A 113,862-nucleotide genomic window follows, 5' to 3' on the forward strand; every position below is an offset into this window, starting at 1 on the left:
GAAGTAGTGGAAACTCTCGTACGTTACCGTCTCCCCACCGGGGTTAGTGACTGTAACCTTTACCGGGCCAGCGGCATCTACTGCTGGTGTTTTTACAGTCAACGAGTTACCATCCTGAGCGACGGCAATGTCCGTTCCCGGTTTGTCTCCAAAGGAGACTTGCGATGCGCCGAATAGGTTGCTGCCATCCACCTTCACCACAGTACCGCCGCCAAGAGGACCCGCCGGAGGCTGAAGTCCGGATGCAACAGGTTTATTTGCCGGGCCACATCCCATTGGGGATGGCGCATTATCGTTACACCCGAAACCTACGTTTAGAGTCGTCCCCCAGACTTTCAGTTCCTTGGCAGGACCATCTTTGTTATAAACAAAGGAGCTTCCTTTTTGCTCATTTCCAAAAACCGCGTTTACTACGGGAACAACAAGATCTCCGTCTTCGAAGCCCTTTTTACCTAAATCACCAGAACTATAAGAGCCACCAGCTGCAACTGGTCCTCCTGCGGCGCTGGAGGTCCCGTCAGGCCTTAACTCGTGAAAGAAAGCAGAATAACCACCCTGTTGAAAAATGTTAACACTGCTGAAGCCTTGTACTGTTGAAGTGGAAGAATTCCCTTCACCTTGCGAAGCTTGCGCAAGAGGAGCCACCCCAAAAAAAGTGACTGCAGTGACTGCAGTCAGCGCTAAAATTTTTTTTATTTTCATAGCTTTTATTTTACCACAGCGCACCAGCGAAAGCCATCTCCGCTCGTTCAACGGACCCGCGTTCCGGCATGGTTTTCACTGCTGCTCTGCAACGAGCGGAGACGTACAAACTCAAGCAAGCCGTCCCGTTGCCAAAAGCCGCAACGGCTCGGCTCGTCCGGGGATGGGCAAGTTTCTGATCAAGGTTAGGCGGCCGTCCAGGTATTCCTGTCCAACTCAGCCTCACGCGAGTATGAAGCGCACCTGAACGATACAAACAAAAAATTGGGATATGGCCTAAGGCGGCCCGTCCCTCAGAAACGAACCAACCAACGAGTAAAAGAGTTAAAGGAGAGCAAATGTCGAACATTTCTCTGGAACCCAGAGAACACAGCTGCAGGGAGCGTGAATTCCGTGAATCTATAGCATAAAGACCAGCAGAGCGGCAATCTGCAGAACTAGCATGCGACGTTGCCGTTGGCCTACAGGGCCACCAGATCTTGATAAACTTGTGAGATGTGTTGGTGACCCGTTTTAATAGGGCGCAAGCCCTGTCGTTTAGGGCGGGGTTAGCCCGTTGGTCGTTGTTGGTTTTCGATGTATTTTTTCACGATGTTTAGGGGTGCTTCGCCGCAGGATGCGGCGAAGCAGGACGGCGACCAGAAGTGTCCTCGCATGTGGGTGCGGTTGGTGCGGCCAGTGAATTCTTGTCGCAGGTATCTTGCCGAGACTCCTTTGAGTGAGTTAACAAGTTTTGGAGAGCGCGACTTTCGGTGGGTAGTGCACCAGCAGGTGCACATGGTCTTCTTCGCCATTAAACTCAGTCAGTTCAGCTTCGAAGTCTTTGCAGATGTCATCCATGATTTCTTCGCACCGGGTGAGCATGTCGTTGTTGAGGACTCCGCGACGGTATTTGGTGACGAACACCAAATGTGCGTGAAGGTTATGTACGACGTGTCTACCATGTCGAATATTAGGGTCTTGTTCCCAGCGCGGTGTCATAGCCCAATAATATTGTCAGTGGTGTCTGAATCGCCCCGGCGTGTCCGGAGACTTTCTTGTTTGAGAGGATCAGGACATGGCAGGGAAAACTACGACACGGTATCCGCAGGAGTTGAAGGATCATACGGTGCGCATGGTGGCGGAGATGGAGGGTGCATCTTCGGAGTGGGCGGCGATGCAAAAAGTTGCCCAGCTTTTGGGTGTGGGTGTGCCGGAAACGGTGCGTAAATGGGTCCGGCAAGCCGAGATCGATGTTGGTACTAGAACTGGAACAACGAGCACGGAATCGGCCGAGCTGAAACGGTTACGGCGTGAGAACGCTGAGCTGAAACGGGCGAACGCGATCCTTCGGAGTGCTTCAGCTTTTGTCGCGGTCGAACTCGACCGCCACAACACTGATCGTGAAATACATCAAGGACCATGCCGGTCACCGCGAGAATAATGGATTGCGGTGGGGTGTCGAGTCGATCTGCCAGGTGCTTACTGGGACGGGGTGAAGACCACCCCGTCCACGTACTACGAATGGGTGGATAAAACACGATCTCACCGAGAACAACGTGATGAGGTGCTCAAGCCCGTGATCCAGAAGGTGTATGCCGCTAATTACGGGGTTTACGGCACCAGGAAAGTCTGGTTGGCGATGAACCGTGAAGGTGTGCCGGTGGCCAGGTGCACGGTAGAACGGCTCATGGGGTTACTTGGCATACAGGGTGCGGTCCGTGGCAAGGTCAAACGCACCACGATCAAAGACTCGAAGGCGGCCCGAGCGAAGGACTTGGTCCGCCGTGATTTCACACCAACGGCACCGGATCGGCTATGGGTAGATGATTTCACCTATGTTTCGACCTGGTCCGGGTGGGTCTATGTTGCCTTCGTGATCGATGCTTACTCTCGGAGGATCCTGGGCTGGTCAGCGAGTGCTTCTATGAACACCGTGCTAGTGCTCAACGCAGTTAATCAGGCAATCTGGAGTCGTGAACGGGCCGGGGCTGAGATTTCCGGGGTGATTCATCATCACGATGCCGGGGCTCAATACGCCTCCTTGGCCTTCACCGAACGCCTGGCCCAGGCCGGTATCCGCCCCTCGATCGGTTCTGTGGGTGATAGTTACGACAACGTCTTGGCGGAAACCATCAACGGGCTTTATAAGACCGAGCTGATCAAACCCGGCAAGCCCTGGCGGACTCTAGAAGAAGTCGAAATCGGCACCGCTGAATGGGCCGATTGGTACAACCACCGAAGGCTCTACCAGTACTGCGGAGACATCCCACCAGTAGAGCTAGAAAACCACTACTACAATCACTACCAGAGCACGGCAGCCGCCGACAGGCTCATCGTCTGAGAAACCCTCCGGACACACCGGAGCGGTTCAGTTCTTTGTCCGTGATCACGATGCTGGCCTTTCCTGCGGAGACTGGGCAGCGGAAACGAGCAGCCCAGCGTTGACTGTCGCGATGCGAGAAAGAGCTCTGAGTAGTTCCGCTGCGATCTGTTCGCCTACCGCGAGTTGAATCCCATCTGATCGCCAGGAAACGATGCATTGCATCCCGCCGGCGGCCGTTGGGATCGCTTCTATCGTGAGCTCGGTAGAGGTTTTGGGCGGCCGGATTCGAATCGCTTGGACGGTGATTAAGTCATTGAGCCGGCCCCGATATGGCTCCTTTTGAAGCACCACGAAAGCTTGGAACCAAGGGTGTCTGGTCCGCGGTGGCGAAAGCTCTCGGACCAGCGCGTCAAAGGGCATCTGAGCGTGCGTTAGCGCGGAAGCTACCTGCTCAATAGCCTGGGACAACACCTGTTCAAGTGCTGAATTTGCCGAAAGACGAATCGCAAAGGGATTGACGAAGTAGCCAATCACCTCGTTCAGAGCCGGGTCGAAACGACCTGCGGTCACGGAGCCTAGGCACAGTTCTTCCACATCGAAAATGCCAGCTAGCACGATCGCGGAGCCGGCCACTATTAGCGGCAGTAACGGACTACCGTTTTTGGCAGCGGTTGCGGCTAACTCTGCCGTGAGTTCCGGACTAATCTCAGCAATGGCCTCTTCTCGGCAGGCCTCAGCGCGAGTTGCCGGAGCGGGCAAAAAGGTGCGACGGCGTTCTTCAAAGCATGTTGCCAATGTGGCAAATCGTAGCTGGCCAAGGTTTCCTTTTGCCCGGCCTCCCACTCACCATAGTTGGCCATCGTGAAATTGTTGCTGGCTGCGAGTGCCTGCTGATTCGGCTGCTCGCCGGTGAAGACTTCTTGTAAATCGTCGAGAAAAATCTGTTCACACCATCCGTCGAAAGCAATATGGTGCGCCTGCAGGAAAAGGAGATGTTTCTGCGCAGAAAGCTGGCAAATTCTGAAGCGGAGGGGGGCTTCGTCCTCTAGATCAAAAGGACGATCCCAGAGATCTTGGCTGATTTGTGCTGCCGCATCTTCAACCGAAAGATGCCCAGCTCCCGCGGGCAACGCACTGAGCTGGATTTCTAGCTTTGCCTCTTCGGAGGTTTGCACCTCCTGGACCGCAGATTCCTCGCCAAAAGGGTAGCGAGTTCGCAGCCCGGGGTGACGATCGATCACTTTTCGGAGCGAGTCAACCAGAGTGGTCACCTCCAGCGGGCCCTCAAGAAGGTAGGCAAGCACCAACATGTTGTCCGCGGAACCGGGTTCTTGCATCTCGGCCAGCCAGAACCTTTGCTGAGCGTGCGAAAGCGGCGCAATGTTTTGTTCGGAATCGTCGGCAATTAGCGGAATCGATAGCGCCGGACGTTGTTGAGCGGACACCGTGTGGCAATGGGCGCGCAGCTGGCGAAGACTGCCCAGTCGATAAACATCACCCGCACTGAGGGGGGTATTGAAGTGCTTACCAACCCTTGCCGCTAATCGGATGATGTCCAAAGAGTTTGCCCCGGCAAGCACCAGATTGTGCTCAGCGGAGAGATTGGGCAGGCCAACGATTTCTCGAATCTCGGCGAGCAACGGATCGCTTTCGTCCAGGGGTTCGGACGGGCTAGCAGCCGTGCGAGGCTTAGCATCGTGTGCTTCGAGCAGGGTTCGAACTTTTTTCCGATCGGTTTTTCCATTGGCATTGAGCGGCAGCGAGGTCAGCTGGTGGAAGACCGTTGGCAGCATGGCCGGTAGTAGTCGGTGGGAGGCAAATTTTCTTAGCTCGGATTCGGTGTGTTGAGACCCGGCGCTACTGGAATAGGCCACAGCAAGCACCGGCCGCTGATTCTCTCTGCTGATGGTCAGAGCGCAGACTTTAACAATCTCGGGGTGGCTTTCTAGGACCGCTTCTATTTCACCAACGTCAATTCGGATGCCACGAATCTTAATCTGATCGTCAATGCGGCCGCGGTAGGACAAGATGCCGTGCGGATCTCTGGCCACTCGATCCCCAGTGCGGTAGTAAGGTATTCCGCGATGGCTGAAGAAGGCGCGCTCAGTCTCCTCCGGCTGGCCAGCGTAGCCAAGCGCCAGCCCGTCGCCGCCAACGGCTAGTTCTCCTTCATCCGCGTCGCGGGGATGACCTTCTGCATCCAAGAACAAGATCGGCGTGTGCGGTAACGGCGTGCCAATGGGAATTTCGGTACTGGAATCAGCAACATCTACCGCGCGAATTACGTGTGTGCTGACGAAGATCGTAGCTTCGGCCGGGCCGTATCCGTTGACAATTTTTAGCTCGGGGTATTGCGCCATCACGCCACTCACGCTGGCAACTGATACTCGCTCACCGCCAACAATCAGCAATTTGAGCCCGGCAAATAACTCGGGGCGCTCCTCAGCAAAGAGGCTAAACAGAGAGCTCGTCCGCCAGAGGCTATTCACTCCTCGCGCAATTGCGCGCTCTAGCTGATCGCTGTCCAGAGCCGCTGAGCTCTGATCCATCAAAACGCAGCGTCCACCATTGAGCAAAGGTGCCCACAATTCAAGCGAAAGCGCGTCCCAAGGTAGCGGTGCTGCCTGCAAAAAGACGCTACGTGAATCGAGGTCCAAGGTGGGCGAATCGACTACGGTTCGGATGGTGCCTCGATGCGGTGAAAGAACACCTTTCGGCTTGCCGGTGGAGCCGGAGGTATAAAAAATGCTGGCAGCGCAAGAGCCGTCGGTTAATGCTGCTGGCGGAACGGAGCTAATCTTTTGCAGCTCATCGAACGTGACTACAGCCATCCCACTGGCTGAGGCGGCGGACTCGAGTTCGCCTCTTTTTGTTGAGATCAAGAGATCTGTTTCCGTGCCAGCGAGCACATCGAGAACCCTGCCGGTCGGCCAACTTTCATCGGTAGCAGCGTAGGCCGCGCCAGCCCGAAGCACGCCAAGCAACATGACCACCAAATCGCGCGAGCGCGGCATACGCACGGCAACACGACCATGAGGTTTGAGGCCCAGGTGCGCAAGAGCGGCGGCAATCTTGTCTGATTCTGCAGTGAGCTGCTGGTAGCTCAGCGTACGGTTGCCTTGCTGGAGTGCGATTGCCTCTGGACGTTTATGGGCGTGATGAGCGACGATTTTTTCAATGAGTTCGCCGTAAATGTAGGGATTGGACAGGGCAGGTGGGATCGGCAGAGACATACTGTTGTGACCTCAGAGGATTTTGAACTGGCGCTGGGCTCGCGGCATTAGGATTGCCCCGAAACCAGCATCGAATCAATAACTTGGGCTTGATCGCGCAGGACGCTGCTTGCGAGTAAGTCGGCAAAACTCACTCGGCAGGCTAGATCGCGGGTGACTCGGCGGTGCATGCGAAAAGCCAGCAGCGAATGCCCGCCAAGTGCGAAGAAGTCCTCATCGCAACCAATTCCCTCGACGTTCAACAGTTCCGCCCATAGCTCAGTCAAATACCGTTCGGTTTCGGTCGTCGGCTCATACTGTGACGCTTCTGGTTTACGTTCCTGCGCAAGAATTTCGCGTAAGGCTGCAACGTCCCGTTTTCCGTGGGCGGTGGCTGGCATGTGATCTTGAACGATGAATTGGCTGGGAACCATGAAGTCTGGCAGATGGAGTTCTGCACGTTGGCGCAGCTCCTTGACTGAAATATCACCTTCCAGGACCACAAACGCAACTAGCCTGCGATCGTTTCCTTCACCGTCAGCAATGACTACTGCGTCGTGAACTTCTTCGTAGCGACACAGCGCGCGTTCAATCTCGCCGTGCTCGACTCGGTAACCGCGAATTTTGACCTGATTGTCGGCCCGTCCCATGAAGACCAAGACGTTGTCGGGGCGACGGCGAGCTAAGTCGCCAGTGCGATACATCCGTAGTGGCTGCCCGGCTTCTTGGTCAATCATGATGAAGCGCTCAGCGGTGAGGTCTGGTCGATCTTGATCACCTTTGGCTACCCCCGGCCCGGCCACAAGAAGTTCGCCGGGTTCCCCTTCTGCGACGTCGCGCAGATTCTCGTCAACAATTCGGATCGTCACGCCCGTCAGCGGTAGCCCAATCGGCACCGAGTCGGCGTCGGCGTCTTCCTTCGTGACTCGGTGTGCGGTGCAGGCGGTGGTGATTTCGGCGGGTCCGAAGAAGTTGATCAGTTCGCCGTCGAACCGGCTGTCAAGCAGTGCTTTAGCTGCTGAAGGCAGCAGTACGTCACCGCCCACGCCAAGTATCCGCAATGACGAGAAGGCTTCACTGTCGGCGCGAACAACATGGTTGACCACCATGGTCGGAACCAACATTGCAGTGATACCAAACTTCACCATTTGGCGACGGAAGTCCGCTGCCAAAAGTTCCGGAACGGGCGGCAGGATGATTACTTGGGCTCCAGCAAGCAGGGAGGACCAGAATTCAAAATGGAACGCGTCAAAGGAAATGCTCGAAACCTGACCCACCTGGTCGCTCGTGCTGAGCTGGGGCATTCCTTGATTGGTGGCGAAGGAGACCAAGTTCTGATGCTCCAAGACAATCGCCTTGGGTGTGCCGGAGGAGCCGGAGGTGAAGAGTACGCTGGCGGCACTGTCCCTTTGCGGCTCGGCAAGCGCCTGAAAGCCGCCGTCGAACTGAGCTCGTTTTTCAATGTCAATAAGTTGTGCCTCAACGCTCTGGAGTCGTTCCGTTGAGCTGGGCGAGGTGAGGACAATCCGAGCACCACTCGTCTGCAACATCAGGTCCCGGCGACTCTGCGGGTACCTCGTGTCCGGTGCAACATATGCTGCACCGACCTTGAGCGCGCCAAGTATCGCAATGCACAGTTCGATTGACCGTGGCAGGTAAATTCCTACTCGATCTCCGGCAATTACGCCGGCATTTTGAAGCAGGCTTGCGGCCTTGTCAGACTCGGCATCGAGTTCCGAATAGGTTATTGTCCGAATTTCATCAAAGATAGCTGGAAGTTCACTGTGAATTTCGGTGGAAAGTTTTAAACAATTTGGTCAGGGTGGGATCAAATTCCGAGGAGCTCATAGGTTTGAAGAATACATGAAATTCATAGTTTATAAAGTGGTCGTTCTGGAACTTTTGAAACTACATTATTGTGGTTTACTGATGTGGCTCACCCGGTTATAATCCGGGGCTATTCAGTACACTGATGGTTCAGATCGACCCGAGTGACAATTTACGGACTATGAATCATTTATTTGAAACGGGTCGATTGATGGGAGCAATCTGAATGATCGAGTATTGTTTATGGCGTTTTCAGAAGACTAAGCCGCAGACCCGTTAGCCCCGTAGCTACTGGCTGCGAGGGAGTCCAGCTGAGCCCGGGGTCTGCGCCGGGGTTGGACTATAAACGCCAGGCTGTTAAATAGTCAAAATCTTGCAATCCTGCTAAATCTCTGTGAGTCTTACGGCGGAAGTAAGGCGAATTTTTTTGCCGATTATCTGAATTAATATTCATTTTAGGCATGGTTAATCGCCGGGACTTTTAGTGTTAATCTCGCTTAGCCAACCGTTACTCGCGCAAAACTTGCACTCAAAACGTGAGTCGAGTTCAAGAAATGATCAAGATGTTCAGCATTTAGCCTTTGAGGCTGCTAGCTGCAGGCTGCTAGGTATTTCAAGGCAAGATGATCGTAATCACGGCTTCGATTGACCATAAAACCAAATCAACTGGCGTCAATATATACCGCTGACTATTGGGGATAATTTCCTAGGCCAGCGTAGAAACGGCGGCATTTGGTGATTCCGCGCGTCGGAGTGAACGGCAGCCAACTAAGGTCCCCAACACGACGACGGCGCCACCCGCGGCGAAAGCGAGCACCGCCGCCGACGGTGCCAGAATGCGGCCCAGTGCGCCGAGCACAAGTGAGCCAGCCGAATCGCCGGTGGTTTCTTGGGCCATCCACAGTGCGTTGACCCGACCTAGCAATTCATCGGGCGTATTGGCTTGCACCAGGGCATACTGCAGAATGCCGGACCAGGAGTTGAGTAGGCCAAAGACGGCTAGGAACACCAAACATAGAGACTAGATCGCGCATCAGCGCAAAACCGATGAGCGCAGTGCCCGGACGTCGTAGGCCAGCTAGCCAGCCGCTCAACAGCGAGGCTATGACGGCACCGATTGGAATTGCAGAGAACAGCAGCCCGGTTTCTGTCGGTCCACCGCCTAGAACTACAACCGCCACCGCAGGCAGCATAACGCGGACTCCCGTGGCTATCGTTTCGAGCGTGCCGATTACCACGACGGCTCTGATCACCCGGTGTTGGTAGACGAAAACCGCACCCTGCCACGCCGTGCGCAGCGGATTCGAACCCGCGTTACCGCCGGGAGAGGGCAAGGATGGTAGCCCGGAAAGCAGTGTCAGAGTGAGGCAAGTACCCAAGGCGGCCAACAGAATAGTTCCAGCCAACTCCCCAGGCGGCAATAACTACTCCGCCCACGGCGGGCGAGACCATGGTGCCTAAGCGAACCGTGAGCATATTCAAGGCACCGGCAGCCGCGAGTTTGTCCCGCGGCACCAGCGTGGGGGTTACCGCCATTAACGCGGTTACTGCGAGTGAGCCAACAAAGGCATCAAATGCACCCAGCGCATAGATCGCCCAGAGCTGTTGGTCAGCAGAAAAAGCGTTTAGCGCCAACAGGGCAAAGGCCAGCGCGCCTAAGGCTCGCGAGGACATGATGAGTTTTTTTGCGGTCAAAACGATCGGCCAATGCCGCGGGCCGCACCGGTGACCAATAGCACGTCGTTATTGGTCATGGGGGACACGGCTACTCCTTCAAAGATTAGCTAAGGCTTACCTAAAGAAGCGTAGCCTTAGCTAATCTTTGAAGGCAAAAGAACTTGACGTGCAATAGGTAACATTCATTTCCCGGGCAAAAGAGATGTGGCTGCGAGATCAGTACTTGCCTGCACTGATCTCGCGGCCACCTGGTGCCATTATGCTGCGGGGATTGGGTCCTGTTCTGTTGCGAAGTTGGGTGACAGTGTGAGGAAGTACTCTGCGCACTTCACCGTCTCAAGGTCTTTTTCGATGTCGCCGGGATAGTCGCCAGATCCGTAGAGCAAGCCAGCCCAGTTCATGTTCATATATTCGGCGCCCAGTCTGAGCGAAGCGACCAAGCCGTCGGCCTTAGCCTGATCTGCGTCGCTGCCAACGGTGATTGCCCAGAATGCGCGCCCGGTCATGGCGCGCCGGAACTTCAAGCCGGGGATCTTGAGCCAGTTGGACCAAAAGTCCAAATAGCGCTTGATCGGTGCCGAGACGCTGTACCAATACAGGGGCGAGACGATTACCAAATCGGTTGCTCGTAAGGTTGCTGCTAGCAGGGCGCCCTCGTTGCCATCGGGGAAAATGGGCGGTGGATCTTCGGGGCTGCGGCTGTCTTGGAAGTCTGGCAGCGGGAAGTCTGCCAAATTGATCCATTCCGAGGTCGCGCCGGCGGGCAGGTTCTGCTGTGCTCTGCGCGCCAGCGCGGCGGTATTGCCGTCTGTGCGGGAACTTCCTTCAATAAAGACAAAGTGTCGAGTGCTCAATGCTTGTTCCCTTCGGGTAAGAGTACTTTTTCCGTCGCGGTGCCGCCGCAACTATTAGCGCTGCCGCAGCGACAACCGCGCTAAGAATCAAGCCTGGCCGGAACGTGTCTAACGATTCCAGCGTCAGCTGGGATGGCATCACTAACTGGAACAATTCCGGCGACTTAATGATCAATGTTAGTGCTCGACTTAACGCTGCTTACACCTCCGGGTACAGCGCCGATAAGCGCGAAGGCGTCGCAGCGCACGAGGTGGGCCACACGCTGGGCCTGGCGCACAGCAGCACCTGCGTGTTGATGAACCCGACCACACCGGACCGGACGAACTGTGGCGTTTTCACACCGCAACAGGATGATGTTGATGGCGTGCAGGCTATTTATGGTTCCAATGGCGTCGGTGCAGATAGCCAAAAGCCGGCCGTGATGCACTTATCGCAGGCGCAAAGCTTCAAAGGACCTGAAGAGCTTGCACCAAGGTGCCGACGCCGTCGTGTTGGCCAGCATCGGCTCGAAGAGTTCCTCAGTGAAAGATTGAATCCCTTTCACCGATCACGTGCTCAACGTCAAGACCTGGCTCAAAGGTGGCAGCATCACCGGAACGGCCATGGTTAACCAGACCGGTGGCCTTGTCAACGGGGTAAAGCTTGAAGACGATCGGGACCCGTTGCTGACGGAAGGGCAGACTGGCATCTACTTCCTGCACCAGTATGCTCCGGGTAAGTTCTTTGTCATCGGCGGAGCTGATGGCCGCTTCAACATCGAGGCTAACGGTGCCGTATCTGCATTGGCTTCCTCGAACGTCAAGGGCGTGACGGGCTCATTGCGTGGCTTGATCGTTCAGACTCAGGACCTGACCACAGGCGAACAGCACTAATTATTTCAAATCCTGCCCCGATATTGGACGGAGCCGCCAAAATTTCAGCGGCTCCGTCCAATATCGGGGCATTTTGCTGTCGGTTCACGGTTCTTGCTGAAGCCGCGCAATCCTCCGCAACGCAGCTTGTTGGCTGGGTCCCACTTTGCCCAGCCCCAGATGAACAATGCCGAGCACTGTTTTGACGCTCCAACGAGTTAGCCAGGGAAATCTTGACCGTTGCAGGCCGAGTAGCTGCCGATACTTCAGGGTCCAACGAGTCCACCGCAGCGGCGAAAATTACCCGATACCCACCACGTTGTGACGGCGGTAGCGGCGGGTTGCGAATGAACGCCACCACCTCGGCTACTAGATCATCAGCGCGAAGATCGCCGTCGTCGAACCATTGACCCAGTTCCGCGCGCATCTGCGCCTCGGTTAGCGGGGCATCGGCAACGCCCATCAGCTGTCCGGCTTGGGCCCACTCGCGCACATAGGTGTCGCCGTTGACGCGTCGACCATAGCGCTGATTTGCGGTCAAGAAGGCGTCCATGAAGGCGATGTGCACCCAGCGCAGTAGCTCAGGGTCGGCGGCTGAATAGCGGCGGCTAACACCATGCCCGTCAACAAAATCGCCGCGCACAGTTTGATGAAGGCGTAGGACCCAATTGGAGGCGCCCTGGGCGGTAGCGGTTGATCCGTAGCTGACGCTGAAGATCCACCGGATGGTCCCGGCTAGTCGACCCAGGGGATCTTCGCGGAAGCGCGAGTGGTCCCAGACGCCAGCCAGCGCGCCAGGGTGCAGTGCCTGCATTAGTAACGCGCGCACGCCGGCAACGATGGTAATCATCGACGAATGAACTGACCAAACGGTTGACGACGCCGTGAAGTAGCCCGCGTCGTCGCCGTCGGCAAGGCGCTCCACCCATTCCGGCCGTGACTCTTCCTGGCCGGTGAAGGTGCTCTTCAACTCGGCCTGCCAACGACGCAGCGGATTAGCCATGGTCAGCTCGTTGAGTTTCCGGAGATCCAGAACCAGCGACCGTCAATTTTGACCACTTCGAGGCCAACTCGGACCGGGTCCACGCCGTCCGGAAAACGCAATGCCTCGGCGCCAAAGATAAACCCTTGTTCCACCTGGACAGTGACTATCCCGTCATCGGGCATGGTGAATTTTCGGGAGGGGTTATTAGCGGGCGTCGCCTTGCTTGGGTCAATTTTGGCGTCCCGGAAGAAGTTCGTTTTGTCGCGGTACAAATCGGCGATGAACCCTTCGCAGTAGCTGCCTAGAGCATTGCGCTCGGCAGGCAAAGCCAGTGCGCAGACGCCATTCCAGTTCCCAGCTAAGACCGCCTCGTAGTATTCACGCACGACGACGGCGGCATCGCTGGCCGGGTCACTTGGCTTTGGATCAGCATTCTGCACACTGCAGCCGCTAGCCAGCAACAGCAAAGCGGTCAAAGGCACAATGCTGCGGATGATCTTCATTACCCCATGCAATCACATGAAGGTGACTGCCCTCGATATTGGACGGAGCCGGCGAAATTTCGCCGGCTCCGTCCAATATCGGTGGCAATTTCGGCGTTAACTGTGCAACCAAAAGGTAGTTTCAGCCGGAATCACCGAATCTGAGGCCAGCACGGAATCTGGAGCCAGCCCTGGCCCGGAACAAAGTACGACGACGGCGCCCGCCAAGCCGGCGCGAATCGGCAGCTCAGTATCGCCAAAGTTAGCCAACGACCGCCAACCGTTTGGCCGCACGAACTCGATCAACTCCGTCGATTCCGAGCTAACCCACTCGAGCGTCTCCGCAGTTTGCAAGGCACGCCGAGCGGCCAGCGCTGCGCGATACAGCGACAGCGAGGAGTCCGCGACGCCATCTTGCGCTGAAGCCGCAAACGACGCGAACCAAGACGGCTGAGGCAACCAGGGCGCGGAGCCGCCCTCGGCAGCATCGGGACCAAAGCCGTAGGAGGAGCCAGAAGCCGTCCAGGGCAGCGGGACTCGGCAACCATCACGGCCTTTGCGTTGATGGGCGGTGCCTTCCCAGACCGGGTCTTGCAAAGCGCTCAACGGTAGATCTGCCACCTCGAACAAACCCAGTTCTTCGCCTTGATACAGGTAAGCGGAACCAGGTAATGCGAGCATTAAGAGCGTTGCTGCGCGCGCTCGCCGGGCTCCACGCTCGGCGTCTAGCGCGGGTGACAAGCCGCCAGATAACAACCAAGCATCCTGATCTGCATCGGTCATACCAGCGGGTAGCCCGTAGCGCGAGGCATGCCGGATCACATCGTGATTGGAGAAGACCCAGGTTGACGAAGAACCGGTCGCGGCCGCTTCAGCTAGGCATTTGCTGATGATCTGGCGGAATTCGCTGGCTTCGAAATCGGCCTTGAGTAGGTCGAAATTGAATGCCTGGCCTAGTTCGGTGGGACGCGCGTAGAGTGCTTGTCGTTCTGGGAACGGCACCCAGGCTTCAGCCACTGCCGTTCGAGGTGTATCGTATTCATTGAATACTGACCGCCAGGATTCAAAAACCTCGTGTACTTCGTTGCGGTCGTAAAGCGGATCCGTGCCATCGGCAACCGCCGGCGAAAAGCCTAATTTTGCGCGCAACGGTAGCGACATGTCTTTCGTCATGGCGTGCGCTACGTCAACCCGGAAGCCGTCCACGCCGCGATCCGACCAGAATCGCAAAGTCTGCAGAAAGTCTGCGCGAATTTCCGGGTTCGCCCAGTTCCAGTCCGGCTGTTCTGGCGCAAAAAGGTGCAGATACCATTGACCTCGGCCATTGGCGTCGACCACGGCTTCGCCGTTAGCCATTTCTGCCGTGACTCGGGTCCAGGCACCGCCGCCGAAGTGCGATTCCCAGTTCGACGGCGGTTGGTCGCCGTTCGGCCCCAGCCCGTCATAGAAGTGGTAGCGCGCTCGTTCCGCAGACCCAGGCGCTGAACGCAACGCCTGCTGGAACCAAACATGCCGATTCGAGGAGTGGTTGGGCACAATGTCCACCACGATTTTGATTCCGGCACCGTGCGCTGCGGTAACCATCGCGTCGAAGTCCGCTAGCGAACCCAGCCGTGGATCGACGTTGCGATAGTCATCCACGTCGTAACCGCCGTCGGCAAGCGCCGAGGGGTAGAACGGGCTGAGCCAAATTGCATCGACGCCCAAGGCGGACAGGTAGGGCACGCGCGACGTTACGCCCGGAATATCGCCCAGTCCGTCAGCATTCTGATCGGCAAAGCTGCGTGGGTAGACCTGATAAACAACGGCTTGCCGCCACCAGTCTGCGCCAGGGGTTGGCGTGCTGGGGGCGGGTGTAGCGGAATCAAGATTCATGCAATGGATCCTCTCATGCGTGGGTCTGGGTGAACCGGATAACTACGGCGCTTTCTGGGAAGAGCACCGGCATCTGCAAACCAAGGTTGGCTAAAGCTGCACCGCTCAAACGTAGACCTGGAGTGGCAGCTGCCCAGGGCAGCGGTGAGCGGCCCGGCGAATTGTGTTCAGTGATGGGCGTGAGGAGTTCGACGGCGTAGCTCACGGCAGGGTCTAGCCCCGGGAAAGTGACCGGTCCCGCGGGATACGTAACGGGTGCACTGCGCTGGCTGAGAACAAACACGGCTTTGCTGCGGTTCTGCGCAACGACTCCGCGCAGATCTATTGAAGCATCCGGCAGGTCAGCGTGCACACTGCGTCCTGTATGGAACAATTCACGGTGCGCCTTATGCACCGCGATCCAATGCTTCACTTCGTCCCGTTCAGCGGTGGATTCTTTCGAGATGTCCCATTCCACGCCCAAATGACCGAATAATGCCGAACTTGCGCGGAAGTCTAAGGAGTGAGTTCGGTGCGTGGAATGTGACTGTGGCCCGCCGATGTGGGCGCCCAGCATCTCGTAAGGCACTACAAGTCCGGTGTAGGCCTGATTATCCAAGCGTTCGATGGGGTCAATGCAATCGCTCGTCCAGATCCGATCAGTGTGCTCCAACACGCCCAGATCAACTCTGGCACCACCTGAGGCGCAGGATTCGATTTCTAGACCAGGGTGCGCGTGCTTTAAAGCTGCCATCAGCCGAGAGGCACCCAGCGTGCTCTCATGCACGGCGGCTACCCCGGTCAGCGGGTCTACCGGTTCTAAAAGATCACGATTATGATCCCATTTCAAATAATCGATCGAATGCTTGGCGACGACGGCGCTGATCGCGTCGAAAAGGTATTGCCAAGCCTCCGCGTCTAAGTTCACAACCTGTTGATTGCGGGCAGCCACCGGCCAACGAGCCTGGCCGCCTGCGGTGGGATGCAGAATCCATTCCGGATGATTTCGAGCCAGATCGCTGTCGAGATTGACCATATTCTGGCTCAAACCACAGACCAAATTGCATCTCGGCGGCGCGAACAGCTTCCACGAGCGGACCGAGGCCGGTGGGCCAGACATCGGTGGAGACCTGCCAGTCACCTAAACCTGAGGTGTCATCGCGGCGGGAGCCGAACCAGCCGTCGTCGAGCACAAAACGCTCAATGCCTACTGAAGTGGCAGCGGCAACAATTTCCTTGAGCCGCTCAAGATCGTGATCGAAGTAGACCGCTTCCCAGCTGTTGAGTGTGACCGGACGCGGTGCTTTGGGGTGTTGCGGACGTGCGCGTAGATCTTGATGGAAGCGGGCGGCAAGGTCATCGAGTCCAGCTCCCCACGCACCGACGGCCCAGGGCGTCTGATAGCTTTCGCCCGCTGCCAGAGTCATTTCCCCCGGCAGCAGCAATTCGGCGGCGCTGAAGAAGTTGTCCGCTTCCACGGTTCGCTCTGCACTCAGTCGATAGTTTCCGCTCCAGGCCAAATGCACCGCGTGCACAGTGCCGCGGTTGAAGCCAAAACCTGAAGTGCCGGCGGCTAGTAGCAGTGGGCCATCAGCCCCGGTGCGTCCGCGGCGTCCTTCACGAACATGAGCACCGACCGTGAGTGAGCGGCGTTGTGGGCTGCGCTCTTTGAGATGCCGCCCGGTGGTATCCAAGATTTCGGTAGCGTTCGCAGGGAAGGGAAACGTTGAGTTAAGCGCGATGACTTCGTAGCGGGATTCGCCGGTGTTTTGCACGCTGAGTCGTTGACGGAGCAGACCAGAAGCTGTCAACTCCAGTTCGACGTCTAGCAGTAGCTCGGCGTCAGAATCAACTGCCTGAATTGCGACGTGGTTCTTGCCGACGTCGAATTTCTGCACGCGAAAATCAGGGAAGGCGGCGCGCCCTGCCCGGTGCCCCTGCAGCCCAGGTAAGTGTTGCGAGCCCTCAGATTCCTGCGGGAGCAAGCTCAGTCTGGCCGGTAGATCGATGCCGCCGGAGACGCGTTGCGGCGCACCAGCCAAAGACAGTGCTGCCAGCTCCGCGGTAGCTAGCGGTCCATTCTGATCAATGGCGGCACCCCAGTAGATAATGCGTGGCATTCGGGCGTCCGCGCATTCCACGACGACGCTAGTTCCACCTCGGTGAAATTGGGCGAATTGAGCTCCTAATGGCACGGAGTAGCTAAGACTCATGGATTAGTTTTACAGCAAAAATAATTAGAGTGTCAAAGGTCACATCGCGAATCGCTCGGTGGATCACGGGTGCTTACACTTGAGCATGCCTCAGCAGTCTGACTCCGCCGCAAAATCCGTAGTGCAGGTACCGCCGGCGGCGCGCGAATTACTCCGGGCCATCTTGGTGCACGGACCCACAACGCGCGCGGATCTGGTCTCGCGGCTAAACCTTTCGGCAGCTAGTTTGACTAGGTTGGGTGCACCGCTTTTGCGGCAAACGCTCTTAGTGGAGGGCGAGCTGATAAGCGACGGACATGTAGGCCGTCCACTCTGATTACTCGATGTGCGAGCGGATGCTGGACACTTCGCTGGCCTGAAGATTACTGGGTCAGAAATCTTCGCGGTCATCACGGATTTGCGTGCTGAACCAGTGATTTCCCAGCGAGTAAAACTGCGCGACCGCCAGGTCTGTGCGGTGGTTGAGGCGATGGAGGTCCAAACCGGAATTCAAGTCAACGGGGTAGGAATCTCGCTAGGCGGCAGCGTGGCCGACGGAGTTACGGTGCTGCGCGCGCCATTTTTGGGTTGGCGAAATGTTCAGCTAGCTGCCAAAGTGCAAGACCATTTGCACCGCCCGGTAGCTCTGGAGAACGATGTACAAGCCCTCACCGTGGCCCAGCAGTGGTTTGGTGCAGGACGGCGAACAGAAAACTTCGCGGTGCTCACCATTGGTGCCGGTGTGGGCTACGGACTGGTGCTGAATGACCGACTGATCGAATCAGCAGATTGGGGCTTAGGCCTTATTGGTCATTTCCCGATTGATCCAGGCGGCCCGCAGTGTGCTGCAGGACATCGTGGCTGTGCCCGGGCCTTTCTGACCATCGAAAGCATTTGCACATTAGCGGCCCAGGCCTATGGCGAGCCCTTGGACTACGCCGATGTTTTGCGACGTGCAGCGGATGGGCACCGGCAATTGGGCCAGCTAATCACTCAAGCGGGCCGTGCATTGGGTATTCTCGCGGCCGCTGTTGCGAATTTGACCGGGGTGAAAACCATTGTGCTCTCGGGGGAAGGCATCGGCTTGTTTCTGGCCGTTGAACCAACTGTTCGGGCCGCTGCCGCAGAACGACGAGACCCGGAAGCGGCAGAGCTAGATTTTGTGCCAACGCCGGACAACTTGGCCAGCAGCGACTTTGCCGAATGGGCGCGTGGGGCTGCCGCCGTCGCCATCGAACGGACGCTTTTAGGCGTCATCTCGCGTTGACGGATGAGTGTGTCAAGATTGGTCCAAGCCGGAATACCCTTCGGCAGCGAATGCGTTCTGCGTAGTGACAAAGATCCGCGAGCAAAGGTGCCATCATGAGCAAGCTTTATGACATTCCCTTGACCCTGAACGATGGGACGCCAAGCGATTTTTCTCGTTACAAAGGCAAAACCGTGCTGGTGGTCAACGTTGCATCGCAGTGCGGATTTACGCCGCAGTATGCCGGGCTCGAGGCGCTCTATGAGAAGTACAAAGATCAGGGCTTCGAAATTTTGGGCGTGCCGTGCAATCAATTTGCGGGTCAAGAACCCGGCACCGACGAAGACATCGCCGATTTTTGCAACAAAAACTTTCGGCGTAACCTTCGACCTGACTGCCAAGGCTGATGTCCGGGGCAAAAATCAGCACCCGCTTTATGCTGAACTGACCAAGTTCAAAAATGGGATTCTGCCCGGACTGATCAAATGGAATTTCGAAAAATTCCTGGTTAATAACGACGGCGAGATCGTCGCTCGGTTTGCGCCCACGGTAGAGCCGGATTCTGCCGAAGTAGTTGCGGCGATCGAAAAACAGCTTGCCTAAGTACGTAACCATTTGGCTACAACCTGGCCTGCGCAGCGTTAATAAAGGCGCAAAATGGAATAATTTCTTTAGGCTGGTCTCGTGATCTTTAAAGCTGTGGGCGATTCCAAGCCCTACCCTGAACACGGATACAACACGCCTAAGGACTGGGCCGTAGTTCCGCCACGACAAGTTCGTCTCGATGAGCTCATCACCACTAAGGGCACGCTAGATCTGGAAGCGCTTCTGGCCGAAGATTCGACGTTCTTCGGTGACCTGTTTCCGCACGTCGTTCAGTTCAAAGGCGTTCTCTACTTGGAAGACGGCCTGCACCGTGCGGTGCGAACCGCACTTCACCAGCGAACGGTCTTGCACGCCCGCGTGCTGATCCTCGATGACTGAGCCAACTGACGCCGGGACAAGCGCCGGTGAGCAAGGCGGCGAATCGCAGCCAGCCGTGCCGCCAAAGCCGCCTCTGTCGCCCAGCGAACTCAAACGCGAGCGTGCGCGCCAAGCGAAGCTCAAGGAACTTGAAGAGCGACGCGCAGCTAAAGCTGAAGAGCAATTGCGCCGGGATGAGGCCGAGGCACGCGGGGAGGCCTATCACGGCCATCACGTGGTCGATGGCGAGGCGCTTGACGAGGTTTTCGAGGAGCAGACGCCCGAGAAAATTCGGTGGCGGCATCGACTAACTCACCGAGTGATCCTGTCGATCCTTGGTGTCATTGTTGTGGTGGCACTGGCCTTGGCGTTTTTGGTGTTAAACGGAGTAGTGAAGTTTCCGCAAGCTGCTCCATCGACCAGCAGTAGTGCGCCGGCGGACCCAACTTGCCCCGCAGATACCTTTGATTGTCAGGACAACATCGGTATTTCAGTCAGTGTATTTAACGCAACCTCGCGGGCTGGACTAGCTGGCGGTCTAGCAACCGAGTTAAAGGCGCGCGGTTATCAGGTTGGCACCATCGGAGATAAAGAGATGAAGTCTTCGAGCCCAGGCGTCATTGTTTCTGGCCTCATGGGTCAAGCTGCAGCTTTCAACCTGCAGCGAAACCTGCCTGGCTTGGAATACCGAAAGGATGATCGGGCCGATGCAACCGTGGACGTCTACCTGCTTGGCGGCTACCAAGGTCCAATGGCGGCTGACAAAGTAGATAAAACTGCCGGGAAGATCGTCTGCAAAAGCGCCGCTGGTGCGGCCAAAGGCTGACCCTTAGGCCCAAACACTGCTGCCGGACCCTCCGAAAAAAGATTTAAAAAGAAGTTTTGTTTTTTCGCGTCACGAATCCTAGATCCAGCACACCTAGTAGTGGAAGCAGGATCTATTGGGGGCATTCACTACGAGATGCCGAATGTTACGGGCCTGTCCGCTCGAAGCCTGAGAAAGGCTCAGCGGACAGGCCCGTATTCGTTCCCGGCTCAAGTCAACGAGCTCGGCTCAATTCAACGAGAAATACTGGCCAGCAGTCGGTCAATATCTTCGGAATCAGCAGGCACTGGTTCACAGTCCAGATGCGTGCGAAAGTCGGCAAATTCTTCGGTGCTGGTCAGTGCTGCTTGGCAATTAAGCAACGCGGCAAAGAAGAGCGGAGACTTTTCGGCAACCGCGTGAATATTGTGTCCGCGAACGGTGAGCGTGGCATTTGCTGGCGCAAAGACTTCCAAGCAGATCTGACCCAATGCGGCCAGCTGCTGCCAGTCCATCACCGGTTGGATGGGGGCAGCAGAGTTCTTCGATAACGTCACGGTACCCAACACTGAGGACCCGGCCGCCGTCGAGCTAGCTAACCGGTGAATTTCAGAACTGAAGTGGCTTAAGCTGATTAGCCCCGTTGCGGGATCGGTGCAAATGAGTGATTGCCCAGATTCGGAGCCTTCGGCCCAGCCTTCTGCAAAGGCCTGAATGGCGGCGAAATTTAACGATTTGTGTGCGGCTTGGAAGAAGCAATAGAAATCACCAAGTGCTTCCGCCATGCCAATGCCTTGGCGATGCCTAGCGTTACCCAGCGACCGTGCGGCAAAGATCAGCGCTTCCACTGATTTTCCGGTTCTCGCGACAATCTCTACCTCGCTGAGCCACCAATCTTGTGGCAGACGCCAACACGTCTTGATACTGAGCGCTTGCCATTGTTGAAGGGTGCGATCAGCCGGGCCGCCCACAATTGTGAGGCCACGAAGGCTAATCAGTTCCACATGAGATAAGTGCGTTGAGGTAACCAATCGTGACGGGAAAATCCGGAAAAGTTTTGAGGCACGGGAAATTGCGCGAGAAATTCTTGAAATAGCCCTTAGTTGCATAATGTGAAGCGAGGGCCGCAGACTGTGTGAGGGGTTTTGCCTGGGGGAGCAGGGAATGGATTCGTCAATGGGTGAAGTATCGAGCCCGGAGCACGGCGGTCCTGACCAAACGAGCGACGGAGAACTGATCGCGCGGGTCAGAACTGGTGACACCGCTGCGTTTGGGCAACTTTTTGAGCGGCACCGCGACGTTGCGCTGTCCGTTGCCCGACGAAATTCGGATAGTGCTACCGATGCTGAAGACGCCGTTTCTGAGGCATTTTCCTCAATATTTCAGGCCTTGAGTGCGGGAAAAGGGCCCGATAGCTTTTTCCGAGCCTATTTACTCTCTGCGGTGACTCGGATTGCCCGGCATCGAAACGTACATGCTGGTAGATCTGGGCTAACTTCCGAGACTGAGATTTTAGACCAAGCCACTCAGGACGCCGATCCGGTGCTCCTAGAGTTCGAATCCAATACGGTCTCCCAAGCTTTTTCGATCCTGCCCGAACGTTGGCAAGCCGTGCTGTGGTACTTGGATGTAGAGCGAATGAAGCCGGCCATGGCGGCAACATATTTGGGCCTTTCACCAAATGCGGTCTCAGCCTTGGCAATCCGGGCGCGAGACGGTTTACGCAAAGCCTATTTGCAAAGCCATGTGAGCGAGACGGTCCAGGATAACTGCGCGCCTTACGCCTCGAAACTCGGTTCCTTTGCGATGAATACCCTGCGCCGAACCGAGCGTAGAGCAGTGCAAGAGCACCTAGAGAATTGCGCGAAATGCACCGCGGTACTGTTGGAACTCACTGATGTCAGTTCGGCCATGCGTGCCGGTTTGATCCCGGTGGTGCTGGGCGCGGGAGCGCTTGGTTGGTTTGGCCTGGCGCCAGCTGGCGGCGTAGTAGCTTCTGCCGGGTTACTCGTCTGGCTACAAGGGATTGTGCGCGCAATATTCGAATGGTTCCAACAGCTTGGCCGGACGACATTAGCTGTTTCCGGGGCGGCAGTAGTGGTGGTTGCGGTTGCCGTGGCAGCCGTTGCTAGTCAGGGTTTTGGGCTGTGGTCACCACCGCCTACCGCGCAAGCGGAACCCGCGGCGCCCACATCGAATAGCCCGCAAGTACAACCAACAGCAGAAACTTCTCCGGTAGCCTCGCCGCCACCGACTGAAGTAGGCGAAACGCCCAGCCCGTTGCCGCCAGTTGCAGTGCCCAGCCCGCTTCCGGTGCCCTCGCCAACTGCTCCACCATCGGCGAGAAACGATCCAACGCCCTCTGCAACGCCGTCGCCCGCTGTGCCGCCAACGCAAGCAGCCCAACTACTCGTGTCCGCAAGCGCTTCGGCGCGACCGCCGTCGTCGGCGCCCTTATTGCGCGTCAGCTTCAATGTTTCGGGGACCACAATGCTGGAGCCCGCCACCGTCACGCTTCGACTCAAAGGAGATTCGAGCCTAGCGTTTGGGCTTTGGGATCATCAGCCTGCCGGTTGGCAATGCGAGGTTGTTGATAAGGCGACAATACGCTGCGAGTCCAAGGCTCCGGACCGCGCTGATTTGTCCTTCAACATCTATGCGCTTGTTTCGCCAACAGCTGCAAGTGCTGTTTTGAACTACGAATATTCAAGCAGCCAGACGCGGATTTTCAGCGCAGATTACTTGTTGCGCTGAGCCTAAGCGGCGCCGCTGATCAATCGGATGGGCCGGCCAGTTTCGTCGAAGTGTGCCCCGGCGCCTGCTTGGATAAATTGCACGGTAGTTTCGATGCGCTCTTGGAGTGCAGCATCTTCGGCGTCGGTGCTGCGTGAAGCGCTCGCAGTCAACGAGCCATGAATGAGGTGTGCCAAATCGGCTACCTCAGTGGGTGGCAAGTAGCCTTCAGTAACCGCGCGCGCCAAAATATCCTGAAGTAGCTTACTGAGCTCGCCCACGTGTACGGATAGCTTGGCGAATGAGTCAGCTGAAAGCACTGAACGCATTGCGGGTCCTGGCGGAAGGTGACGTTTGGACAGGTCTTCAATCTGTGCGCGAACGTAACAAGCAAGCTGGTCCACAGGATTGGCTAAAGCAGAAAGTTCCGACTTTAGATCAGCTAAGAATCGGCCGGTTTCATCGAGGGCATACGCGACGAGGAGCTGTTCCAAGTCCGCGAAGTAGTTATAGACCGCGGTCCGGCCCACCCCGGCGCGTCGAGCCACATCGGTCATGGTGAGTCCGGGCAGGCCGTGTGAGAAGAGCAGCTCGCCGAACGCGTCAAGGACTTTGCGCTGTGTGAGCTCGCGCTGTTCGGCGTTGCTGGAGGCGACTATGCGGGGCATGTAGACATATTAGCTGATTTTGTCAGTAAACGCTGAGTCTCGACTATTTCGCCCCCTGAGAACCAGCCTTCTCTCCGTTGAGGGGTCGCGTGATGACGCTAAGCGAAGCGCTTAGCGTCATCACGCGACCCCTCAACGGAGAGAAGCGGTAGAAGCCGAAGGAACTGGGATGGAGATACCGTTTTCCGCTGACGATCGAGCTATCGTTTCCAGCACTTGTTGAACTTGCAGACCTTCCGCGAATGACGGCGACGGCGTTTCGCCACCTTCGATGCAAAGCAAGAAGTCACGGACTTGGTGCGTGAAGCTGTGCTCCCAGCCGATGATGTGACCTTGCGGCCACCACGCTGCTAGATAAGGATGCTCTGGTTCGGTGACCAAAATTCGTCGGAATCCCTGTTCAGCGATTGAATCTGTGGAGTCCAAGAATTCCAACTCGTTGAGCCGCTCGAGGTCGAATTTCAATGCTCCCTCGCTGCCATAGATCTCCAGCTGAAGCGCATTTTTACGGCCGGTAGCCACCCGGGATGCATCCAGACTGGCGACCGCGCCAGATCCCAATACCAAGTTGGCCCAGACCGCGTCATCAACCGTGACTTCTTCGAGCTGGCCGGAGGGCCCTGGGCGTTTTGCCACAAAGGTCTTCAGCGGGCCAGAGGTAGCGGCTACTTTGTCTGCGAGCACAAACTGCACCAAGTCGACGGCGTGGCTAGCGATGTCTCCCAACGCGCCAGATCCGGCGGTCTCAGCACGTAAACGCCAGGTCATAGGTGATTGCTCATCGCTAAGCCAATCCTGGAGGTAGGACGCTCTGACTTGCCGAATAGCGACAAGTCGCCCGGAGGTTACCAAGTTTCGGGCAAGCGCTAGCGCGGGAATTCGACGATAGTTAAAGCCCACTATCGAGAAAACGCCGCGGCTCGTTGCCTCGGCTGCTGCGGCAACCATCGCCTCTGCCTCGGCGACCGAATTGGCCAATGACTTTTCTACGATCACGTGTTTTCCAGCTTGCAAGGCGGCAATCGCGATTTCGGCGTGCGTCCAGCCGGGTGTTCAAATGTCCACAATCTGGATGTCATCGCGCTCAAGAACGCGTCGCCAATCCGTCTCAGTTTCTTGCCAGCCGAATTGGGCTGCGGCGGCAGCGAGTTCGGTTGAGGAGCGCCCGACCAATACCTGCTGCTGATAATGAGGTAACGCAAATGCCGCACGCGCATTCCGCCAAGCCGCCGAATGCGCGCGGCCCATGAACCCGTAGCCGATCGCGGCAATGCCTAGCGTGGTGGTGCTAGCCATGGTCAGCCGCCCAGTGTAGCGCCGAACGGATTCCAATCCGCTGGTAGCGCCTTCGTTGCTGGGGCAGTGGAAGTTACTTCAACAAACTCGCCGCGCTCGCCGGACTCCGTTATTGAGGCCATCGCATCGACCACGTGGAAGGCTTGCTCGCCGGTTGCCCGGTGCGGCACACCGGCCCGAATCGACCGGGCCATATCCAAGGCGCCAACGCCGCGTCCGGTGACTTCCCCTTCACAAGGAACAGTGGTCCACTCATCGCTGCCAGCTCGGCAGATTTTGATCTCGCCGTCGAAATTATTCGGGTCTGGCAACGCGATAGTCGCCTCGGTTCCGGTGATTTCCACCACGCCTACTCGTACCTTCGGCGAGTCGAAGCTAAAGATGCTCTGCCCGGAGCCGCCGTCGGCGAACTGCAAAAGTGCGCCAAAATGCGTAGGGACCTGGACGTCGAACACTTCGTTTTCTTTAGGGCCGGAGCCGATGACGCGTTGAGCCTTGGCTTGTGAACTGAGAGCTGCAACGCGTGAAATTGAGCCAAAAGTTTGCACTAGCGCGGTCAAATAGTACGGGCCAATATCGAAGAGCGGCCCGGCACCTTGCTGAAACAAGAACGCGGGGTTCGGGTGCCATGATTCGGGGCCAGGGGACTGAAACACCGAGAGGGCGGTCAGCGGTTGGCCAATGTCGCCGCGTTCGATCATCCGGCGCGCCGTCTGCAGGCCAGGCCCCAGGAAAGTATCCGGTGCGCAACCGAGCCGCAAGCCAGCTCGGTTAGCCGCCTCAAGCAGGCCACGGCCGCTTTCCCGGTCTAGGGAAAATGGCTTTTCGCTCCAGACGTGTTTGCCCGCTGCGACGGCGGCTTCAGCCACTTCAACGTGCGCGGCCGGAATGGTCAGATTGACCACGATTTCGACGTCGGGGTGGCTGAGCGCCGCCTCTACGCCGCCGTGAGTTTCGATGTTGAATTCCTTGGCACGGTCAGCAGTAACTTGTTCAAAGACGTCCGCAACTACATGAACTTTGACATCGGGAAACTTCGCGAGGTTTTCCAGATACTGCTTACTAATGACGCCAGCGCCAATGAGCGCAATTCCTACTGGGGCGCTCATGCGTTAGCACCCTGAGCGTCTGCGAGGCCGTTCAAATAAGCCAGGCTTCCGGCTAGGCCATCGAAAATATCGCCACGGTAGTCGTCAAACTCGATTACGCCAGCTTCCAACTGCGGCGCGGCGGCCAAAATAGCGGGAATATCCACTTTTCCTTCACCAACGGGTAGTTGGTCCAGTGGCTCGGTAGTCAGCGGTCCATCTTTTAGGTGAACGAACTTAACTCGGTTACCTAAGCGATGCAAAAGTTCGGCGGGGTTTTCACCAGCCACTGCGGCCCAGTAAGTGTCAACTTCGAGCCCTACGGCGTCGTCTAGGCGGTCGGCGAGCTGCTCCAAGGCGCTGCGGCCCTCGAGTTTGGTTTCCAGTTCCCACCAGTGGTTGTGATAGCCCACGGTGATGCCGTATTCGGCGCCCTTGGCGGCCGCAGCATTGAGCGCCTGAGCAGTTTTCTCAATTTCTTCGAGGCGTTTCCATTGCTCTTCGGGGATAAATGGGTCGATCACCGTGCCAATGCCCAGTGCTTTAGCGGCGGCAAAAATTTCGTCCTGATCGCTTTTCAGCAGTGGCGCATGTCCGCTTGGCGCCTTGAGGCCTTGAGGCCATGAGTACTGAGTGCTACAGCAAGCTCTTTCGCCGTGGCAGCAAAGTTATAAGGTTCGACGGCGGTGAATCCGAGTTCCGCAATCTTGGCTACCGTGCCGGAAAGGTCTTCTTCAAGCTGGCGGCGCACCGAGTAGAGCTGGACCGAAAGCAATGGCTTGGGCATGCTGCTCCTTGTGGAGAGAAATGAGCTGAATAGCATCAACTCTATTCAACTTATGTCGATCGTCAAGCAAAAGATGCCATTTTTATGACAATACTCGAGAAGGTTCAACAATTTTCCGGTCAGAATTGCCCTAGTTGGCAATAGTTTCGCTCTGAACAGGACATTTGTCCTCGGACCGTGCTATCACTGGATCCATGTCAATGCTCCAAAGCACCGCAAATGGCCTTTCTAATGGCGCGCTCAACGCCGCCAGTTCGCTGACTCGAGCGGGGGAGCTATTCCAGATCTTTCGAGATGGCCAAGCGCGTACCCGCGCTGAGCTGGCCGAGCTCACTGGTCTGGCGAGGTCAACCGTTGCCGCCAGGCTCGATGCGCTGACCGCCCTTGGCCTGATCGGTCCCGCGGGTGAGGCTGTCTCTTCGGGTGGGCGGCCGCCGTCGCGCGTAGCCTTCAACCCCACTGCCAGGATTGTGTTTGCCGTCGACGTCGGAGCGACGCACTTATTGGTCGCGCTGACCGATCTCGGTGGGCGGCTGTTGGGTGAGCGGAAAGTCGCGGCAGACGTATCTGACGGGCCCGAAAAAGTGCTCGATCTAGTCATTCGACAATGTCAAGAATTACTCGCAGAGTCCGGCCGGTCAGCTAAAGAGCTTGCCGGAATAGGCATTGGAGTTCCTGGGCCAGTCGAGCACAGCAGTGGAAAACCAGCCAGTCCGCCGATCATGCCTGGTTGGGATCGCTTTGATATTCCGAGCTATATCCAGCGAGTCTTTGACACAGATGTGTTGGTAGACAACGACGTCAACATCATGGCGCTAGGTGAACGCGCGGCCCATTGGCGCGAAGCGCAGGACCTGCTATTTATCAAGGTCGCCACTGGCATTGGCTCCGGCATTATCAGCGGAGGTTTACTGCAACGTGGCGCGGATGGCACTGCGGGCGATCTGGGTCATGTGCGGGTGGCTAGGGGTGAAGGCATTATTTGTCGCTGCGGCAATGAAGGTTGCCTGGAGGCGATTGCTTCGGGGCCGGCCATTGCGCGTGCGTTGACCGAGTCCGGGGTGCCCGCCAATAACGGCGAAGAAATCTTGGCACTCGTTCGTGCTGGAAATGTTCAGGCGATCCAGGTGTTTCGGCAGGCCGGACGCGATGTTGGCGATGTTTTGGCCACCTGCGTCAGCATGCTGAACCCAGCGGTGGTAGTCATCGGCGGTTCACTCTCCGCGGCAGGCGAGCACTTGCTAGCAGGCGTTCGAGAGGTGGTCTATGCGCGCTCGCTGCCCCTTGCTACCTCACGATTGAGTATTGTGCAATCCAAGGCGGGGGCGGAGGCCGGCGTCCTGGGCGCTAGTCGAATGGTCACCGACCACGTGCTTTCCGCTAGTCGAATTGATGCGGCGCTCGCGCTGCTCTAAATCTGGGCGGTAGCAGGTTTGACGTTCAACTTTTAGGTCTGATGCTTACTTTTTGGTGCGGGCTTTTCGGCATGCCATCGCCTTCTGAGCGCCGATACTCGATCCTTTCGCACCGTTCGCAAGTCATTTGCTTTGATGCAAACAAGAATAACCAATTTACTGCGCACTTTTGATTAACCTCCGGCATAAGTTGCTCTAGGTTTGAGATAACCATTGTGGGACGGGTCACATTTCAGTGATCTGCTTCGGTTCAACCGACAAGGAAGTCTTCCGTGAAAGTTCGCAAACTCGTAGCAATTGCGGCGCTCAGCACGCTCGCACTCAGCACTGCCGCCTGCGGGGGCGGCGGCAGTAATTCGAATAGCTCAGGTGGTGGCACTCTGACCTATTGGGCCTCGAACCAGGGCGCCAGCCTGGACAATGACAAACAGAATCTGACGCCGTTGCTGGACAAATTCCAGCAACAAACCGGCGTAAAAGTGAACCTAGAAGTCATCGGTTGGAATGACTTGCAGACCCGAATCCAAACCGCTGTCACTTCTGGTCAGGCGCCCGACGTCGTCAATATTGGCAATACTTGGGCGTCCTCGCTGCAGGCCACTGGCGCGTTTATGCCCTATTGCGATGAAGAGATGAAGGCGACCGGCGGCGCGGACAAATTCGTCAAAACCGCTTTGGACACCGGTGGAGCGCCCGGACAGACTGCCACTTCAGTGCCGCTTTACGGTCTGGCCTATGGGCTCTACTACAACAAGACGATGTTTACCGCTGCCGGGCTACAGCCTCCCACAACGTGGGAAGACATGGTTTCTGCGGCGAAAAAACTCACTACCGGTGGCGTTCATGGCTTCGCCTTGGCCGCGGGCAGCTACACCGAAAACGCGCACTTTGCCTTCATAAACTCCGCCCAAAACGGTGCAGAGCTATTCGACAAAGACGCTAAGCCGACCTTCGACTCGGACGGCGTGGTGGACGGTGTGAAGCGCTACCTCGATTTGATGCAGACGGACAAAGTTGTTGACGTGGCTAATGCGCAATACGACAACGGGACCAAGGCAGTCAAAGACTTTGCTTCCGGCAAGGTCGGCATGATTTTGACGCAGAACAACGCCGATAATTCGATTTCAAGCAACGGAATGAAAAGCGACGCATACGGCGTGGTTCCCTTCCCAGCTCCGCAGAATGCGAAGGAGAAGATTGCCAGCTTTGTTGCCGGCATCAATCTCTCGATCTTCAAAAACACCAAAAATAAGGACGCCGCGCTCAAATTCGTGAACTTTATGACCAGCCCGGATACCCAAACGACCTTGGGTAAGCCGTTTTCTTCCTTGCCGGTGCTCAAAGATGCAAAGGCGGTCTTTACCGATAACGAGGCGGAGGCAAAAACCTTCAGCGATATTTACGCGAACATGTCCAAGCCATTGCCGCTGACGCCCAATGAGGATCAGTTTGAAAACACCGTAGGTAAGGCGATGAACCAGTTCTTTGCCACCATTGCCTCTGGCGGAACGGTGAGCGCCGACGATATTCGTAAGGCCTTCAAAGCAACTCAGGAGCAAGTAGCAGCAGCCGGATAGTCGACGACGGCGGGGTCGCAGTAGCGCGGCCCCGCAACGAAATTCGCCTGCCAGGATCTTGGCAGGTTGGACCTGGAAGGGAAAAACGTGTCCGTCTTGACTCGCGCCGAGAGTCCCGCAGAGCCTCCGGTAGCCCGCAATAAAACTCGCGTCAAAAAGCGCAAACCGGTGGGTCGCTGGTTGCCATATGCCTTGTTGGCACCCGCAGTAATTTTTGAACTACTCATTCACGTCGTCCCCATGGTGTTTGGCATTTGGGTTAGCTTTTTCAAGCTGACCAAGGTGTTCATTGCGAATTGGAGCAGCGCGCCCTTTATTGGGCTTGGCAACTACCAAATTGCCATTGACTTCAACGGGGCTGTTGGGCAGGGCTTACTCCGTTCGTTTTTAGTCACCTGCGGATTCACCATCTTGGTGGTGGGTATTTCCTGGTCCTTCGGAATGGCAGGCGCTGTGGCGCTGCAGCGCAAATTCTTTGGTCGCGGATTCTTGCGGACGCTTTGCCTGATCCCCTACGCGTTGCCAACCTATGCTGCGGTTATCACCTGGAAATTTATGTTCCAGAAGGATACAGGCGCGATTAACTTTTTCCTTTACGACGTACTGCACTTGCCCGGGGACAAGCCGTTCTGGCTCATTGGTGACAACTCCTTTGTGGCGTTGGTTGTGGTGGCGATCTGGAAGATGTGGCCGCTCGCTTTCCTGATGCTGATGGCTGGCCTGCAATCAGTTCCGCAGGATGTTTATGAAGCCTCGGCAGTTGACGGCGCAAAGCCGTTCCGGCAGTGGCAGTCCATTACTTTACCCATGATGCGTCCGGTCAACACCGTGCTGCTTTTGGTGATGTTTCTCTTGACTTTCAACGATTTCAATACGCCCTTTGTGTTGTTTGGCAGCGCGCAACCGCCGCTGGGCGATCTGATCTCATTCCACATCTACAACGCCTCGTTCTTGACCTGGAACTTTGGCTCGGGTTCGGCAATGTCAGTGCTCTTGCTGCTGTTCCTGTTAGTGGTCAGCGGCATCTATCTTCTGATTTTGAATAGGAAGTCTAAGCGTGCGTGAAACCCAAGGGAGCAAAGTCTTCCGAATTGTGACTCTGGTAATTCTTGGCGTTTTCACCGCGGTGCCCATTTACGTAATGATCACCTCCGCGCTCAAGCCACTGGGCGATGTGCAAAGGCCGTTCAGCTGGTGGCCCAGCAATCTGACCATTCAACCGTTTATTGACATCTGGAAGACGGTGCCGCTGGCTGGTTACTTTGGCAATTCGCTTATCGTGGCTGGCTGGCTGGCTGGCTGGCTGGCTGGCTCGGCGACGGTGATCAGCGTCATTATCGCGATTTTCGCCGCTTATGCGATGAGTCGCTATAAGTTCTTTGGCCGAGGCGTATTTTCTACCACGGTACTCTCAACGCAGATGTTCCCTGGTGTACTTTTCCTGCTGCCGTTGTTCTTGATTTTCGTCAACATCAACTCGGCGCTTGGCATCCAGCTGGTAGGAACTCGGCTGGGTCTGATCATTACGTATCCCACCTTCTCGCTGCCGTTTTCGATCTGGATGCTAGCCGGCTATTTCGACGGTATTCCGCGCGAGCTGGATGAGGCAGCAAAGGTCGACGGCGCGGGGCCGATGGGAGCACTCTGGCGGGTAGTGCTTCCTGCTGCGAGGCCCGGACTGATCGCGGTGGCGATCTATTCGTTCATGACGTCATGGGGCGAGGTGTTGTTCGCTTCGGTGATGACGACTGACGAAAATCGCACGCTCGCCGTCGGCCTGCAGCTGTATTCCACCCAAACGAATGTCTACTGGAACCAGATCATGGCGGCGTCGCTCGTGGTGAGCATCCCGGTCGTCGTCGGCTTCTTGTTCCTGCAAAAGAACTTTGTGGCCGGGCTCACCGCGGGTGCGGTCAAGTAGCCGTCACTCCGTACTGCCGTCACCCCGTACTTGGATGCATTTTCGGCACACGGATGCGCCTTAAGCGGTCTAAGGAGTATCCGTGTGCCGAAAATGCATCCAAGTACGGGAGGGGGTGGGGCGAGATGGGATCTGGTGTCGAAGTGCGTCAGATGGCGCAGCCATCTGGTCCACAGGCTTCGGCGTCGTTGGTCCCGCTCATGATCAGCGGGTGGCTTTCGGCCCAGGCTTCGTTGAGCGTCTGGCTGAAGACTTCGGGGCTCTGTGCGCCGGAGATGCCGTACTTTCGATCAACAACGAAAAACGGCACGCCCTGAATGCCTAGCGCATGCGCCTCGGCAATGTCTTGATCAACTGCGGCTTCAAAATCCCGCTCGGTGAGTGCGGCGCGAGCTGCCTCGCCGTCTAAACCAAGTTCGACGGCGACCGCAACCAGCGTGTCCAGGTTGCCAATGTCTGTGCCCTGTTCAAAGTGTTGTTTAAGCAGGGTTTCTTTGGCCAGATCTTGCTTGCCGTGCTCGGCGGCAAAGTGGATTAGTTCGTGACCGAGGTGGCTGTTTGCAACGGTGAGGGCGTCATAGTCGAAGGCCAAGCCCTCGCCGGCAGCTTGGTCGAACACGTGGGCAAACATCTGCTTCACCTGTTCTACCGGCATGCCTTTGCGTTGGCTGATGTACTCAACCTCGGTGCCGTCGTAGTGGTTGGGCAAGCTGGGGTCCAGTTGGAAGCTCTTCCATTGCACCTCAACTTGATCCTTATGTGGGAAAGCCGCCAGTGCGGTTTCGAAGCGGCGCTTTCCCATGTAGCACCAAGGGCAAGCGATATCTGACCAGATTTGAATCCTCACGCATTTGGCAACGCCTTCATGCTGCACAGAATTCCCGTGGCCGGTTAGGCCACTTGATAATATGAATTCAACTTATGTCTCCGCTTGACGGCAATCGCGGGGACATAACTCGGGTGACTATTTTGTGGAGTCTCGTTCCTCAAACATCTTCGCGGCGAGCTTCTTCTTGATAAACGGGATCACGTTAACTACTCGCATCCCGGTGCGCATCATCGCGGTGGCGAACCAGCCGGCTAGCCCTGATTTGTAGACCGGATCAGTCGCATTGAAGCGTTCCAGAGATTCTTTAACCCGTTTCCAGGCGTAGCCGTGCATTTGCCGTTCATAATCGGCTACCGCGTCGACGACGGTCATGCCAGCGGCCAGGTTAGCCGCGAGGATCTGGGCGTCCTGTAGCGCAGTATTAGCGCCGACGCCGAGCCCTGGCGTCATGGTGTGCACGGCGTCGCCAATGAGAGTGATGTTACTGCTATCCCAGGGTTCCATTCGCTCAGTGGTGCGGATATTGACCGGAAAACAGGTGTCGGCATCGGCCAGACGGTACATTTCACGCAAGTCGGGGTGCCAGCTTTTAGTGTGTTCCAGAAGGAGCGCGTGAACTGCCGCTCCGTCAAGCTGCATAAAGTTTTCCGGCAAGTTTTTACGGTTTCCACCGAAGCCGAGCATGATGTAGTCCCGAGTGTTGTCGAAAGTTAGGCCGGGCCAGCTTTTGAGTAGCTCGGCGTCGGTGCTTCCGGCACCTGCCTTCGGCGCGCCGTCGGCATCCCAGGGGAACTCCATGACGTGAATGATGGTGCTGTCACCGCCGGGCGCGCTGATCATGTTCACGCCACGGAGCATCTTCGGCTTGAGATACTTTCGTGTTTCATCATTGAGTGGCAACTTTGCGGTGGCGCCGTAGAGCCCAGTGTCTTTCAAAACCGCATGCGGAAGATACTGATTCCGCACCTTGGAACTGGAGCCATCCGCGCCAACCAGCAGATCGGCGGTGGCTTCGGTGCCGTCCGCGAAGATCGCTGTGACGGTTCCGTCCTCATTATTGCGGTATTGGCTGAACTTTTTGTCGAAGTGCACAATGTCTTCAAGCCCGGTGAGCAGTACTTGCCGAAGGGTCATCCGGCTGACGCTGCGCTCAGCGCCCGGATCGTTCGGGTTCGCCTCGTCAAAGCCGCTAATGCTGAGCAGCTCTTTGAGTTGCTCGGTAAACATATTGAAGCGGCCGGGGGCGATGGCCGTTGTGGCTTTGAAAACCTCGAACAGATTGGCGGGCAGCACTTCAGCCAAGGCGTGTGAGCCATCCGGCGAAATGCCCACTCGGAAGCCGAAGAGCCCATCGCTACGCGTGTGATCCCGTTCGTAGACTTCGACGTCGATGGCGGACTTTTTGAGTGATTGTGCCAGGGCGAGCCCGCCAGTGCCGGCACCAATGATGATGACTTTCATGAGAATTCTCCTGTTATGCGACTATTGAAATTAATAGTCGCATAAGGACTAGTGTATTTGCAGCTAGTATACGATTAGCCTATGTCTGAAGCTGCCGCATTCAAACCTTCGCCGCTTGCGCTGGCGATTCTGGGATTGTTAGAAATTGAACCGATGCACCCTTATAAGATCCAGCAGCTCATCAAGCTCTGGGGTAAGGATGAGTTCATCAATGTGGGGCAGCGCGCGAGTCTTTATAAAATGATCGCCAGGCTCAAGGACGCTGGATTGATTGCCGAAGAGCAAACCAGTAGAGACTCTTCGTATCCGGAAAAAACCAGCTACACCGTGACCGCGGCAGGCAGTGCAGCTTCGAAGGCCTGGGTTCTCGAGATGCTCTCAATGCCACGCAATGAGTACCCGGAGTTTCCGGCCGCTTTGTCTTTCATGATGATTTTGAACCCTGGGCAGGTTGCGGAGGCGTTGCGTGCGCGCCGAGTTGCAGTGCAGGGTTTGGTAGAAAAATTCGATCGAAATTTGGCCGCGGTGCACGAGATCCCGGTGGCTGCACGGGCGGCGTTGATCGAAAGCGAATTCGCTCGGGTGTTAGCTGTCGCTGAACGTGACTGGCTCGACGTCGTGATCGCTGACTTTGCTGCTGACAAAATCCTCTGGCCGCAGATCTGACCTTATGTCCCCGACTTGACCGTTAAGCCGGGGACATAGCTCAGGAGACTATTCTGTTGGCAGTGCTTGGCCGGTCTCCAAGAGTGTCTTGAGGCTGGAAAGGATTGGCTGCCAGCCTTGCGAAACTCCGGCGCGCAGCTCACTGTCGGCGGGGAAGCCCGTGTGAATCAAGGTGAGTTTAACGACGTCGCCTTGTTGCTCCAGCTCGAAAGTCGCAGTTGAGCGCTTCTCGGCGGCCATATCGGCCACTTCTTGCGGGTCCGCGTTGATAGCCTTGCCGAACTCTTCGCTCACGGTGTGCCAAGTGAAGCTCAGCCGGTGCGGTTTGTCGGCCACCAAAACGACTTGCTCGGGGTCTGAAATTACGACGCCGGCAACGTGCCAGTCGATGGTAGAATCGACCTTCCAGTCCGAGATTAATTCAATTCCCCAGTACTGCTTGATGAACGCTGGCTCGGTGAGCGCCTGCCAGAGTTTTTCTGGCGTGGTTTTGATGTAGGTGATGTAGACGAAATCTTCGTCGGTGCCGTTGTTATCCATGGGCGATTGCTCCAATGCGGTCTTGAGGTCGGCAAGTGCTTTGGCGCGCTGCCGGTCATATTGACTGAGCCATCGATCGGCGATGGCGTTAATGGGCGCGGCGTTGAGGTAATGGAGTTTCTCGCGGCCGTGTTTTGTGGTGCTGATCAGGTTTGCGGCTGCCAAAATTGCCAAGTGTTTACTGACGGATTGCCGAGTCATCGCTAAGCCAGCACAGAGTTCGCCGAGTGTTTGGCCGTTGCGCCGATTCAAATCGTCAAGCAGCCTGCGCCGACTCGGGTCTGAGAGAGCGCGGAAGACGTAATCCACGAAAATAGAATAGGCAGCCAAATGGTTGCATGTCAAGGATTGCCGCTCGACGTCGAAACTTATGTCCCTTGCTAGTGCTCTGGGTGGGGACATGCCTACTTATGTCCCCACCCAGAGCACTAAACGGGGACATAAGTAGGCACGTGAAAGGGCACCCCCGCTGAGCAGGGATGCCCTTTCACATGTGGCCTACGCGTCTGGCCCGGATTTCGGGCTGTCTGAGGCGGCGACGACGACGGTCGGCCAAGTGTTGTGTGTCGACTTAAGCTGCGCTCAACTCCGATTCACGTGCCTCGTGCAAGAACCGAGCGTAGGCCGGAACCGTCAGGAAGGTGGGGAAAGCCTCACCTAAGGCGACCTCTTCGAAGATCTCCCGGGCGTCGTCGAACCTGTCACCTTCGGTGCGCTCCAACTTGCCGAACTCTTAGTCGGTCAGCTCACGCACCCAGTTTTCCGAGATAATCTCGCCCTGATCAGTGATGGCCTCGGCGTAGATCCACTGCCAGATTTGCGAGCGCGAGATCTCTGCGGTGGCAGCGTCTTCCATCAGGTTATGGATCGCAGCCGCACCATTTCCACACAACCAAGACTCGATGTACCGAATACCCACCTCAATGTTCATTCGGATGCCGGATTCGGTGATTGAGCCCTCGGTCGCGGTGACATTCAGCAGCGCCTTGTCATCGGGAACCACGTCTTCACGCAGCTTGTCGATCTGATTCGCGCGCTCGCCCAGAACGCCGTTGAAAACCTCCATAGCCACCGGAACCAAATCCGGGTGCGCTACCCAGGAGCCATCAAAGCCATCAGTTGCTTCACGAGTCTTATCCGCACGAACCTTGCCGAACGCGATTTCATTAGCTTCGGGATCCCGGCGATTCGGAATGAAAGCAGCCATACTGCCAATGGCCATCGCGCCACGTCGGTGACAAGCCCGAACAAGCTGCTCGGTGTAAGCCCGCATGAATGGCGCCGTCATGGTGATCTCATTGCGGTCCGGCAACACGAAGCGTGGGCCACGGGTGCGGAAGTTCTTGATCACGGAGAATAGGTAATCCCAGCGGCCCGCGTTCAAACCCGAGGCGTGATCGCGCAGTTCGTACAGAATCTCTTCCATCTCGAAGGCTGCGGTAATGGTTTCGATCAGTACGGTAGCTCGGATGGTGCCCTGCGGAATGCCGAGAAAATCCTGCGCCAAAATGAAGATGTCGTTCCACAACCGGGCTTCCAGATGGTTTTCAATCTTCGGCAAGTAGAAGTAAGGACCCTTCCCCTGCGCAATGAGCCGCTTGGCGTTGTGGAAGAAGTAGAGACCAAAATCGACCAGTCCACCCGCGATTGGTTTGTTGTTGATCAGCATGTGCTTTTCCGGCAAGTGCCAGCCGCGCGGCCGAACCACGATCGTCGGATTCTCGGCGCCGAGTTTGTACTCTATTACTCACGCCGTTGGCCGTTGAGGTGAAATCGATGCGGCGTTCCAGCGCGTCGATCAAGTTGATCTGGCCTTGGATGACGTTTCGCCAGCTGGGCGTTGAGGAATCTTCCATGTCTGCAAGCCAGACTTTCGCGCCAGAGTTCAGCGCGTTGATGGTCATCTTGCGGTCAACCGGCCCAGTGATTTCAACTCGACGATCTACTAGAACTGGTGCTGGCGGAGCAACTCGCCAATTCGGATCTTCGCGGATGGTGGAAGTTTCGCGCAGGAAACGCGGGTCCACGCCATTGCCGATTTGCTGACGGCGGGTCTGCCGATCCTGCAAGAGCTCCTGGCGTCGGCCAGAGGTGGCCCGATGCAGCGCCGCGATGAAATCCAAGGCCTCAGGGGTCAGGATTTCTTCTTGACGGTGGATGGGTTGGGCAGTCAACGTAATGCCGTTGAAGGTGATTCCGTTCAGGCTGTTCGTCGAGTTCATGATGGTTCTCCAAGTCTGCGGTACCGAACGCTGCACCACTTTTGGTCGTTATGAGGGCTCTATAGCGACCAAAAGTGGTGCAGCGTTTGCGGGTGTTAGTGGAATTGCTGGGCTTCAGTTGAGCCAGCCAAGGCGAGCGTGCTGCCGCTGGGGTTCAGGGCGGCCGCGACCAGATCGAAGTAGCCAGTGCCCACTTCGCGTTGGTGCTTGGTTGCGGTGTAGCCGCGGTCTTCGGAGGCGAATTCTTTTTCTTGCAATTCGACGTAAGCACTCATGCCATCACGGGCGTAACCGTGAGCCAAGTCAAACATTGAGTAATTCAGGGCGTGGAAGCCAGCCAGGGTAATGAACTGGAACTTGAAGCCCATTGCGCCGAGCTCCCGCTGGAACTTCGCGATCGTGGCGTCGTCCAAATGCTTCTTCCAGTTGAACGACGGTGAGCAGTTGTAAGCCAGCATCTGATCCGCGTACGGGGCATAAGCCTTGGCCATTGCAATACACGGTTCAATGCCGTTGCGTACTTTGTAGAAACCCTCGGCAGTGCGCTCGCCGGTGGTGAACTCTTGGTCACGCTCGTCGACGTCGGCCGCGAGCCGGGCCGCGTTGAGCGTGCGGACGTGCTGCTGGTTGGGAATGAGCACCTTGCCACCCAAGTGACCGCACTTCTTTTCCGAGGCGAGCTGATCTTCCCAGTGCACGCCCGAAGCGCCAGCTTGGATCATTGACTTCATCAGTTCGTAAGCGTTGAGCGGGCCGCCAAAGCCAGCTTCGGCGTCGGCCACGATCGGGACCAGCCAATCTTCAACGGACTGCTTGCCTTCGGAGAATTCAATCTGATCCGCGCGAAGTAGTGCGTTGTTGATCCGACGAACCACGGTGGGAACTGAGTTCACCGGGTAGAGCGACTGGTCCGGGTACGTGTTGCCGGAAGTGTTTGCATCAGCAGCAACCTGCCAGCCGGAGAGGTAAATGGCTTTGAGTCCGGCCTTGACCTGTTGTGCGGCCTGGTTGCCGGTCAGTGCGCCAAGTGAGTTAGTGTAGCCTTCCGGGCCGGCATTGCGCAGTTGATCCCAGAGCTTCTCTGATCCGCGGCGGGCTAGTGTGGCCTCTTCTTGCACGCGTCCGGCGAGCTTGACGGCGTCGGCTGCCGAGTAATCGCGCTGCACGCCTTCCCAACGGGGATTGGCTGCCCACTCCAGCTCCAGCGCCTCTGCTGTTTTCTGCTGATTCTCCTACATGATGTCTTGCTCCTTGATTGGGCCTCCCGGAAGTGATTCCGAGCTGAACTTCTGTTGTTTCTCTTTCCAGTTCTTACTTTTCACCTATTTCAAGGCACTTTCTAGAAAATATTCCGGAAAGATTTGCGTTTCTTCACGTATTCATCAAGAAATCACGAGTCCAACGTGGCAAAGGCCCGCTCCTGGCACAGAGCGTGCGGCTAGTAACGACGAAATCGATGTAATTAGCCTTGGTAGGCGGGTGCGTCACTTACGCAAAAGTGCCAATATGACGCTCGATGACTTGGGCCTCATGGTGGATGCGGCACCGTCCCAGCTGAGCATGATCGAAAACGGTAAACGCGAGCCGAAACTGAGCTTGTTGAATTCGCTCGCGAAGTCACTGGGCGTCAGCATTGAACAGCTGCTTGGCTCCGAGCCGCCAAGCCGTCGAGCTGCATTAGAAATTGAGCTGGAACGCGCGCAGCGTGGAGCGCTCTATGAGTCGCTTGGACTGCCCAAGGTCCGCGTATCTTCGCGGCTTTCGATGGATGCGTTAGAGGCGTTAGTTGGCCTACAAGCTGAGCTGGAACGTCGGCTAAACGAGCAGGTCGCTACCCCCGAGGAGGCGCGTCGAGCAAACACCGCACTGCGGTTGCAAATGCGCGAGCGGAACAACTATTTTGGCGAGTACGAAGCCGAGGCTGCGAAGGTACTTTCCGGCGTCGGCTATTCGGGTGGACCGCTGTCTCAACACGTGATTGCGGACATCGCAAACCACCTCGGATTCACACTTCATCACGTGTCTGATTTACCGCATTCAACCCGCAGCGTCACCGATTTGAAGAATCACCGAATTGATCTAACCCAGTCCGGGCGTAGCGAACACGACCCCCGTTCAGTGCTGCTGCAAGCTCTGGGGCACTATGTTTTGGGGCACCAAACACCAACTAGCTACGGTGAATTTCTTTCGCAGCGAGTGGCGACTAACTATTTCGCGGCGGCCTTGTTGCTGCCAGAAAAGCAGACCGTGGAATTTCTACAGCGCGCCAAGGCGGCCAAGAGCATCGCGGTAGAAGATGTCCGGGATGCCTTTGCCGTGTCTTATGAAACAGCGGCGCACCGTTTCACCAATCTCGCCACCGAGCATTTGGGCATCCTGACGCATTTTCAGAAGGTGCATGAGAGTGGCATCGTCTACAAGGCTTATGAGAACGACGGCGTAACTTTCCCTACCGATCACACTGGCGCCATCGAAGGTCAGCCGATCTGTAAATACTGGACTTCGCGCGAAGTGTTTGACGTGAGCGATAAGTTCAGCGCCTACAACCAGTACACGGATACGCCGGCCGGCACTTACTGGTGCACTGCTCGGACTGAGCGTTCAACCGGCGGCGAATTCTCACTCAGCATTGGCGTGCCCTACGCGCATGTGAAGTGGTTTCGTGGCCGGGATACCCAAGAGCGGTCGAAGTCACGTTGCCCGGATGAGTCCTGCTGTAAACGACCACCAGCCGCGCTAGCGGGGGAGCGGAGCGGCAATGCTTGGCCCAGTGCTCGTGCGCATTCGCATCTACTCGCCGCGATGCCGCCCGGCGTCTTCCCCGGCGTTGACGAAACCGAGGTGTACTCGTTCTTAGCCGCGCACGCTCCGGAAGCTGGGCCGGCGTCGTAACTCATTTCGCCCCCGATATTGGATTGAGCCGCTGAAATTTCTCCGGCTCAATCCAATATCAGTGGCGAATTCGTGGCCGATTAGCCGAGGTGAGCATCAAGGCGCCCCAACTGATGTTGAACACCGCGATGGCGATCTGAAAGTAGAGCGGGGCAGCACCTGGCGAGTTAATCTGCATCCAGTCATTGAGAGCGTGCACAAAGGCTAACGGCCAGATTGAATTGAGCAAGAACCTTCCCGCGCCCCAACAAAATCCAGCCGCGCCGGCGGTAAATACCTGCCACAGTGCGTCCTCAAGGCTGCTGCCAAAAAGTAGCCAATTGCCCAGATGCCCCAGGCCGAAGACCGCAGCCAGCACAATCGCGGCCTTCCACCGCCCAGCTGGCTCAGCCGCAGCCAGACCTACGCCTCGGCCGGCTAACTCTTCAGAGATTCCGACGGCGACTAGCGCACCAGCGCTGCTGAGCAAAAGTTCCGGCGTGCCAGCGATACCGGGAACTCCGTTGGTGCTGATCAAACCGTAGCTGAGGTCCACCGCGACTAAGGGAGCAAGCCACCAATAGCGCCGAAGGCTCCCCAGTCCGAGTGCAGAACGTGGCAGCAATCTGAGCCATGCACCAATACCCAGCACCACGGCCGCCCCCACCGCGTTAACCAGCAGCGCGCCTAGGCCTGGAAACCAGGCAGGACTCGAAAACGGCACTGAGCCTAATCCGTACACCACCAGCTGCCAACTCACCATGATCGCGGCACCAAGTAGCAAGGGATGCTTGCTGGCTAGGGATGGAGCCGTCGTCTGCTTCACACGCTAACGGTATCTTGACGGTTGCTTGCTTGGACGTGAAAAGGCCCTTGCGCTGCGAAATCGGTGTACAAATATGCCGACGTTGCAGCCCAAAGGCCTTTCCGGATCAAGCCTGAGCGTGGTTTAGATGAAAGCGCTGATCCCGGTGATGTTCTTGCCGACGATCAGGGTGTTCATTTCCCGCGAGCCCTCGAAGGAGTAAATGGCTTCGGCATCAGAGAACAGCTTGGCGATTTCGTAGTCCAGCACAATCCCGTTACCGCCAAAAAGATCGCGGCCGTAGGCGACAGTTTCACGCATCTTTGAGGTGCAGAATGCCTTCGCCAAGGCAGCCTGCTCCGGAGTGTCACGCAGCTCTTCGCTCAGCTGGGCCAACCGGGTCACCATGCCGAACATCGCCGAGATATTACCCAACATTTTGACCAGCAGATCTTGGATCATTTGGAAAGAGGCAATGGGCTTACCAAACTGAACGCGAGTGGTTGCGTAATCCCGGGCCAGTTCATAAGCGCGAATCGAGACACCAAGTGCCTGCCAAGCTACGCCGCCGCGAGTAGCGCGCAGCACCTCAGCGGTGTCGCGGAAGCTATTGATATTCTGCAGCCGATTTGCCTCGGGTACTCGAACGTTGTCAAAGCTCAGATCCGCATTCTGCACGGTACACAGCGCAATCTTTCCCTCGATCTTTGCCGAGCTGAATCCGGGCATATCCTTCTCAACCACAAAGCCCTTCACTTGGTTGTCAGCCTCGTCGCGAGCCCACACGATCGCTAGATCGGCAAAGGTGCCGTTACCAATCCAACGCTTGGCGCCGTTAATGATCCAGGTGTCACCCTCACGGCGCGCGGTGGTACGCATGCCGCCAGAAACATCCGAGCCACCTTCAGGCTCAGTCAAGGCGAAAGCACCGATCTTCTTCCAAGCGATCATGTCCGGCAGCCAGCGCTGGCGTTGCTCCTCATCGCCGCCACCGAAGATTGAGCCCATCGCCAAGCCGGTGTGTACACCGGAGAATACTGCCAGTGACGGGTCCATCCGGTTGAGCTCGATGCTCAAGAAACCGGTCATCAGGGCGCGGCGTTGTTTTCCGGCGGAGGCGAAGCCGGGGAACTGGTCATCGGCCAGATTTAGTTCGGCGAATTTTTCGATGACCTCAAAGGGGAACTCGGTCTTATCCCAGGCATCCTGGGTCAGCGGCTTGATCTCCTTAGTGAGGAATTCTCGGATTCGGACGAGTTCGCTGCGCTCTTCATCGGTGAGCAACTCTTCGAAGCCGAAGTAGTCGGGATTGGTATTTGCTGGTCTTGCCATGGGTATCACGTGCTTTCTTGAATCGAAAAGATTAGTTGTTTACTGCCGCGTTGACGGCTAGCTGCTTGCGATCGCGTTCCGCGGTGAGGCTTGCGTAGGCTTCTGGGCCGGCGCCATAGGTGCGCTCGACGTCGGCAATAAGACGCTCGACGTCGGCCTCGGTTACGCCAGAATCGCCACCGGTGAGGTTCGCGCCGAGGTGCTCAAACATGTGCCGAATGCCGCCGGGCCCGCCACCCAGGTGATAGCTTTCGAACGGCCCGATGGTTGCCCAGCGTGCGCCGAGCGAAGCTTTCATCGCTGTGTCGAGTTCTTCGACCGAGACCACGCCTTGCAAAACCAGGCTAAAAGCTTCTTTGAGCACTACTGCCTGTAGACGATTGGCGACAAAACCCTGGATCTCCTTGTGCTCGCGGACCGGAACTTTGCCCAGCTCGCGGTAGAAGTCGATCGCCAATACGGTCGAGGCTTTCAGCAGTGCGCTCGCCAGGCACAATCTCCACCAGCGGCATTAGCTGTGGTGGGTTGAAGGGGTGCGCAATCAGCATCCGGGCGGCAGCTTCGTCGTCAAGCTTTTCGGCGATGAGCGTGGCCACAATGCCGGAGCTAGAGGAGGCAAGTAGCGCGTGGGCTGGCGCTGCGGCAGCGATGTCGGCAAAGAGTTGCTGCTTGAATTCAAGCCTTTCCGGGCCACTTTCCTGCACCAGGTCAGCATTTGCCACAGCGTCAGCTAAGGACGAGGAGATCGTTATTTTGGCGAGCAGCTTTTCAGCCGTGCTGCCCAATGAGGCGGCAAGCTCCGGCATCGAGTCGCGGACGACGTCGGCCAGAATCGGGCCGGGGATCACTCACCGTGACGTCTAGACCGGCGTTAGCGAAGAGCGCCGTCCACGATAGTCCGATGGTGCCAGCACCAACGACCGCAATATTATTAATGCTCATTTTGATGATCCTTGCGAGTTGTTGGCCAGGTAGTCGAAGACCGGAACCGCCGAGGCCAGGGTTAGATCGGTATTGATGTGGCTTGCTGAAACAATTTACAGCACTGGAAGGTCCGCGAGTGGAGCCAATACATGCTGGAATAATTGCAATCTAGCCGGGCCGGTGTACGCCTCTTTAACCGTGATGTTGCTGATCTCAGTGCGGACGAGTTTGGCCGAAAGTTGGCTGCCATCCAAGTCCGGGATGATCTTAAGCATGAAGGTTGGCACGGTGATCTGTGCCTTAGCTTCTTCGAAATCCAAGGGGCGGAACTTGTAGCCCATGGTCGCGGTGGCAACTCGGACGGAACCGTAGTCCAGCGTGCCTAGCAATGCGCCGTTGTCGACCGTCAGTGCAGGACTACCCATCACTTTGGGGTAGGCGTTCACTTCGCGACCCGCTGCGGTGGCGGCAAAGTTGTCTAAATACATGGCGTGTAGGTACTCGCCTTTTTCGCCGTTGAAGGAGACTTGAATCGCTTGCCCGGCTTCAACGTACGGCCCATACGCGGTGGCGTCGCCCATTTTCATAATTTCGAATCGAACCAGCGGTTCGTCAATTTCTAACGGCTCCGGAACGACGGCGCGCAAGGCTGCAGCATCCGTTCGGTAAACAATATTGAGGTACTCGCGATTAGTGAATCGGGAGCCAACCGCGGGATAGGCCGGGCTGCTTAGCGGCGTGGTGATCTGTTGACGTACTTCTGAGATTTTCATTGCGTTTCCGTTCCACTATTTCCCAAGCCATTGCGGGGCGCGGCGCTCGGTGAAGGCTTGGATGCCTTCGGCGACGTCAGCGGACTTCATGAGCTTATTGATTTGCGCGGCTTGCGCGGCGAATGCTTCCGGTTCCGGTTGGGAATCGGCAATTCTGGTGACTTCTTTGACCGCAGCCAAGGCTAGCGGAGCGTTTTGAGCCACGACGGCGGCCAGCTCCAGTGCGGCGGCTAGCGCTTGACCTGCAGGGGCAACGCGATTGGCTAGACCTAGCTCGTGAGCGCGAGCTGCATCAATGCCAGCACCGGTGAGGAGTATTTCCATCGCCAAGTGATGCGGGATTCGTTTGGGCAACCGGATCACACCGCCGCCACCTGCGATCAGGCCGCGGGTTACTTCTGGTAAGCCGAGCGTTGCGCCTTCGGCGGCGACAATCAAATCGCAATTGAGTGCAATTTCCAGGCCTCCGCCAAGCGCATAGCCTTCGATAGCTGCGATGAGTGGCTTGCTAACCTTCGCCTCGACGAAGCCAGCGAAGCCCTTACCCGGTACGCTGACGGTTTCGCCCGCAGCAGCTGCACGCAGATCCATGCCAGCGCAGAAAGTTCCGTTTGCCCCGGTCACGACGCCGACGCGCAGCTCGGCGTCGTTTTCCAGCTGATCTAGTGCGGCTACCAGTCCAAGGGCGACCTCGCCGTTGACAGCGTTGCGTGCCTTGGGCCGGTTGATGGTGATCACTAGCGTGTTGCCAACAACTTCGGTCAGAACTACTTCCGTCGTGGCTTCTGCTGTATTGCTCATGCCAGGGCTCCTGCCAATTCTTCGGTCTGTAGCAATGCCTTTTCCGCTGCGAGTTCGGTGAGTACTTCTTCGGTGTCAGCACCAGGCAAGGGGACGTGTCGGCGGATCGACGCCGGCGTGGCGGAGAACTGCATTGGAACGCCGATCATCCGGATCGGGCCTTCACTGGGATGTTCGGCAACGTCGAGCAAATGTCAGCCCTGGACGTATTCGTCGTCCATCGCATCATCGAGTCGAAGCACCGGACCAAAGGGGATGCTCTTGCTAAGGCAAACCTCGGCCCACTCTTCAGCGCTCAGCAGCGGAACTACCTCATCTAAGAGTGCGGAAAGGTCGTTGCCATCGGCGCGAACATCGATGAATTCGTTGTTGACGCGCGGATCGGCAGCTAGCTCAGGGCGACCAGCGGCCACAAACAGATCGCGGAAGTTCTGCGGTCCGTAAGGGATGACCATCACCAGGCCGCCGTCTTTCGTCGGGCGAGCGTAGTGGCCCTTCATGAGCGAGTTGGGGAATCCGGTCTGGCTCAATGCGGGGACGAAGGCTTGGCCCTGCAAGTGCTCGACCAGGTTGAAAGCAAGCATAGTGTCTGTCATTGGCACTTCTACTTTTTGGCCTTGACCAGTTTTTTGTTGATGGACCAAAGCTGCCATTGCGCTGTAGGCCATGGTCAGACCGGAAACTTTGTCTGCCAAGATGGTGGGCAGCACCGCCGGTTTTTCAATGTCGGCAGCTCGTTGAGCGATATCCAGCAAACCAGAAGCGGCCTGTACGGTCTCGTCGTAAGCGGCCAGTCCAGCGCGATCGGAATCTGGTCGAAAGCCCTGGGCGTGTACGTAAATCAGTTTCGGGAATTTTGCACTCAGGCTCTCGTAATCCATGCCTAGGCGACGCAGCGCATCGATGCGCATAGTGGAAATCAGAATATCCGCGGAACCGATTAGATCCATTGCGGCGGCATGGCCTTCCTAAGACTTGAGGTTCAGGGCGATGCTGCGCTTGTTCCGGTTGACGTTCAAATGCAGCGAAGTCATTCCCGGCGTCTTGGTGAACAGACCTGAGCGGATGGTGTCGTTGGGCGACTCGATTTTGATCACGTCGGCGCCTAGGTCGCCAAGGACCTGCGCTGCGTATGGTCCCATCACTACGGTCGCCATGTCGACGACGCGAATTCCTGCCAGCGGACCAGCATTAGTGCTGGAAAGTGTGGCAACTTTTTGGTCGGGCATTAGTACAATCCTCACAGTAGCTAAATCGAATTAATGTTTCATATTCGATGGGTCGCTTTCTTTGGGCTCGTTTTCCATAGTAGTTCGCCCAGGCAATCAAAATCCAGTTAGTTTTGACACCATTGCGCGGACACTATTATGACCACAGTGTTCATGGTAAATATCCCCTAGATTTAGGGGTTTATGGACTATTTTTAGTGGGATTCGGCAAAGGCTTCTCGGAGCGCAGTAATTAGTTCGAACAGGTCACTACCTTCTTCGGCGCGGTCTGTTCGCCAAATTATTCCGGTTGCCAATTCTGGGTTGAAATCGCTAAAAGGAAGGGCAATGACTTCTTCCGCATTGCGTGAATTTGCGGAAATATCTTGATCCAAAATGGTCAATGAAAAGGAATTACCGTTCGAAACAACTTCGGCCGGGCTGGCAAAATCTCCGGAGCTAAGGACCGCGCGCTTGTGCACACCAGCGGCCGACATTCGCACTTCTAGCTGATCGTAATAGGTTGGCTGGGTTCCCTTAGCAGTCTTGATATAGGTGAAATCAACCAGATCGGTCAAAGACACTGAATCTCTTCCAATAAACTGGCGCGCCGGTAATACTGCGCCGAGTTCCTCGCGAAAAATTTCGTGGCTTGAGATTCCCGGCATCTGCGCAGGTAAATGCACCAGCGCGAAGGCGAATTTGCCCTGATGCACCGCCGTAAGCAGCTCCCGGCTGCCGGCAGACCAGCGATTGAGTTGGTAGTGATCCGCTACCTGAAGGCCAAAATCTGCCAAGGTGCTACGGATCGATGGATGTAGCCAGGGTGCAACGCCAATGCAATAGGAAATCTGCTCTGGGTTGGCGGCGCTATTGAGTCGCAGTGGGATGTCATCGAATTTTCGGATCACTTCTTGAGCGAGCGGCAGCAGTGCAGCGCCACTCGCGCTCAGGCTCACACTGCGCGAATCTCGTTCGAAGAGCACCGTGCCTAATTCTCGTTCAAGGTCGCGAACTCGTTGGCTCAGCGGTGAGGTGGCCATATGCAGAGTACGCGCAGCCTTGGAGAAACTTAGCTGCTCGGCAACAGCTACGAAGTATCGCAAATGAAAGAGTTCCATCAAGGGAAACAGTACCTGGCCAAACTGGGCCAAGCTGATTGCTTACTAATCGTGACCCTAGAGTGATCGCCTTGCGGGTTTCGCCGGGCCTATGGTGTTAGTACGTTAGCTAATCTGTTGAGAGAAGAACGCGATGCGATTTCAAACAACGATTCCGACGATAGCGGTGGTCGCGGTGCTGTGGCTGCTGCTGAGTGGTTGCGGAAGCCAGCCGCCCAGTTCGAGCCGCGCGGCCGACGTCGAGCGGATTGTGGTGAGCCCAGATCAGGCGAAAGAGGCGGTACTGCAGGTCTCGCAGGCCGCGCTCACCCTGGGCGTAAAGCTTGCCGCGGAGGCCGGAAACGATGCGGTAGTCTCACCAGCCAGTGCGCTGATTGCGCTGAGTATGCTCCGTGAGGGTGCCTCAGAAGAGGGTGCGCAAGAGATGGATTCGGTGCTTGGTTGGGGCTCGGACCGGCAGCGCGGTATCAACGCGGTGTTGGCTGAACTGCAAAAGTACGACGGCGATCCCGCCTCAGTAGATAAGGCTAATCCGCCAGAAAAGCCGGCGGCAAAAACTAGCAATGGCATCTTCGTGCAAAAATCGGCTCCGATTGGCCCGGGCTTTTTGACGGTGCTGGCAAAGCACTACGGTACCGGGGTCTACCCGGTCAATTTCGCTGGTGATGCAAAAGACAAGATCAACGCCTGGGTCAAAGAAAACATCGGCGGACTCATTGAGAAAGCGCCGTTGGAAAGCTCAGCAGACACAAAATTGAGCCTGCTGAACGCGCTATTTTTTGCTGCTCGTTGGCAGCAACCGTTTAATCCAGAGTCAACTTTGGATGCACCATTTCATGCGGCCTCCTGGCAGCTCAACGTGCCGATGATGCACGCCACTCAGAAGCTGACCTATGCCGAGGGGCCCGGCTGGCAGGCCATTGATTTGCCCTACGGCCGATGCTTCGTGATGCGACTCTATCTGCCTGCGGCAGAAGGCAAACCGCTACCAGGCGCTGCGCAGCTGGCCGCCGTCGGAAGCTCCTTGAGCTCGGCGCAAAAGCAACTCATTGGGCTGGGTTTGCCCAGCTGGGACAAGATGTCGAATTTGGATTTGATGGAACCGCTGCGCAAGATTGGCCTACGCAAGACCTTCGACGACGGCGGTTTTGACGCGATTCTGCCTGGCGCTCTGATCGGTGGTGCTGCACAAACGGCCGTGGTCAACGTTGCCGAAAAGGGCACCGTCGCGGCTGCCTTGACGCAAATTAACGTTGAAACTTCGGTCGATTTGGTCACGGAGACACCACGTCAACTGGATTTTGATCGGCCGTTTAGCTATCAAATCATCCAGCTAGAAACTGGATTGCCACTATTCCTAGGCGTCGTGGATAACCCGAAGGCTTAAAGCAAAACGTCCCCGGGTTGCGATGCCAAGTGGCTTCGCGTCCCGGGGACGTTTTTAGCGAACTAGCTTGAAACTAGCGGCTGGTTTAGAACGGCCAGAGCGAATACATCTGCAGCTTCGAGGTGGCGCTCGCGCCATTGGAGTCCGTTACCACTACCGGGTAACTGCCGGATTTGGTGGTGAATGGTACCCAAACGAAGGCGTAAGCCTTGCCGTCTTTGCCAACCTTCTGGCTGCCGACAGTTTTTCCGTCGAGGGTGAAGGTTGCAGTGCTATCCGGAGTTAGTCCGGAAGCGCTTGCGAAGGTGAAGCCGCCCGCAAAGGTCCAGGGCAGCGTCAACGACAGCTTCGTCACGCCTACTGAAACCGGCACAACTTCAGCCTTCTTGCCGCCGTCGCCCTTTGCGCTTAGATCGCCAGTCGCGTTCTGCAGGTGCAGGAAGAGCGCTTTAGCGTCTTTTGCTCCTGGGCCGGCATGGATGTTCAAGCCAGAATCCGGCTTATCGAAGAACAACTGACTTGCAGTGCCATCTTCGAACCATAGCGCGGGGTTAACCGGGTCGTATTGTTTCGGCTCGGTCTGGTCAACCGGAACCAAAAGGCCGTCTTTTGCCTTGTAGTTCGAGTAGGTCGCTACCCGGTAGGTGAACGGTGCGGCCTTGGTCACATCGAGACCCAGCGCAGCGGCTTGAACTGGCAAGACCATCACATTGGTATCCATGGTGTTCGAATCCAAAGCGCCGTTCAGACCATTGAGCGGACGCGGGTTACCCACTGCGTTGAGCTTGCCGTCAGCCTTGACAAACGAGCCATTTGGCAAAGCATGAATCGCTCCGGTGTGTCCGGAGGGTTTCTCAGACGATGAGCCTGTCGGCGGCTGCCGTGCTCTGGTAGTGATTGTAGTAGTGGTTTTCTAGCTCTACTGGTGGGATGTCTCCGCAGTACTGGTAGAGCCTTCGGTGGTTGTACCAATCGGCCCATTCAGCGGTGCCGATTTCGACTTCTTCTAGAGTCCGCCAGGGCTTGCCGGGTTTGATCAGCTCGGTCTTATAAAGCCCGTTGATGGTTTCCGCCAAGGCGTTGTCGTAACTATCACCCACAGAACCGATCGAGGGGCGGATACCGGCCTGGGCCAGGCGTTCGGTGAAGGCCAAGGAGGCGTATTGAGCCCCGGCATCGTGATGATGAATCACCCCGGAAATCTCAGCCCCGGCCCGTTCACGACTCCAGATTGCCTGATTAACTGCGTTGAGCACTAGCACGGTGTTCATAGAAGCACTCGCTGACCAGCCCAGGATCCTCCGAGAGTAAGCATCGATCACGAAGGCAACATAGACCCACCCGGACCAGGTCGAAACATAGGTGAAATCATCTACCCATAGCCGATCCGGTGCCGTTGGTGTGAAATCACGGCGGACCAAGTCCTTCGCTCGGGCCGCCTTCGAGTCTTTGATCGTGGTGCGTTTGACCTTGCCACGGACCACACCCTGTATGCCAAGTAACCCCATGAGCCGTTCTACCGTGCACCTGGCCACCGGCACACCTTCACGGTTCATCGCCAACCAGACTTTCCTGGTGCCGTAAACCCCATAATTAGCGGCATACACCTTCTGGATCACGGGCTTGAGCACCTCATCACGTTGTTCTCGGTGAGATCGTGTTTTATCCACCCATTCGTAGTACGTGGACGGGGTGGTCTTCACCCCGTCCCAGTAAGCACCTGGCAGATCGACTCGACACCCCACCGCAATCCATTATTCTCGCGGTGACCGGCATGGTCCTTGATGTATTTCACGATCAGTGTTGTGGCGGTCGAGTTCGACCGCGAAAAAAGCTGAAGCACTCCGAAGGATCGCGTTCGCCCGTTTCAGCTCAGCGTTCTCACGCCGTAACCGTTTCAGCTCGGCCGATTCCGTGCTCGTTGTTCCAGTTCTAGTACCAACATCGATCTCGGCTTGCCGGACCCATTTACGCACCGTTTCCGGCACACCCACACCCAAAAGCTGGGCAACTTTTTGCATCGCCGCCCACTCCGAAGATGCACCCTCCATCTCCGCCACCATGCGCACCGTATGATCCTTCAACTCCTGCGGATACCGTGTCGTAGTTTTCCCTGCCATGTCCTGATCCTCTCAAACAAGAAAGTCTCCGGACACGCCGGGGCGATTCATTGTGCCGCAGTCTTGGCCGCAAGCCCACTGGATTGAGTCGCGTTATAGACGTTGACCGAACCGCTCTCGATGGTCGCTGGTTTTATTTTGTCGGTAGGGCAATCGACGGCAGCCGTTGCGCTGACTGGTATCAACTTACTCAGACCAAAGCCGATGCCGGCAGCGAGCAGCCCGCCAACAAGTACCGCCGATGCCAAGAAGATCAAAAATTTTCCGGTGCCCCCTGACTGCTCGTCATAGTCGCTTGCCCGCATGGTTCGGCACCGCCATTTGGTGCAGTTTTGATTTCTTCGTTGAAAGGGCTGATTGAGCCAAGCATCTGCCCGGCGGCGGCGATCGCATCTTTAGCACTGTTACCGTCGCCCTGGACCGCGCCGACAAAAATGACATCGAGGCCCTCAACCACAGCGCGTGCAACGAAGAGGAAGACGCCGCCAGCCTGCGGAGTGGTCCCGGTTTTCAAGCCGATAAGACCGTGTTGGCCCAGTAGATTATTGGTGTTGACCAACTTGCCCATGGTTCCGCCGTCGACTGCGGCAAGACCAAGAATGTCTGCAATGACCGGGTTTCGCATCGCTGCGGCGGCTAGGACGGCGAGGTCGGTGGCGGTGCTTTGCGTGGACGGATCGTATCCGCTCGCATCGATGCCGATGGTGGTTTTGGTCAGTCCCAGCTCACGAATGAAATCTTGTGCCGATTGTCGGTAGTCCTCTAACGATCCGAAAGACCAACGGGCAAGTGAGTCAGCTAAGTTATTAGCGGAAGGTAGCAGCATTGCTTCCAGAATCTGATGCTGGCTAATCTCCATGCCCTCGTAGACCGGCACTACCGTGCCGTTTGCCTCACGATAAGCTTCGTAACTTTTGACGTCTATACGTCCCAGCTTGATCGTGGGCCCGTCATCGCCAATTTTGAGTGGATTTTCCTTCAGCACGGTGAGGGCCGTGATGATCTTTGCCGTGCTGGCGGTCGGGGCCGGTTGCTGGGCAGGCTGGTTAGTCAGCGGGGTTTTACCGTCAACCAACATGATGCTCGCGGGCGATTGTGGCCAATTGACGCTATAGCCCGCCACCGGATCACTAGTGACCGTTGGGCCTATGGTGGCGGTGGCACAAGCAGTGACGAGCAGGATAATTGAGGTGGCGGCTAAGAGTAGTTTCGCCCAGAATCTGAACATGCATCCAGGCTATGAAGCCGATGTCCTGGTTTAGCTGCGGCTATGTCACCGTCGTGCTACAGCTGTGAATCTGTTCTGCTGCGAACCGGCAGCTCGACGATGAAAACGGTAGCACCCGGCGTGCTTTGCACCGTGATATTGCCGCCCAACAGCGCACAGTTTTCCGCGACTAGCGCGAGGCCCAAGCCAGTGCCGTCCGCGCTGCGCGAGGAATCAGCCTTGAAGAACCGATCGAAGATATGCAGCTGATCTTCGGCGGGAATTCCAGGGCCGGCGTCCTGCACCTCGAGCTGAAAAATATCGTTAACAATCCGGGCATCAACCACCACCGGCGCTGAACCATGCTTTAGCGCGTTAGCCACCAAATTGCCCACGATCACATCCCAACGCCTCGGATCTGTCATGATCTGCAGCGGTTCGGTGGCTTTGAGCGTGACGGTCTCCGGCCAGTGGCGTGCGGCGGTTAGGTCCAAGAACCGCGCGGTCGCATCGAAGGGCGCTACTTGAACTGAGGCATGCCCGGCATCGAAGCGTGAAATTTCCAAAAGATCATCAGTTAATTTGGCCAATCGCCGGGCTGAGGAGCTGGTCAGTCTGGCGGCTTCACGGGCATCTGCCCTGGAAGCTGCCGGATTCTCTAGCACCTCGGCAGAGGCCACCATGGCCGCGAGTGGGGTGCGTAACTCGTGTGAGACATCGGCAACGAAGCGGCGTGCCCTGGATTCGGACTCAGTGAGCTCAGACATCGTCGTGCAGTTGTGCCGAGGTCGTATTGAAGCTCTCGATCAAGCCACCCAGTTCGCTAATGCCCTTGGACGTTAGCGGTGCGGCTTCGCCGGTGCTGCCAAGATCCTGAACCGCGAGCCGCAACGACTTTACTGGTCGAACTAGCTGGCGGGCCAGAATCACGCCAACAGCGGCAGCGCCGATGCCGACGACGACGGTCAGCCAGATGGCTGAGCTGGTCAGCGAGTCCAGTTGAGCCTGTTGGCTGTAGAGCGAGGAAGAAGAGAATGAGGACAACGTCAATAACTGCGCCGTCGACGTTGCCAGAGTGGAGTTCAGCTGGCAATAAATCTGGCTGCGTAATTCGAATTGACTTGGTCTGCGCGATGATGAAATTCGGGACGCCAGCTTCCTGGGTTCGAATATATATATTGTGGGCCGAACTGTTGTTTGTCTTTGTCAATGGTGTTCAGGAAATCCGCCGGAATATTGGCAGGACCGGCGTAATCAGTGCTGTCTCCGGTGCTGGCGATGCGCAATGTCAGCCCTGGACTGCTCTGCAGCCCGCCCAGCAGTAAACCTGCTATTTCGCGGCCGGTGGCGGGGCCAGAGGGGGCAAAGAACGTGCCTATATCGAGTTGTGCTGGGAGTTTCTCAAAATTGGTCTTGAAGTTGGCGAAGAGGCGGTCTTGTTCAGCCCGAAGAATGTTGTCGCGAGATGACCAAAACAACACAGCGCCAGTTGCCGCCGCAGAGATCATCGCGATGAGGGCAAACCCGGCCGCCAACCTGACACCGAGGGTGCCAAGCAGCCTGCGGAACTTCATCATTTTTGCTGATCGAATCGATACCCAAAGCCGCGCACGGTCACCACGATCTGCGGGTTCGACGGATCATCTTCGTTTTTGCTGCGCAACCGCTGAATCGAAGCGTCAACCATCCGCGAGTCAAGAAGGTATTCCGCACCCCAGACCGAGCGTAGTAACTGTTCCCGGCTACGGACCTGGCCAGGGTGTTGTAACAACTCCAGCAACAGCCTAATTTCAGTCGGTGATAGTGGCAGTGGCGCATTATTTTTACTGACCGACAAGGCGCTACGGTCGATGCGCAACGCACCATTGATCACGACGTCGGCCTTGTCTGCTGCTTCGCCCTCAAAGTTGTTGCGGCGCAACACGGCGAGAATTCGGGCATCCAAAATGGCTGGATCCACTGGTTTGACCACATAGTCGTCGGCACCAGCCTCTAGCCCCACCACGATGTCCGCATCGTCGCTGCGGGCAGTCATCATAATGATCGGCACCAGGCTCGTTTGTCGGATTGCTCGGCAAACGCTGAAACCGTCGAGGTCCGGCAACATCAAATCGAGCACGATCAGTTCAGGTGGATTTTGACTCCGCGCGGCGATGACTCCTTCAGCACCCAAAAAACAGCCTTCAACCTGGGGCCCACGTTGCGACAATGCCAACTTGAATGCGGCATTGATATTCGGGTCGTCCTCGACGATCAGGATCTTTGCCATCGTGCTCCCTCCGAGCGCGCTGCCCCGATGGCGCAACCCTTTGGCTCCCAAGGCTAATGCAGCCTCATGCGGCTCTCCAAGTGCGATTCCTGTTTCAGCCGGAAGTCAGTAGCTAATATTCCACTGAAAATGTGGAAAGTGAAGCCGAACCAACCGAGGAAAAGCGAAGCCAGCAATAGCAGTGTCGAGCCGAGAATTGCCGGCCAGCCCCGGAGCTTTCTGCGAAGCAAATTCCAGAGTGCTGGGAGTGTGCCTAAAGCGCCAAGCAGGGTCAATACTTGCACCACGCGCGTAACGGCGGGAAAGTTGGCGGCGATGGGAAAGAATACGTTCCAGGCCAGCGCCGAAATCAAGCAAGCCAGCCAACTTACCGCCTGATACTCCAGTGGATAAGCCAGACAAATTGATTAGTTATCCAAAGCATATGTTTTAAGATATAGTTGCTTGAAGCAAACAATAATTCGAAAGAAGAGCCATGTCGGTAGGACCAGATGTAGCCCAACTACTCGTCAGCCGGATTACAGATTTTCAGCGCTCAACCAAATGCCTTGTCTCGGCTAAATCGAGCTCCCTTGATCCGGGTGTCGCTTTACTGGGAGTGCTCCGGATCATTGATGGCTTTGGCGAAGCTCGCGCCTCAGATGTGGCTGCACATTTAGGTGTAGGGCCGTCAGCGCTCAGCCGGCATATTGCCGACCTGCACGAAATCGGCTTTATCCAACGGCGAGCTGACCCATTGGACGGCAGAGCGCAGCTGGTCGCCCTCTCGGAAAAAGGCCGAAAAGAACTAGACGCAGCGCATCATCGGCAGGCCGAGATCGTGGCAAAGGCGTTAGCCGGCTGGGATGAACAACGCGCCAGTGAAGCGATTGAGCTCCTAGCAGACCTATCCAGCACTTTTATTGAAGCTTCCCGGGCAAAGGCGACCGGAAAAATCCACACTGAACCCCACAGAGGAACCAACTAATGGCCAGCCATTCGGCCCAAACTTCCTTACCGGTAGCAGACACAGCGCCTATGTCGCACCGACAAATAATGGAAGCCCTCACCGGGCTGTTGGCGGCATTCTTTACCGCGATTTTGAGCAGCACCATTGTGGCCAATGCCTTGCCCACCATCATGTCCGACCTCAAAGGCACCCAAACAGACTTCGCCTGGGTGGTTACTGCGGCGTTGCTCGCTAATGCCGCGACGACGCCTATTTGGGGCAAGCTTTCTGATCTTTTCAACAAGAAGCTTCTCGTCCAGCTAAGCATTGTGATCTTTGTTACCGGCTCGGTCGTGGCAGGGCTTAGCCAAAGCATTCCGATGTTGCTCACCGCAAGAGTTATCCAAGGCGTGGCGCTCGGTGGTCTCACCGCATTGGCACAGGCAATTATTGGCACCATGATCGCGCCGCGTGAGCGTGGACGGTATTCCGGCTACATGGGCGCGGTCATGGCCGTTGGCACCGCGGGCGGGCCGCTTTTGGGCGGCGTCATTGTGGATAGCCCCTTGGGCTGGCGCTGGACGTTCTATATCTGTGTACCGCTTGCCGTCATCGCCCTGGTTTTGCTGCAAAAAACCCTCAAGATCGTGCACGTGCGAAAGGCCGCGAAGATCGACTGGGCTGGTTCAATTTTGTTGACCGCAGGCGTATCTTTGATTCTTATTTGGATCTCTTTTGCTGGAAAAGCTGGCTACTACGACTGGATCTCATGGCAGAGCGCCTTGATGGCTGGTGGCGGGTTGCTGCTCTTGGTCGTCATGCTGTTCGTGGAGTCTAAAGTGAGTGAGCCAATCATTCCGCTCAAGATCATTTCGCAGCGCACCACCGCTCTGGCCATCTTGGCTTCGGTTGCCGTCGGCGTCGCACTTTTCGGATCTTCAACTTTCCTTGGTCAGTATTTCCAGATCTCCCGTGGCGCGACGCCAACCGAGGCTGGGCTGCTCATGTTGCCGCTAATCGCAGGAAACCTAATTGGCTCGGTACTTTCGGGTCAGCTCATTAGTCGATTTGGCAAGTGGACGCGCTTTTTGGTCGCCGGTGCAATCTTGCTGATCGGTGGCTTGGGCTTTGCCGGACGCATCGACCACACCACGAATCTGACCCTAGTTGGCTTGTTTATCTTCATCATGGGACTGGGCCTTGGCTTGATGTTGCAGAACCTGGTGTTCGCGGTACAGAACACGGTTCGAGTCGAAGACATCGGCTCGGCAAGTTCCTCAGTTGCCTTCTTCCGGTCCTTTGGCGGTGCGATTGGCGTCTCGGTGCTTGGTGCAGTGTTGGCAAACCGAGTTACCTCGCTGTCTTCGGATGGCCTGACTAAATTGGGTGTTCCGTCCTCCGCCCAGCAGTCCGGTGGCAGCCTCGACTTGGCGGATATGCCAGCGCCGATTCGAGATGTGATCTGGGCAGCTTACGGTGATGCGACCTCACTCATTTTCACGATTTCGGCGATTATCGCCGTCGTAGCGCTTATTGCGGTGTTGTTCATCAAGGAACGTGCGCTGCGTACCACCGTTGAGCTCAAGGAACCGGTTGCTGATGCACCGTTAGTTCAGCAGAGCGAGCCCGAGCTTGACCTTGATCAAGAGTTTGCTGAGGTCCTCAGCGCAACAGGCTCGATTCCAAAGGTGGGACCAACACGTTTTGCGGAAGCTACGCAACCCGGAAAACGAGTGCTACTCATCGAGGAACCAGTGGCGCAAAAGCTCGCTGACACTCAGCAGCAACTGCAGCTCAGCACTGCTATGTCTGAGGTGCATCGGATATCGGCAGAACAACAGGCCTTGCAATCACAGCAGGCGCAAACTGCTCGAGGGCTTATTGAATTGGAACGGCAGCTAGCTGCCGAACGGCGAATTCAGCAAGCGGCAGCACATTATCTGGCTAGCCGGGCAGGCCGGGAGGACGGCCAGCTAGGCTGAGTTCCATGGCTGACCGATACTTCATATCCCGTACCCGTCTTATCCCGGCGATGCCGGAGCAAGTCTTCGACTTACTTGCCCACCCCGCGATGCACGAAGTTATCGCGGCTCCGACACCGTCAAAGGAGTGCAACCTAACGGTCCGGAACAGCTCAGCGCCGGAGCCAGTTTCGGCATGGATATGAAAATGAAGGCTTCCTACAAGATCATGAATCACGTGGTTGAGTTTGAAGAAGGTCGTCGGATCGCTTGGCGGCATTTTTATGGTCACATTTGGCGCTACATTTTGGAGCCGGCCCAGGGCGGAACTCTCGTGACTGAACAGTGGGATGCGCGTAATATGCGCGGAAAACTGGGTTTGCGATTGACTGGGTTTACTCGCAGACACCCAGGAAATATTGAGCGCACCTTGCTACAAATGGCTGAGTATTTTGGTCAGGAAACCGCGTGAATGTTCGTAATGTTGAAGTAGAGTCTTTGGCGCAGTTGCACGAACTTCTGGCGGCTAAGCCGACGTCCATCAAGGGTTGGCATGTGCAGTCATTGGATCTGCGTGGGCTGAACTTTGACGGAGTTGACGTCTCCGGTGCGGTATTTCTGGGTTGTCGGTTCAGCCCAGAGGCTGAGGCTCGATTTCGTTCGCAAGGTGCGCTGATTTTCCCGATTATCCCGGACGTGCCATTTGACGCGTATCGAGCTCGGCTTTACTCGGGTTCTGAGCTTTACACCGGCCTGCGCGATGGGTACGAACAAAGCGTCGATGGCCAGATATATCAGTGGACGCTGACTTCTGAACGCAGTTTAGATTCCACGCTAGCCACGGCAATGCACGACCACGCGATAAGCGATGCCCTTGATGATCTACTCACGAGCGTTAACGCCGATGGCGCAGGGCTGGGTGAAAAAGTGGTTGGCGTGATGGGCGGGCATGAAGCAGCCCGGGGGAGCGCTGCTTATCGCACCGCGGCAGAGTTGGGTGCCCGCCTTTCGCTGGCCGGGTTTACGGTAGCCACTGGTGGCGGACCCGGCGCAATGGAAGCTGCAAATCTAGGCGCTTGGCTGGCCAACGAGTCGGCAAGTTCACTCGAATGGGCAGTGCAGCATCTCAGCACCGTACCGGACTTTCGCCCCTCGGTTGCGCGCTGGGCGCGCACGGCCCTAGACGTCGTCGAACGTTTCCCCGGTGGCCCGATCAATTTAGGAGTTCCGACCTGGTTCTACGGACACGAGCCGCCAAATGTCTTTGCCAGCAGCATTGCAAAATACTTTACGAATTCGGTCCGCGAAGCGGTGCTTTTAGAGCGTTGCCGGGCCGGAATCCTGTTCTCGCCTGGTGCCGCTGGAACCGTACAGGAGATCTTCCAAGACGCATGTGAAAACTACTATGCCGCGGCCGAGCCGGTGCCGATGGTGCTCTTAGGCAAGCGCTATTGGACCGAAGAACTGCCCGTTTGGCAGTTGCTTCAGCGCCTTGCCTCTGATCGCGGTATGGCTGAGCGAATCTTGCTCACTGATGATCAGCAAGCGGCTGTCGATTTCTTGGGCCAATAGCTAGCCTTGGCGGCCGGGTATCAACCGGTAACAGTGCCGAAAAGCAGCCCCAGCAGATAGGTGGCAATTGCTGCACCAAAGCCGATCAGCAACTGCCGAACTCCGCGCGCCAGCGGCGGTGCGCCAGAAAGCAAACCGACTACTGCGCCCGTTGCTAGCAGCGCCAACCCAACCAGAACTGCCGCCACCAGAATCGCGCCGATTCCGGTCATGCCGAAGATGTATGGCAGCACCGGGATAATTGCCCCCGAGGCGAAGAAGCAGAAGCTAGAAATCGCGGCGCCAAATGCGGTGCCAATAGTCTCATGATCCGGTGCAGCAGATTCCAGATCGGGCTGGAGCGAGAAACTCGGATTGCAGTCGCACTCGAATTTACCCATCCGTTCGGCGGCCCGGTGTTCGGCCTCCTCTTGACTCATGCCGCGGGCGCGATAGGCCAGTACCAACTCATTTGCGTCAATGTCCAAGGCTTTCGCCGCCGAGAGTGTGATCTGGGTTGGCCGCGAGGCGTCGAGCAGCTCGCGCTGCGAACGCACTGACACGTATTCTCCCGCGCCCATGGACAACGCGCCGGCAAGTAAGCCAGCAATGCCAGCGAGCAGCATAATATTCGGTTCGGCGCCCGCTCCGGCCATGCCCATCAGTAGCGACAGATTGCTGACCAGTCCGTCGTTAGCGCCGAAGACTGCGGCGCGGAACGTGCCGGAGAGACGATTGCGGCCGCGCGTTGCCAGGCCCCGAACAACTTCTTCGTGGATTGCCTCATCAGCTGCCATGGCGGCAGTGGCATCGTGGTCTTTTGAATACGGCGAATGGGACTCGGATCGTTGGGCCAGTGCCAGCACGAACACTGAGCCGAAGTGCCTAGCGAGGAAGCCTAGGATTCGGTTGTTGAGCGAGGCTTTCCGCTTCTTGTCAGCGTGTTCGCCAAGTAATTTGAGCCAGTGCGATTCATGCCGTTTTTCCGCTTCGGCAAGGGCCAGCAGAATATCGCGCTCCTCGCCGTCGCGCTTTGTTGCCAGGGCGCGGTATACCGAAGCTTCGGCACGCTCGTCGGCCAAGTACGTCTGCCAACGTTTTATTTGTGCTGTGGTGGGGGCGGTCTCAGCCACGTTATCTCCTCGGGTCAGCCCCAACTTTAGCTGTTATTTCCGGGGATTTTCGGCTGGGATTCCTTAGTTTGGAGCTTCGGTGCACCTCAACCTTCAACGAAGGTTTGGCGATAGCCAGCCGACTTTGCGATAGCAAGAAGACCGGCTTCCTTGCTATCGCAAAGTCGGCTGGCTATCCTGAGTCGGTGCCAAGCTGAATTCCATTTCCTGACCATTGCGCAGGCCGGTTCGAGCCACCGTCACGGTCAGCGTGAGCCGTTCGCCGTCCCAGCGACTTGGTCGCACAGCATTGGCTAGTGCGTTGAGCAATGAAGTGGGTTTGGCGACCCAGAAACTGCGCCATTCGCCGTCGTAAAGGAACGCAACGGTGCCGAGATTGACCTCGACGGCGGGGAGAACAAAACGAATGCCAGACACGGGCGTGCCTTCCGGGAGTGCTCTTACCCGCCGGGTTTGTCTCGTGGCCCGCCAGGTCGCTTCCTCATCCGAGCCACCCTTGAACATGGGGTTGGCGTGCGGCCAGTCGGAGCTGTGCTGTGACAGAGCGACCGCAACTCATGAAGCACTCCCACTCTAAACCCGGGAACGGGTAGCACCGCGTAATATTACGCAGTCTCCTTTTCTCGTGCTGAGTCCGGAGTCACCGCGCCTTTGACGCGCGAATTCCAAATGCTCATCGTGGCAGCTGAGGTTCGCGGCGTCGCAAGTGAGACCACCAGGTAAACCAGCAAGGATGACCCCAGGCCAAAGTAAATTGGTTCATTCGCGTAAATACCGTCTTCGCTGGCAATAGCGCCGGTGCTGAACAAAATGAGAAGCAGCACGGTAACGACGGCGCCCACCGCCATCGAGGCTGCCGCAGCGATCCCGGTCCCGCGTTTCCAGACCAGGCCGCCGATGATCGCGACGAGCAGCCCGCCGACCAAGATGTCTTAAGCGATAGTCAGCGCGGCAACCACGTCCTTGACTGAGATTGCGACCAGAATGGCAACTACACCCAGGCCAAGTACCCACAAGCGGTTTGCGCGCACATCGTGTTCTGGATTGTCACTGTCTTGGGTATTGGCGACTTTGCCAAACCAGCTGGCGATAAATGGCAATACGTCTGCTCGCGCCACCGCAGCTGCCAACACCAGTCCGCCGAGTCCGATGGGCAGCAGATTCGCGGCAACTTCGGCGTAGACGGCATCTTTGCCGCCGGTCGCAATATCGATATTTGGCATCGCCACTCGAGCTGCTATGCCGATCAAAGCACCGGCAACGCCATACAGAATGCAGTAAATACCAGCGGTCGTGCCGCCCCAGCGGGCTACCTTCGGCGATTTTGCCGTGAAGACGCGCTGCCAGATATCCTGACCGATCAGCAAGCCGAGCGTGTAGACGACAAAGTAGGTGATGATCGTTTGCACGCCGATGCCATCGATCTGGAAAAAGCTTTCTTTGACGCGGTCCTTGATCGAATCAAAGCCACCCTGGTTTCCCGCGGCAACTAGCGCAAACGGCAACATCAGGCCAAAGACGCCCAAGGTCTTAACGACGAACTGGGCCATATCGGCCAAAGTAATCGACCACATGCCGCCGATGGTTGAGTAAACCAGCACGATGGCTCCACCCAGGGCAATGGAAACCCAGCACTCCCAACCAAACAACACCACACAAATAGTGGCGTAGGCGCGAGTCGAAGTAGTACAGAGCATCACGGTGTAGGCCAGCATCACGATAGAAGAGGTTTGGGTCGCTGTGTGTCCGTAACGCAAGCTCAGCATTTGCGAGACGGTGTAGATCTTCAGCCGCTGGATAGTGCCGGCAAAAGCCAGACTGAGCACTAACACGCCAACGCCAATTGCCAATTGCCACCACGAGCCACAGCCCGGAGAGGCCTTTGCTATAACCCAGGCCGACGCCACCAACGGTAGATGCACCGCCAAGTACGACGGCGGCCATGGTGCCGGTGTTATAGCGCAGGGCCTAGCCGTCTGCCCGCCACCAGGAAATCGGAGTTGTTCTTGGTTCTGCTCTTTCCCCAGAAGCCGAAACCAAGCATTGCAACAAGATAGGCAACAACAATGGCAATATTGACGATGTTTTGTGCGTCCATCTGGAGGCCCCCGGAGAATGGCATATAGGCCAAATAAATTGCCTATTTAAGGAAACTAATGTTGCTTGGTAGGCTATTGTGTGATCGAGGTAACAGTCAAACGTTACGCGGGTCATAGGATTTGTGTAGACGGATGAAAGCGAGAGTGAAGCTACATGAAGGCGCTGCCGGCAGAGCCGAATCAAGGTCCAGTGCAGATCGGCTCTCGAATTCGAGCCGCCCGCCAAGCTCAGCGACTCACCATTGAGCATGTGGCTGAAGCAACCGGTCTGACTAAGGGATTCTTGAGCCGGGTAGAGCGCGATTTTACCTCTCCCTCGGTCGCCTCATTGGTGACTTTGTGCGAGGTACTCGCCATTTCCATCGGCGACCTTTTTGTTGCGCCCAGTACGCACTTGGTGCGTGCCGCTGAAGGCCCGCGTGTTTCGCTGGGTGGCGAGGGGATCATCGAAAGATTACTCACCGAACGGTCAGAACGTCGTTTGCAGGTGTTGCACGCTGAGATTAAGCCCTTTGGCAAGGGTGAAGACGAGTTGTACACCGTTGATTGCGAAGTTGACGTTTTGCACATCATCGAGGGTGAGCTCACCTTGCGGTTCACCAGTGAAAGCTACGAACTTTCCACCGGAGACACGCTGTCTTTTCCGGGGCGCGAACCACATTCCTGGACAAATTACAGCGACAAAATCGTCCGAGTGCTCTGGATACTTACTCCGGCAGCTTCGCACTAGCGGTCAAGATGTGATGCTCAACCGATGGCCTCAAGCATCGCCTTGCTCATTTGGATCGGTGCTTACCGCCCGGCTCAGGATTGCTAAGGTAACCGGAGGTTTAGCTTTCCGGAAGATCACGCCAACGTCGTTCAGCGTGCCGTAGCTGCCGCTGCCAGTCTTATCCGCGAGCTCGGCTTCTTTTGGAATTCCAGCGCCCATTTTTTGAGCCGAGGTGGTGTTTCGAAGCATCCAGCCGCGCAACATGCTCTGCCCGAGTGCGCCAAGGGCATCGCCAAGTAGCAACGCGGAATAGATTCCGGCAAGATCTGCAGCCGTTGACGTATCCCGCGCATCGCCCGCTTTGCTTTCATTCAAATCTGGCTCAGTTCGATCGAGTCGAGTGTTTTTGAAGCCGAGATCTGCGGCAAAGAACGTCAAAGCAGGCGGACCGCCTAACTGCTCGAGCAAAAGGTTCGCGGCAGTGTTATCGCTGTAGCGCAGCGTTGCATCACATAAATCCGCGATCGGCATCGGGCGACCGGCAAATGGCTGTGTGATCGGGGCGTACGAGAGGACTTTTGCCGGATCGATCATGACTTGGGTTGCCCAATAACTATCGTCGCGTGCATGTTTGCTGAGCAGCACTCCCACCAGAATTGCTTTAAAAGTTGAGCACATTGCCAACGGTTCAGTAGCGCGATATTCAAGTCGCTGGCCGCCTTGAACGGAGGCGCATACCGCAAGAGTTATCTCGGCATCCTGTTCTAGTTTTGTCAGCTTTCCGTCCAAGCGGCAGAACTGCTTGAGCTCGGCGAAGCTGTCGATGTCGCGGTCGCTGATGTCGGCTGGCCAAAGCAGCCGCTCAGCGAGAGCGTGCCTGCACCCACTAAACCCAGCCCGGCAAGCAAACTGCTGCGCCTGCTGAATTGGTGGCTCAACGGTGTTTGCTGGTCTGCCTGCTCTGCTGTGCTTTTCATTTGTCTAGAATCCAATAACGCCTTTGATGTATTAAAAGCACAAATCAATCCAATTCATGCGATTTATGCATGAATGAAATATGCTCGACTTATGGACCTACTCGCGGGATGTCGATGTTTTGTTAAGGTCAGCGACCGGGGTTCATTTACGGGGGCAGCGGCAGCGCTAAACATCGTCCAACCAGTAGTGAGCCGCCGCGTCGCCGCGCTAGAGCGTCATTTGGGTGGTGCGCTGTTTTATCGATCGACCAGGAACGTGGTGCTGACCCAACTGGGTGTCACGATGCTCGCTAAAGCCCGCAGGCTATGTGCGATGGCTGACGAGTTGGCCTTGCAGGCGGCAGAGCAACGCGCACAACCGATTCGACTCTGTGTTCCGGAACAATGTGATCTCCCTGAACTGGCCTCGGTGGTCGCGGTTGCACACCGTTTGGGCTACGACGTTAGAATCTGCCGCTGTGACGTGCGAAGTGCCGCCCGCGCTTTCCGGGCACTCGACGTCGACATGTTGGTGGAGTCAGCGCCGGAACGGGAAGCGCAATGGTCGGCAGAACTAGGCGTCGCGAGTCAGCTAGACAATGGGGCGAGACGATTCTTCCTAGATTCCCTGCGCACCGCATCGAATCCGGCTGCTAACCGGGCCGCTACCCTTTGGTTGCAGGAAATTGACGACGTACCGGCAATTCGGGACGCGCTCTTTCGCGCAGGAGATCGTTCGGCCTTGGCCCGCGGCCAACTACGGGTGGCCGCACATCTGACCGAATGGATTTCACCGGTCAGTTTCCACGGTGCACAGTTACTGTGCACCGTGGAGGAAGCTGAACGGTACGGCCTATTCTGGCGCAAGCTGGGAGATCTGAACGTGCATCGGTATTTGCGCATGACTGCGCGGGAAGGCGCCCCAGAGTTGACCGGCTCTATCGACTTTGGCCGCGCAATGGCCAAGGCGCTTGGTCTTGCTGCTGCGCCAACCCAGCGCGTCCCAGAAAGCACCCAACTATGAACAGTGCTGATCAGTTAAACAGCAGTGCCACGGCAGCCATTTTTCGGGCAAAAGCGCACCTGTCCACCGCCGGGTTAGCTGCTGGGATATTGGTGCGAGATTTGGGTTCGGGAGCCGAGATTGGCATCGATACCGAGCGACGCTTCCCTTTGGCATCGTTGGTCAAGGTTCCGCTCGCGCTCGCCGTGTTGCAAGACATCGAGATCGGTCGGCTCGATCCCGACCAACTGATAATGAGCGAACCACACCAACGCCTGGCCGGCCCCACCGGTCTTAGTCGATTTCGTGGACCGGTGCAGATCACCCTGCCAGATTTGGTCTTTATGGCGGTCACGATGAGCGACAACGCCGCCGGTGAGCTGCTTTTTAGCTTTTGCCCGCCGGAGCGGATCAACCAGGTGTTGGGCGAGTACGGTGTCTCCGACGTCGTCGTGCGGCACACTCTTGCTGAGCTGCAAAGCAGCATCGCCAATATTCTCGATGAAGAGCAGCCCGGATTGGTGCTCGAACTGGCGATCAATAGCGAAACCAGTGGGCAAGGTCATGTGATTCGTCCACTGGATATTAATCATGCCAATATCGGATCCGCGCGTTCGGTGAGCAACCTTCTGCAAATGATTCACTCCGACGGCGGCGCCATCGGTAGCCAGCTGATGAAAATGCTTCGAGACAATGCGCTTCGTCGCAGGCTAGCGCCGCATTTTGAGTCGGATGCCACGTCGTGGAGTTCTAAAAACGGAACCTTTTTGAACTTGCGCCATGAAGCTGGGATTGCGAAGCCAGAGGGGCATCCGGGATTTGTGGTTACCGTGCTGAGTGCTTCATCGATTCCGGCCTACATTCAACCGCTGGCCGAACACGCCTTGGGCTTGGCTGCGCGCGAACTCTACGATTATTTGCGTGCCAGGACAGCCTGACTGCCCACGTTTGTCAGAGTGCAGTTCGTCGCTGTTTGAGGCTGAAGAGTTCGGTTCGTAGCGCTTTCGCGGCCGGGGAGGCAGCATTACCCATCGGCATCGCAAAGTCGATCCGGCGCGAGAGCGAAATGTCGGCTACTGCGCGGTACCAGACGCCGTCCGGATTTGAACGTTGCTCTTGCACTGCGAGGTTCTCTGGCACAAAACCTAGGCCAGCATTATTGGCGATCAGGTCTGGAGCTAACGCCCAGTCGTTGACCTCGGCAACCTGCTTACGTTTCGAGCCTGAATCTTGGAAGAGCGCATCGAGGCGGGAACGTGCTGCCCAGGAGCTCGGCATCTCGATAAAGCCGTACCCGTCAAGATCTTTGCGGTGAATCTCTGCTTGATGTTGAAGCGGGTGACTCCGGTGGCCAAGCAGCACATAAGGCTCTTCGGCCAGGGTTTCGAAGCTCATACCGGGCATCGATTTCTCCACGTTCGAGGTGATCGCGCAGTCCAAGTTTCCGGCGGCGAGCATCTGGACCATATCGTCGGAAGCGAATTGAGTGAGTCTCACCTGCAGGCCGGGATATCTACCGATGAGACGGGCGAGCGCGCCAGAAATTGGTATAAGATGTTCAACATGGGTAAAAGTGCCGACGTCGAGCCGGCCAACTAAACGCTCGTTGACGGCGTTCACGGCCTGGTAAGTAGCTTCAACCGCCCGGACAGCCGAGCGAGCCACCGGAAGCAGCGCCTTTCCTTCCGCCGTTAGCCGCAGCATTCGGGTTCCTTTGACATAAAGCTGCACGCCAAGGTCATTTTCTAGGGCCTTGATAGAGGAAGACAGTCCCGACTGCACGATTGACTCACGTCGAGCGGCCTGGATGAAACCGCCTTCCTCGACCAAGGCGAGAAAGTGCCGAAGCTGTCGAATTTCCATAATCAATCTCTCCAGCAGATATTAGATATCTGATTCTGCTAATCCAAAGATATTACTTCCTTGAAATGATTGCTAGGAGGCACCTTTTCGAGCTTTCAAACCCACGGCTTAATGACTAAAGAGAAATGAAATAGCGCAATGACTAACTACCCGGCGACGGTCGAAACTGAAGCATCCAGTCCTCAGGCGGCGCGCACTCCAGGACATTTACCGCACGCAATCGGCTTCTGGGTAGTTGCGGTCGCCTACGCAGCTTTGAGCGCATTTGGTACTGCGCTGACGCCGTTGTGGCCGCTGTATCAGGAGCGGGACGGCTTTGGCGCGCTGATGGTTACGGTTGCTTTCGCGGCGCTGGTTGCTGGTATCGCTGCCGCACTCGGCGCAGCCGGGCACCTTTCTGACCGGTTTGGCCGGCGTCGAATCATCGTGCCGGCGCTCATCGTGGGCATTGCGGCGACCTTTGTGCTGATCGCCTGGCCACAACTCCCCGGCCTCCTCATCGGCCGGTTCCTGACCGGCGTCGCCATCGGTCTGATGTCTGCGACCGCAACCACCTATCTTGCTGATTTAGATCAACAAGCCCGGCCCCATATCAATGCGCCCCTTCGGCCCGGCATGGTTGCTGCTGGGGCAAGTCTTGGCGGCTTGGCACTGGGGCCGATCATTGCGGGAGCCACTGCTGAATGGTTACCGGATGCACTTTTGTTGCCCTATGTAGTCTTTGGTCTCATTCTGCTGGGAATTTTAGTTTTTGTGCTCGTCACGCCGGAAACCGTGGATATCAGTGACCAACCCGAATTTAGGGTCCGTCGCGTACATATTCAGGATGGAAAGCGTACGATCTTCATCGGTGCATCAGTTTTAGGCTTCACGGCGTTTGGTGTGACTGGGCTTTTTTCTGCGCTTGGCTCGCCAATAATCCGTTATGACCTCGGCATCCGAGATGTGTTTCTTGGTGGCCTAGGCACCTTCGCGGTCTGTGCCGCCTCGGCTGCGGCCCAATTCACTGCTGGGCGGCTAAGACCCAAGACACTTTCCGGCTTAGGCCTGATTTTTTATTTGCTGGGGTTTGCGCTGACGCTTTTTGCGATTGCGCACCATTCGTTGGGCGTGTTTCTTGCTGCAGCCGCCGTGGTGGGCGCGGGCGCCGGGCTAACCTTTAAGGCCGGACTCAGCCAAGCCGCGATGTCAGCGGTACCGGCTTCCCGTGCCGGCGTGCTCTCGATCTTCTTTATTGCAGCCTTTCTGGGCATGGGAATCTCCGCCATTGTGCTGGGTTTGATGGTTGGCGCCTTGGGTACCTTTGCGTCGATGCTGGTCATCGCTTGCGTACTGACGGCCGTCTTGGTTAGCGGAATCGTGCTCACAAGTCGGCACCGGAGTTAGCTCGTTCCCGGTGCTGTGTCGGTGAGCCTTCCGATGGGGTTTGCGCTTAACAGAAGCCGGGGTTGCCCTGAATAAGCAAGGTGCCACTCGATAGCTGAGGCTCCTTCGCGGACACAAGCCAGCGATCCCAAACGTCGAGAGACGCCCCGGATCAGGACAGACCACCCCGGCCTAAGGGGTGATCCCGATTGGCTCCCAGCGGATTCCGCCGGGTTACGACGCGAAGTGCCAAAGGTCTGACGAGGAGGGGCAATCATCGGCAAGAAGCCGAACCTCTCTTGTTTTGCGGTCATGAATCTGTCATTGAATCCGCAAGAAACATCGCGCCGCGCCGAACGAGAGGGAGTTGAACCATGAGTTCTGGTCATCAACCCTGTCCCGTTCGCCGTCGACCAATCAACTGATTTTCAGTTCGCGTTTTCGCGAATAGATTGCGCCGTCGCGTTCGGGACATAACATCGCCACCGCCGAAATTTCGGCATTTTTCGCCGTATTCTGGCGTGCCCAAAATCAGTCGTGACCGGCCTTTGCGCGCCCAATTTCGGCTGCCTCGCACCCTTCGCTAGCCACAAATTTCAGGAGCAGTACCATGCAGACCACATCACCTCGCACCCTTACTCCGCCGGGCACGCCGGCTCCCAACTCCGAGCAGAACGCGCAAAATCGCCGTCGTACCGCGAAAGCCGCTCGGCAAAATTCGCGACTCAAGGCGAAACTTGCGGAGCGTTCTGAATCGATGGCGGTGGCGGCCGTCAAGCCCGCCGATCAGCTTCTGGAGCGCTTAGGTTCCGGAGTTAATGGGCTCGATCAGCTCAAAGTCCAAGTCCGCCAGGAGCGCTACGGCCGCAACGAGGTCAATCACGACCGGCCCGCGCGGGCCTGGTTGCAGTTGCTCTCAGAATTCAACAACCCGTTTGTGTTGATCTTGTGCTTCCTCGCCGTGGTGATGGCCTTCACCGATATTGTCTTTGCAGACCCAGAGGACGGCCCGTCCTTCAAAGGCGTTATCACTTTGGGCATCATGGTGCTGGTGTCGGTAGGTATGCGATTTTGGCAGGAATGCCGCTCGGGCAAAGCAGCTCAGGCTCTGCAATCAATGGTGCAGACGACGGCGGCAGTCACCCGGAAAAATGACCTTGGCGAGCCAGTAACACGCGAGATTCCGATTGAAGACATCGTTCCGGGTGACCTGATTGAACTTGCCGCGGGGGACATGATCCCGGCCGATGTGCGCTTCTTGCGCACTAAAGATCTCCAGATCAACGAGGGCATGTTGACGGGGGAGTCGCTGCCGAATGAGAAGTCCTCGGTAACCACGCAAGAGATCACTGCGAGCAATTTACTAGAAGCCGAAAGCCTTGGATTTATGGGCACCTCAGTGATTTCCGGCAGCGGTACTGCTGTTGTGGTGCACACCGGATCCGAGACCTACTTCGGCGCAATGAGCGCGCAGCTCGCCGGCAAGCGACCCGAGACCAGCTTTGATCAAGGGGTGAAGAAGGTCAGCTTCTTGCTGATTAAGTTCATGCTCGTCATGGTGCCGTTGGTCTTCATCGTCAACGGAATCACTAAAGATTGGACTAGCGCGTTCCTTTTCGGTCTGGTAACCGCCGTCGGTTTGACCCCAGAAATGCTGCCAATGATTGTCACAGCAAACCTTGCCCGCGGTGCAGTGAAGATGTCTAAGCATCAAGTAATTGTGAAGCGGCTCAACGCGATCCAAAACCTGGGCGCGATGGACGTGCTCTGCACTGATAAAACGGGCACGCTCACTGAAGACCGGATCGTGCTGGAGCGGCACCTGGACGTCAACGGAACCTCAAGCCTCAAAGTACTGCGGATGGCTGCGGCCAACTCTCGGTTTCAGACGGGTCTGCGCAATCTGCTTGATCGGGCGGTGCTCGATGCAGCTGGGCCGGAGATCTTGGCTGAGATGGATGGCGCATACCGGCTCATTGACGAGGTCCCTTTTGACTTCTCGCGCCGTCGGATGACGGTAGTGCTCGACGGCGGAACCGCGCCGCTGATGATCACTAAGGGCGCTGTGGAGGAGGTGCTGGAAGTTTGCACCACCGTTATGGTGAAAGGCCACCCGCACCCGCTGACCGCAGAACGCCGGGCCGAGCTAAGCGAGCTGGTCGCGGGGAAAAACTCGGAAGGGATGCGAGTACTGGCGCTTGCTACCGCGCCAGGATCTCAGCGTGATGATTACTCGGTGGCAGATGAAAAAGAAATGACGCTGCTTGGCTTCTTGTCCTTCCTGGATCCGCCCAAGGCGTCCGCCGCCTCGGCAATCAAGGCCTTACGCCAGCATGGAACCGCGGTGAAAGTCATCACCGGCGACAACGAGTTGGTCGCTCGGACGGTGTGCAAGCAAGTTGGCATTGATACCAATGTTCCTGGCTCGCTACTTACCGGAGCTGAGGTGGAAGCGCTAGATGATGCACAGCTATCCGCGGCAGTGGAAGGTGCCGACGTCTTCGCCAAGGTTAACCCGATGCAGAAAGCGCGCATTGTGGAACAGCTCCAAGCGAACGGCCATACCGTCGGATTTATGGGCGATGGCATCAATGATGCCGCTGCCTTGCGTACCGCCGATGTTGGTATATCAGTGGACACTGCCGTTGATATTGCACGGGAATCTGCGGATATCATCTTGCTGCAAAAAGACTTGATGGTCTTAGAAGCCGGTATTCAAGAGGGTCGCCGGACCTTTGGCAACATCATCAAGTACATCAAGATGACCGCGAGCTCCAACTTTGGCAACATGTTTTCAGTCCTGGTGGCCTCGGCCTTACTACCGTTCATCCCGATGATTCCAGTGGTAGTGCTGTTGCAGAACCTGGTCTACGACCTCTCGATGCTTTCGTTGCCCTGGGACAATGTGGACAAAGAATATGTGGAGAAGCCGCAAAAGTGGGAGACCAAGGGTCTGGCGAGGTTTATGGTGACCATCGGGCCAATCTCCTCGGTCTTTGACCTGACGACATTCGCGCTGATGTGGTTCGTCTTCGGTGCCAATTCGCCGGATCAAGCGGCCCTTTTCCAGTCCGGTTGGTTTATTGAATCGCTGATCTCGCAGACGCTGATTGTGCACATGATCCGCACTGGCAAGATTCCGTTTGTACAGTCCCGTGCTTCCTGGCCGGTACTGCTGCTGACCGGTTCCGCCTGTGTTTTCGCTCTGGTGTTGCCGTTCAGCGGCTTCGGTCAGTCGCTTGGCCTGGTCGCCTTGCCCTGGACCTACTTCCCGTGGCTGGTCGGTACTTTGGCGGCGTACTGCTTGCTGACTCAAGGCATCAAGACGCTGTACATCCGCCGTTTCGGTCGCTGGCTGTAACTCCTTGCAAATGACCCCGATATTGGATTGAGCCGCCAAAATTTCTACGGCTCAATCCAATATCGGGGTCAAACCCTATTACGCATAGAACAACTTTTGATTCACATAAGGCAACTTGACGTTGTAGCATGGGTCACATGAATGAGCTGCGCATCGAGGCGAATGGAAACCTCGGACCAATCGATTCTTCCCGTATTCCACGTTACGCCGGCGCAGCCACTTTTGCGCGACTGCCGCGACTTGACCAGGTGGCCCGGGCCGACGTCGCCGTCGTTGGCGTGCCGTTCGACACTGGCGTCTCCTACCGCCCGGGCGCGCGCTTTGGCGCTAATCATGTGCGCGAATCCTCGCGCTTGCTGCGTCCTTACAATCCGGCGCAAGACATCTCACCTTTTGAACTGGCGCAAGTCGCTGACGCCGGTGATATGGCGGTCAATCCGTTCAATATCAACGAGGCGATCGAGGAGATCCAGCACAATGCGCTTGAGCTCACTGCGCCGGATGCGGAGGGGCGTAGCGCCAAGCTGCTGACGCTCGGCGGAGATCACACGATTGCCTTGCCGTTGTTGCGCGCAGCCTCCGAACGGGCCGGCGCACCGGTTGCACTGTTGCACTTCGATGCGCACTTGGACACCTGGGATACCTACTTTGGTGCCGAATACACGCACGGAACGCCTTTCCGCCGCGCGGTCGAAGAAGGAATCTTGGACACCGAGGCAATCAGCCACGTTGGTACCCGTGGCCCGCTTTATGGCAAAAAGGACCTGGAAGACGATAAGCGATTTGGCTTTGGCATCGTCACTTCCTCGGACGTCTTCCGGCAAGGCGTCGACGAAGTTGTGCACAAATTGCGGGACCGAATCGGCAATCGGCCGCTGTACGTTTCCATCGATATTGACGTGCTGGACCCTGCACACGCGCCGGGTACCGGCACTCCGGAGGCTGGCGGCATTACCAGCCGCGAGCTGCTCGAGATCTTGCGCGGACTACGTGGCATGAACTTGATTGGTGCTGACGTCGTTGAGGTCGCGCCGGCTTATGATCATGCGGAAATCACTGGCGTTGCGGCTTCGCATGTCGCCTATGACTTGGTATCCCTATTGGCCGACGGCGTAAATCGCGATCGTCTGAAGACTGAAGAGAGCAGCCGATGAGCGACGCAAGAGCGGAAAACGTAGAGCGCGATGTGCGCAACGGTGGCGATCTGGTGGTGGAGACCCTGCATGCGCTTGGCGCAAAGACCGTCTTTGGCATCCCGGGCCAGCATGCCCTGGGTCTCTTCGACGCGTTGAGCCGTTCGGAATTGGAATTCGTCTCCTCGCGAGTGGAAAACAACTCGGCCTTCGCCGCTGATGGCTACGCTCGTGCCACCAATGAAGTGGGCGTACTGTTTCTCTCCACCGGTCCTGGCGCATTAACTTCACTTGCTGGCCTGCAAGAGGCCTACGCCACGGGCGTGCCGATGATCGTGATCGCCTCGCAAATTCCGCTTGATGGACTAGGCGCTCGCCGTAAGGGCATGCTGCACCAGCTGGATGATCAAAAGGCCTCGGCAGCCAATGTCACCAAGAGTCAGCGCCTTATTCAACATGCCTCAGGAATTCCCAGTGCCATCCAGGATGCTTGGACCGAAGCGGTGTCTTCACCACAGGGACCAGTGTGGATCGAAATCCCGCAAAACGTCTTGTTGGATCCGATTCTGGTGCCTCGGGTGGAGGATGCCCTCGCAGAACCGTTCGATAACCCGCCGCGCGTGGAGCTGGTACGCGAAGCGGTCAAATGGCTCTCCGCAGCGAAGCGTCTGGTGATTGTGGCCGGTGGTGGCACCCGTCGTGGCCACGCCGAATCGTGGCTGCTCTCGGTTGCGGAGAAGTTGCAGGCTCTGGTAGTTTCTTCGCCCGGCGGCAATGGCGCCTTCCCCTGGACGCATCCGTTGTCGTTGCAATCCTGGGTTGAAGACCGTTACGTCACTGAGGTTTTGGAGGATGCCGATGTGCTCGTCGTCGTCGGCTCTTCGCTCGGTGAGGTTACCAGCAACTCCTTCACGTTGGAGCCGCGCGGTCGAATCATTCAGATTGACGCGGAGCCGCGTGTTCTTGAATCAAACCGACCAGCCTTGGGTATTCGGGCCGACGCCGGTCAAGCACTAGAGGCAATTGACGCGGCGCTTAGCGCTGAGGTGCTGGCAGGTCATGCCGTTGATTGGCATGGCGCTACGCCGGTGGAACTTGTCGCGAGCGTGTTGGCGAAAGTTGAGGGCCGGCTCGATGAGCAGGACCTAGCCAAAGAGCGTCAGTTTATGGCGGACATTCGCGCTGCGGTGCCGGATGACATGCAGACTTTCTGGGATATGACCATTGCCGCTTATTGGGGCTGGAGCTGTTGGGACGCTCGCAGCGGCCAATTCCATTCAGCACAAGGCGCGGGCGGTTTGGGTTACGGCTTCCCGGCTGCAATCGGTGGCGCGGTAGGCCTCAAGCAGCGTGTTTTGGCTGTTTCCGGCGATGGCTCGTCAATGTACTCGATCGCGGAGCTGGCCACCGCAAGGCAGCACAATGTTCCGGTGACTTGGCTGATTGTCGACGACGGCGGTTATGGCATCCTGCGCGAATACATGGAAGGCGCCTTTGGCAAGGCAACGCACACCGAATTGGCACGACCAGATTTTGTGGCGCTTGCCGAGTCATTTGGTGTGCCCGCAAGGCGAGTGGCTCCAGAAGATGTAAAAGCCGCGCTCACCGAAGGCTTTGCTGCTGACGGTCCTAACGTAGTTGTGGTGGAGACGCTGCTGAAGATGTTCGCACCGACACATCTCTAAGTAGGCCCACGTTGTTTTGGTGCAGAAATAATCCAAAAATGAAGACTTCTGCTCTTTATGGACTGGATTCGGTCATATAGTGTCTAAATATGACCGAATCCAGCTCTCTTACCGTAGTTACCGAATCACTTGTGATGGCGAATCTTGCTGCCGAGAACCCACTGCCCAATATCGGCAAGCCGCTGGAGAGTCCCTACAGCATTAGTGGTGACATTCCGGCAGAAATTATTGCCAACTCAACGTACGGTCATCCAAGCACATTGCACCCGTATCAACTTCAAGATCAGTTCGATCGCGAGCTTCAAGAGGTTGAGTGCACGGTAGTCGTGCTCGAAAACAGGCACCTGCGTGCACGCTTCTTGCCTGGACTGGGTGGCAGGCTTTGGGAACTCATTGATAAGGCAACTGGCAAGAATTTGTTGCATACTCCGGAGCAAATCCAATTTGGCAACTTGGCGCTACGCAACGCCTGGTTTGCTGGCGGAATTGAGTGGAACATTGGTACCCGGGGCCATTCGCCCAGCACCTGCTCGCCGTTGCACGCCGCCGTCGTCGAGCTAGCGGACGGTTCGCAGGCGCTACGGATGTGGGAATTTGATCGACTACGAGAAGTGGTTTTTCAAGTTGATGCGTGGCTTCCGGATGATTCGGCTGTACTCAACGTAGCAATCCGGATCAGCAACCCGAATGACCATGAGGTGCCCATCTATTGGTGGTCCAATGCTGCTGCGCCACAAACGGACCAGACCCGAGTGATTGCACCTGCGTCTAGTGCCTTTGCTAGCGACTATGAAAATGGCATCAAGCGGCAAACACCGCATGAGCTGGACGGCGTCGATTGCACTTGGCCCAGCAAAAATCAGCACGCGGCAGACTACTTCTTCGACATTGCTGCGGAACAGCGACGCTGGATTGTTGCCGCTGACGCCGACGGCGACGGCTTGGCGATGCTTTCAACCGAGCGATTGCGGGGCCGGAAGCTTTTTGTCTGGGGCGAAGGTGCTGGTGGCCAACGATGGCAGCAATGGCTCAGCCCGGACGGTGGAAAATACGCCGAAATTCAGGCTGGCCTGGCGCAAACCCAGTTTGAAAACTTGCCGCTACCTGCTGGTGACTCCTGGTCCTGGCTTGAATGCTATGGCAACGCTCAAGTTGGTCCGGCTACCGCTCATGCTGCATGGCCGGAAGCCGTTGAAGGTGTTGGGCGGTGGGTTGAGGGACTACTCCCCGCCGCTCAGCTTGAAGCCACTTTTCGCAGTTGGCAAGAGTGGGCAGATCAAGCGCCTGCTCGATCCATTCAGCAGGGTTCCGGTTGGGGAGCTTTGGAACTACTGGCTCGGCGAACTACCAGCTCGGAGTGGAGCTACTCGGGAATACCCTTCGATGAGTCGACGCTTGGCACCGCCCAGCAGCCTTGGCTTGCTCTTTTACGCGAGGGCACGTTCGAGGGCTCGGAAGGCTTTGTCAACGGGGCCAAGTGGAACGTTGCCTTAGCTCAGGCAACTGGTGACGGTGCAGAAATTGCTTTTCATCAGGGCACGTTGGCGCAGGCAGCTGGCCAGGATGCCGAAGCGGCCGAACAATACCGGCGTTGCCTTGAGTTGGCTGGCGAATCAACAAGCTCGACTTTACGTGCGTTTCGCTTACCGTGGATTGGCGATCGCGGAGTCAGATCCTAGTCACTATGTGCAGGCATGCCAGAGCGATCCTGGAAATCGAGCCATCGTAGTTGAGGCGGCTACTGCATTGTTGGCGGCAAGCCGGCCAGAGGAAGCCTTTGCAGCACTGGAAGCACTAGCCAAATTCTCGGCTGGCGCTCGGGGCGGCAGGGTTGAGTTCCTCCGAGTGCAAGCGCTCGCGGCACTTGGACGAACTGTTGAAGCTGCCGAAGCGCTCAAAGCTGGGATAACCGTTCCGGATCTACATGAGGGTGAAAACTCTTTGGCGGCGTTATGGCAGCAAGTCTGTCCGGGAGCTGACATTCCGGCTGCGTACCAATTCGGGATGAGCGACTAATTTAGCTCGAGCTGCCAGCGGTCGTTGTCATCACGACGACCGAAATGATGGCGGCGTTGATCTCATCTATTGCCGACTTGACTGCTTTAGATGCCCACTGGCCTTCAACGATTTCTTTCACTCGCTTTCGATCTGTGCCCGGAAATAGCTTGCGCACAAGTCCGCCGGCTTGGAGCAGGCTGATGGCGGCCGCGATCCGTTCGGTGGGACTGATTCCGTTGAGCGTGTTTTGGATTGCATTACGCAGCTGCTGCTCTGGCTCTGGGTTAAGCGGCGGGAACCGAGCTGAGCCAAAGAAAGACGATTGCCCTTGGCTCAAAATGCCTAGTTCTGAAAGCTCTAGGCACACTTCTTGCCAGGATTTTGAATTAGTGAGCTTTCGTACCCAATTCTTGGCTTTGGTTGGACGTGCTTGCGCAATGCGTTGCGCTTGCGAGGTGCAGGCGCCCGGCGTCAGTCTGGTGCTAAGGACTTTTCCACGATCCACAGTTACCGCGCCCTGGATGGCTAACTCCGCCAAGCTTGCGCCAGCCAGCGCAAGCTTGGCAGTCTGGGCGCTGATAAGCCGCTTACCGCTGGACTCGTCCGTGGCTAACAAGACGAGCTCTTGTGGAAGCGTCAATTGTGCCGTTGTCATAAGGAAAGACTATTGATTTTTGAAAGTCATCGATAGCCCTGTTTCAGCGGGGAATAACAGTTGTGGCAATCGCGTTACAACGGACAATAGATGCAAACGCATGGATCGATAGAAGAAAGTAGTGAAATGGACCGCACGATCATGGTCGTCTCGGCAGGACTAGGCTCGCCGTCATCGAGCAGGTTGCTGGCTGATCAACTTTCTGCGGCAACGAGCAATCAACTAAACGCTTCGGGAGATCAGGTTCGCATCAAGACGATCGAATTGCGCGATCTGGCGGTTGATATTGCGAACAATTTTGTCACTGGCTACGCGGCTCCGGTACTGCAAGAGGCGATCAACGCGGTCCAGAGCGCAGATGCGCTAATTGTGGTGACACCGGTGTTTTCGGCATCATTTAGTGGACTGTTCAAGTCATTCTTCGATCTCATTGACCCTAAGTCCTTGGCGGGAACGCCAGTATTACTTGGTGCCACCGGCGGCAGTGTTCGGCATTCGCTCGTCATTGACCATGCCTTGCGGCCGTTGTTCAGCTACTTACATGCGCACGTTGTGCCGACGGGTGTTTATGCTTCACCTGATGACTGGGGGAGTGCCAACTCATTGGGGTCTGCCTTACCGCAACGTATTGCTCAGGCAGCAAATGAGCTTGCCAAAGCGGTGCAATCCAGCACGCCAAAACCCGAGGTGCCTAGGCTTGAGTCGCTGCCATTCGAGCAGCTTTTGGCCAATATCGGCGGCTCGAAAATCGGCGCTGAAAACTAAGCAATTGCTGTCGCCAGAAAAAATTGCTGATCTTGCGTGACGAATGCGCTGCCCACAACGACTTAGTCATGAAGGGGCCAAACGGTCCTTATGAAATGGCTTAGGCCGCAGAGAGGAGTGCAATGCGCAACCTGATCATATTTATCGGTGGAGCAGCACTCGCCGCATACATCTTTGGACGCCGTACAGGTCGTATCGTGACAAAGACCAAATCAACAGAACAAGGCAGCGTGAATAAATAATGGGATTCTTTAGCTTCTTAATCTTAGGCCTCATTGCCGGTGAAATCGCTAAGTTCATCCTCCCGGGCAAGCAGGGTGGTGGCTGGCTTGGCGGGCTCATCTTCCACACTGATCTGAGCGGATTCTTCTCGATCTCGACCTGGATTCTTGCCATCGTCGGTTCAATCATCGTGTTGCTTATCTACGGCATGATCACTGGACGCAAGGGATCCAAAGCCTAAATAGTATTTAGGCCAAAAGCACGACGGCGGCCCCGCACCCTAGCGAACGAGGGTGCGGGGCCGCCGTCGTGCTTTTGGCTATTTCTTTTTGCGGTCGAACAACAAAGCCAAGCCAATGGCTAACAGCCAAATATCTTTAGCCAGCGCGGTGTCTTGTGCGGTGGGACGGATCCCATCGGACTGCGTCATACCGGGAGTCTTCAAGTAGGTGTAGACCAAAGCTCCAGCAAAACCAGTGAGTGCCAAACCAACCAGCCGGCTAGGAAGAAATGGCAAGAGCAGTGAAGTACCCAAACCAATTTCCCCGTAGCTGAGGTATTGACCAAACTTTTCTGGCTCGATTTCCTTCAACTGAGGGAAGGCATTCAAAGCCATCTGCTGCAGCCCCGCTGCATGCTCGCCTTCGAGGCTGAGCTTACCGACGCCGGAATTGAGGATGAACGCACCACTAGCCAATCGCAGCGCCACATGCCCGAGTCTGATTCCCATGCTGGATCCTTTCGTGGGTCTTTCCTCGAACCTAGTGCTTGCCGCGATGAAAGGCCAGACCGGGTGTGGGTTTACTGCATCGCGCCGTCGTAATCCGGCAATTTATAGGTCTTTTCTGCGTATCCGCCGTCGAGATCGGTTTGCCGATCGCCCACATTGGCGATGATGGTGTAACCGCGCTCCTCAATATCTTGGCGACTGGCGGTTTTGAATTCCTGCACCGGAATCCGGTGGTCACCGGTCTGGTGATAGATCTCAAAAACCGGGTAGCCGACCTTGGTGAGTGACTTCTTGGTCGAGGTGTTGCTGGTACGGTCTCCGTCGTAGCGACGGTTGCTGACGAAGAACACCTTGACGCCAAGAGAATCAGCCGTCTGTGCCAGTTCTAACGAGGATCCGATCGCCGGAATATTGCGACGGTCGATGGCAAAGTCAGTAGCCAAGGTTATGTCATCGATGTCGAAGACAACGGCGAGCTTCTCGTCTGAGGCCTTGTTATTTACTCGATTCTGTACATAGTCCAGCGAACCATCGAGGACGTCGTCTACATCTTTAAGCCAATCAGCGGGGTGGATGCCCTTGAAATCTTGCATGCCCTCGGTGGAACTGGCTGCTTCGGCGCTTGCCGCTAGCGGGATGCTTGCTGCGCCCAAACCCAGGGTAAGGGTTGCGGCAAGCAGAGCGGCGCCGACTTTTCGTGGACCCGGGATGATGCTCATATGCTTCTCCAATCGCGAAATGGCTTCTTTGCCACCCGCAGTAAATCATCTTGAAATGCGACATGACAATGGTTGTTTGTGAAGCGTGACACACTACGTAAAATCACGAAATATACGACGTAATACCCAGGAAAATAGGCAATCTCCCAGGGAATTCTAGGTTGAAACAGCTATTGGAATTCTTGCAGCTCAAACTGGTTGGCGCGCAGTGGAGTGCTCATGAATCACGGCTTGATAGTGCGCGGTAAGTTGGCCACAAACGGTATTCCACGTTCGGCCTTGCACACTGCGATAGGCCGCATTCGCGAATGCGGATCGTTTTGCGTCATCGCCAATCAAGTCGAGCACATGGCCGCGTAATTGCGCCAGGTCGCCGGGGTTGTAGAGTCAGCCGGTCCGTGAGTTATCCACGAGGTCCAGTGGACCGCCGCGGCCGGTTGCGAACACGGGCACTCCGGAGGCCATGGCTTCTTGAATCGTTTGGCAGAAGGTCTCAAGTTCGCCTGGATGCACGAACAAGTCAAAGTCGGCCACCGCGTGTGCCAAATCGTCGCCGCCAAGGAACCCAGCGAAATGGGCCTGTGGCAGTTGTTGTTCCAGCTGACTGCGCAGCGGGCCGTCGCCAATGATGACCAGCTGGGTGCCTGGAATGTCCGCAATCGCGGCCAGATCGGCAACTTGTTTTTCGGCAGCGAGACGACCTAGGTAGCCAATGATTCGTTTGTTTTCAGCATTCGCCTGAATTCGTAGCACGCCATTGCGCTTTACCGGGTTGAAGCGTTCGGTATCCACCCGGCGACGCCATAGCTCTACTAGAGGAATGCCGTGCCCACGCAGCTGATTCAAAGCGAAGCTAGACGGAGCCAGCGTTCGAGTAGCCAGCAAATGAATATTTTCCACCCGGTTCCAGGCCCAGTTTTCCAAAAACGGCACGCCGTAGCGGCCAGCATAGGACGGAACCTCGGTTTGGTAGATGGCTACCGTAGGCAAGTTCAGCTGGGCGGCGGCTCTCGCTGCGCGCCAGCCCAGTTCAAAGGGTGAAGCCAAATGGACGACGTCGGGCTGGAAGTCGATCAGGATTCGTTTCATCCGATTGACCCAGCCAAAGGCGACGCGCAAGTTGGGGTAGCCAGCTAGCGGCAAGGAGGGCACCCGCAAGACCGGGAAGCCTTCCACCTCGTTTGGGGCGGTGGGGTCGGTGCTTGAGGGTGCCACAATCAAGGCTTCATCGCCCTGGCTGCGCAAATGCTGCAGCGTTTTGAGCAGGGAGTGGGTCACCCCGTTCATATTGGGCAGGAATGACTCGGCGAAAAGTACGATCCTCACAGTTCAATAGTGAGTGCCCAGGCTTGCGATTTGCTCCAAAAAGGGTTTCAGGTCGGGAAAGCTTAGATGAACATAAGCCGCCGCTGATCAGTCGAAGCGGGCACCTTCTGGCTTGCTTGACTGCAAAGTGAGTACGAAGACAATGAGTCCGCCGACGAATGGAATGAAGCTGAGGAATATAAAGCCACCGGACATGTTGGCGTCATGTAAACGGCGTACGAGTATTGAGAGGTTCGGGATGATGTGCGCGAGCACGAAAATGACCACGACGATCACAACGACCACGGTGAGCGGGCCCATCTCGGGAGACGACCTGCTGACGCTGCCGTAACGGCTAGAACTTGTTGCAGAGCTGAGAAAATCCAGGTAACAGGGCAGCACCGGGATGTATAAGGCGATGCCGATGAGGCTCAGATATAGCTGAGTCCACCAATATTCGCTGCGAGAAGCGCGGCCACGGAATGTGGCGTATTTTCCGTAGTAACGCTTGAGCGCGGTACCGAAGCTAGCACCAAAAATCGGATGGCTCTGCGGGTCAGTGTGAATCTGTGGGGCAGAGTAATACGACTCGCTCACGTAATTTACCTATCTGTTTGATTAACATTCGAAGCAGACAATTACGACAAAATGCAGCACAATGCTAGATCCAAGCCGAAGGGTTTGGCCGCGAAGTTGAGCTATTGCGGCGAGGCCCAGAGGGTAGCAAGCCGGATCATGGCACGATGGATCTAATGAGAATTACCAAGGGCCAAAGCGGCCAACGCGGCATTGCAATGCCCTTGTGGCTGCAAGGGGTCTTCGAATCTCTGCAGCTTTCGGTGATAGTCGCAGTGCTCGTCTTACTGCCTATCGGTGCAGTATTCCTTAGCGGCGGATTTGGGAATCCTGCGGCCGGTGAGGTGGCTCAACTCGGTGGACAAGCTTGGTTACTCATTCATGGTGTTCCGCTCAACCTCACCATGGCAGCGGGTGCTTCATCGGGTTCAGTGCAAAGTGGTGCGCTCACGCTAGTACCACTTGGTTTGGCGCTGATCCCCTTTTTCTTGGCTTGGCGCGCTGGCCGCAGGCTGGCCAGGGCATCGTATTCGGATCAATTGTGGCAAGCGCTCTTCGGTGCAGCGGCACTTTACGCGGTGCTGGGATTAGCTACTGGATACATTTGCCGGACCCAAGTTGCCTCGGCAGATTTAGCGCCGGCAGCTTTGATTCCGCTTATTCCGGTACTACTTGGTTTGGTCATTGGTGCACGCAGAGAAGCCGGCTCTTGGGGACGGCTGATCGGTGTCGATGCTGCTGAACGCATGGCACGGACAAGTCAAGTGTCGCGCTGGACAGGTTCATACTTATGGTCGGCAACACGCGCGGCCTTTTTGGCCGTGATTGTTGTTATGGGCTTAGCTGCTTTGCTTTTTGCGATCAACTTGGCCGTACATTGGGCTGATGTGGTGGCGGTGTACGAAGGCCTCAAAGCCGGGCCCATGGGCAGCGCAGCGCTCACCTTGGCCCAACTTGGATATTTCCCGAATCTTGCCGTCTGGACGATGGCCTGGTCATCTGGTTCTGGATTCGCCTTAGGCGTTGGCTCAACAGTGGGACCGCTTGGCACCGTGGTGGCACCGATTCCGGCGATCCCCATTCTTGCAGCACTACCGGTTGGCCAGCTCAGTTGGGGAGTGCTTGCCTTAGTCCTGCCTATCGGGGCAGGAGTCGTCGCTGGTTGGTGGTTCTTGCGTGAGGGCGAGAATCACTTTGACGACTGGCTTTCAATCAGAATTCATCAACGCTGGCTGAGCGCGAGTCTGTCCACTATCGGACTTGCCGCGGTCATTGGCGCTGCAACAGCAGTATTTACCGGCATTCTCGCTTGGCTCTCGCAAGGTTCTGTTGGCATTGGTCGGCTGACCGATGTTGGTCCAGAAGCGCTTGCGACGGCAGCTTGGCTGGGCTGTGAAGCCGCAATCGGTGTGCTGATCGGATACGCAGTCGCCCCGTGGCTGGAAGGTGCCAGGCAACGAAAGTCCGTGCGTCAGGATTTCGATCCTTTTCAGGACCAAACGCACTGACCGGTTTCGCCTAGGATTCTCTATATGCGCATTCTCGCTTTGGTATCTGGTACCGGGTCCAATTTACAAGCCGTTATCGATGAAATGACGGCGGGCAAGCTTGACGTCGAAATAGTAGCGGTCGGGGCGGATCGGCAGAATACCTACGGAGTTGAGCGCTCCGCGGCGGCAGGCATCGAAACCTTTGTCGTTGACTTCAAGGCCTTTGCGCAACGCGCGGATTGGGACCAAGCGTTATTAGAAAAGGTCCAGTCGTATGAGCCTGACTACGTCGTCTCCTCGGGTTTTATGCGCATCGTTGGTGCGGAATTTATCAATGCTTTCCCGAAGCGCTATCTCAACACACACCCGGCGTTATTGCCTGCGTTCCCGGGTGCGCACGGTGTTCGCGATGCCTTGGCATATGGTGTCAAAGTGACAGGCTGCACCGTGATGTACGCCGATGCTGGCGTGGATACCGGGCCGATTATTGCCCAGCGCGCCGTCGACGTTTTGACCACAGATTCTGAAGAAAGCTTGCACGAGCGAATCAAAGTTGTTGAACGAGAACTGCTGATCCAAGTGTTGGCCGAGCTGAGTGCTTCTACGCAGTAGCCAAGCTGGCGTAGACGGCTTGAGATACCGCATTTCGCAGCGGACGCATCTCAGGACCATTTCGGCCCGGATGCACTCGATTAGTCAGCAAAACAATGCTGAGTTCTACACTTTGATCTACCAATAATGAGGTGCCGGTAAAGCCGGAATGCCCAAAGGCCTGATGCCCGAATACCGACATCCATTCCGGCTGGCCAATTTGCGGGCCTAGCCCTTGGCCAAATCCCAACTCACTGGTGCTGGAAGGGCCAAGGATGTCTGCCAGCTGATCTCGATGCATTTCATCGGCAAGCTCACGGGGCAAGATTCCTGGTAAGCCAAGCCGCAGGGCTTCAGCAAAGACACTCAGCCCGTTCGCGGTGGCGAACATGCCCGAATTGCCTGCGGGTCCAGCTGCCTTGGCGGTCAAGGACCACGCGGCTTCATCACTGACAATGCCGCGAATCATGCCTCGGTAATACTCGGGCTGAAACTCGGTTGCCGCACAATTGTCCACAAGCGGTGTTGCCGTCAATCCGCTGGTCGGAAGCTTAGCTAACACACGTTCTTGGACCAACGAAGCCCACGGCTTAGCGGTGCGCGATTCGCAGAGTGCCATCACGGTGTTGTAGCCGAAACAAGAGTATGCGTTGCGACTTCCGGGTTCAGCTTCTAACTGCGCATCGAGTAAATTGGCCAGCAACTGATCGCGGTCAAAATGTGGATGCTCTGCGACGCCGGATCGCCAGCCAAGCCATTCGCTAGCTAAGCCCGAGGTATGGCTCAGTAAATGCCGCAAGGTAACTTTGGATTTTGGTCCCGACCGATATTGCCGCAAAATTCTGCCGATCGGCTCGTCCAGAGCCAAGTCCCCATCGGCCACTAAAGATAACGCGGTAACCGCGGTGAACAATTTGCTGATCGAGGCTAGATCGTAGAAAGTCGAGGTCGTCGCGGGAAGTCGATCAGCTACCGGCAATTCAATGCCGTGGGCATTGAATTGGACGGCGTCTCCAACCGTAATATCTACCACGGTCTTGCCCTGGACCAACACTTGGCAGCCACCGTCCGTAGCAGAACCTGCCGAACCGACCGGCGTCGCTGAGTAATAGCCCCAGGCCCCGTTTTGTTCGGTAATGACGCCACCCACTTTGGGCTGAGTAGCGAATGGCTCAAACTTATCCGAGCGGTACGCTTCAAGGGAGTTGGGGTAATACAGCACATTGACCGCAGCGCTATTTTACATCATCTCTTGTGCCTTCTGCACCAATTCACTGCGCTTGGTCTGATCCAACTCGGTGTGCTGAGCTTTGATCAATGCATCAAGTTCTGGAATGCAGAGACCGTTTTCCGACGTTCCACCGGTGCCGTCCGCATTTGGCAGTGCTGAGCACTGGTTGATTGACAGCTGATAGTCGGGATCTGGTCCAATATTCCAGCCCGTGAAATACATATCAACGTTGCCAAGGATCGAATCGTCATTCACCTGGACATTGGACTTCATCTCAGGGGTGACCGTGATGCCAATGTTCTTCAGCCACTTCGTGACGAAATCGATGATTTGTTGATGCGTTCCGTCGGTATTGCGGCCCAGTAGCCGTAATGTCAGCGATTTACCAGTCTTATCAAGTCGCACGCCGTCAGCGCCCTTAACATAGCCGCTCTCATCGAGCAGCTTGTTCGCGGCATCCGGATTAAATTTCAGCGGCAGGTCAGAGTTTTTCCAGTTGTACAGGGAATAGCTCGCTGGAACTTCACCGGTTGACTCGACGCCCTGACCGTTGAGAACTTTGTCTAGCAAAGTCTTGTTATCCATGCCCATCAAGATGGCCTTGCGTAAATTGAGATCCTGCAAGGCCGGGTTGCCATCTCCCATCAAGGTGCCGTCTTTCGCACGGGTGCCAATGTTGAGCGCAATTCCTACGTATCGACTACGTCTTACCCGAGTTTGTGGTGATTCCGGGCTGGTCTTTCAATGCCTCGAATTGAGTCGCGGTTAGCCGACCAACCACATCGACTTCGCCCGTTTTCAAGGCCTGTACCGCGGCGTCAGAGTTCTTATAAGGCACCCAAATGAGGCCATCAACCTTGGCTTTTCCCAACCGGTAATTGGGGTTAGCTTTCATCGTGACACCGGCGGATTTGTCATAGCTTACGACCACAAAAGGTCCTGATCCGACGTCGTCTTTGTCATTAGCGAATTTGCTAGGATCAGCCGCTTTTGACCAGATGTGTTCTGGCATGATCGGCAACTGGCTACCCGGGTTTGGTGCTTGAGCGTTCTTCAGCGTCATGACCAGGGTTTGTGCGTCTTTGGCGACAACGCTTTCGACATTCTCCACGAGTGTGCCGTTCGCTTGCTTGAGCGCATCGTTGGACTGAATCGAGCTGAAAGTCCATTCCGTGTCTTTTGCCGTGATGGGTTGGTCGTCAGACCATTTTCGGCCCTCTGGCATATGGAAGGTCCAGACTTTGCCATCGGTGCTGGTATCCCATTTATCGGCCATGGCTGGAACTAGTTCATTATTGGCGTCGTAGCCGGCCAAGGTTTCGTATTGCAGCGCCAAGACGCTCTGGGCCGAACTCGCGATAGACGTGAAGTGATTCAACGTATCGACTTCACCAGGCATAGCAACTTTGAGCGTGCTGGTCTTGCTGCTGTCGCTGGCATCCGCGGCGTTCGACGGCTTAGCTTCTGCCAAGGGGGCTGCGATTACGGCGATGCCCAATAGGCTCGCAGCAAACCGGAACTTGGGCTTGGAAGCTGCAGATCTCATTCGCCAACCTTTCGATTCGTTGGCGTTGATGGATGGTCGTGCTGACATAGTAGTCCCCTTAGCAGGTTCGCCGTTCTGGTGTCACGGCGGAACGGTGGGTCGCGACGATGATCTGAGATCGGGCAGTTTTGCGGATAGCGGAGGCAACGGTTAAGAAAATCGCTTTCCGAAACAATATCGTCTCAGATTTTGCGGGGAAACCCGACCAATGGCTATTCGGCGTGAAGTGCTTGGCTCAATCGGCCGTGATTCTGAGCAAGTACCTTGACGGCCTCAGTAGCGCTAAAACCGGCCAGGATCATCAAAATCGCGACTTTTACTGAGCCACTAGCCGCAGTCAAAGCCGATTGCGCGGCTAGCAAATCAGCTCCGGTGGCTTGAATGACTGTTCGTTCGCTGCGGGCCCGCAATTTTGCGTTGGTTGCCTGTAAATCCACCATCAGGTTCCGATAGGTTTTTCCTAATCGAATCATAGTGATGGTGCTAATCATGTTCAGGACTAATTTTTGGGTGGTGCCAGCCTTCAGCCGAGTGGAACCCACCACGAATTCGGGACCGACCTCAATATCAAGGGCGAAATTTGCCTGCTGACCTAGCGGGGAACTGGCGTTGCACGAAAAGCCGATAGTCAGTGCGCCACGGGCTGATGCTGCGTCAAGGGAGCCCAGTACGTAGGGTGTGCGTCCAGATGCTGAAACGCCAAGCACTGAGTCCAATGGCCCAAGCTTCAGCTCGGTGAGATCTTTTTACCGGCATCCGCATCGTCTTCAGCGTTTTCTACCGCGTTACGTAGCGCAAAATCGCCGCCGGCAATAATGCCCAGCACCGTTTCAGGCGTAACCCCAAAAGTTGGCGGACATTCGCTTGCGTCCAAAACACCTAACCGACCTGGAGTGCCAGCACCCACATAGATCAGTCGGCCTCCTTGCTCCATTCGTCCAGCGATCTGGTCAATGATTTCTGCGATCAGCGGCACTGCGTTTGCAATAGCGGTTGGCACTACGGAGTCTTGCGCATTCATTGCTGTGGCCAGCTCCAGGGTGCTCAACTGGTCCAAATCTGAAAGATCAGGGTTCCCAGACTCCGTGACCAGAGTGCTGAGCTCGTTTCGGAGGCTGGCCTGCTGATCTGGCTCGGTCATCGACCTTGGCTCTCGGCGGCATTTTCCAAGGCATCCACTTCACGAAGCAGGATCTGGTGCGCCCGTTCTGCTGGCAAGCCGGTCATCACCATCAAAATCGCGACCTTTGTTGAGCCGTCCGCAGCAATCAACATCTTGGCTGAATCTATTGCGTTTAGGCCGGTGGCCGTCATAAGAGTCCGTTGTTTGCGACTAAATGCAGTCTCATTTGTTGAACGCAAATCACCAGTTTGGATCTCGGTAGCTGTGCCGAGCCTGGCTATGCAGACCGCGCTGATCAAATTCACGATCATCTGTTGCACGGTCAGATGGAAATCGGGTAAGCGAGGATCCGCCTCGGCAGCAGCTAAAGGCAACGCCAGCAACATCTCGTCCTCGTTTGCCGAAGTGCCCGTCGAAATACCAGCTGTGCTGTTGCAGACTCGGACGGTAAGGGCCCCGGATCGGAGTGCTGATTTCATCGCGGCGTCGAGATAGGGCGACTCCTGTGCACCGGAAATGCCGATCAGGCAGTCTTGCGAAGTCAGCTCCAGTGCAAGCATGTCTGCTGCGCCGGCGAGCTGATCCTCTTCTGCGCTGGCGGCTGGTATTGCTGACAAAAAATCTGAAGCTGAAAAAGTCTGCGAGATCGTTTCCGTGGCGGAACCCAGCTCGGAACTTTGCTGGGATAGCAGACGAAATTGGCCGTGATGAGCCTCGGAAAGGTAGATCAAGCGACCAAAGTTGCGCAGCCGCGGCACGATTCAGTCGATTGCCACCGCCACATTGTGGCCTGCATCCTGGATCGCCGCAGACGCGGCAGCTGCACTTCCGTTGAGCGCCTTGACTAATTCTGCGGTCCCAAGCCCGGTCAGATTCACCAGATGAGCAGAACTGAGCTCAGCCATAAGCTGTTCGAGTGCGGCGCGTGACGCAGTACTGACCTCTGTCATGAATTGCCTCTCGAGGGCACAGTTGCCCTTCGAATGATGTGGGTGAAAATTTTCTACACTAGATTACGCCATCATGTAAATTTTGGAACTATCGTGTTCGTCACTTTTTTCCAGAGATACCTTCGAAAATCGTGCCAAATGCGCTGCGCAAGTTCGGCTTCGCTGATGGCCCGATATATTCCGGCTAAGCTGATCGTGGGGGAGAAAGGTCGAAGATGACAGATTTCCAGGCTCTGGTTAGCGCACATTTAAACGAACTGACCCCAGCGGCATACCGGGTTGCGTCCGTGATTACGGACAATTTGGGCGAGGCGGTCAATCTGACCATCTCAGAGCTCGCGGTCAAGGCAAAAACATCGGAACCCACCGTGTTGAGGGTTTGCCGAGTCCTCGGATTTAAGGGTTATCCGCAACTGCGCCTAGCGCTCGCCTCTGAGATAGGCCGGATCGCCGGAGCCGAAGAAGGACTGGGGCTTCCTGAGACCGCCTTGCATCCTCATGATTCTCTTGCTGACGTCGTCGCAAAGGTTCGTTTTAACGAAACTAGAGGAATCGATCAGACACTGGCCGCGGCCGATCTGGACAATCTGAATACCATTGCGACAGTGCTTGACGGCGCGGAGAAGATTCATCTTTACGGCGTGGGTGCAGGGGATTTGGTCGCCAAGGATATGTACTACAAACTTTTCCGCGTTGGCCGCCAGGCCGCGGTTTATACCAACCCGCATGATGCGCTGATGGGAGCGGCGCTCATGGGTAAACGTGATGTGGCGATGGCGTTTTCGCACAGCGGAACTACGGTGTTAACGCTCGATTTCATCACTACCGCGCAGAAAGCGGCGCTAAAACCGTTGTGCTGACAAATGCGCCTGGTTCACCTTTAGCAATATCTGCCGATTTCAGCATGCGGACGGAAGTGCGTGAGTCGCCATTCCGCTCGGGAGCGATGTCTTCTCGTCTAGCTCAGCTTGCCTTGGTTGATTGCATATTCATCGCTGTTGCCCAGCGTCGCTATGACGATGCTGCCCATGCCTTGGAGCTCACCAGGGAAGTAGTCCTGCCAGCGCAACGGCGTGATTTCTCGCTTTGACGGGCGTTCTTCCCTTGATTTAGAGCACTGGCACTGCTGATTTTTGGAAATAGCCTGCCACTTCTTGTGCGCTAATCTGGGAGGAACCGAAGGCGGTCACCGTGATCGCTGGCGGCGTTTGAACTGGGCGCAGACCGGCATTGAGGCAAATCAACTTTGGGTTCAGCGCAGCAAGTCGAGAAAGTTCACGCCATTGTCTGGAGCCATCCTCCAAAGAATCAGCAATTACGACGTCGGGCACATCAGCTTCGACCAGCTCAAAGTACTCGGCGAATGCGGTATGGAAAAAGCTACCCGCGGCGCCGATGGCCAAATTTTGGTCACCGCGAAGATCCCGCAAAGAAATTCGTTTGGCAGCAAAAAGTGATTCTGACAGCGGTGCATTGCTCCACAGCACGCTTTCGGCAACGTCAACCCAGTCCGGATCTTCGGTGGAATTGTTGACGCTGTGCGGATTTTCCGTAGCTAAGGCAATCCGGGTGGCTAGCGATTGATTGCGCTGGTAGGCAGCTTTGAGCCGTTCACGGGGGAGTGCACCACTTTGGACGGCGGCAAGCAGAGCATCACGGACCTCCAAATAATCGGTGCGATCAGGCTCGGGGTCGGCCGACGCTCTTGGATTAGCCGGGTTGCCGACGCAGAGCAGGTCAGTACCGGCCAATATTGCTTTGACCGCGCCAGCTCCGGAACCGACTGTTTCTCTGATTGCCGCCATATCGAGTGCGTCGGTGATGATTACGCCGTCGAACCCGCTTTCGCGCAGCATCTGCAACGTTGAGGAATTAGTGGTGGCCGGTTCCTCGCCAAGGTCGGCTAAGACGATATGGGCGGTCATAACAGCCTCGACGCCGGCCTCGCTCGCAGCTTGAAACGGCGGCAGATGCTGCTCGCGTAGTTGAGCCACATCGAATTCCAGCCGAGGCAACCCAAGGTGAGAATCTGTGTGCGTATCCCCGTGGCCGGGAAAATGCTTGGCGCATGCGGCAATTCCGGTTTTTTGAATCCCACGAACCATGGCAGCAGTGTGTCGGGCGACTAAACCGGTGTCCGCGCCAAACGACCGGACGCCGATAACGGGATTTGCCGGGTTGGTATTGACATCGGCAACCGGCGCAATCGCCAGGTTAATGCCGCTTTGCCGGCAGAGCCGTCCGATGGCTGTGCCGGCGGCTTCGGTCACAGCTAGCTCGTCGCGTCGGCCAAGAACTGCGGCACCCGGAAGCTGCGAACCGTGTTCGGTCTGTAAGCGGGTAACATTGCCGCCCTCTTCATCGACGCCGATAATTGCCGACGGATTGAGCGTGCGGATTTGGGCTGACAAATCCTTCAGCTGTTTGGCGGATTCGATGTTTTGCCGAAAATATACGACTCCCGCTAAGCCGTCACTGAGCGCGTCATTGAGCCAATCGGGCACACTACTACCCAAGAAGCCGGGCCAGATCACGCCATTGACTTCGCGCAGTAGATTCTCAGAGGTCATCCGCCGAACTTATGTGCCGCTCGCGAGGCTGTCAATTAGGCGGCAACAAGTTTGCCATATCCTTTCGGGTTTTATCTCAGCAAGCTCCGATATGGTTTGGCGATGGGTGAGATTCAGGTTCCGGGCGGCACTTTGCCAAGACCGCGTACTGTGCCGGTGAACGGTGCCAACATTGCCGTGTTTGAATTTGGCTTAGAACCCGGGCCAGGCGTGCAGACCGTGCTGCTAATGCACGGGTTTCCGGACGATCATCGCTTGTGGTCCCCGCTCATCGGCGAGCTGGCCGAGGATTTCCATCTCGTTGCTTATGACTCCCGTAACGCCGGCAAGTCCTGGGTAACCGTCGGTGGCTTGGCACCCTTTGTGATTGAGCACCTTGTCGACGATGTTTATGCGGTTCTCGATTCAGTCGGCGTGGACAAGGCGCATATTGTGGCGCACAACTGGGGCTCAGTCCAAGCCTGGTCAGCAGTGCGCGATGAGCGAGCGCCGAAGCGAGTGCAGTCTTTGCTTTCGGTCTCGGGGCCAGATTTGCGACATTATCGACATTGGCTGAAGCGCACGCTGAGTAACCGGCAAACCCGCCTTCAAGGCCTAGGACAGTTGGCTAAATCTTGGTACATCCTGTTTTTCCAGCTGCCTAAGCTGCCAGAAATTATGCTGCCCAAGGTGATCTCTGGACTCCGCACGGGCGTGCAGGAAGACGGGCTGGGTACCAATGCAGCACGCGGGCTCGCTCTGTATCGGGCCAACACCGGGATACGAAAGGTTCGCACGTCCGAGTTTTTGCCAGCTGCCAGGGCCAAATTGCAACGCAGTACTAAGGTGCCAGCGCTTTTGGTGCAGCCCATCCAAGATCGATTCGTCTCGGTAGACCTTGCCCAGGGAGTGCACGAGTGGGCGCCCCATACCGACACGTTGCCAGTTCACGGTGGGCATTGGTGGCCAGCAAGTCATGCGCCCGAACTAGCCAGAATTACCAAGGACTGGATTGGATCGCATTCTGCTGCTGCCGACGTGGCATAAACTTACTGGGTATCCCACCGAAAATTCTGCGGCCCAGTCAAGGCGCTTTGCAGATCACCCCACGGAGATTTTTGTGACATCTGTGCAGTTTGACCTGATCCCCATCCGCAGAGCGCTCATCTCGGTCTATGACAAGACTGGCGTTGAAGAATTAGCCGCGGGTCTGCACGCCGCAGGTGTGGTGATTGTCTCCACTGGCAGCACGGCAGCTCGGCTGCGCTCAGCAGGTATCCCAGTGACCGGGGTTGAAGAGGTTACTGGCTCGCCGGAGATGCTCGACGGCCGGGTGAAAACTTTACACCCCCGCATTCATGCAGGCATTTTGGCGGATCGACGCTTGTCGGACCATGTGCAGCAGCTCTCTGACCATCAGATCGATGCTTTTGATTTGGTCGTGGTGAATCTTTACCCCTTCGTTGAGACGGTTCGATCCGGCGCTGAGCAGGACGCAGTCGTCGAACAGATCGACATTGGTGGTCCCTCTATGGTGCGTGCTGCGGCGAAGAACCACGCTTCAGTGGCGGTTGTAGTAGACCCAGCGCGTTATGTCGACGTCGTATTGGCCGCACAGCAGGGCGGCTTCAGTTTGGCCGTGCGTCAGCAGCTGGCAGCTGCGGCTTTTGCGCATACCGCTGCCTATGACACGGCAGTTGCCTCGTGGACGGCGGCCCAATTTGGCGACGGCACTGATCCTGCGAACAACTGGCCGCCGTATGCGGGCCTGGCGTTGGAACGATCGGAAGTGCTCCGATACGGCGAAAATCCGCACCAAGCTGCCGCGCTTTACGTAGACAAGGCGGCCGCGCCCGGTATTGCCCAGGCGGATCAATTGCACGGAAAAGCCATGAGCTACAACAACTTTGTTGACGCTGACGCCGCGTTGCGGGCCGCCTTCGATTTCAGCGAACCCGCAGTGGCGATCATCAAGCACGCAAATCCCTGCGGCATTGCCGTCGCTTCGGCAGATGCGGTCGATCCGGTCGCCGAGGCACACGCCCGGGCACACGCCTGCGACCCGATGAGCGCTTACGGTGGCGTGATCGCGGTCAATCGTCCGGTGACCGCCGGGCTGGCGGCAAATCTAAAAGGTGTTTTGACCGAAGTCATTATTGCGCCGTCCTTTGAACCAGAAGCTTTGGAAAGGCTGCAACTGCGTCAAGACATTCGACTCTTGACCCTTCCAGAAGGTTACAGTCGGGATGCCGCGGAGTACCGCCAAGTTTCCGGTGGGGTTTTGGTACAGATGGCGGATACCATTGAAGCCGAAGGAGACAACCCGAGCAATTGGACACTTGCGGCTGGTGAAGCGGCCGATGAAGCTACATTGGCTGATTTGACCTTCGCCTGGCGCGCAATTCGGGCGGCGAAGTCGAATGCGATTCTGCTAGCTCACGACGGCGCTGCGGTAGGCGTTGGTATGGGACAAGTTAACCGGGTGGATTCTTGTAAATTGGCGGTGGAGCGGGCGAATACCTTGGCACTTGATGCCGACGGAAACCCGATTGAACGTGCTCGCGGTGCGGTTGCTGCTTCGGATGCTTTCTTCCCTTTTGCTGATGGCTTGCAAATCCTGCTCGATGCTGGAGTTCGTGCCGTGGTGCAGCCAGGTGGGTCAAAGCGCGACGACGAAGTGATTGCCGCAGCTAATGCTGCTGGTGTGACGTTGTATCTGACGGGCGCGCGGCACTTCTTCCACTGATCTTTGAGCCGTACTGCGGTTTAAAGAGGTTTCCTGTGGCACAGTTGTGAATTTGCGATTATGGTTCTCTATATCGCAATTCATCGTGGTTAGCCACCGTATCTAGGGGACTTCTATGTTCAGTACCGTTTTGCCTGCGTTCAGGATGACTGACGATTTCACTAACCTCATGATCCTGGCGTTGTTCATTTTCGGTGCCCTGATGGTGATCTCCGCGCTGCTGCCCAAAATCCCAGTTGGTGGGCGTGTGGCCGGAATCTTGCTGGGCCTGGGCTTCATTGGTTATGGAATTTACGTCAATCTGCCCAGTACGCGAACCGTATGGGTTGGGCTGCCACTGCTCATCGTGCCGGTCGTGGTGCGCGTCTCTAATATTTCGGCTTCGGTCAAGGGGCGTAAACTAGTAGTTCAGTCGGTAGACCATGGGCCGCAAGGGTATTACCCGCCGCAACAGCAGTACCCTAACCAAGCAGCACCGCAATTCCAGGGCCAGAATCAACCGCAAAATCCCGCACCGCAGGGTTACCAGACGCCGCAGGCTCAACAGCCGCCGCAGCAATACCAGCAGCCGACTGATCCGACCGTGTAGCAAAATCGTGATCTGCGCTTTCTAGCAGCCGCATTAGTTTGGAGCTATACTGGATTAACTGGGCAGGCGGTAGCTGCTTGTTCGCCGATGTCAGGAGTGCATCATGCGTTACACCGAAGTAGTTAGCACGCCGATGGATCTTTCCGGAATCTGGATCGGCATCGCCATCGTGGCGGTAGTCGGGCTCCTCGCTCTGTGGTTTCTGGTCATCCAACCCAGAATTTCGCGCAAACGCGTGCTGAGTCACCAGGAGAAAGCCTTGCAGCTGGCTACTGATTCTGGCCGCGAGTCCGGCGATAAGTATGTGAATGAGAGCGCGGTGCGCAATAGCATGGCGCGCAGTTCAGGTCCGTTGGGCAACAGCTAACGTCCTCGCTTAAAACTATGTCCCGCTGAGTCAGCATGCTCAGTGGGACATAGTTGTTTTATCCCGCTGAACTGGCCAGCTCACCGGGATAAAATTGCTGGGATAAATTTGCCGCCGCAATGCGGAAGAAGCCGTTAGGCGAACCTCGCTGAAGCGCTGTCCAGAGTAGCGACGTCTTCAACAGTCAGCTTGAGGCTGGTTGCGGCGAGCAAATCGGGCAGTTGCTCCACGGTTCGCGCCGACGCGAGTGGGGCAGCTACTGCTGGCTTAGCCAGCAACCAAGCGAGCGCCGTCGTCGTGATAGTTGCATTGTGGGATTCAGCGATAGAACTCAGCGCATCGATCACGCCAAGACCATCAGCGTTGAGGAACTTTTCGGCACCAGCCCCGCGAGGTGAGAGCGCAAAGTCTTCGGCAGAGTGGTACTTCCCGGTCAGGAATCCGCTGGCCAGCGAATAGTAAGGAAATACGCTGAGGTTGTGAGCTGAAGCTATCGGAGCCAAAGTCTGCTCAAAGTTCTTTCGCGCGACGAGGTTGTATTCCGGCTGAAGTGCAACGGGTAAGGCATATCCGCCCGCGTTCGCAATCTTCAACCATTCCGCGACTCGTTCCGACGAGTAGTTTGAGATGCCGATATAGCGAACTTTTCCAGCACGAACTAGGCCGTCTAATGCCGCCACCGTCTCTTCCAGCGGCGTTTGTACATCGTCGTAGTGTGCGTAGTACAGATCGAGGTAGTCGGTTTGCAGCCGCTGCAACGACGCTTCAGCTGCGGCCGAAACATTAGCAGCTGAAAGTCCTTTGAACTGAGGATGCTGGCTCAGTTTGGTGGCGATAACCACCTGATCACGATTGCGCCGCGCCGCATGCCACTCACCAATCAGAGTCTCGGATTCGCCGCCCGAATTTCCCGGAGCCCAGGCGGAGTAGACATCTGCAGTATCAATAAAATTACCGCCGCTGGACACAAAAGCATCCAAGACATTTTCGGACTGCGTTTGATTTGCGGTCCAGCCGAAAACATTGCCTCCTAGAGCTAATGGAAAGACGTCAAGGTCAGAAGTGCCGATGCGCGCCATTGTGTTGTTCCTCTCAAGAATCTGTGTGGGCCCGGTTGCGACAACCCGGCCGCTGGCCGAATATTCCCGTATCTGGGAAATTGACAGCTGACTTGAAGCTCGCCGTCAAGGAAACGGATTTAGTACGGCACAACGGCTCGTGGCATAGTGGGAGGTGGAGAATTCCCTGACAATATCTGGGGCCCCCTTACCCGTCCGGCAGATTTGACCTGTAATGCACGGTCGCGCGTCTGCCAGGCCCCTTAGCAATGAGGAGAACTGTAGTGTCTGAAGGTTCTGTAGCGTACAAAATCAAGGTAGTTGGCCCCGTCGTCGAACTCGACGGCGATGAAATGACTCGTATCATCTGGAAGTTCATCAAAGACCGCCTGATTCACCCGTACCTTGACATTGATCTGCGTTATTACGATCTGTCTATCCAGAACCGGGACGCCACCGATGATCAGGTGACCATTGATGCTGCGAACGCCATCAAAGAGCACCACGTTGGCGTCAAGTGCGCCACAATCACCCCGGACGAAGCCCGCGTAGAAGAATTCGGCTTGAAGAAAATGTGGGTTTCCCCGAACGGGACCATCCGCAACATCTTGGGCGGCGTCGTATTCCGCGAGCCGATCATCATCTCTAACATCCCGCGCCTGGTGCCGGGCTGGAACAAGCCGATCATCATTGGTCGGCACGCTTTCGGTGATCAGTACCGCGCCACCAACTTCAAGGTTCCCGGTCCGGGCAAGCTCACCATGAGCTTCGAGCCGGCAGATGGCTCCGAGCCGATGAAGTTTGACGTCGTCAGCTACCCGGAAGCGGGCGGCGTGGCCATGGGTATGTACAACTTCACCGATTCGATCAAGGACTTTGCCCGGGCTAGCTTTGCTTACGGTCTGCAGCGCAACTACCCGGTGTACCTCTCCACCAAAAACACCATCCTGAAGGCCTACGACGGCCAGTTCAAGGATCTGTTCCAGGAGATCTTCGACAACGAGTTCAAGGATCAGTTCGACGCCGCAGGTCTGACCTATGAGCACCGCTTGATCGATGACATGGTTGCCTCCGCGATGAAGTGGGAGGGCGGCTACGTCTGGGCTTGTAAAAATTACGACGGCGATGTGCAGTCAGACACCGTGGCACAGGGCTTCGGCTCACTCGGCTTGATGACTTCAGTACTGATGACACCGGATGGACAGACGGTTGAAGCTGAGGCTGCTCACGGCACTGTGACCCGTCACTACCGTCAGCACCAGCAAGGTAAGCCCACCTCGACCAACCCGATCGCGTCAATCTTCGCTTGGACTCGCGGTCTCATGCACCGCGGCAAGATCGATAACACCCCCGAGGTAATCGAGTTTGCGGAGACCCTTGAAGACGTCGTTATCAAGACTGTCGAGTCCGGCAAAATGACCAAGGACCTCGCGCTCTTGGTCAGCCAGGACCAGGCGTTCTTGACCACCGAGGACTTCTTGGCAGCTTTGGACGAAAACCTTTCGGCACGCTTGGCTGGCTAATTCCTTGGCTGGCTAGTTCAGCGAGCCGACTAGCTCTGCTCAGTTTACGGACGGCGCTTCCCTGTGGGGAGGGATCGTTTTCGTTTGCGTGACTCTGCATGACGTGGGAGAACATTTTCTGAGGTAATCCTAAGGTTTCCTTGAAAAGATGTTGCGTCAGCACGGGCGGGTGCTTGTATTTGACACCCTACGAAAGGTTCTATCGTGGCCACTAACGACCACTTGACCGCAAGAAATCCGTTGACCACCCAGCTTGGTCTGACAATTCTGCGGGTTTTTCTCGGCGCCATGTTGACAATCCAAGGCACGCAAAAAATCCTCGCCGGTCCGCAGGGATGTGTCGCCAACTTTCAGGCGATGGGAGCTCCTTTGCCTGAGATCTCCAGCTGGCTAGTAATTCTTGGCGAATTCGGCCTAGGCATCGCGTTGATCTTCGGCGTGTTTACCCGAGTTGCTGGCGGACTCGCTGCTTTGATGATGTTTCTGATCTGGCTTGCTACTGCAGCAGGCGATCCGCTCTTTACCGACGCGCCCGGGATTACTGCCGGATCACTTTGGTTCTACTTTGTGGCGGCTCTGGTTTTGGCATTCGCTGGTGGCGGTACGCTCTCTGTTGACAAGATTTTTGCTGCCATCACGGCCAAGGGGCGGGGGCATGCGGCGTTCGAGGAGCCACAAACCGTTACGGTTTGAGTACCTGAGATGCCGTAAATCGATGAATTTGCCCAGGATGAGCGCGGTTCTGGTGGCAGCCGAAAAATACCGAATTTAGGTCAGTTTTGACCATCAAAGCAACCGCTTGTTTTAAAACTGGAAACAAGCGGTTGCTTTTTGTCGTGAAAGGTTGCACAATCACGTGATGTAGATCACATTTGGTAACGATTTTGCCTAAAATTCGTTACCTGAATTTTCCACCTAAAGTATGTCCAAAAATAGCTAATTGGCTTTAGTGTTCTGGATCATATTCGGTATGAGGCCGGGCCAACCCGCACGCCTGCCCGTACCGCTGTTGGGAAGGGAAATTGATGAACCGGAAGAAAGTTCTTTCCACTATCGCGGTAGTGGTAACAGTTGGATTTTTGATGAGTTCTTGTGCAAATCAAGCTGCTACACCGGGGGATAGCAGGGCCTCTGGCGGCGGGAAAGTGAATATCCCGTCAATCTCCAAGGTCGATATTCCGCCGAACGCCCCGTCTCGCCTAAGGGCGATGGCAAGGCTACGTGCCCGGCAAACACCACACTCGCGTACATCGGCGCCGAGACCGGCCCGAATGCTCAATTGGGTATCAACATCTACAACGGCATTCAGCTGGCGATCAATCAGCATAACGAAAACAACCCTGGCTGCCAGGTGAAATTCAGCAAGTATGACACTGAAGGTTCGCCGGATAAAGCCAACGGCCCAGTTACCCAGGTGACCACGCAGGCGGACGTCATCGGCGTCGTCGGCCTGCCGTTCTCGGGTGAGTCAAAAGCGACCGGAAATATCTTTGAACAGGCCGGACTGGTGCATATCACCCCGTCTGCTACCGCTCCAGTTTTGACTACCAAAGGTTGGACGACGTTCTTCCGTGGCTTGGGTAATGACTCGGTGCAGGGACCAGCAGCTGCCAAGTTCTTAACGGGAAAACTGCAAGCTAAAAAGGTTTTCGTTGTGCAGGACGATTCGGAATACGGCATTGGCCTGGGCACCGCAGTCTCCAGCGAACTGAGCAAAGACAACTTGGCAGGAACTGAAAAGGTGACCACCGGGCAGAAGGATTTCTCCGCGGTGATTTCCAAGATTCAGACCGCCAAGGCTGACGCGGTGTTCTACGCCGGTTACTACGCTGAGGGTGCACCATTTGACCAGGGTCTGGTCAACAAGGGCTGGGAAGGCACTTTTCTTGGGCCCGACGGCGTCAAAGATGACCAGTTAATCAAGCAGGCCGGCGATGCGTCCAAGAATGCCTACTTCACTTGCCCTTGCATTCCGGGCGAGTTGATTCCGGACTTTGCCTCGTAGTACAAGAAGATCTCCAACGGCGTGGAGCCCGGAACGTATTCCATTGAAGGCTACGACGTCACCACTGTGCTGTTGGCCGGAATTGATGCTGGCAAGCAGACCTGAGCTGACCTGCTTTCTTGGGTCAAGTCATACGACAAAGATGGTCTTGCTAAGCACTACAAATGGAACGACAAAGGCGAGTTGGCCACACCAACCGTCTACGGTTACAAGATCGAAAACGGCAAGATTGCGCCGGTAGGCCCGATTAGCTAGCGGTCCTTGAAAAGGCTGTTGCGGGCCGTGATGGCACCGCAACAGCCCTTCAAGGGCTGGACTTGTCTCACCTACTCGGCATCGTCAGGACCACTCAATGCTCGCTACCTTAATCCATGCTGTCCCACAGCTAGTTCCAACCGACGGTGAATGGATCACCTTCGACGTCAACTCACTCGCTCAAAACTTTTGGAGCGTTACCTTCGACGGCCTGACCTTCGGCGCAATTTATGCGCTCGTGGCGCTCGGCTACACCCTGGTTTACGGGGTGCTCAATCTCATTAACTTTGCCCACTCAGAAGTATTCATTGTCGGCTGCTACGGTGTGGTTTTCACACTGACATCATTAGGCTTCGGTCCTTCTGCGCCGCGGCTCGACATTTGGTCAATCATTTTGAACCCCGTTCTGGCTATGGTCGTGGCAATGATCGCCTCGGCAGCGGTGGCCTACGTTTTGGAACGGGTCGCATACCGGCCGTGACGATGTTCAAACCGACACCGATATTCGAGGTGTTCGGTTCGATCATCGATTCTCAGCAAATTGTGATTGTCGTGGCGGCGGTGATCATGATGATCGTGGTCGACCAGTTCATTCGACGCTCACGCACGGGCCGTGGCATCCGTGCGGTAGCTCAGGATCCAGATACCGCAACCTTGATGGGCGTCAATAAAGATCGAATTATCGTCACCACCTTCATCATCGGCGGAATTCTCGCCGGAGCCGCTGCTTTGTTCTATGTCATGAAAGTGCCGTCCGGCGTCGTCTACAACGGCGGATTCGTCTTGGGAATTAAGGCATTCGCCGCAGCAGTGCTCGGTGGCATCGGTAACTTCCGTGGCTCTCTGCTTGGCGGGCTAGCCTTGGGGCTCATTGGCAACTACGGCCAAATCTTGCTCGGGAATTCACGATGGACCGACGTCGTCGCGTTCGTGGTTCTGGTCTTGGTGCTCCTGGTGAGACCGCAAGGAATTCTTGGCCAATCCCTGGGAAGGAGCAAAGCATGACTACCTCAACTAGCGGAATTGCCAGTAGCAAGAATCAGAAGCGCAAAGGTCTGTTTAGTGGTTTAGGCGAAAAATGGCGTTCGCTTTCGCGTCCGCAACAATGGCTCTGGCTGCTCATCGTCGTCGGCTTGGCTTATGCCTTGCCGGTGCTCAATCCACCAATCATCACTACTGAGCCGGGCAACAATTTTGCCTTGGCTTGTTTCCAGATGGCAGTTTTTGCGCTTGGTGCCGTCGGGTTGAACATTGTGGTGGGTAATACCGGTTTGCTCGATTTGGGCTATATCGCCTTTTTCGCAGTGGGTGCCTATACCGCAGCAATGTTGACTAGCCCGGATTCACCTTTTGTGAAGGTTCCGTATTTGTGGACCGTGCCAGTGGCCATGGCGGTGACGATATTCTTTGGCGTCATCCTCGGCGTGCCAACGCTGCGGCTGCGCGGTGACTACCTGGCCATTGTCACCTTGGGTTTCGGCGAAATTGTTCGAATCATGGCAACCATCATTCCGGCAATGCGCGGTCAGGTTGGTTTCCAGAACATTGGTCGCCCGCCAGGTAAAGATGCGTCCGGGGTGCCGATTTTTAGCAATTCCAATGGCACTCCCTGGTATTGGCTGACCATAACCGTGATCATTATTGTGCTGCTTTTAGTGGGCAACTTGGAGCGAAGCTGTGTTGGTCGTGCTTGGATTTCGATTCGCGAAGATGAAGATGCCGCCGAGATCATGGGCGTACCCACGTTCAAATACAAAGTCTGGTTCTTCGCATTAGGCGCAGGCATCGGCGGATTGGCCGGTGCGCTCTTTGCCGGGGCGAATGGCTTTGTAAACAACCAAAAGTTCGACGTGCAGACTTCAATCCTGTTCTTGGCTGCGGTAGTTCTTGGCGGTGCAGGCAACAAGGCTGGCGCGATCATTGGCGGCGCGGTGGTTGCCTATGTGCCGTTGCGCTTTACCGCGATTGCTGACTACAAATACCTGATTTTCGGCGCAGCACTTGTGCTGCTGATGATTTTTCGGGCGCACGGCTTGCTCGCAGCCAGATTGCAATTGCTGGCTTACGGCCGACGAGTTTATGAAAAGGTAGCCAAAAGACCTTCGCATTCAGCATCGGGGCCCGATTCACCAAGCCCCGACGGCGACCCGGAAGTCAAGGAGGCCAAAGCATGAGCGTCAGCCCAGAAAATGGCGCGATATCGGAAGCTGTCGCAGAACAAGTCGCCCCGGATCGTGAGATCGCCGTCGAAATCGGTGACAATCTGATTGAAGTGCAAAATTTGACGGTGAAGTTTGGCTGGTTGACCGCTTTGGACAATGTCTCCTTCAACATCAAACGTGGCGAGATCCTCGGTCTGATTGGCCCAAACGGTGCGGGTAAAACCACTTGCTTCAATGCCATGACCGGGGTTTATAAGCCAACCTCGGGCAAGGTGTTATTGGAGGGCTATTCGATTGGCGGCAAGCGTCGGCATAAAATCACCCGGCTGGGCTTAGCCCGGACTTTCCAAAACATTCGGCTTTTTATCGAGATGACGGCGTTGGAAAACGTTGTTGTCGGTTTGGACGCACGGCACCGGACGAGCGTTGTAGGTGCTCTTATTCGATCTCCTCGGCACATTAGAGAGGAGAAGTCCTCGATTGAACGCGGGATGGCGCTGCTGGAGTTTGTGGGCATTGCCGATCAAGCGAATTCACTCTCGCGGAATTTGCCCTATGGCTACCAGCGACGGCTGGAAATTGCTCGTGCCCTGGCGACGGATCCGAAAGTGCTGTGCCTAGATGAACCAGCGGCAGGCTTCAATCCCTCCGAAAAAGAGGAGTTGATGGGCTTGATCCGATCAATTCGCGACGACGGTTATACTGTGTTGCTGATTGAGCACGATATGCGGCTTGTTATGGGCGTTACTGATCGAATCGTGGTGCTGGAATTCGGTAAGAAGATTGCCGACGGCGCGCCGCACGAAATTCGTGACGATCCGAAAGTTATTGCCGCCTACTTAGGGGAGCCCGAAGATGACCTTGCTTGAGCTCAAAGAGGTCTCGGTGTTCTACGGACGGATCCAAGCGATTCACAATATGTCCTTCAGCGTCAATGAAGGCGAAATCGTTTCATTGATTGGGGCCAACGGCGCTGGTAAAACCACGACGATGAAAACCATCTCTGGGTTGCTCAACCCGACTAAGGGCAGCATCCTTTTTGAAGGCCAAGATATCACCAAGGTTAAACCGCATATCCGGGTGGTTCGAGGGATTTCGCAAGCGCCGGAAGGCCGCGGGATTTTCCCTGGCATGACGGTAGCGGAAAATCTGGACATGGGCGCATTCGGCCGAGCTGATAAATCAGGACTTGATGCGGACCTGGAACGAGTCTTTGATTTGTTTCCGCGCCTCAAGGAGCGCCGCAAACAACTGGGCGGCACCATGTCTGGTGGCGAACAGCAAATGTTAGCGATCGGTCGAGCACTCATGTCCGGACCCAAATTGTTGTTACTGGATGAACCGTCTATGGGTCTTGCCCCGCAGCTGATCCGGCAAATATTTTCGATTATCACCGAGATCAACAAGCAGGGCACCACGGTTTTGCTCGTGGAGCAGAACGCGAACCAGGCGTTGGCTCGAGCGGACCGAGCGTTTGTTTTAGAGACAGGCTCCATTACCCAAAGCGGCACGGGTAAAGAGCTGCTGGCTAACCCGGCGATCAAGGAAGCCTATCTTGGCGTCGCCTAGAAGCTAGCCATCGTTTACGGGGCAGTTGGTGCGCGTTTGCAAGACTTGCAGAGCGCACTAGCTGCCCCGCTGACGTAGATGACGTAGATGACCGCTAGTGGCGTCCGGCGCTATTGCAGGTCATGCGGATATACGACGCCTATTTGCGCGCGTACGCCGTCGAAAAATCGCATGATGTCGAGCGAGTCTTGCCAGGGCATTGTGGGACTTTGTTGCAGCTCGGCCTGGATGCATCGAGTGACTTCACGCAGTTCGTGGCTGTAGCCCCGCCAAGCAAGGGTAAATTCTTCGACTCGGTCGGTGTCCCCACCAGCGCCATTCCAGCCGGCCCTCACCCTTAGTCCGGAGGGATTATTCATCGAGCCGATGGATTCGAGATAACCTAGGCTGCCTACGACCGTCGCAATGCCAGGGCATTGGGCCACCAACGAACTCATCAATTGAGCTTGGCCGCCGCCTTGGTAGCTCAAAGTCAGCGCATTTTGTTCGTCCACACCCCAATCGGTCAGCGAGCCGTTCGCGGTTACTGAATCCGGTGCGCCGAACATGCCCCAGACCCAGAGCAAAGGGTAGACCGTGAGGTCTAATAGTGCGCCCCCCGCCGTCGATAGGAGCCAAAATTCGCGAGTTGCGATCCATCGGCGCCGGGAAGCCTAAATCCGCGCGCACCCAGCGGATGGTTCCCAATTCGCCGTCGGCCGCAATTTGCAGCGCCCGTTGAATTCCTGGCACAAAACGTGCCCACATGGCTTCCATGAGGAACAGGCCGCGTTCGCGTGCCAGCTCGATCAGAAATTCGGCCTCGCGGGCATTGATCGTGAAAGCTTTTTCGCACAGCACATGCTTACCTGCTTCAAGCGCCACCTTAGCAACGTCGAAATGCTGGCCGTGTGGCGTCCCGATGTAGACCACATCGATCTGCTCATCCTGAAACATTTGCTGGTAGCCGGCAATGCCGTCCCGATCGGCGTAGCTTTTTTGGAAGCCGAATTGCTGCGCGAACGTTTCCGCGTTTTCAGCGGTACGAGACGAAACTGCAAACAACTGCGCGTCGGCTAATATCGCTAAATCGGTAGTTACCGAGTTAGCGATATTGCCAGTAGAAACCACACCCCAGCGCAGCGTGCTTCCGGTTGCTGCCTGCGAACCAGCTTGGCCGATCTATGAAACGTGGGGAGTTAGTCATGGAGCTATTGTTCCATCTTCTAGCGTCAGTTAGTGGGTGAATTTTGCTGCACAATCATCCTTGCCTAATACGTACTGAGTATGCAATTCTTGCTGCAAGAAGAATTTATCAATCAGAGTGAGGTTTTGTCGTGAGGGTACTGCGAAGAGTCGTTTTCCGATCGTCTGGATTGTGGTGTTCGCAATCATCGCCATCGCCTTAGTCAAACTTGCCTTTCTGGATGGACTCAAGCCGAGCGAGCAACGTTGTCGGGGCACCCGCGGCCAATATCGAGCAGGCCACGATAAAAGTGGCCAAAGGGAACATCGATAATGTCGTCGAGGTCAAAGGGTCTGTCCGTTCGGATCCATCGATTCCGGTGCTATCCAGTGCCGCTGGCGAGGTTGTCAAAGTCTTCGTCGATCCCAAGGCGGCGGTTGCCGAAGGCGACCCGCTATTTCAGGTGAAAACTGAGGTGCGTCAGCAGCCTAATGCGGCGCAGCAGAGTAACGATGGAAAGGCCGGGGCGGAGCAGGCGTCGCCAAGCAAGCCGATCTACAAGTACACGAGCGTATTGGCTCCGATTGCGGGGACCTTGGATAGTTTTCCGGTGCTGCTGGAACAACAAGTTACCGTGGGCCAAAACGTGGGCAGCGTCAGCCAACAGACCCTGTCTATCGAAGGAAATCTGGACAGCGCGCAACAATACCGGTTATTGAGTAAACCGACTACCAGTACGGTGACTGTCAACAATGGTCCGGCACCTTTTGAATGCCCTAACGTGAGCATTGGTGCTGCTGATTTGGCTGGGAAATCATCAGGATCGGGTAGCTCTGGATCAGGTGGCACGGGCGCTGCCAGCGGTTCCGGGTCGATGGGGCAGCAAGCTGGTCCTGGCGGATCGGGCGGCGGTACCGCTGACGATGCCGCAGTATCCGGCAAAGTGACCTGTAAGGTGCCGGCCGGCGTCCCGGTCTTCGCCGGTCTGGGTGCGAAGATGTCGCTCGTCGCAGGCAGCGTAAAAAAGTGCTGCTTGTTCCGCTCACGGCGGTGAAAGGCACCTTTCAGAGTGGCCAGGTGTGGGTGAAGACGGAAAAGGGCTCCGAAGAGCGCAAAGTGGGATTGGGCCTCAGCGACGGCAAGACGATTGAGGTGACTTCTGGGTTGGTCGAGGGTGACACCATTTTGAAGTATCTCCCTGGCGCCACGGGGGACCAAGGAAACTGCCCGCCAGGGACGCCGTGCAACTCGGCCGTCAGCCCAGCTATCGTGGGTGGCTGAGAAATGGCTGAAGAGACGCTCATTGAGTTGGAAAATGTCACTCGCACGGTGATTTTACCGAATGACGAGACCTTGGCCATCTTGCACGGGATCAATCTCACCTTGAGTCAAGGCGATCACACCGCAATTGCGGGGCGTTCGGGCTCTGGTAAATCTACTTTGCTCAACTTGTTGGGGTTGCTGGACCTACCAACCGATGGCAGCGTCCGGTTCCTGGGGAATGACGCCAAGCGACTTGGCGAACGTGCGCGAGCACGATTACGCGGCGGTTCAGTGGGTTTCGTCTTTCAGCAATTCAATCTGCTACCGGGCCGGAGCGCTCTGGAAAATGTGATGATGCCCTTGCTCTATGCCGACGGCGGCAAGTTTTGGCGACGGCGTTCGCTCGCGGCCGCGATGCTCGAACAGGTTGGTTTAGCAGATCGGATGGATTCAGTGCCAGGGCTACTTTCTGGTGGTGAACAGCAACGAGTGGCGATTGCCCGGGCCCTGGTCCGGCGACCGCAACTGATTCTGGCTGATGAACCGACTGGGGCACTGGATGTGGAGACGGGGCAAAACGTGATGAAACTGCTTGATAGCGTTGCCGCAGAAACAGGCGCTGCGTTGGTGGCGATCACGCATGATCTCAATGTGGCTCGATTGGCCCGAATGCATTTCCGACTCGATAACGGTGTGCTGACCGAAGACCCGACGTTGGCTGAGCTCGCAGATAGAGGTGTCCGCATGACCGCGTTCATTGCTGCAGTGGTAGAAGCCTGGGGCGAATTCAAAGTTCAAAAAGCTCGTGTGCTGCTCTCGCTGATTGGTGTGGCGCTTTCGGTCGCAGCGTTGGCGTCAGTGGTCGGCGTAGGCGATTTGGCCCGGGCATCTATGCAGCAGAGCCAAGAAAAGTACAGTGGCCGCACCGCGACAATCCAAACGTACTTCCAGACGATGGCTGCCAAGATGCCAGCCGACGCTCGGCAGAAAATTGATGAGTTGGCAGACCGATACGGCTTAAAATATGTCAGCTTGAAAGGTTCGGCAAACGGTAGCTTCCAATTCATCAATGGCGCGGCACAGACACAAATTTCGATTGTGGATCCGGCCTATGACATCATCCATCGGCTCAAGGTCAGCAGGGGATCATGGTTTGCTGCCGACGATGCTCAACGACTGACACCGGCGCTGGTTGTGAACGAAAAATTTTACGACGCAATGGGTCGTCCGGATCTCAACAAATAGCCCGAAGTGGAAATGACCGGCGACGTGAGTAAAACCAGGGTGGTCATTGGGGTAGTGCCCAACGAGTACGAACAAGCCCAGCCAATGGCCTATGCCTTACCGGGTATTGCCACCGAGGGTACTGGAGATTTCAGCGGCATGAGCCTGGAAGTCTGGGTTCAACCGGAGCAAGCTCAACAGCTGGTGCAGGCCTTGCGGTCTGACTTTGCTGCGATCTTCCCCAACGTGCCCGCCGACGTCCGGAGGAGCGACTACGCAGCCCAAGGCGATCCCTTTGCCAGCGCACAGCTGCTCATTGCCGGAATCGCGGCCCTGGTGATGTTCCTGGGCGTCTTGAGCCTGCTGAATATCACCTTGGTGACCATCCGGTATCGTGTGCGAGAAATCGTTATTCGGCGAAGCTTTGGCGCTACTGGTGGTCGAGTGTTCTTCGGGGTACTGATGGAGTCGGTGGTAGCCACGACCGTCCCTGGAATCCTTGGCGTCATGGCGGCCATATGTCTTGGTGAAAAATCCCTGGATCGAATCAAAGATCGGACCGGGAATGACAGATTACCCGCCATTCCCGGTCAGCGCCGCTTTGATTGGTCTCGGGGCCGCGATTCTTGCTGGCGCCGTAGCCGGTGCCTTGCCTGCCCTAGTTGCGGTGCGGGTCAAGGTGATTGATGCGATTCGTTTCTAAGTGGATAGACAGTTGAAGCTAACGATTCAGGAATCTTCCCAAATGTACTCTGCTAAGCCCCAACCAATGATCTCACTGGGTGTGAAGATATCGATGATCTGGTCCGGTTTCCCAAAAGAGCAGTCGACGGCTTCAGCAGAGTTGGCACCGTCTTTGACGTGTTCCACCTGAGCGCCGGTCGAATTGAAAACATCAATATAGCCCACGCATGTGTAGGGGTCTTTATCGTTCCAGTTCTGTACTAGCCCGGCGTTGCTGGTGCACTCATAATTATATGGCGGACCGCTGTTAGCTTGTGCTGGTGACGCGATTCCGATCGAAACGACTAGCGTCAATGCTAGCGCCGAGATAATGCTGAGAAACCTGGTAATTCGTTGCATAGCTCCTCCTTGTGAGAGCCAGGAGGCAGGGCTTGCACTTGTCCACCCCTTTGGCAAGAATCTGGTTCTCTGATTCTAAGCCGGTTCACAGAGCTTGCCTAGGATAGTCGCCGATGCAAACCAGAACGGCGGCCCTCCCTACGGTGGGGGCGTCGGATCTTTGAGACAGCTGTTGTTACTTAGTTAGCGGTCCCAGAGTCGGGTCATTGGCATAGGCTTCAGCCGCATTGGCCTTTGTGACAATAACCGGGTCGAGGAACTTGGTGGGTACCTTTTTGGTGCCGTTGTCCTGCTCGCTCGTAGTGGCATCTAAGCCCGGTTTGGATTCGTCATTTTCCAAGAACCCAGCGAATACATCAGCGACTTAATACGTTTGATTGACTAACAATATTTCTTGGCGTATATTAAGCCGCCTGAGGCACCAAACCTCGGTAAATCAATCTGAACTAGACTGGCGGCTGTTCGAAGAATCGCGAGAGATCGAAGTTCGTGGGGGTAGACAAGCCGTCTAGCCTTACAAACAGGATGGACGAAAATGGGATCCAATCGATTCTCTAAGACTTTTCTTTTTGGGATCTTGGTAGCGCTATGTGCAGTTCTATTCTTAGCCCCGCCGGCCACCGCAACTGATCGAACGCCCAGTCTAAATACTCACTTGGAATCACAGAGCTTGCTGCTCAATGCTCAAGTCTCCGCCACTACACCGGTCGCGATAGCCGATACCAAAAATACAGATGCGATGCCCCCTACTGGAGAATATGAGTATTTCTGTATTAATTTGGGTGTTGGTTACAACTGGAACGATAAAGCACCGAATTCTTGTCCTGGGTGGTTGGATGTTTACATCAGTGGTAATCACGTTGGACATATCAATACAGGTGGGAGTGGTGGCCTCGATGTTCCAGCCTCTTGTGTTCTCGGCGGAGCGTTTTTTACAATCACCGCATTTTTACCAGGAGGAGTCGTGGTTGATCTTGGCTGGGTGTCCGTATCCACAACTCTCGCGGCTCTTGGAATCACGATCTTAGGTTGCGCTGGGCACTGACACTGCGAAAATGACTTGACCAACGATCTTAAACGGAAGCGGCGCTCGTCCTCTGACGAGCACCGCTTCACGTGCCTAACCGAATTACTTAGTCAGCGGTTCTAGGGTCTGATCATTCTTGTAAGCTTCGGCCGCGTTGGCCTTGGTGACAATAACGGGGTCGAGGAACTTGGTCGGGACATCCTTGGTACCGTTATTCGACTTTGTCGTTGTTTCAGGGGTCTTGCCCTGTTGCAAATCGGTCACCATCGAGATGGCAGCTTTTACTAGGTTGCTGGTGTCCTTGTTGATAGTCGAATACTGCTCGCCAGCCATGATCGACTTAACAGATTCGACCTCGGAATCTTGTCCAGTTACTACCGGAATCGGCTTGCCAGCAGCTTTGACCGAGGTGATGATGGCACGAGCTAATGTGTCATTCGGGGAAAGAACTCCATCAAGCGATGCAGTCGTGTAGTTTCCGGCTAGAAGCGTATCCATTCGTTTCTGAGCATTCGCAGCAAGCCAACCTTGGGTAGCTGCATCGTTCTGAGTCACCTGTCCAGAAACTACTTTGATTGTGCCGTCGTCAATTTTTGGCTTGAGCACCTTCATCGCACCCTCGAAGAATGGCTTCGAGTTAGCATCGTCGGGTGAACCTGCGAACCACTCAACGTTGTAGGGGCCAGAGGCCTTTTTTGCTTTCATACCGTCAAGCAATGCTTGGCCTTGCGACTCACCAACTTTGAAGTTGTCGTAAGCCAAGTAGTAGTCGACGTCGCTGGTATTTGTCAGCGCACGGTCGTACGCAATGATGGTAGCTCCAGCCTGCTTCGCTTGCTTAATCTGGGTTCCCAGTTGCGAGCCATCAACGGCGCCAACAATAATGACCTTAGCGCCATTGGAGATCATTGAGCTGATCTGGTTTTGCTGTTCAGTCGCGCCATTGTTGGCGAACTGAACGTCGGCCTTAAAGCCAGCACTGCTCAGATCGGACTTGAATAGGTTTTCGGCCAGAACCCAGTTTTCTGAGGTCTTCTGCGGAAGGGCAACACCGATTGTCGCGTCTTTAGCGAAGCCGCCGGCTGAACTGCTACCGCCGCCGGAGGAATCGCCGCGGCCGCAGCCGGTCAGAGCAAGCGCTGAGATGGCAGCAATGGCCGCGACCGACGTCAGCGTCTTAGTGAATTTCACCATGATTGTCGCTTTCTTTTTCGAGTGATTGTTGAATGAGAAATTAGGTGTTTGTCTGCAGCCCGGTCTTTTCACTCCGACTGAAGTTCTTCATCATGAGTCCGATGATCGATTTGCGACCTTGGCTCTTATTGTAGACGTCAATGGCAACTGCAACCAAGAGGACAAGCCCCTTGATGACCGACGTCCAGTTCGCCCCAACACTCATCAGCTGCAGGCCGTTATTCAGCATTGCCATTACCAGGCCGCCGATCATAGACCCCAGTACCGTGCCGACGCCGCCACTCACTGCTGCACCGCCAATGAAGACTGCGGCGATTGCGTCAAGCTCCCAACCGGTACCGTCGGAGGGGCCGGAGGCGGTAGAACGACCAATAAAGATGATTGCTGCCACCGCGGCCAGGATCGACATGTTCATCATGACCAGAAAGTTCACTTTGCGGCTCTTTACTCCAGAGAGCTCAGCGGCATTCTTATTGCCACCGACTGCGTAAACGTGACGGCCGAGAATTGTTTTCGACGAGATGAATCCGTAAATCAAAACCAATACAGCCAGGATGACACCGGCAATCGGGAAGGATGTGCCCGTGCGCCCCGAGGCAAAGAGATAGGTCGCGAAGATGATAACCGCGGCCACGAGAATCACCTTGACAATTGGTACCCAAAGCGGCGGCACAACAGCCCCAAGGTTTTTCGAGTTTTGGCGCGAACGAACTTCGCTCCAAATCAAGGCTGCCAAACAAACCACGCCGAGAAGTAAGGTCAGGTTGTTGTAGCCAGTATCTGGGCCAATCTCAGGTAGGTATCCGCCGCCTAGAAAATGGATTTGCTCAGGAACTGGGATGCTCTGTGAATTACCAACGAGCTGATTCAAGCCACGAAAGAGAAGCATGCCAGCGAGCGTCACGATGAAGGCTGGAATACCGACGATTGCCACCCAGAAGCCCTGCCATGCGCCAACTAGCGCTCCGACCACCAGACCTAGAAGGACTCCGACATACCAAGGAAGTCCCCAGTCCCGCATCGTAATGGCGACAACAATGCCGACGAAAGCTGCCACGGAACCGACCGAAAGATCAATGTGTCCGGCAATGATGACTAGGACCATGCCGATTGCAAGAATCAAGACGTAAGTGTTGCCGTTGATCAAGTTCTGCATATTGAATGGAGTGAAAACCTTGCCGCCAGAGAAGATCTGGAAGAAGACCATCAGCGCAATCAATGCAAAAATCATGCCGAACTGGCGGAGATTGCCGCCGAATATCTGTTTGATGTTGTTCATCAGTGCGTTCCTTGTTGATTGCGCTAGCTAAGCGGACTTCTTGGCGGTGGTCATGAGCTTCATCAAGCTTTCCTGGTCGGCGTCACCCTTGTTAAGCACTCCGGTAATAGCGCCCTCGAAGATGGTATAGATCCGATCAGAGAGACCCAGTAGCTCTGGCAACTCAGACGAAATCACGATCACGCCTTTGCCTTGATCGGCGAGTCTTTGAATGATGCCGTAGATCTCGTACTTTGCGCCGACGTCGATTCCTCGGGTTGGCTCGTCCAGGATTAAGATGTCTGGATCTGTGAACATCCACTTGGACAGGACCACTTTTTGCTGATTTCCGCCGGAGAGCTTGGCTACGCCCTCGTCGACATTGGGTGCTTTGGTACGTAATTGCTTGCGGTACTCCTCCGCGACCTCGTACTCGGCATCGTCGTCGATCACAATCCCTTTGGTGATCTTCTTCAACGCGGCTGAAACTGTCGTCGCTTTGATGTCATCGAGCAGGTTCAGACCCAGTGATTTGCGGTCTTCGGTGACGTAACCCAGACCCGCATCGATGGCTTGAGAGACATTGTGTAGTTTGATTTCTTTGCCATCTTTGACGATGGTGCCAGAAAGGAATTTTCCGTAGGAGCGGCCAAAAACGCTACGAGCCAGCTCGGTGCGACCGGCACCCATCAAGCCAGCAAAGCCAACGATTTCGCCGCGCTTGACGGTGAAGGACTCATTCTTGCAAACCATCCGATCGGCGATCTGTGGATGCGCGATGTTCCAGTTCTTTACCTCGAAGAAAACCTCGCCAATGTTCGGAGTGTGCTCCGGGAATCGTGATTCCAAAGTACGTCCCACCATGCCGCGGATAATCCGGTCTTCATCGACGCCGTCGGCTTTGACGTCCAAGGTCTCAACGGACTTGCCGTCGCGAATGATGGTGATTGAATCCGCAATCGCCTCAATCTCGTTGAGTTTGTGCGAAATCATGATCGACGCGATGCCTTTGGACTTCAAGCCGCGGATCAGGTCGAGCAAGTGTTGTGAATCGGATTCATTCAGCGCGGCCGTGGGCTCATCCAAAATGAGCAGCTTGACTGACTTGTTCAGCGCCTTGGCGATTTCTACCAACTGTTGCTTGCCGACGCCGATTTCCTTCACCGGAGTTTCTGGATCATCGCTCAGACCAACCCGCGCAAGCAGATCCACCGCACGACTGCGGGCTTCGCTCCAGTTGATGATGCCGAACCAGGTTGGTTCATTACCCAGGAAGATGTTCTCAGTGATTGACAGCTCTGGGATGAGGGCAAGTTCTTGGTGGATGATGACGATGCCCGCCGCTTCGGAGGCGCGAATGTCACGGAATTCAGAGACTTTGCTTTGGTAGACAATGTCACCCTCGTAGCTACCGAAGGGGTAGACGCCGGAGAGGACCTTCATCAAAGTGGACTTGCCCGCGCCGTTTTCGCCGCAAATCGCATGGATTTCGCCAGCCCGTACGGTTAGCGAAACATCCGAGAGCGCTTTCACTCCCGGAAACTCTTTTGTGATCGAACGCATCTCCAGAATCACCGGAGCAGCATCGGTACCGCTGACTGACATGAACATTCCCTCCCAGTGGGACGCCGTCGTCGCCCCGGTGCTTACGTCTGAAGAAAGTAAACTCGCTCAGACGCCTTGTCGTCAAGTATTGAACGCAACAACTAGATAACGACTGTTGCTAAACCGCTATTCCTGAGCTCACCGTGGCACCAATTCCTTGGTGCTGGAAAACTAGTGCCGCGCCGCCTAGAGCCTCGGCTCGGTTGCCCATTGACGACATCACCAAGTGGGTCGTCTCACCAACTACCGGCACTGCGTGCCGGATGAGGCCCCGACGAATCGGCTCAAGCAGTACCTCGCCAAGTTCGGCAAGCGAACCACCCACCACGATGACCTCGGGGTTCAGCAGGTTCGCAACATTGGCGATTGCCCGGCCAACTGCTTGACCGGCGTCGTCGATCACTCGAAGTGTTGCAGAGTCCTTTTCGCGCGCCAGTCGGATGATGTCTTCGGTGGTGATGGGCGCCGGGGCGCCACGAGAGAGAAGCTCGATCATGATCGCGGTGGAAGCGACCGTCTCTAAGCAGCCTCGATTGCCGCAGCGGCAGATCAATCCTTGTTCAGAAATGGTCGCGTGACCGATTTCCCCGGTGACGCCAATATTGCCGTAATACGGAGATCCACCAAGAATTAAACCCGCACCGATTCCGCTGCCGATTTTGACGAAAACTAGATCTTCAACGGCGCTGTGTACGCCCCACGTGACCTGAGCTAGTGCGCCAAGATTGGCGTAATTGTCGACGTAAACAGGCACTTTGAGAGCATCTTCGAGCATTTCGAGGATGTTGATGCCCACCCATTCCGGCAGGATTGCTCCCTGAATTACTGTGCCGGTACGACTGTCGATTGGACCTGGAATTCCGACGCCGGCTCCCACGACAGCGCTGGCGGGTAGCCCCGCGTCGTGGAGTAGACCTTGAAGCAAATCTGCGGCTGCCTTGACGCCCTCGACGGCGAGGTGCCCCAGTGGCAATTTGATCGATCGTTCGGCGATCACGCGGTAGCCCAAGCTCGCAATGGCGACTCGGACGTGGGTTCTGCCGACGTCGATTCCGACCGCGACCGCGCCATTGGAATTTAGCCGCACTGAGGTGGCACGTCGGCCAGAACTGGTGGTTGGCGCAGTGGAGACCAGGCCGCCGTCGGACATGATTTTAACCAGGTTTGAAACGGTGGCCGTTGATAACCCGGTATGCCGGGAGAGTTCGGCTTGGGTGAGTGGGCCCGCGTTCAAGAGTGTTTCGACGATCCGTTGCTGGTTCGACTGACGCAAGGCCGACTGTGATCCCGGGTTCCGGGGGAGGCTCTTCGTCGAGCGTGGATCGGCAGACATATAGGTAGAGTGCATCACTTTGCCGTTGAAGTCAAGAATTGAACGCATAGCGGAAACAAAGTTTGCGGGCGCTTTCATGAAAGTTTTTTCCAAAATTGCTGCCTGGAGGCAAACTTTTGGCCACACGGATGCCTAATGTCGCGGCGAGGTTGTTGAGTATTAGTCCAAAGCTCTAAGCATGAAGTTCGCGGTGCGCCTGAGCTAGCTCGCGGTAGTGCGCAGCATTGCTCCGAATGCCCTCAAGCTCCTCGTCGCTGAT

At 56.2% G+C, this 113,862-nt stretch carries 109 protein-coding genes, 13 pseudogenes and 2 riboswitches (2 of these 124 running past the window's edge); of the genes and pseudogenes, 52 read left to right on the plus strand and 70 right to left on the minus strand.

The genetic code is table 11. The features are described from left to right. Both RSAL33209_RS00555 and tnpA read right to left on the minus strand, forming a co-directional pair. Positions 1–702, minus strand: the beginning of a protein-coding gene (locus RSAL33209_RS00555; protein ID WP_012243595.1) for an IPT/TIG domain-containing protein. Its footprint begins 975 nt before the window's first position; only the first 702 of its 1,677 coding nucleotides appear in the window; it begins with the start codon at positions 700–702; its stop codon lies beyond the left edge, outside the window. 548 nt (positions 703–1,250) lie between these two features. Beyond that, positions 1,251–1,683 (minus strand): annotated as a pseudogene (gene tnpA, locus RSAL33209_RS00560) (IS200/IS605 family transposase). 76 nt (positions 1,684–1,759) lie between these two features. Between tnpA and RSAL33209_RS00570 the strand changes: the two are divergent. Continuing rightward, a pseudogene (locus RSAL33209_RS00570) lies at positions 1,760–3,025 on the plus strand (IS3 family transposase). 45 nt (positions 3,026–3,070) lie between these two features. Here RSAL33209_RS00570 and RSAL33209_RS19080 read toward each other — a convergent pair. The 7 genes from RSAL33209_RS19080 to RSAL33209_RS00595 form a co-directional block, all read right to left on the minus strand. Next, positions 3,071–3,766, minus strand: coding sequence for a condensation domain-containing protein (locus tag RSAL33209_RS19080; protein WP_041684247.1), 696 nt, complete (start codon positions 3,764–3,766; stop codon positions 3,071–3,073). Next, positions 3,685–6,240: a non-ribosomal peptide synthetase gene (locus tag RSAL33209_RS00580; RefSeq protein WP_012243602.1), complete on the minus strand. Its 2,556-nt coding sequence runs from the start codon at positions 6,238–6,240 to the stop codon at positions 3,685–3,687. The genes RSAL33209_RS19080 and RSAL33209_RS00580 overlap by 82 nt, the downstream gene beginning before the upstream one ends. A gap of 47 nt (positions 6,241–6,287) precedes the next feature. Continuing rightward, positions 6,288–8,009 carry a non-ribosomal peptide synthetase gene (locus RSAL33209_RS00585; protein WP_080503725.1) on the minus strand — a complete coding sequence of 574 codons (1,722 nt, stop codon included), beginning with the start codon at positions 8,007–8,009 and terminating at the stop codon, positions 6,288–6,290. Positions 8,010–8,752: 743 nt separating this feature from the next. Beyond that, positions 8,753–8,944 carry a hypothetical protein gene (locus RSAL33209_RS15700; protein ID WP_012243604.1) on the minus strand — a complete coding sequence of 64 codons (192 nt, stop codon included), beginning with the start codon at positions 8,942–8,944 and terminating at the stop codon, positions 8,753–8,755. Between the two features lie 28 nt (positions 8,945–8,972). After that, positions 8,973–9,380: a hypothetical protein gene (locus RSAL33209_RS15705; RefSeq protein WP_049758737.1), complete on the minus strand. Its 408-nt coding sequence runs from the start codon at positions 9,378–9,380 to the stop codon at positions 8,973–8,975. Next, positions 9,361–9,741, minus strand: coding sequence for an MFS transporter (locus RSAL33209_RS15710; protein WP_012243606.1), 381 nt, complete (start codon positions 9,739–9,741; stop codon positions 9,361–9,363). Before RSAL33209_RS15710 ends, RSAL33209_RS15705 begins: the two co-directional genes overlap by 20 nt. Before the next feature lie 239 nt (positions 9,742–9,980). Next, a complete protein-coding gene (locus tag RSAL33209_RS00595) occupies positions 9,981–10,577 on the minus strand; it encodes a flavodoxin family protein (RefSeq protein WP_012243607.1) in 597 nt (198 codons plus the stop codon). Positions 10,578–10,681: 104 nt separating this feature from the next. On the opposite strand from RSAL33209_RS00595, the gene RSAL33209_RS15715 reads away from it, so the two are divergent. Both RSAL33209_RS15715 and RSAL33209_RS00605 read left to right on the plus strand, forming a co-directional pair. Then, positions 10,682–11,188, plus strand: coding sequence for a matrixin family metalloprotease (locus RSAL33209_RS15715; protein ID WP_012243608.1), 507 nt, complete (start codon positions 10,682–10,684; stop codon positions 11,186–11,188). Continuing rightward, the gene (locus RSAL33209_RS00605; protein WP_041684248.1) at positions 11,181–11,450 is read left to right on the plus strand and encodes a hypothetical protein; all 270 of its coding nucleotides are present in this window, start codon (positions 11,181–11,183) and stop codon (positions 11,448–11,450) included. The genes RSAL33209_RS15715 and RSAL33209_RS00605 overlap by 8 nt, the downstream gene beginning before the upstream one ends. Here the strand turns inward: RSAL33209_RS00605 and RSAL33209_RS00610 are convergent. The 5 genes and pseudogenes from RSAL33209_RS00610 to RSAL33209_RS18380 form a co-directional block, all read right to left on the minus strand. Then, entirely contained in the window at positions 11,377–12,432 is a 1,056-nt protein-coding gene (locus RSAL33209_RS00610; RefSeq protein ID WP_012243609.1) for an oxygenase MpaB family protein, read from the minus strand. The genes RSAL33209_RS00605 and RSAL33209_RS00610 overlap by 74 nt on opposite strands. Before the next feature lie 2 nt (positions 12,433–12,434). Then, positions 12,435–12,917 carry a YdgH/BhsA/McbA family protein gene (locus RSAL33209_RS00615; protein ID WP_041684249.1) on the minus strand — a complete coding sequence of 161 codons (483 nt, stop codon included), beginning with the start codon at positions 12,915–12,917 and terminating at the stop codon, positions 12,435–12,437. A gap of 96 nt (positions 12,918–13,013) precedes the next feature. Beyond that, positions 13,014–14,771: a glycoside hydrolase family 13 protein gene (locus RSAL33209_RS00620; protein ID WP_012243611.1), complete on the minus strand. Its 1,758-nt coding sequence runs from the start codon at positions 14,769–14,771 to the stop codon at positions 13,014–13,016. A gap of 13 nt (positions 14,772–14,784) precedes the next feature. Next, positions 14,785–15,870, minus strand: a complete 1,086-nt coding sequence (locus RSAL33209_RS18375; protein ID WP_325050081.1) for an alpha-galactosidase — start codon at positions 15,868–15,870, stop codon at positions 14,785–14,787. Continuing rightward, positions 15,845–16,963, minus strand: a pseudogene (locus RSAL33209_RS18380) (glycoside hydrolase family 36 N-terminal domain-containing protein); the annotation flags it as partial. The gene RSAL33209_RS18375 and the pseudogene RSAL33209_RS18380, both read right to left, overlap by 26 nt. Before the next feature lie 85 nt (positions 16,964–17,048). Between RSAL33209_RS18380 and RSAL33209_RS15720 the strand changes: the two are divergent. From RSAL33209_RS15720 to RSAL33209_RS00645, 5 genes and pseudogenes are all read left to right on the plus strand, one after another. Then, the gene (locus tag RSAL33209_RS15720) at positions 17,049–17,279 is read left to right on the plus strand and encodes a hypothetical protein (protein WP_049758739.1); all 231 of its coding nucleotides are present in this window, start codon (positions 17,049–17,051) and stop codon (positions 17,277–17,279) included. Between the two features lie 9 nt (positions 17,280–17,288). Beyond that, complete coding sequence (locus RSAL33209_RS00630) at positions 17,289–18,209, plus strand: ROK family protein (RefSeq protein WP_012243613.1); 921 nt, start codon at positions 17,289–17,291, stop codon at positions 18,207–18,209. Positions 18,210–18,304: 95 nt separating this feature from the next. Further along, positions 18,305–18,791, plus strand: a pseudogene (locus RSAL33209_RS00635) (glutathione peroxidase). An 81-nt stretch (positions 18,792–18,872) separates the two neighbouring features. Further along, on the plus strand, positions 18,873–19,172 hold the full coding sequence (locus RSAL33209_RS00640; RefSeq protein ID WP_012243615.1) for a type II toxin-antitoxin system VapB family antitoxin: 300 nt from the start codon (positions 18,873–18,875) through the stop codon (positions 19,170–19,172). Then, the gene (locus tag RSAL33209_RS00645) at positions 19,165–19,977 is read left to right on the plus strand and encodes a LytR C-terminal domain-containing protein (RefSeq protein ID WP_012243616.1); all 813 of its coding nucleotides are present in this window, start codon (positions 19,165–19,167) and stop codon (positions 19,975–19,977) included. The genes RSAL33209_RS00640 and RSAL33209_RS00645 overlap by 8 nt, the downstream gene beginning before the upstream one ends. A 233-nt stretch (positions 19,978–20,210) precedes the next feature. Here the strand turns inward: RSAL33209_RS00645 and RSAL33209_RS00650 are convergent, their stop codons facing one another. After that, positions 20,211–20,960 carry a hypothetical protein gene (locus RSAL33209_RS00650; RefSeq protein ID WP_041684250.1) on the minus strand — a complete coding sequence of 250 codons (750 nt, stop codon included), beginning with the start codon at positions 20,958–20,960 and terminating at the stop codon, positions 20,211–20,213. A gap of 172 nt (positions 20,961–21,132) precedes the next feature. On the opposite strand from RSAL33209_RS00650, the gene RSAL33209_RS00655 reads away from it, so the two are divergent. Further along, the gene (locus tag RSAL33209_RS00655) at positions 21,133–22,710 is read left to right on the plus strand and encodes a sigma-70 family RNA polymerase sigma factor (protein WP_158539275.1); all 1,578 of its coding nucleotides are present in this window, start codon (positions 21,133–21,135) and stop codon (positions 22,708–22,710) included. A gap of 2 nt (positions 22,711–22,712) precedes the next feature. Here RSAL33209_RS00655 and RSAL33209_RS00660 read toward each other — a convergent pair whose 3' ends face one another. The 4 genes and pseudogenes from RSAL33209_RS00660 to RSAL33209_RS00675 all read right to left on the minus strand — a co-directional run bounded on the left by RSAL33209_RS00660 (position 22,713) and on the right by RSAL33209_RS00675 (position 26,528). Next, positions 22,713–23,357, minus strand: a complete 645-nt coding sequence (locus RSAL33209_RS00660; protein WP_012243619.1) for a TetR/AcrR family transcriptional regulator — start codon at positions 23,355–23,357, stop codon at positions 22,713–22,715. A gap of 132 nt (positions 23,358–23,489) precedes the next feature. Next, positions 23,490–24,653: pseudogene (locus RSAL33209_RS00665) on the minus strand (Gfo/Idh/MocA family protein). Positions 24,654–24,655: 2 nt separating this feature from the next. Continuing rightward, the gene (locus RSAL33209_RS00670) at positions 24,656–25,762 is read right to left on the minus strand and encodes a Gfo/Idh/MocA family protein (RefSeq protein WP_012243622.1); all 1,107 of its coding nucleotides are present in this window, start codon (positions 25,760–25,762) and stop codon (positions 24,656–24,658) included. Next, positions 25,759–26,528, minus strand: a pseudogene (locus RSAL33209_RS00675) (sugar phosphate isomerase/epimerase family protein). Before RSAL33209_RS00675 ends, RSAL33209_RS00670 begins: the two are co-directional and overlap by 4 nt. Positions 26,529–26,722: 194 nt before the next feature. On the opposite strand from RSAL33209_RS00675, the gene RSAL33209_RS00680 reads away from it, so the two are divergent. From RSAL33209_RS00680 to RSAL33209_RS00695, 4 genes are all read left to right on the plus strand, one after another. Then, positions 26,723–27,943, plus strand: coding sequence for an ROK family transcriptional regulator (locus tag RSAL33209_RS00680; protein WP_041684251.1), 1,221 nt, complete (start codon positions 26,723–26,725; stop codon positions 27,941–27,943). 272 nt (positions 27,944–28,215) lie between these two features. Then, positions 28,216–29,520 (plus strand): ABC transporter substrate-binding protein, encoded by a 1,305-nt coding sequence (locus RSAL33209_RS00685; protein ID WP_012243626.1) that lies wholly within the window; start codon positions 28,216–28,218, stop codon positions 29,518–29,520. Between the two features lie 87 nt (positions 29,521–29,607). Next, on the plus strand, positions 29,608–30,585 hold the full coding sequence (locus RSAL33209_RS00690) for a carbohydrate ABC transporter permease (protein ID WP_041684253.1): 978 nt from the start codon (positions 29,608–29,610) through the stop codon (positions 30,583–30,585). Then, positions 30,578–31,441, plus strand: coding sequence for a carbohydrate ABC transporter permease (locus RSAL33209_RS00695; protein ID WP_012243628.1), 864 nt, complete (start codon positions 30,578–30,580; stop codon positions 31,439–31,441). Before RSAL33209_RS00690 ends, RSAL33209_RS00695 begins: the two co-directional genes overlap by 8 nt. Positions 31,442–31,589: 148 nt before the next feature. Here RSAL33209_RS00695 and RSAL33209_RS00700 read toward each other — a convergent pair whose 3' ends face one another. Then, positions 31,590–32,288: a DsbA family oxidoreductase gene (locus tag RSAL33209_RS00700; RefSeq protein WP_041684915.1), complete on the minus strand. Its 699-nt coding sequence runs from the start codon at positions 32,286–32,288 to the stop codon at positions 31,590–31,592. Between the two features lie 117 nt (positions 32,289–32,405). Next, a complete protein-coding gene (locus RSAL33209_RS00705) occupies positions 32,406–33,731 on the minus strand; it encodes an FAD-dependent oxidoreductase (RefSeq protein WP_012243630.1) in 1,326 nt (441 codons plus the stop codon). Positions 33,732–33,812: 81 nt separating this feature from the next. Here RSAL33209_RS00705 and RSAL33209_RS00710 point away from each other — a divergent pair, with 81 nt between their 5' ends. Next, positions 33,813–34,397 carry a PadR family transcriptional regulator gene (locus tag RSAL33209_RS00710; RefSeq protein ID WP_012243631.1) on the plus strand — a complete coding sequence of 195 codons (585 nt, stop codon included), beginning with the start codon at positions 33,813–33,815 and terminating at the stop codon, positions 34,395–34,397. Between the two features lie 48 nt (positions 34,398–34,445). Here the strand turns inward: RSAL33209_RS00710 and RSAL33209_RS00715 are convergent, their stop codons facing one another. From RSAL33209_RS00715 to aceA, 3 genes and pseudogenes are all read right to left on the minus strand, one after another. Next, complete coding sequence (locus tag RSAL33209_RS00715) at positions 34,446–35,246, minus strand: ArsR/SmtB family transcription factor (RefSeq protein WP_041684916.1); 801 nt, start codon at positions 35,244–35,246, stop codon at positions 34,446–34,448. 262 nt (positions 35,247–35,508) lie between these two features. Further along, a pseudogene (aceB, locus tag RSAL33209_RS00720) lies at positions 35,509–37,159 on the minus strand (malate synthase A). Positions 37,160–37,254: 95 nt separating this feature from the next. Next, complete coding sequence (gene aceA / locus RSAL33209_RS00725) at positions 37,255–38,364, minus strand: isocitrate lyase (protein ID WP_049758741.1); 1,110 nt, start codon at positions 38,362–38,364, stop codon at positions 37,255–37,257. A 301-nt stretch (positions 38,365–38,665) separates the two neighbouring features. Here aceA and RSAL33209_RS00730 point away from each other — a divergent pair, with 301 nt between their 5' ends. Further along, positions 38,666–40,051 (plus strand): helix-turn-helix domain-containing protein, encoded by a 1,386-nt coding sequence (locus RSAL33209_RS00730; protein WP_411740979.1) that lies wholly within the window; start codon positions 38,666–38,668, stop codon positions 40,049–40,051. Positions 40,052–40,109: 58 nt separating this feature from the next. Here RSAL33209_RS00730 and RSAL33209_RS00735 read toward each other — a convergent pair whose 3' ends face one another. The 10 genes and pseudogenes from RSAL33209_RS00735 to RSAL33209_RS00765 all read right to left on the minus strand — a co-directional run bounded on the left by RSAL33209_RS00735 (position 40,110) and on the right by RSAL33209_RS00765 (position 47,027). Further along, entirely contained in the window at positions 40,110–40,856 is a 747-nt protein-coding gene (locus RSAL33209_RS00735) for a CPBP family intramembrane glutamic endopeptidase (RefSeq protein WP_012243639.1), read from the minus strand. A 123-nt stretch (positions 40,857–40,979) separates the two neighbouring features. Continuing rightward, complete coding sequence (locus RSAL33209_RS00740) at positions 40,980–42,167, minus strand: acyl-CoA dehydrogenase family protein (RefSeq protein ID WP_041684256.1); 1,188 nt, start codon at positions 42,165–42,167, stop codon at positions 40,980–40,982. Positions 42,168–42,198: 31 nt separating this feature from the next. Beyond that, positions 42,199–42,531, minus strand: coding sequence for a 3-hydroxyacyl-CoA dehydrogenase family protein (locus RSAL33209_RS17915; RefSeq protein ID WP_199533185.1), 333 nt, complete (start codon positions 42,529–42,531; stop codon positions 42,199–42,201). Then, positions 42,512–42,889 carry a 3-hydroxyacyl-CoA dehydrogenase NAD-binding domain-containing protein gene (locus RSAL33209_RS19085; RefSeq protein ID WP_267895918.1) on the minus strand — a complete coding sequence of 126 codons (378 nt, stop codon included), beginning with the start codon at positions 42,887–42,889 and terminating at the stop codon, positions 42,512–42,514. Before RSAL33209_RS19085 ends, RSAL33209_RS17915 begins: the two co-directional genes overlap by 20 nt. Positions 42,890–42,935: 46 nt before the next feature. Continuing rightward, on the minus strand, positions 42,936–43,109 hold the full coding sequence (locus RSAL33209_RS19090) for a 3-hydroxyacyl-CoA dehydrogenase NAD-binding domain-containing protein (protein WP_012243643.1): 174 nt from the start codon (positions 43,107–43,109) through the stop codon (positions 42,936–42,938). Positions 43,110–43,204: 95 nt separating this feature from the next. Next, positions 43,205–43,864, minus strand: coding sequence for an acetoacetate decarboxylase (locus RSAL33209_RS00750; RefSeq protein WP_012243644.1), 660 nt, complete (start codon positions 43,862–43,864; stop codon positions 43,205–43,207). A 15-nt stretch (positions 43,865–43,879) separates the two neighbouring features. After that, positions 43,880–44,665: a crotonase/enoyl-CoA hydratase family protein gene (locus RSAL33209_RS00755; protein WP_012243645.1), complete on the minus strand. Its 786-nt coding sequence runs from the start codon at positions 44,663–44,665 to the stop codon at positions 43,880–43,882. Continuing rightward, complete coding sequence (locus RSAL33209_RS17930) at positions 44,662–44,814, minus strand: hypothetical protein (RefSeq protein ID WP_199533187.1); 153 nt, start codon at positions 44,812–44,814, stop codon at positions 44,662–44,664. Before RSAL33209_RS17930 ends, RSAL33209_RS00755 begins: the two co-directional genes overlap by 4 nt. Positions 44,815–44,859: 45 nt before the next feature. Next, positions 44,860–45,894, minus strand: a pseudogene (locus RSAL33209_RS17935) (CaiB/BaiF CoA transferase family protein). 194 nt (positions 45,895–46,088) lie between these two features. Further along, a complete protein-coding gene (locus RSAL33209_RS00765; RefSeq protein WP_012243649.1) occupies positions 46,089–47,027 on the minus strand; it encodes a LysR family transcriptional regulator in 939 nt (312 codons plus the stop codon). 100 nt (positions 47,028–47,127) lie between these two features. Here RSAL33209_RS00765 and RSAL33209_RS00770 point away from each other — a divergent pair, with 100 nt between their 5' ends. Beyond that, complete coding sequence (locus tag RSAL33209_RS00770; protein ID WP_012243650.1) at positions 47,128–48,381, plus strand: serpin family protein; 1,254 nt, start codon at positions 47,128–47,130, stop codon at positions 48,379–48,381. 85 nt (positions 48,382–48,466) lie between these two features. Here RSAL33209_RS00770 and RSAL33209_RS00775 read toward each other — a convergent pair whose 3' ends face one another. From RSAL33209_RS00775 to RSAL33209_RS00810, 8 genes and pseudogenes are all read right to left on the minus strand, one after another. Beyond that, positions 48,467–49,201, minus strand: a complete 735-nt coding sequence (locus RSAL33209_RS00775) for a hypothetical protein (protein ID WP_012243651.1) — start codon at positions 49,199–49,201, stop codon at positions 48,467–48,469. A gap of 34 nt (positions 49,202–49,235) precedes the next feature. Then, positions 49,236–50,501, minus strand: a pseudogene (locus tag RSAL33209_RS16765) (IS3 family transposase). Between the two features lie 47 nt (positions 50,502–50,548). Then, positions 50,549–50,758, minus strand: coding sequence for a hypothetical protein (locus RSAL33209_RS00790; protein WP_012243654.1), 210 nt, complete (start codon positions 50,756–50,758; stop codon positions 50,549–50,551). Further along, positions 50,755–51,729: a D-alanyl-D-alanine carboxypeptidase family protein gene (locus RSAL33209_RS00795; RefSeq protein ID WP_012243655.1), complete on the minus strand. Its 975-nt coding sequence runs from the start codon at positions 51,727–51,729 to the stop codon at positions 50,755–50,757. Before RSAL33209_RS00795 ends, RSAL33209_RS00790 begins: the two co-directional genes overlap by 4 nt. A gap of 56 nt (positions 51,730–51,785) precedes the next feature. Continuing rightward, positions 51,786–52,475, minus strand: coding sequence for a sensor histidine kinase (locus tag RSAL33209_RS00800; protein WP_012243656.1), 690 nt, complete (start codon positions 52,473–52,475; stop codon positions 51,786–51,788). Continuing rightward, on the minus strand, positions 52,468–52,752 hold the full coding sequence (locus tag RSAL33209_RS15725; RefSeq protein WP_049758742.1) for a HAMP domain-containing protein: 285 nt from the start codon (positions 52,750–52,752) through the stop codon (positions 52,468–52,470). The genes RSAL33209_RS00800 and RSAL33209_RS15725 overlap by 8 nt, the downstream gene beginning before the upstream one ends. 38 nt (positions 52,753–52,790) lie before the next feature. Further along, a complete protein-coding gene (locus RSAL33209_RS00805) occupies positions 52,791–53,285 on the minus strand; it encodes a hypothetical protein (protein ID WP_012243658.1) in 495 nt (164 codons plus the stop codon). Then, a complete protein-coding gene (locus tag RSAL33209_RS00810) occupies positions 53,282–53,977 on the minus strand; it encodes a response regulator transcription factor (RefSeq protein ID WP_041684261.1) in 696 nt (231 codons plus the stop codon). The genes RSAL33209_RS00805 and RSAL33209_RS00810 overlap by 4 nt, the downstream gene beginning before the upstream one ends. Before the next feature lie 475 nt (positions 53,978–54,452). On the opposite strand from RSAL33209_RS00810, the gene RSAL33209_RS00820 reads away from it, so the two are divergent. From RSAL33209_RS00820 to RSAL33209_RS00835, 4 genes are all read left to right on the plus strand, one after another. After that, positions 54,453–54,944, plus strand: coding sequence for a MarR family winged helix-turn-helix transcriptional regulator (locus RSAL33209_RS00820; RefSeq protein ID WP_012243661.1), 492 nt, complete (start codon positions 54,453–54,455; stop codon positions 54,942–54,944). Next, positions 54,944–56,887, plus strand: coding sequence for an MDR family MFS transporter (locus RSAL33209_RS00825; RefSeq protein ID WP_012243662.1), 1,944 nt, complete (start codon positions 54,944–54,946; stop codon positions 56,885–56,887). The genes RSAL33209_RS00820 and RSAL33209_RS00825 overlap by 1 nt, the downstream gene beginning before the upstream one ends. 187 nt (positions 56,888–57,074) lie before the next feature. Then, positions 57,075–57,338 (plus strand): SRPBCC family protein, encoded by a 264-nt coding sequence (locus RSAL33209_RS18385; protein WP_233494243.1) that lies wholly within the window; start codon positions 57,075–57,077, stop codon positions 57,336–57,338. Next, complete coding sequence (locus tag RSAL33209_RS00835; protein WP_012243664.1) at positions 57,335–58,438, plus strand: LOG family protein; 1,104 nt, start codon at positions 57,335–57,337, stop codon at positions 58,436–58,438. Before RSAL33209_RS18385 ends, RSAL33209_RS00835 begins: the two co-directional genes overlap by 4 nt. A 20-nt stretch (positions 58,439–58,458) precedes the next feature. Here RSAL33209_RS00835 and RSAL33209_RS00840 read toward each other — a convergent pair whose 3' ends face one another. The 3 genes and pseudogenes from RSAL33209_RS00840 to RSAL33209_RS00850 all read right to left on the minus strand — a co-directional run bounded on the left by RSAL33209_RS00840 (position 58,459) and on the right by RSAL33209_RS00850 (position 61,648). Continuing rightward, positions 58,459–59,550, minus strand: coding sequence for a VIT1/CCC1 transporter family protein (locus RSAL33209_RS00840; protein ID WP_233494244.1), 1,092 nt, complete (start codon positions 59,548–59,550; stop codon positions 58,459–58,461). Positions 59,551–59,703: 153 nt separating this feature from the next. Further along, positions 59,704–59,967 carry a hypothetical protein gene (locus tag RSAL33209_RS15730; RefSeq protein ID WP_080503727.1) on the minus strand — a complete coding sequence of 88 codons (264 nt, stop codon included), beginning with the start codon at positions 59,965–59,967 and terminating at the stop codon, positions 59,704–59,706. 14 nt (positions 59,968–59,981) lie between these two features. Next, positions 59,982–60,113: riboswitch (SAM riboswitch) on the minus strand. 42 nt (positions 60,114–60,155) lie between these two features. Continuing rightward, positions 60,156–61,648 (minus strand): annotated as a pseudogene (locus tag RSAL33209_RS00850) (sodium:solute symporter family transporter). A gap of 155 nt (positions 61,649–61,803) precedes the next feature. Between RSAL33209_RS00850 and RSAL33209_RS00855 the strand changes: the two are divergent. Next, on the plus strand, positions 61,804–62,379 hold the full coding sequence (locus tag RSAL33209_RS00855) for a cupin domain-containing protein (RefSeq protein WP_012243670.1): 576 nt from the start codon (positions 61,804–61,806) through the stop codon (positions 62,377–62,379). A 30-nt stretch (positions 62,380–62,409) separates the two neighbouring features. On the opposite strand, the gene bla is transcribed toward RSAL33209_RS00855, so the two are convergent. Continuing rightward, positions 62,410–63,150 carry a class A beta-lactamase gene (gene bla, locus RSAL33209_RS00860; protein WP_012243671.1) on the minus strand — a complete coding sequence of 247 codons (741 nt, stop codon included), beginning with the start codon at positions 63,148–63,150 and terminating at the stop codon, positions 62,410–62,412. Between the two features lie 279 nt (positions 63,151–63,429). On the opposite strand from bla, the gene RSAL33209_RS00870 reads away from it, so the two are divergent. Together RSAL33209_RS00870 and RSAL33209_RS00875 are read left to right on the plus strand one after the other, a co-directional pair. Then, complete coding sequence (locus RSAL33209_RS00870; protein WP_158539276.1) at positions 63,430–64,341, plus strand: LysR family transcriptional regulator; 912 nt, start codon at positions 63,430–63,432, stop codon at positions 64,339–64,341. Then, positions 64,338–65,258: a serine hydrolase gene (locus RSAL33209_RS00875; protein ID WP_012243674.1), complete on the plus strand. Its 921-nt coding sequence runs from the start codon at positions 64,338–64,340 to the stop codon at positions 65,256–65,258. Before RSAL33209_RS00870 ends, RSAL33209_RS00875 begins: the two co-directional genes overlap by 4 nt. 13 nt (positions 65,259–65,271) lie before the next feature. Here RSAL33209_RS00875 and RSAL33209_RS00880 read toward each other — a convergent pair whose 3' ends face one another. After that, complete coding sequence (locus RSAL33209_RS00880; protein WP_041684264.1) at positions 65,272–66,183, minus strand: LysR family transcriptional regulator; 912 nt, start codon at positions 66,181–66,183, stop codon at positions 65,272–65,274. 138 nt (positions 66,184–66,321) lie between these two features. On the opposite strand from RSAL33209_RS00880, the gene RSAL33209_RS00885 reads away from it, so the two are divergent. The 6 genes from RSAL33209_RS00885 to RSAL33209_RS18390 all read left to right on the plus strand — a co-directional run bounded on the left by RSAL33209_RS00885 (position 66,322) and on the right by RSAL33209_RS18390 (position 75,743). Beyond that, on the plus strand, positions 66,322–67,569 hold the full coding sequence (locus RSAL33209_RS00885; protein WP_012243676.1) for an MFS transporter: 1,248 nt from the start codon (positions 66,322–66,324) through the stop codon (positions 67,567–67,569). Between the two features lie 79 nt (positions 67,570–67,648). Next, a riboswitch (M-box (ykoK) riboswitch) is annotated at positions 67,649–67,823 on the plus strand. Positions 67,824–68,158: 335 nt separating this feature from the next. Further along, entirely contained in the window at positions 68,159–70,909 is a 2,751-nt protein-coding gene (mgtA, locus tag RSAL33209_RS00895) for a magnesium-translocating P-type ATPase (protein ID WP_012243678.1), read from the plus strand. Positions 70,910–71,046: 137 nt separating this feature from the next. Then, positions 71,047–72,063: an agmatinase gene (gene speB / locus RSAL33209_RS00900; protein ID WP_041684926.1), complete on the plus strand. Its 1,017-nt coding sequence runs from the start codon at positions 71,047–71,049 to the stop codon at positions 72,061–72,063. Beyond that, a complete protein-coding gene (locus tag RSAL33209_RS00905) occupies positions 72,060–73,727 on the plus strand; it encodes a thiamine pyrophosphate-binding protein (protein ID WP_012243680.1) in 1,668 nt (555 codons plus the stop codon). The genes speB and RSAL33209_RS00905 overlap by 4 nt, the downstream gene beginning before the upstream one ends. An 89-nt stretch (positions 73,728–73,816) precedes the next feature. Next, positions 73,817–75,406, plus strand: coding sequence for a DUF5107 domain-containing protein (locus RSAL33209_RS00910; RefSeq protein ID WP_012243681.1), 1,590 nt, complete (start codon positions 73,817–73,819; stop codon positions 75,404–75,406). After that, complete coding sequence (locus RSAL33209_RS18390) at positions 75,360–75,743, plus strand: DUF6880 family protein (RefSeq protein ID WP_233494245.1); 384 nt, start codon at positions 75,360–75,362, stop codon at positions 75,741–75,743. Before RSAL33209_RS00910 ends, RSAL33209_RS18390 begins: the two co-directional genes overlap by 47 nt. 1 nt (position 75,744) lies before the next feature. Here the strand turns inward: RSAL33209_RS18390 and RSAL33209_RS00920 are convergent, their stop codons facing one another. Continuing rightward, complete coding sequence (locus tag RSAL33209_RS00920) at positions 75,745–76,380, minus strand: GOLPH3/VPS74 family protein (RefSeq protein ID WP_012243683.1); 636 nt, start codon at positions 76,378–76,380, stop codon at positions 75,745–75,747. A gap of 126 nt (positions 76,381–76,506) precedes the next feature. On the opposite strand from RSAL33209_RS00920, the gene RSAL33209_RS00925 reads away from it, so the two are divergent. After that, entirely contained in the window at positions 76,507–77,145 is a 639-nt protein-coding gene (locus RSAL33209_RS00925) for an FMN reductase (protein WP_041684929.1), read from the plus strand. 241 nt (positions 77,146–77,386) lie between these two features. After that, the gene (locus RSAL33209_RS00930; protein WP_012243685.1) at positions 77,387–77,608 is read left to right on the plus strand and encodes a GlsB/YeaQ/YmgE family stress response membrane protein; all 222 of its coding nucleotides are present in this window, start codon (positions 77,387–77,389) and stop codon (positions 77,606–77,608) included. A gap of 78 nt (positions 77,609–77,686) precedes the next feature. Here the strand turns inward: RSAL33209_RS00930 and RSAL33209_RS00935 are convergent, their stop codons facing one another. The 4 genes and pseudogenes from RSAL33209_RS00935 to RSAL33209_RS00950 form a co-directional block, all read right to left on the minus strand. Continuing rightward, positions 77,687–78,097 carry a hypothetical protein gene (locus RSAL33209_RS00935; RefSeq protein ID WP_012243686.1) on the minus strand — a complete coding sequence of 137 codons (411 nt, stop codon included), beginning with the start codon at positions 78,095–78,097 and terminating at the stop codon, positions 77,687–77,689. A 71-nt stretch (positions 78,098–78,168) separates the two neighbouring features. Continuing rightward, positions 78,169–78,816 carry an HAD family acid phosphatase gene (locus RSAL33209_RS00940; protein ID WP_049758746.1) on the minus strand — a complete coding sequence of 216 codons (648 nt, stop codon included), beginning with the start codon at positions 78,814–78,816 and terminating at the stop codon, positions 78,169–78,171. A 189-nt stretch (positions 78,817–79,005) separates the two neighbouring features. Continuing rightward, positions 79,006–80,142: pseudogene (locus RSAL33209_RS00945) on the minus strand (glycosyltransferase family 4 protein). An 87-nt stretch (positions 80,143–80,229) separates the two neighbouring features. Further along, positions 80,230–80,718, minus strand: a complete 489-nt coding sequence (locus RSAL33209_RS00950; protein ID WP_012243690.1) for a DUF805 domain-containing protein — start codon at positions 80,716–80,718, stop codon at positions 80,230–80,232. A gap of 155 nt (positions 80,719–80,873) precedes the next feature. Between RSAL33209_RS00950 and RSAL33209_RS00955 the strand changes: the two genes are divergently transcribed. Continuing rightward, on the plus strand, positions 80,874–82,205 hold the full coding sequence (locus RSAL33209_RS00955; RefSeq protein WP_049759036.1) for a cell division protein PerM: 1,332 nt from the start codon (positions 80,874–80,876) through the stop codon (positions 82,203–82,205). 24 nt (positions 82,206–82,229) lie between these two features. Beyond that, positions 82,230–82,799: a phosphoribosylglycinamide formyltransferase gene (purN, locus tag RSAL33209_RS00960; protein ID WP_012243692.1), complete on the plus strand. Its 570-nt coding sequence runs from the start codon at positions 82,230–82,232 to the stop codon at positions 82,797–82,799. Here purN and RSAL33209_RS15735 read toward each other — a convergent pair. The 7 genes from RSAL33209_RS15735 to RSAL33209_RS00980 form a co-directional block, all read right to left on the minus strand. Continuing rightward, positions 82,789–84,000, minus strand: a complete 1,212-nt coding sequence (locus RSAL33209_RS15735) for a serine hydrolase domain-containing protein (protein ID WP_012243693.1) — start codon at positions 83,998–84,000, stop codon at positions 82,789–82,791. The two genes, purN and RSAL33209_RS15735, sit on opposite strands and share 11 nt — an antisense overlap. Positions 84,001–84,018: 18 nt before the next feature. Further along, entirely contained in the window at positions 84,019–84,696 is a 678-nt protein-coding gene (locus RSAL33209_RS19095; protein ID WP_080503729.1) for an ABC transporter substrate-binding protein, read from the minus strand. A 13-nt stretch (positions 84,697–84,709) separates the two neighbouring features. Further along, complete coding sequence (locus RSAL33209_RS19100) at positions 84,710–85,555, minus strand: ABC transporter substrate-binding protein (RefSeq protein ID WP_158539277.1); 846 nt, start codon at positions 85,553–85,555, stop codon at positions 84,710–84,712. Positions 85,556–85,767: 212 nt separating this feature from the next. Next, positions 85,768–86,262, minus strand: a complete 495-nt coding sequence (locus RSAL33209_RS18400; RefSeq protein WP_233494296.1) for an N-acetylmuramic acid 6-phosphate etherase — start codon at positions 86,260–86,262, stop codon at positions 85,768–85,770. 20 nt (positions 86,263–86,282) lie between these two features. Continuing rightward, a complete protein-coding gene (locus tag RSAL33209_RS18405; RefSeq protein ID WP_012243698.1) occupies positions 86,283–86,696 on the minus strand; it encodes an N-acetylmuramic acid 6-phosphate etherase family protein in 414 nt (137 codons plus the stop codon). Then, positions 86,693–87,436, minus strand: a complete 744-nt coding sequence (locus RSAL33209_RS00975; RefSeq protein ID WP_012243699.1) for an N-acetylmuramic acid 6-phosphate etherase family protein — start codon at positions 87,434–87,436, stop codon at positions 86,693–86,695. Before RSAL33209_RS00975 ends, RSAL33209_RS18405 begins: the two co-directional genes overlap by 4 nt. A gap of 3 nt (positions 87,437–87,439) precedes the next feature. Continuing rightward, positions 87,440–87,628, minus strand: a complete 189-nt coding sequence (locus RSAL33209_RS00980; RefSeq protein ID WP_012243700.1) for a hypothetical protein — start codon at positions 87,626–87,628, stop codon at positions 87,440–87,442. Positions 87,629–87,843: 215 nt separating this feature from the next. Between RSAL33209_RS00980 and RSAL33209_RS00985 the strand changes: the two genes are divergently transcribed. Together RSAL33209_RS00985 and RSAL33209_RS15755 are read left to right on the plus strand one after the other, a co-directional pair. Then, on the plus strand, positions 87,844–88,488 hold the full coding sequence (locus RSAL33209_RS00985; RefSeq protein ID WP_012243701.1) for a MurR/RpiR family transcriptional regulator: 645 nt from the start codon (positions 87,844–87,846) through the stop codon (positions 88,486–88,488). Beyond that, positions 88,482–88,718 carry a MurR/RpiR family transcriptional regulator gene (locus tag RSAL33209_RS15755; protein WP_012243702.1) on the plus strand — a complete coding sequence of 79 codons (237 nt, stop codon included), beginning with the start codon at positions 88,482–88,484 and terminating at the stop codon, positions 88,716–88,718. Before RSAL33209_RS00985 ends, RSAL33209_RS15755 begins: the two co-directional genes overlap by 7 nt. 19 nt (positions 88,719–88,737) lie before the next feature. Here the strand turns inward: RSAL33209_RS15755 and RSAL33209_RS00990 are convergent, their stop codons facing one another. Continuing rightward, on the minus strand, positions 88,738–90,198 hold the full coding sequence (locus RSAL33209_RS00990; protein ID WP_012243703.1) for a glycoside hydrolase family 3 protein: 1,461 nt from the start codon (positions 90,196–90,198) through the stop codon (positions 88,738–88,740). Between the two features lie 102 nt (positions 90,199–90,300). On the opposite strand from RSAL33209_RS00990, the gene RSAL33209_RS00995 reads away from it, so the two are divergent. The 4 genes from RSAL33209_RS00995 to RSAL33209_RS01010 all read left to right on the plus strand — a co-directional run bounded on the left by RSAL33209_RS00995 (position 90,301) and on the right by RSAL33209_RS01010 (position 93,879). Further along, the gene (locus RSAL33209_RS00995) at positions 90,301–91,224 is read left to right on the plus strand and encodes an alpha/beta fold hydrolase (protein ID WP_049758750.1); all 924 of its coding nucleotides are present in this window, start codon (positions 90,301–90,303) and stop codon (positions 91,222–91,224) included. An 82-nt stretch (positions 91,225–91,306) separates the two neighbouring features. After that, complete coding sequence (gene purH / locus RSAL33209_RS01000; RefSeq protein ID WP_411740990.1) at positions 91,307–92,923, plus strand: bifunctional phosphoribosylaminoimidazolecarboxamide formyltransferase/IMP cyclohydrolase; 1,617 nt, start codon at positions 91,307–91,309, stop codon at positions 92,921–92,923. Between the two features lie 115 nt (positions 92,924–93,038). Next, positions 93,039–93,512 (plus strand): hypothetical protein, encoded by a 474-nt coding sequence (locus tag RSAL33209_RS01005; protein ID WP_012243706.1) that lies wholly within the window; start codon positions 93,039–93,041, stop codon positions 93,510–93,512. Between the two features lie 103 nt (positions 93,513–93,615). Continuing rightward, positions 93,616–93,879 (plus strand): hypothetical protein, encoded by a 264-nt coding sequence (locus tag RSAL33209_RS01010; RefSeq protein WP_012243707.1) that lies wholly within the window; start codon positions 93,616–93,618, stop codon positions 93,877–93,879. Between the two features lie 134 nt (positions 93,880–94,013). On the opposite strand, the gene RSAL33209_RS01015 is transcribed toward RSAL33209_RS01010, so the two are convergent. Continuing rightward, entirely contained in the window at positions 94,014–94,958 is a 945-nt protein-coding gene (locus RSAL33209_RS01015; RefSeq protein WP_012243708.1) for an aldo/keto reductase, read from the minus strand. A gap of 248 nt (positions 94,959–95,206) precedes the next feature. Here RSAL33209_RS01015 and RSAL33209_RS01020 point away from each other — a divergent pair, with 248 nt between their 5' ends. The 8 genes from RSAL33209_RS01020 to RSAL33209_RS01050 all read left to right on the plus strand — a co-directional run bounded on the left by RSAL33209_RS01020 (position 95,207) and on the right by RSAL33209_RS01050 (position 102,451). Continuing rightward, positions 95,207–96,460, plus strand: coding sequence for an NADP-dependent isocitrate dehydrogenase (locus RSAL33209_RS01020; RefSeq protein WP_012243709.1), 1,254 nt, complete (start codon positions 95,207–95,209; stop codon positions 96,458–96,460). Between the two features lie 204 nt (positions 96,461–96,664). Further along, positions 96,665–97,153: a DoxX family protein gene (locus tag RSAL33209_RS15760; RefSeq protein ID WP_012243710.1), complete on the plus strand. Its 489-nt coding sequence runs from the start codon at positions 96,665–96,667 to the stop codon at positions 97,151–97,153. 586 nt (positions 97,154–97,739) lie between these two features. Then, entirely contained in the window at positions 97,740–98,465 is a 726-nt protein-coding gene (locus tag RSAL33209_RS18410; RefSeq protein ID WP_012243711.1) for a branched-chain amino acid ABC transporter substrate-binding protein, read from the plus strand. Positions 98,466–98,817: 352 nt separating this feature from the next. After that, positions 98,818–99,201 carry an ABC transporter permease subunit gene (locus RSAL33209_RS19895; protein WP_012243712.1) on the plus strand — a complete coding sequence of 128 codons (384 nt, stop codon included), beginning with the start codon at positions 98,818–98,820 and terminating at the stop codon, positions 99,199–99,201. A 2-nt stretch (positions 99,202–99,203) separates the two neighbouring features. After that, a complete protein-coding gene (locus RSAL33209_RS19900; RefSeq protein ID WP_425313886.1) occupies positions 99,204–99,725 on the plus strand; it encodes a branched-chain amino acid ABC transporter permease in 522 nt (173 codons plus the stop codon). Next, complete coding sequence (locus RSAL33209_RS01040; RefSeq protein WP_012243714.1) at positions 99,722–100,894, plus strand: branched-chain amino acid ABC transporter permease; 1,173 nt, start codon at positions 99,722–99,724, stop codon at positions 100,892–100,894. The genes RSAL33209_RS19900 and RSAL33209_RS01040 overlap by 4 nt, the downstream gene beginning before the upstream one ends. Then, the gene (locus RSAL33209_RS01045; protein ID WP_012243715.1) at positions 100,891–101,751 is read left to right on the plus strand and encodes an ABC transporter ATP-binding protein; all 861 of its coding nucleotides are present in this window, start codon (positions 100,891–100,893) and stop codon (positions 101,749–101,751) included. The genes RSAL33209_RS01040 and RSAL33209_RS01045 overlap by 4 nt, the downstream gene beginning before the upstream one ends. After that, positions 101,738–102,451 (plus strand): ABC transporter ATP-binding protein, encoded by a 714-nt coding sequence (locus RSAL33209_RS01050; RefSeq protein WP_012243716.1) that lies wholly within the window; start codon positions 101,738–101,740, stop codon positions 102,449–102,451. The genes RSAL33209_RS01045 and RSAL33209_RS01050 overlap by 14 nt, the downstream gene beginning before the upstream one ends. 110 nt (positions 102,452–102,561) lie before the next feature. Here RSAL33209_RS01050 and RSAL33209_RS18415 read toward each other — a convergent pair whose 3' ends face one another. Both RSAL33209_RS18415 and RSAL33209_RS18420 read right to left on the minus strand, forming a co-directional pair. Continuing rightward, positions 102,562–103,017, minus strand: coding sequence for a hypothetical protein (locus RSAL33209_RS18415; RefSeq protein WP_411740980.1), 456 nt, complete (start codon positions 103,015–103,017; stop codon positions 102,562–102,564). Between the two features lie 247 nt (positions 103,018–103,264). Further along, positions 103,265–103,561: pseudogene (locus tag RSAL33209_RS18420) on the minus strand (Gfo/Idh/MocA family protein); the annotation flags it as partial. A gap of 296 nt (positions 103,562–103,857) precedes the next feature. Here RSAL33209_RS18420 and RSAL33209_RS01060 point away from each other — a divergent pair. The 4 genes from RSAL33209_RS01060 to RSAL33209_RS18430 are packed head-to-tail and all read left to right on the plus strand — an operon-like array spanning position 103,858 to position 106,790. Then, the gene (locus RSAL33209_RS01060) at positions 103,858–104,670 is read left to right on the plus strand and encodes an efflux RND transporter periplasmic adaptor subunit (protein ID WP_012243718.1); all 813 of its coding nucleotides are present in this window, start codon (positions 103,858–103,860) and stop codon (positions 104,668–104,670) included. A gap of 29 nt (positions 104,671–104,699) precedes the next feature. Beyond that, complete coding sequence (locus RSAL33209_RS01065; protein WP_155116068.1) at positions 104,700–104,897, plus strand: hypothetical protein; 198 nt, start codon at positions 104,700–104,702, stop codon at positions 104,895–104,897. 3 nt (positions 104,898–104,900) lie between these two features. Further along, complete coding sequence (locus RSAL33209_RS19465) at positions 104,901–106,124, plus strand: ABC transporter ATP-binding protein/permease (RefSeq protein WP_012243721.1); 1,224 nt, start codon at positions 104,901–104,903, stop codon at positions 106,122–106,124. Between the two features lie 12 nt (positions 106,125–106,136). Continuing rightward, positions 106,137–106,790: an ABC transporter permease gene (locus RSAL33209_RS18430; protein WP_080503731.1), complete on the plus strand. Its 654-nt coding sequence runs from the start codon at positions 106,137–106,139 to the stop codon at positions 106,788–106,790. Between the two features lie 42 nt (positions 106,791–106,832). On the opposite strand, the gene RSAL33209_RS01080 is transcribed toward RSAL33209_RS18430, so the two are convergent. Both RSAL33209_RS01080 and RSAL33209_RS17355 read right to left on the minus strand, forming a co-directional pair. Further along, on the minus strand, positions 106,833–107,186 hold the full coding sequence (locus tag RSAL33209_RS01080; protein WP_041684272.1) for a hypothetical protein: 354 nt from the start codon (positions 107,184–107,186) through the stop codon (positions 106,833–106,835). A 175-nt stretch (positions 107,187–107,361) separates the two neighbouring features. Beyond that, positions 107,362–107,478, minus strand: a pseudogene (locus tag RSAL33209_RS17355) (substrate-binding domain-containing protein); the annotation flags it as partial. Positions 107,479–107,856: 378 nt separating this feature from the next. Here RSAL33209_RS17355 and RSAL33209_RS17360 point away from each other — a divergent pair. Further along, positions 107,857–108,231: a hypothetical protein gene (locus RSAL33209_RS17360; RefSeq protein WP_169305775.1), complete on the plus strand. Its 375-nt coding sequence runs from the start codon at positions 107,857–107,859 to the stop codon at positions 108,229–108,231. Between the two features lie 84 nt (positions 108,232–108,315). Here the strand turns inward: RSAL33209_RS17360 and RSAL33209_RS01085 are convergent, their stop codons facing one another. The 5 genes from RSAL33209_RS01085 to RSAL33209_RS01105 all read right to left on the minus strand — a co-directional run. Next, positions 108,316–109,407: a substrate-binding domain-containing protein gene (locus tag RSAL33209_RS01085; RefSeq protein WP_012243726.1), complete on the minus strand. Its 1,092-nt coding sequence runs from the start codon at positions 109,405–109,407 to the stop codon at positions 108,316–108,318. A 40-nt stretch (positions 109,408–109,447) separates the two neighbouring features. Then, entirely contained in the window at positions 109,448–110,686 is a 1,239-nt protein-coding gene (gene mmsB, locus RSAL33209_RS01090; RefSeq protein ID WP_012243727.1) for a multiple monosaccharide ABC transporter permease, read from the minus strand. 27 nt (positions 110,687–110,713) lie between these two features. Then, positions 110,714–112,276, minus strand: a complete 1,563-nt coding sequence (gene mmsA, locus RSAL33209_RS01095; RefSeq protein WP_012243728.1) for a multiple monosaccharide ABC transporter ATP-binding protein — start codon at positions 112,274–112,276, stop codon at positions 110,714–110,716. 112 nt (positions 112,277–112,388) lie between these two features. After that, the gene (locus RSAL33209_RS01100) at positions 112,389–113,603 is read right to left on the minus strand and encodes an ROK family transcriptional regulator (RefSeq protein WP_041684944.1); all 1,215 of its coding nucleotides are present in this window, start codon (positions 113,601–113,603) and stop codon (positions 112,389–112,391) included. 172 nt (positions 113,604–113,775) lie between these two features. Beyond that, positions 113,776–113,862: the end of a gamma carbonic anhydrase family protein gene (locus RSAL33209_RS01105; RefSeq protein WP_012243730.1), read on the minus strand. The gene runs 432 nt beyond the window's last position; 87 of the gene's 519 nt are visible here — the last part of the coding sequence; the start codon falls outside the window, past its right edge — the gene reads right to left on this strand; it ends in the stop codon at positions 113,776–113,778.

The organism is Renibacterium salmoninarum ATCC 33209 (genome assembly GCF_000018885.1).
GTDB classification, from domain to species: domain Bacteria; phylum Actinomycetota; class Actinomycetes; order Actinomycetales; family Micrococcaceae; genus Renibacterium; species Renibacterium salmoninarum.

Bases quoted from the DNA above. Each gene is read 5' to 3' on its own strand.
- RSAL33209_RS00580 (WP_012243602.1), bottom strand. From the start codon at position 6,240: ATGTCTCTGCCGATCCCACCTGCCCTGTCCAATCCCTACATTTACGGC.
- RSAL33209_RS15700 (WP_012243604.1), bottom strand. From the start codon at position 8,944: ATGGCCCAAGAAACCACCGGCGATTCGGCTGGCTCACTTGTGCTCGGC.
- RSAL33209_RS00605 (WP_041684248.1), top strand. From the start codon at position 11,181: ATGGTTAACCAGACCGGTGGCCTTGTCAACGGGGTAAAGCTTGAAGAC.
- RSAL33209_RS00610 (WP_012243609.1), bottom strand. From the start codon at position 12,432: ATGGCTAATCCGCTGCGTCGTTGGCAGGCCGAGTTGAAGAGCACCTTC.
- RSAL33209_RS00615 (WP_041684249.1), bottom strand. From the start codon at position 12,917: ATGAAGATCATCCGCAGCATTGTGCCTTTGACCGCTTTGCTGTTGCTG.
- RSAL33209_RS00620 (WP_012243611.1), bottom strand. From the start codon at position 14,771: ATGAATCTTGATTCCGCTACACCCGCCCCCAGCACGCCAACCCCTGGC.
- RSAL33209_RS18375 (WP_325050081.1), bottom strand. From the start codon at position 15,870: ATGTCTGGCCCACCGGCCTCGGTCCGCTCGTGGAAGCTGTTCGCGCCG.
- RSAL33209_RS15720 (WP_049758739.1), top strand. From the start codon at position 17,049: ATGCCTCAGCAGTCTGACTCCGCCGCAAAATCCGTAGTGCAGGTACCG.
- RSAL33209_RS00645 (WP_012243616.1), top strand. From the start codon at position 19,165: ATGACTGAGCCAACTGACGCCGGGACAAGCGCCGGTGAGCAAGGCGGC.
- RSAL33209_RS00655 (WP_158539275.1), top strand. From the start codon at position 21,133: ATGGGTGAAGTATCGAGCCCGGAGCACGGCGGTCCTGACCAAACGAGC.
- RSAL33209_RS00660 (WP_012243619.1), bottom strand. From the start codon at position 23,357: ATGCCCCGCATAGTCGCCTCCAGCAACGCCGAACAGCGCGAGCTCACA.
- RSAL33209_RS00670 (WP_012243622.1), bottom strand. From the start codon at position 25,762: ATGAGCGCCCCAGTAGGAATTGCGCTCATTGGCGCTGGCGTCATTAGT.
- RSAL33209_RS00680 (WP_041684251.1), top strand. From the start codon at position 26,723: ATGTCAATGCTCCAAAGCACCGCAAATGGCCTTTCTAATGGCGCGCTC.
- RSAL33209_RS00705 (WP_012243630.1), bottom strand. From the start codon at position 33,731: ATGAAAGTCATCATCATTGGTGCCGGCACTGGCGGGCTCGCCCTGGCA.
- RSAL33209_RS00710 (WP_012243631.1), top strand. From the start codon at position 33,813: ATGTCTGAAGCTGCCGCATTCAAACCTTCGCCGCTTGCGCTGGCGATT.
- RSAL33209_RS00730 (WP_411740979.1), top strand. From the start codon at position 38,666: ATGACGCTCGATGACTTGGGCCTCATGGTGGATGCGGCACCGTCCCAG.
- RSAL33209_RS00740 (WP_041684256.1), bottom strand. From the start codon at position 42,167: ATGGCAAGACCAGCAAATACCAATCCCGACTACTTCGGCTTCGAAGAG.
- RSAL33209_RS19090 (WP_012243643.1), bottom strand. From the start codon at position 43,109: ATGAGCATTAATAATATTGCGGTCGTTGGTGCTGGCACCATCGGACTA.
- RSAL33209_RS00750 (WP_012243644.1), bottom strand. From the start codon at position 43,864: ATGAAAATCTCAGAAGTACGTCAACAGATCACCACGCCGCTAAGCAGC.
- RSAL33209_RS00755 (WP_012243645.1), bottom strand. From the start codon at position 44,665: ATGAGCAATACAGCAGAAGCCACGACGGAAGTAGTTCTGACCGAAGTT.
- RSAL33209_RS17930 (WP_199533187.1), bottom strand. From the start codon at position 44,814: ATGATCGGCGTTCCAATGCAGTTCTCCGCCACGCCGGCGTCGATCCGC.
- RSAL33209_RS00770 (WP_012243650.1), top strand. From the start codon at position 47,128: ATGCGATTTCAAACAACGATTCCGACGATAGCGGTGGTCGCGGTGCTG.
- RSAL33209_RS00795 (WP_012243655.1), bottom strand. From the start codon at position 51,729: ATGTTCAGATTCTGGGCGAAACTACTCTTAGCCGCCACCTCAATTATC.
- RSAL33209_RS00800 (WP_012243656.1), bottom strand. From the start codon at position 52,475: ATGTCTGAGCTCACTGAGTCCGAATCCAGGGCACGCCGCTTCGTTGCC.
- RSAL33209_RS00805 (WP_012243658.1), bottom strand. From the start codon at position 53,285: ATGATGAAGTTCCGCAGGCTGCTTGGCACCCTCGGTGTCAGGTTGGCG.
- RSAL33209_RS00810 (WP_041684261.1), bottom strand. From the start codon at position 53,977: ATGGCAAAGATCCTGATCGTCGAGGACGACCCGAATATCAATGCCGCA.
- RSAL33209_RS00820 (WP_012243661.1), top strand. From the start codon at position 54,453: ATGTCGGTAGGACCAGATGTAGCCCAACTACTCGTCAGCCGGATTACA.
- RSAL33209_RS00825 (WP_012243662.1), top strand. From the start codon at position 54,944: ATGGCCAGCCATTCGGCCCAAACTTCCTTACCGGTAGCAGACACAGCG.
- RSAL33209_RS18385 (WP_233494243.1), top strand. From the start codon at position 57,075: ATGAAGGCTTCCTACAAGATCATGAATCACGTGGTTGAGTTTGAAGAA.
- RSAL33209_RS00855 (WP_012243670.1), top strand. From the start codon at position 61,804: ATGAAGGCGCTGCCGGCAGAGCCGAATCAAGGTCCAGTGCAGATCGGC.
- RSAL33209_RS00870 (WP_158539276.1), top strand. From the start codon at position 63,430: ATGGACCTACTCGCGGGATGTCGATGTTTTGTTAAGGTCAGCGACCGG.
- RSAL33209_RS00875 (WP_012243674.1), top strand. From the start codon at position 64,338: ATGAACAGTGCTGATCAGTTAAACAGCAGTGCCACGGCAGCCATTTTT.
- RSAL33209_RS00880 (WP_041684264.1), bottom strand. From the start codon at position 66,183: ATGGAAATTCGACAGCTTCGGCACTTTCTCGCCTTGGTCGAGGAAGGC.
- RSAL33209_RS00885 (WP_012243676.1), top strand. From the start codon at position 66,322: ATGACTAACTACCCGGCGACGGTCGAAACTGAAGCATCCAGTCCTCAG.
- mgtA (WP_012243678.1), top strand. From the start codon at position 68,159: ATGCAGACCACATCACCTCGCACCCTTACTCCGCCGGGCACGCCGGCT.
- speB (WP_041684926.1), top strand. From the start codon at position 71,047: ATGAATGAGCTGCGCATCGAGGCGAATGGAAACCTCGGACCAATCGAT.
- RSAL33209_RS00905 (WP_012243680.1), top strand. From the start codon at position 72,060: ATGAGCGACGCAAGAGCGGAAAACGTAGAGCGCGATGTGCGCAACGGT.
- RSAL33209_RS00910 (WP_012243681.1), top strand. From the start codon at position 73,817: ATGACCGAATCCAGCTCTCTTACCGTAGTTACCGAATCACTTGTGATG.
- RSAL33209_RS00920 (WP_012243683.1), bottom strand. From the start codon at position 76,380: ATGACAACGGCACAATTGACGCTTCCACAAGAGCTCGTCTTGTTAGCC.
- RSAL33209_RS00925 (WP_041684929.1), top strand. From the start codon at position 76,507: ATGGACCGCACGATCATGGTCGTCTCGGCAGGACTAGGCTCGCCGTCA.
- RSAL33209_RS00930 (WP_012243685.1), top strand. From the start codon at position 77,387: ATGGGATTCTTTAGCTTCTTAATCTTAGGCCTCATTGCCGGTGAAATC.
- RSAL33209_RS00935 (WP_012243686.1), bottom strand. From the start codon at position 78,097: ATGGGAATCAGACTCGGGCATGTGGCGCTGCGATTGGCTAGTGGTGCG.
- RSAL33209_RS00940 (WP_049758746.1), bottom strand. From the start codon at position 78,816: ATGAGCATCATCCCGGGTCCACGAAAAGTCGGCGCCGCTCTGCTTGCC.
- RSAL33209_RS00955 (WP_049759036.1), top strand. From the start codon at position 80,874: ATGAGAATTACCAAGGGCCAAAGCGGCCAACGCGGCATTGCAATGCCC.
- purN (WP_012243692.1), top strand. From the start codon at position 82,230: ATGCGCATTCTCGCTTTGGTATCTGGTACCGGGTCCAATTTACAAGCC.
- RSAL33209_RS19100 (WP_158539277.1), bottom strand. From the start codon at position 85,555: ATGAGATCTGCAGCTTCCAAGCCCAAGTTCCGGTTTGCTGCGAGCCTA.
- RSAL33209_RS18405 (WP_012243698.1), bottom strand. From the start codon at position 86,696: ATGACCGAGCCAGATCAGCAGGCCAGCCTCCGAAACGAGCTCAGCACT.
- RSAL33209_RS00980 (WP_012243700.1), bottom strand. From the start codon at position 87,628: ATGACAGAGGTCAGTACTGCGTCACGCGCCGCACTCGAACAGCTTATG.
- RSAL33209_RS00985 (WP_012243701.1), top strand. From the start codon at position 87,844: ATGACAGATTTCCAGGCTCTGGTTAGCGCACATTTAAACGAACTGACC.
- RSAL33209_RS00990 (WP_012243703.1), bottom strand. From the start codon at position 90,198: ATGACCTCTGAGAATCTACTGCGCGAAGTCAATGGCGTGATCTGGCCC.
- RSAL33209_RS00995 (WP_049758750.1), top strand. From the start codon at position 90,301: ATGGGTGAGATTCAGGTTCCGGGCGGCACTTTGCCAAGACCGCGTACT.
- RSAL33209_RS01005 (WP_012243706.1), top strand. From the start codon at position 93,039: ATGTTCAGTACCGTTTTGCCTGCGTTCAGGATGACTGACGATTTCACT.
- RSAL33209_RS01010 (WP_012243707.1), top strand. From the start codon at position 93,616: ATGCGTTACACCGAAGTAGTTAGCACGCCGATGGATCTTTCCGGAATC.
- RSAL33209_RS01015 (WP_012243708.1), bottom strand. From the start codon at position 94,958: ATGGCGCGCATCGGCACTTCTGACCTTGACGTCTTTCCATTAGCTCTA.
- RSAL33209_RS01020 (WP_012243709.1), top strand. From the start codon at position 95,207: ATGAGGAGAACTGTAGTGTCTGAAGGTTCTGTAGCGTACAAAATCAAG.
- RSAL33209_RS19895 (WP_012243712.1), top strand. From the start codon at position 98,818: ATGCTCGCTACCTTAATCCATGCTGTCCCACAGCTAGTTCCAACCGAC.
- RSAL33209_RS19900 (WP_425313886.1), top strand. From the start codon at position 99,204: ATGTTCAAACCGACACCGATATTCGAGGTGTTCGGTTCGATCATCGAT.
- RSAL33209_RS01040 (WP_012243714.1), top strand. From the start codon at position 99,722: ATGACTACCTCAACTAGCGGAATTGCCAGTAGCAAGAATCAGAAGCGC.
- RSAL33209_RS01045 (WP_012243715.1), top strand. From the start codon at position 100,891: ATGAGCGTCAGCCCAGAAAATGGCGCGATATCGGAAGCTGTCGCAGAA.
- RSAL33209_RS01050 (WP_012243716.1), top strand. From the start codon at position 101,738: ATGACCTTGCTTGAGCTCAAAGAGGTCTCGGTGTTCTACGGACGGATC.
- RSAL33209_RS01060 (WP_012243718.1), top strand. From the start codon at position 103,858: ATGGACTCAAGCCGAGCGAGCAACGTTGTCGGGGCACCCGCGGCCAAT.
- RSAL33209_RS19465 (WP_012243721.1), top strand. From the start codon at position 104,901: ATGGCTGAAGAGACGCTCATTGAGTTGGAAAATGTCACTCGCACGGTG.
- RSAL33209_RS18430 (WP_080503731.1), top strand. From the start codon at position 106,137: ATGACCGGCGACGTGAGTAAAACCAGGGTGGTCATTGGGGTAGTGCCC.
- RSAL33209_RS01080 (WP_041684272.1), bottom strand. From the start codon at position 107,186: ATGCAACGAATTACCAGGTTTCTCAGCATTATCTCGGCGCTAGCATTG.
- RSAL33209_RS01085 (WP_012243726.1), bottom strand. From the start codon at position 109,407: ATGGTGAAATTCACTAAGACGCTGACGTCGGTCGCGGCCATTGCTGCC.
- mmsB (WP_012243727.1), bottom strand. From the start codon at position 110,686: ATGAACAACATCAAACAGATATTCGGCGGCAATCTCCGCCAGTTCGGC.
- mmsA (WP_012243728.1), bottom strand. From the start codon at position 112,276: ATGTTCATGTCAGTCAGCGGTACCGATGCTGCTCCGGTGATTCTGGAG.
- RSAL33209_RS01100 (WP_041684944.1), bottom strand. From the start codon at position 113,603: ATGTCTGCCGATCCACGCTCGACGAAGAGCCTCCCCCGGAACCCGGGA.